The organism is Jatrophihabitans sp. (genome assembly GCA_036389035.1).
Classification (GTDB): domain Bacteria; phylum Actinomycetota; class Actinomycetes; order Mycobacteriales; family Jatrophihabitantaceae; genus Jatrophihabitans_A.
The window spans coordinates 1-112,447 of record DASVQQ010000040.1 but is presented as its reverse complement, the minus strand read 5'-3'; the positions used below and the strand labels follow the sequence as shown (position 1 = coordinate 112,447).

Below are 112,447 nucleotides of genomic sequence, written 5' to 3'. Positions count from 1 at the left end.
CCCGGGCGGCCACCGACCGGTTCGAGGCCGAGCACGGCCGCCGGCCGCGGATCCTGGTCGCGAAGATGGGCCAGGACGGGCATGACCGCGGCCAGAAGGTGATCGCCACTGCCTTCGCCGACCTCGGTTTCGACGTCGACGTCGGGCCGCTGTTCCAGACCCCGGCCGAGGTGGCCCGGCAGGCGATCGAGGCCGATGTGCACGTGGTGGGTGTCAATTCCCTGGCCGCCGGTCACCTCACCCTGGTGCCGGCGCTGCGCGACGAGCTGGCCGCGTTCGGCCGTTCCGACATCCTGATCGTGGTGGGCGGGGTGATCCCGGAGCAGGACTTCGACGAGCTGCGGGCGGCGGGCGCGGCGGCGATCTTCCCGCCCGGCACCGTGATCGCGACGGCCGCGCTGCAGTTGCTCGAGGTGCTCACCACTCAGCCCGGCGCCGGCTGATCCGCGGTGGATGTCGGGGTCCTGGACGTTGGAGCGTTGAGCGACGGCGTGCTGGCCGGTGACCGGGCCGCCATCGCACGCGCCATCACCCTGGTCGAGTCCCGCCGGCCCGATCATCGGGCTCAGGCTCAGCAGCTGCTGGCCCGGTTGCTGCCGCACACCGGCTCGGCGCAGCGGGTCGGCGTCACCGGGGTGCCCGGGGCCGGCAAGTCCACCTTCATCGACACCCTGGGCAGCAATCTGACGGCGGCCGGCCACCGGGTGGCGGTGCTGGCGGTGGATCCGTCCTCGGCGCGCAGCGGGGGCAGCATCCTGGGCGACAAGACCCGGATGACCCGGCTGGCCGCGGACGACAGCGCGTTCGTGCGGCCCTCGCCGAGTTCGGGCACGCTCGGCGGGGTGGCCAAGGCGACCCGCGAGACGATGCTGGTGATGGAGGCGGCGGGCTATGACGTGGTGCTGGTCGAGACGGTCGGCGTCGGCCAGTCGGAGTTCGTGGTGGCCGACATGGTCGACACCTTCGTGTTGCTGACCCTGGCCCGCACCGGCGATCAGCTTCAGGGCATGAAACGCGGGATCCTCGAGATCGCCGATGTGATCGCGGTCAACAAGGCCGACGGCGAGCACCTGGACACCTCGCAGCGGGCGGCCCGCGAGCTGTCCTCGGCGCTGCGGTTGCTCCGCGGCGCCGAAGGGCAGTGGCAGGCGCCGGTGCTGACCTGCAGCGGGTTGCACAACAGCGGCCTGGACCAGGTGTGGAAGCACGTGCAGCGTCATCGCGACACGCTGCTGGCTGACGGTGGGTTCGAGGCCAAGCGGCGCCGCCAGCTGGTGGAGTGGACCAGGTCGATGGTGCGCGACCGGCTGCTGGAGCAGCTGCGGACCCCGGCCGCGCGCGAGCTGGCCGAGGCCGCCGAACGGGCGGTGCTGGCCGGCGAGTTGACCGCCGAGCAGGCGGCCGAGCAGATCCTGGCCGGTCTGCGAGACAGCCCGTGACGGCGTTGGCGCGGTTCAAGGAGCTGGTGGTCGACGCCGTCGACGTCGAGACGTCGGCCCGGTTCTGGTCCGCGGCACTCGGCCTGACCCTGCGGCGCGAGGACTCCGACGTCTGGCTGGACGGCCCGTCGGTCGGCCATGGCGTGTGCTTTAACACGGTGCCCGAGCCCAAGACCGTCAAGAACCGGGTGCACCTCGACGTCCACACCGGCTCACTGGCCGAGCTCACCGCCGCCGGCGCGGTGATCATCGAGCCGGCCGGCCCAGGCCGGGCGTGGACCGTCATGACCGACCCGGACGGCCAGGAGTTCTGCGCGTTCGTCCGCGACGAGGTGCCCGAGTACCGGTTGTACGAGCTGGTGATCGACTGCGCCGAGCCGGAGCCGCTGGCCCGCTGGTGGGCCTCGGTGCTGGGCGGTGAGCTGGAGTCCGACGAGGATGGTGACTGGGGGCTGAGCCGGGTGCCGGGCGTTCCGTTCGAGTACCTGGTCTTCGGCCGGGTTCCCGAGCCGAAGACGATCAAGAACCGGGTGCACTGGGACGTCGAGGTGGCCGACCCGCAGCTGCTGATCGACGCCGGCGCCACCCTGCTGCGCCCGCGCGGCGGTGACCTTGGCTGGCACGTGCTGGCCGATCCGGCCGGTAACGAGTTCTGCGCCTTCGAGCGGACTGCTGAGGAGGACGCGCCGGCCTGAAGATAAGGTGCCCTTGTGCCGAGCAGCCTCCACGCCCAAGCCCTCGACTGGCTGGGCAGTCACCAGGCTGAGCTGGTGGCCTGGCGGCGCGAGCTGCACAGTTACCCCGAGGTCGGCTACTCCGAGCACCGCACCACCGAGCTGATCGTCAAGGTGCTGCGCGGCTACGGGCTGGCTCCCAAGCGGCTGTCGATCGGCACCGGGGTGACCTGCGACATCGGCCCCGGGCCGGATTTCGTCGCCCTGCGCGCCGACATCGACGCGCTGCCGCTGCCCGACACCAAGCAGGTCAGTTACGCCTCGCAGAACGCCGGGGTCTGCCACGCCTGCGGGCACGACGTGCACACCGCGATCCTGCTGGCGGTCGCCGGCTTCCTGGCCCGGGCCGATGAGCTCGGCGGCTCGGTCCGGCTGATCTTCCAACCCGCCGAGGAACGGCTGCCCGGCGGAGCCGAAGCGGCGGTGAAAGAAGGCGCGTTGGAGGGTGTCGGTGAGATCTTCGCCCTGCACTGCGACCCGAAGCTGAACGTCGGCCAGATCGGGCTGCGGGCCGGGCCGATCACCGCCTCGTGCAACCAGCTCGACATCAGGCTGATCGGTCCCGGTGGCCACACCGCCCGTCCGCAGCTGACCGTGGACCTGATCTATGCCATGGGCAAGCTGATCACCGAGCTGCCCGGCATGCTGTCGCGCCGGATCGATCCGCGGGCCGCGGTCTCGCTGGTCTGGGGAGCGGTGACGGCCGGTTCGGCTGCCAACGCGATCCCGACCACCGGGACGCTGCGCGGCACGGTCCGGATGCTCGACGGCACGCTGTGGAACCAACTCGAAGCGATCGTCAGTGAATTGGCCCGTCAAATCGTGGCGCCGACGAACGTCGAGATCGAGATCACCTATGACCCGGGGGTGCCGGCCGTCACCAACGACGCCTCGCTGGTCACCGTCCAGACCCAGGCGGCGCTGACGGCGTTCGGCCCGCACGCCGTCTCGGACACGCTCCAGTCGATGGGCGGTGAGGATTTCGCCTGGTACCTGCAGACGGTTCCGGGCGCGCTGGCAAGGCTCGGGGTACGGGCGCCGGGAGCGCCGCTGTATGACCTGCACCAGTCGAACTTCGACATCGACGAGGACTCCTTGGCGATCGGCGTCCGGTTCACCGCCGCGCTGCTCGACGAGTTCTGGGCCGGCGACGCCAAGCCCGCCTGAGCGCTGAACACCGCCGAGTGAGCGGCTGATCGGGGCGAGACTGGCCGTTTCGACGTGCGGTGTCCAGTCCAGATGCGATGCTAGCCCCCATGCCAGATAACCCAAACGCCCCAGTTGCCCTGGCCAAAGGGGCAAATATTGGATTGCGCCAACTGGATGCCGAACTCGGCTCGGTCACCGTGATACTGGAAACGTGCACCGCTGACAAGAATCCCATCGACGCCGACGTCAGCGTGCTGCTGCTGGGTCACGACGGCCGCGTGCGCTCCAACGATGACCTGATCTTCTACAACCAACCGGTCGCTCTGGCAGGCGCGGTCCACTTGCGAGACAAGATCAGGTCAGAACCGGACGCCAACGACATGGTCGTGTCGACGGACGTCCTCACCCTGGAACTCGACGACGTTCCCGAGGACGTCCATCGGATCATCGTGGCCGCCAGCCTCGAGCCGAACTCGGACCTGAGCTTCGGTGACGCCGAGTTCGTCCAACTGCGACTGCAGCGCACCTCAGATGCTCATGAGCTGCTGGCGTATCGCATCGAAGACGCCAAATCCGAGAAGGCGTTGCTCGTTGGAGAGTTGTACCGGCGTGCTGGTGAATGGCGTATTCGCGCCATCGGCCAGGGATACTCCGACGGGCTAGCCGCGTTGGCCACTGAGTTCGGCATCGAGATCGACTCATCGTCCGAGAGTGCCGCCACGGCGGAACCCGCAGCGCCGCAGGCGACGGCAGCGGCCGAGCAGGAGTCTGCGGCGGCGCCGTCGGATGATCCCAGCCCAGCCGTTGACGAGGCTGTTCAATCAGATGTCGCGCCCGACCTGGCCGCTGAGGCATCGCCGCCAACTCGCCGCCTGTCGGTCCGGCGCAGCGTTCGCGCGCCCAAGATGCCCGCCGACTGGGATCGTACGATCCCCGCCGAGGGTGAGATCGATTGGCAGCCGGCGCGACTGTTCCCGGTTGCCGGAATCGGGGTCGGTGAGGAGCAGGAGCGGCGCGCCACCTCCTCGCTGCTGGCGGTGATGTCGCTGGTTCGTGACTTCGGCCGCGCCTTGACGGTGCCCTATGGCGCACCCGCCGGCTTGATTGAAACCTTCGTCGAGGTCCCGTTCGGCCATGACGACAAGGCGTTTCGCCCCGATGGCGTCATCCGGGTGACCCGCGGTCAGAAGGTGTGGATCGCCCTGGTCGAGGTGAAGACTTCCACCAACGAACTCCAGCAGCAGCAGATCGACACCTACGTCGATATTGCCCGCGCCAAAGGATTCGACGCCGTCATAACGATCAGCAATCAAGTCACCGGGGCGGTTGACGAGCACCCGGTCTCCATCGAGCGCCGCAAATTGCGGAAGCTCGCGCTGAAGCACCTCTCCTGGGACGAGATCCGCACTCATGCCATCGTCGCGGCTCGGCATCGGGGGGTGACTGACCCGTCTCAGCGTTACGTGCTCACGGAATTCATCCGGTACATGCAACATTCACGTTCAGGCCTGCACGGCTTCGCCAACATGGGCCCGCAATGGGTCAAGGTGCGGGAGGACGTCAAGGCCAGGACACTGCGCAGCACGGACAAGCACGCGACCGAGGTGACCGCGCTGTTCGACCAGTTGATCCGGTTCATCGGATTGCACCTGACCGCGATATTGGGGGTAACCGTCCAGCCGGTCGGGCAGCGCAACTCCAGCGACACTGCCTCACGCTGCCGACAACTCGTGGACTCCGGCCTTCTTGTCGGAACTTTGAAGGTGCCCGGCGCGGCAGGACCCATCGTGATCACAGCCGACCTGCGAGCTGAGCGGGTGAGTTGTTCGATCACTGTGGACGCTCCTCGCGAAGGCAGGCCGACGACGAGGGTCAACTGGCTGCTTCGGCAACTGAGCGAGGCTCGGGACGCGACCAGGGTGGAGGCGATCCTCGCAGGCGGCGCGGGCCGGTCCACCGCTCAGCTGCTCGGCAATGGAAAGGCGCCGCGGAGCCTTGATGGGTTGATACCGAAGGACGGGCGCGACATTCGAGCGTTCAGGGTGAGTTTGGACCTGCCGATGGGTGGTAAGCGAGCTACCGGGCAAGGCAGCTTGATCGGCTCGGTCCTCGAGGTCGTCACCTGCTTCTACGCCGAGGTGGTGCAGAACCTCAGTCCGTGGACTTCCCGCCCGCCGAGGATGCCTGCCGACACGGACTCGCCTCAGGGGTGAGTCGAGACGTGGGCGGCCTGATCAGGCGGCAGATGCCTGGTTAACAATTTCGCCTTGACGCTCCTTTGCCTTCACTCGGGCAGGTAGCGTCCAGCCACCATTCTCTATCACGCTGGGAGCACTCATGCTTTCGAGGTCTTTGAAGTCTGTTGGAGTAGTCCTTGGCGTGGTGGGCATCATGGCCGCTACCCAAGCGCCGGCTGCCGCTGCGCAGTCGTTCGACATTAACACCGACATGTCCGATGGGTATGCGCATGTTTATGGCGAGGTCAGCTTCGTCAACGCTCGCAGCGTCTACGTCAATTCCTACGTGGCGGACCGGTGCGCCTCGAATGGTCAGGGCGACGGGGAAGGCGCCTACGTGTGGCTTCAGATCAAGTACACCGACGGTACCTACAACGCAAAAGCCATCTACCAGAACTACGACGACAACGGCTGCTCGAACGGGTATATACCCAGCGGTTCCACCTACAGCATGCTCAGGAATATCAGTTGGGTTCGCATCCGACTCGATGAGGGCAACGGGCCCAATGACAGCACGCCCGACACCGCCCTCTCCACCCAGAAGGACAACCCGTACACCTGAACCTTGGGTGGATCAGAGTCCTGCAGGCGTCAGCCTCCGATGGAGCGGCAGGGCCGGGCGCGCAGCTCGTCGACGTAGTCGCCAGGCGCTCCCGCGGCGTCGGCGGCTTCGGCGATCAGCCCGAGGTAGCGGGCCGAGGGCAGGCCGCCCTCGTAGCCGTTGAGCACGTAGGTCCAGGCGAGCACGTCGCCATCAAGGGTCGAGACCCGCAACCGGGACGTCCGGTAGAGGCCTGAGTCCGCGCTCTCCCACTTGTCCAGCGCGACCCGGTCCTGGGCGGTGATGTCGTAGAGCGCGACGAAGACGGCAGCTCCGGGCTCCTCGACCAGGGTGGCCAGCGCGCCCTCCCAACCCAGGTCCTCCCCGCCGAAGGTCAGCCGCCAGTTGGGCAGCCAGCCGGTGCCGGCGAACGGTGAGTGCGGGCACCTGCTATGCATCTGGGACGGGTCCATGTTGGATCCGTAGGCGGCGTAGAGGGGCACGATCAGGCAGCCTACCGACACTCCGCCGGGTGATCATCAGCCCCGGGCGGGTGCGCCGGGCCCAGATCCGCGACAATGGACCGTGTGAGACGTATCGCGATCATCGGTGGCGGCCCGGCTGGTTACGAGGCCGCTCTGGTGGCGGCCGAACTGGGAGCCGAGGTGACCCTGATCGAGTCCGACGGGGTCGGCGGAGCCTGCGTGCTCTATGACTGCGTGCCGTCGAAGACCTTGATCGCCACCTCCGAGAAGGTGACCGCCTTTCGCGACGCTCCCGCGGTCGGTGTCTCCACGGCGAGCAGCGACGTCACGGTGCAGCTGGCGGTGGTCAACGAGCGGGTGCGCCAGCTGGCCGCCAACCAGTCCGCCGACATCGCCAACCGGCTGAGCAAGCACGGCGTCACGGTGCTGCCCGGCCGGGCGAGCTTCGCCCCGGACCAGCCGGGCCGGACCTACGCGATCGACGTCACCGGCGCCGGTGAGCTGGCGCCGTCCCAGCGGATCGAGGCGGACGTGGTGCTGCTGGCCACCGGCGGCACGCCGCGGGTGTTGCCCGGCGCCGAGCCGGACGGCGAGCGCATCCTGTCCTGGCGCCAGCTCTATGACCTCAAGGAGCTGCCGGCTCACCTGATCGTGGTCGGCTCCGGCGTCACCGGCGCCGAATTCGCCTCCGGCTACAGCGAGATGGGCGTGCCGGTGACCCTGGTGTCCAGCCGTGAGAAGGTGCTGCCCGGCGAGGATCCGGAGGCTGCCGACGTCATCGAGAAGGTGTTCACCCAACGCGGCGGCACCCTGATCAAGCAGGCCCGGGCCGCCTCGGTGTCGCGGGTGGGCGAGGGCGTCGAGGTGCAGCTGGTGGACGGGCGCACCGTGGCCGGCTCGCACGTGCTGATGTGCGTCGGCTCGGTGCCGAACACGACCGGACTGGGCCTGGAGCACGTGGGCCTGACCCCCACCGAGGCCGGCTTCATCGAGGTGGACCGGGTCTCGCGCACCCCGGTGCCCGGCATCTACGCCGCCGGTGACTGCACAGGCGTGCTGCTGCTGGCGTCGGTGGCGGCCATGCAGGGCCGGGTGGCGATGTGGCACGCCCTCGGCGAGGCGGTGCAGCCGCTGCGCCTGAAGACCGTGGCCGCCAACGTCTTCACCCATCCCGAGATCGCCACCGTCGGCATCGGCCATGCCGCGGTCACCTCAGGGGCGGTGCCGGCCCGCACCATCACGCTGCCCCTGAGCGGCAACGCCCGCGCCAAGATGCAGGGCGTCACCGAGGGCTTCGTCAAGATCTATTGCCGGCCGGCTTCCGGCGTGGTGATCGGGGGGTCGGTGGTGGCGGCGCAGGCCTCGGAGCTGATTCACTCGATCGCCGTGGCGGTCCAGTTGGGGCTCACCGTCAACGCCCTGGCGGCCACCTTCACCATCTACCCGTCGATCTCCGGCTCGGTCACCGAAGCGGCTCGGCAACTGATGCATCACGACGACCTGGACTGACCGACCTGGACTGACCGACCTGGACTGACCGACCGCACTGACAAGGCAAGGCAGCAGATGGACATCTCACCGGAACAGATAGAGAAATCCCGCCGGACCATTCGAGCGGCCGCGGTGTTCGCCGAGAACTCCGAGCGGATCGTGGCGCACGTGGCCCTGCTTCCCGCCGACCACGTGGTGGTGGCCGTGGTGACCGAGGACTACCTCTTCGACGGGGTGCACCACGTCGCGCGCACCGAGCTGGTCGAGCGGGTGCCGGCGCTGGAAGGCGCCAACGGCTGGGCGATGGTGTTCTCCCAAGGGGCCGACACCGCGCATGTCGGCTCGCGGACCACGGAGATGATCTCGCTCGCCGAGAAGCGCATCGAGATGATCTCCCGGATCGCCGCCCGCCGGCAGGGCTGAGCCGGCCGGCGCGGTTCAGTCCGGGTCAGGCCCGGACGGCGGCAGCATGCCGTGCTGGCGCAGCCGCCGGTCGCGCAACTCCTCGCCGTAGGCAAGGCCGACGAACAGCGGCCCGACCAGGACGAACAGCGCGGCGTAGATCCGGATCTCGAGGCGGCCGGGCAGCAACAGCAGCACGGTGATCGGGACGACTGCGAACAGCATGATCCGGCCGGCCTCGCGCAGCCGCCAGTCCGGCCCGGTCAGGTCGGTGAAGACCCAGTCGTGGTAGCGCTCGGGAAGCCGGCCACCGAGGGCGTAGCCCAGCCAGCGCAGCACGCCAGGGTGCTCAGCGGACATCATCACCGGTCCAGTCTGGACGCTATCGTTCCCGGGGTGGACACCGCCTTCTTCACCGAGCTGAACGTCGAACTCGGCGGCGCCGCGGCGCGTGCCGAACTGGCTGGCACGGTGAACAGCGAGCCGGCCTGCGGCGGGCCGTGGTCGGATGAGCTGCAGCACGGCGGACCGCCCAGCGCGCTGCTGGTCCGGCTGGCCGAACAGCTTGCCACCACTGCCGCCGGACGTTCGGACCTGGTGGCGGCCCGGATCGCGGCCGAGTTCCTGGCGCCGGTCCCGGTCGCCCCGCTCACGGTGTCGGCGCGGGTGCTGCGGCTGGCTCGCAGCGCCGTGCTGATCTCGGCCGAGCTGGCCGCCGGCGGCCGGGCCTGCCTGCAGGCACGAGTCTGGCTGGTCCCCGAGAACCACCGGGCAGCCGGTCCGCACTCCGGCAGCGCGAGCGAACGCGCGCCGGAGGCCGCCGCCACCGCCGAGGATGCCGCCGCCACCGCCGAGGATGCCGCCGCCACCCCCGAGAATCGCGACGACCCGTTGGCTCGGCCGGTCTTCGACATGGACGGCTTTCCCTACGCGCGGCACCTGGAGTGGCGAGCTGTCTCCGGGGCGGCCCGCCGGCCCGGCCCGGCGTCCACCTGGGCCCGGGCGCGGGTGCCGCTGGTGGCCGGTGAGCGGCTGTCCAGCTTGCAGCGGCTGGCGCTGGTCGCCGACTCGGCCAGCGGCATCTCCTCGCTGGTGGACTGGGATGACTGGTCCTTCGCCAACGTCGACCTGGACGTGCACCTGACGCGCCAGAGCCAGGACGACTGGGTGCTGATGCAGGCGGTCAGCGAATACGGCGCCGGTCTGGGCATGGCGCGCTCCACCCTGTCCGACCGCGCGGGGGTGCTGGGCGCCGGCCTGCAGACGTTGCTGATCCGCAGCCGCCGGGACTAACGCACCGCGGGCAGCCCCGCTCGGCTTGCCTGCGCTCCGGCTGCACGCCGCTACCTCTCCTACGTGGCCCAGGTCACACTACTCCGGGAATGTGTTTGCCAGCAGGCTGGTTGTGTCATCAACAGTTGAACACTAAACCAATTTGGAGGTTCCTGATGACACTCGCCACCCCGACGATCCCCGGCTACCTGACCGGCACCTGGTCGATCGACCCCGTCCACTCCGACGTCTCGTTCTCGGTCCGGCACATGATGGTCAGCAAGGTGAAGGGCCGCTTCGGCTCGTTCTCCGGCACCATCGTCACCGCGGAGAACCCGGCCGACTCCTCGGTCACCGCCGAGATCGACCTGAGCTCGATCGACACCAACAACGCCCAGCGCGATGACCACATCCGCTCGCGCGACTTCTTCGAGGTCGAGAAGTACCCGACCATGACTTTCGCCTCCACCTCGCTCAAGGCCGACGGGGCGGACTACCTGCTGACCGGTGACCTGAGCCTCAAGGGCGTCACCAAGGGTGTCACTCTCAAGCTCGAGCTCAACGGCATCGGCCCGGACGCCTACGGCGGCACCCGCGCCGGCTTCAGCGCCAAGACCGAGATCTCCCGCAAGGAGTTCGGCGTCGACATCGACATGCCGATGGACGGCGGCGGCGTGGTCATCGGCGACAAGATCAGCATCACCCTCGAGATCGAGGCCGTGCTCGACGCTGCCTGACCCGCTCGACGCCGCCTGACCAGCGCGCGAGCGCCCACGGCGAGCCGGTGCCACTTCGGGCCGGCTCGCCGTGGTGTGTCTAGTCCTTGACCTCGCAGATCACCGAGCCGGACGTGACCACCTCGCCGGCCGCGGCGGACAGCCCGGTGATGGTGCCGGCCTTGTGAGCGTTGATGGGCTGCTCCATCTTCATGGCCTCCAGCACCACCACCAGGTCACCGGCAGCCACCGTGTCGCCGTCGCTGACCGCGACCTTGACGATGGTTCCCTGCATGGGCGCGGTGAGGGCGTCACCGGACGCCGCCGCCCCGGACCGCTTCGCCCCGGACCGCTTGGGGGCCTTCTTCGCTCCACCGACAGCCGCCCCGCCGGAGGCCGCGCCGAAGCCGGCCGGCAGGGTGACCTCCAGTCGCTTGCCGTTCACCTCGACCACCACCCGGTCACGCTCACCGGCGTCGGCCTCGGCGCCGGCAGCCCCGCTGAAGGCGGGTAGCTGGTTGTCGAACTCGGTCTCGATCCACCTGGTGAACACGCTGAATTCCGCGCCGTCGGCCGGGGCGAAGGCCGGATCGCGCACCACCGCGCGGTGGAACGGCAGCACGGTCGCCATGCCCCCGACCACGAACTCGTCCAGCGCCCGGCGCGACCTGGCCAGTGCCTCGTCCCGGGTCTCGCCCCAGACGATCAGCTTGGCCAGCAGCGAGTCGAAGGCGCCGCCGATCACCGAGTCGCCCTCGATGCCGGAATCCACCCGCACGCCGGGGCCGGCCGGCTCCCGGTAGTCGGTCACCATGCCGGGCGCCGGCAGGAAACCGCGTCCGGGGTCCTCGCCGTTGATTCGGAACTCGATCGCGTGCCCGTGCGGCGTGGGGTCCTCGGCCCAGCGCAACGGCTCGCCGTCGGCGATCCGGAACTGCTCGCGGACCAGGTCCAGGCCGGTGGTCTCCTCCGAGACCGGGTGCTCGACCTGCAGCCGGGTGTTGACCTCGAGAAAGCTGATCACGCCGTCAGCGCCGACCAGGTACTCCACGGTGCCGGCGCCGGTGTAATTGGCCTCCCGGCAGATCGCCTTGGCCGAGGCGTGGATCCGCTCGCGCTGCTCGTCGGACAGGAACGGGGCCGGGGCCTCTTCGACCAGCTTCTGGTTGCGCCGCTGCAGCGAGCAGTCCCGGGTGCCGACCACGATCACGTTGCCGTGGGTGTCGGCCAGCACCTGCGCCTCGACGTGGCGGGAGCGCTCCAGGTAACGCTCCACGAAGCACTCGCCGCGGCCGAACGCGCTGAGAGCCTCGCGCACCGCGCTGGCGTACAGCTCCGGGATCTCCTCCAGCGTCCGGGCGATCTTCAGCCCGCGTCCGCCGCCGCCGAATGCCGCCTTGATCGCCACCGGCAGCCCGTGCTCGGTGGCGAAGGCCAGGACCTCGTCCGGGCCGCTCACCGGCTCCTTGGTGCCGGGCACCAGTGGCGCGCCGGCGCGCAGCGCGATGTGCCGGGCGGTGACCTTGTCACCGAGGTCGCGGATGGCCTGCGGCGACGGGCCGATCCAGGTCAGGCCGGCGTCGAGCACCGCCTGCGCGAAGTCGGCGTTCTCACTGAGAAACCCGTAGCCGGGGTGCACCGCGTCCGCGCCGGACGTCCGCGCCGCTTCGATCACCTTCTCGACCATCAGGTAGGACTCCGCCGGGGTGCTGCCGCCGAGCGCGAAGGCCTCGTCAGCCATCCGGACGTGCAGGGCGTCGCGGTCGGGGTCGGCGTAGACCGCCACCGAGCTCAGCCCCGCGTCCTTGGCTGCCCGGATGATCCGGACGGCGATCTCGCCGCGGTTGGCGATGAGCACCTTGCGCATGCGTGTGCCTCCTGACTGCGGCCGGAGTTCGCGGGCGGCGCGATTTCCGGCGGGGTGTGCTGCGAAGGCTACCCACCCGCCCTGCGGCCTGACCCGAAATGGTCACGTAAGCCACTCCGGAGCCGGCCGGGCCGGCTGCCGTACCCGCTGCGCGCGGATTCGAGTTTTTACTTATCCACAAAGGGCAAGTCAGACCGGATAAGTCCCTGGCGCACGGTATGATCGCTAGTATGTTCGACACTGAGGCCCCCGACTTCGCGGCATGGTTGGCGGACGTGCCCGAGCCGGACTGGAGCGAGCATCCGGTGTACTCGGCGATGGTGCCTGCCGTCGAGCGGTTGGCCGAGCTGTCAGAACGTGCCCCGGTCGCCCGCTCGACTGATGAGCTGGCCAGAATGGACGCCCGGTCGTTGCCAGCAGGCGCTCGCCTTGATCTGTTGGCAGCCCTGCAGGAGCAGAAGAACTGGATCGAAGCGGTTCAGGCCCAGGTGCTGGCCGAGATCGACGCCGCCGACTCGACTGCCTTGACGCTGTCCCGAGAAGCGGTGTCGTTGGCGCTGAAGGTGCCCGTGCCGGCTGCCCAGTCAAAACTGCGGACCGGCCGGACGCTGGTGCGCGAGCTGCCGAGGACGTTGCGGTTGCTGGCCCGCGGCGCGATCTCCGGACGGCACGCCGAGGTGATCACTGAGACCGCCTGGGGGCTCGAACCCGAGCTGGTCGACGCCTTCGAGAACGCGGTGATCGAGCGGGCCGCCGACCAGACGATCCCTCAACTGCGGCAGGCCGTGAAGCGGGCAGCGCTGGCGTTGGACCCGGCGACGGGCGAGCAACGCCATCAGCGCGCGCTGGCCGATCGCAAGGTCGGGTTCCAGCCTGTCGATGACGGCATGGTGCAGCTGCCGGTGTTGCTGGGTGCGGCACAGGGACAATCGATCTTCACCCGGCTGACCGCCGCGGCGGGACTGCTGCCCTCACACGATGCTCGGACGATGGACCAAAAGCGGGCAGACCTGCTGGTCGACGCGGTGCTGTCCGGCCTGCCGCATGACGCCCTGCCCGAGCTGCAGGGCCGCCGGCCCTCCATCCAGGTGGTCGTCTCGGCAGACACCCTGCTCGGCCTCGACGACGAGCCGGCCGACCTGGCCGGTTATGGGCCGATCACGGCCGAGGCCGCGCGGCGCCTGGCCGCTGATGCCTCCGGCACCTGGCGCCGGCTGCTCACCGACCCCGACACCGGGCAGCTGCTGGACATCTCCCAGCACAGCTACCGGCCATCCCAACGCTTGCGGGACTTCGTCGCCGCCCGCGACAGCGTGTGCAGCTTTCCGACCTGCAATCAGCCGGGTTATCGCTGCGAGTACGAGCACATCACCCCCTATGGCCGAGGTGGGCAGACCTGCCGGTGCAACGGCGCGCTGGCCTGCAAGCGGCACAACCTGTGCAAGATCGACACCGGCTGGGCTTACAGCTATGACCCCGACGGATCCTTCACCTGGACCGACGACACCGGCCACAGCTACCGGAGCCATCCACCGACACGGTGGCCTCGAGCAGAACCCGGCGCCTCACCCGACCGACCGGCACCGCCGCGACGGCCCACCATCGAAGAGGTCCACACCCGCGAGGACCAGGCCTTCGCCAAGCTGAGCGCCCACTGGAACCGTGAGCTGAGCCATGCTCGGACCAGCAGTGATCGATCGAGAATCAGCAATGCCCTTGAGGCGATCTCGGCAGCCAACCGGCAACGCGCGAGGGAACTCGCTCATCGAGCGGACCCGAGCCTGCCGCCGTTCTAGCCGGTGCTGGACCAGCCGGCCGCGAACTGGCTGCCGAGCCCACGGGCGTCGAGGTAGCTGCCGACCCAACGAGGCGACCACCCGATAAGGACCCGGACCGCGACCGGGCCGGCCGCCGCCCGCCGGCGCCGGCCCGCCGGTCGTGGTCACTGGTCACTGGTCGCCGACCGTCGACCGTCGACCGTCGACCGACCGCCGACCGCCGACCGCCGACCGCCGACCGCCGATCAGGACAGTTGGGCGAGCCGGTCCCGGCACTGCTGGGCGACCTCGCCGACCTCGGACATCGTCCGCTTGAGGTCGCGCTGGCGGGCCGTCAGGTCAGCGGTGATCTCATCCAGCCGGGTCAGCAGCGTCTCGAGCTGGCGCCGCTCGGAGGAGGCCGCCCCGTCGTACATGTCGACGATCTCGCGGATCTCCGACAGTGACATGCCGAAGCGCTTGCCGCGCAGGATGAGCCGGATCCGGGCCCGGTCCCGGTGGTCATAGACCCGGGCAGAGCCGGCTCGTCCCGGCGCGATCAGCCCTTCGGCCTCGTAGAAGCGCAGGGTTCGGGTGGTGACGCCCAGCTCATCGGCAAGCTCGCCGACGGTCCAGGTCTGGTCGGCCCCGCTGGCTTCCGTTGCCGAGGTCATAGCGTTATAGTGCTTAACGTTGACGTAAACGTCAACTCAGTCCTAACGTCAACTCGAATCGAACGTCACCCAGTTCCAACGTTCACCCAGTTCCAACGTTCGCCCAGTTCCAACGTCAACTCAGTTCCGAGCCGCTCGCCCGGTGCTCAGCCGCTGCCGGGGGCTCGTCCAGCGCCGGGAGTCGCCATGTCCTTCGAGCTGTCAGCCGACCACGAAGTCTTCCGCAAGGTCGTCCGCGACTTCGCCGAGTCCGAGGTCGCCCCGCACGTGGCGAAGTGGGACCGCGAGCACTACTTCCCGGTCGAGCTGATCCCCAAGATGGGCGAGCTGGGCCTGTTCGGCCTGGTGGTCCCCGAGGAGTACGGCGGCGCCGGAGCCGATTTCACCTCCCTCTGCGTGGCCATCGAAGAGCTCGGCCGGGTGGACCAGTCCATCGGCATCACCCTCTCGGCGGGCGTGGGCCTGGGCATCAACCCGATCCTGAGCTTCGGCAGCGACGAGCAGAAGCAGCGCTGGCTGCCCGACCTGGTCGCCGGGCGCACCCTGGCCGGTTTCGGCCTGACCGAGCCCGAGGCCGGCTCGGACGCCGGCGCAACCCGCACCAGGGCTGAACTGGTCGACGGCGAGTGGGTCATCAACGGCGCCAAGGCCTTCATCACCAACTCCGGCTCGTCGATCACCTCGCTGGTCACCGTGACCGCGCGGACCGGCATGGTGGACGGCAAGCCCGAGATCTCGGCGATCCTGATCCCCAGCGGCACCCCCGGCTTCGAGGTCCAGCCGCCCTACGACAAGCTCGGTTGGCGGATTTCGGACACCCACGGCCTGGTCTTCGACGGCTGCCGGGTGCCCGAGGCCAACCTGGTCGGCCCCCGCGGAACCGGCTTCAAGCAGTTCCTGGCCATCCTCGACGACGGCCGGATCGCCATCTCGGCGCTGGCCGTCGGGCTGGCCCAGGCCTGCCTGGACGAGTCGCTGCGCTACGCCAAGGAGCGCCACACCTTCGGCAAGCCGATCGGCGCCCGGCAGGCGGTCGCCTTCGCGATCAGCGATCTCGCGGTCGCCGTCGAGGCGGCCCGGACGCTGACCTACAAGGCTGCCTGGCTCAAGGACGCCGGACGTTCGGCCAAGGAGGTCAAGCACGCGGCCGCGATCGCCAAGCTGTTCTCCAGCGAAGCCGCGGTCTCGGCCACCCGGGTAGCGACCCAGGTCTTCGGTGGCTACGGCTTCATGGAGGAGTACCCGGTGGCGCGGTTCTATCGCGACGCGAAGATCCTCGAGATCGGCGAAGGCACCTCCGAGGTGCAGCGCATGGTCATCGCCCGCGCGCTCGGCCTTCCCGTCGAATAGCGCGCTCCCCGTCGAATAGCGCGCGACCTTCGGCCGGCGGGTTAGGCCGGTCGAGGAGTCCTCGGCGATCGCGTATACGTTTTGACCGCCCTGGCGTGCACCACCACTACGAGATCGACTCACACGAGATCGACCCATCACGAGAGCCGGGACAGGAGAGCGCATGTCGGACGCCGAGAAGGTGGCCACGGCCCGCGCGGCCACCCTCGCACCACCGGCCAAGGCCGCTGCCAAGCTGGCCGACGCCCACAAGCTCTACGTCCGGGATCGGATCGCCCTGCTGTTCGACGAGGGCTCCTTCGTCGAGGACGCCCAGCTGGCCAACGCCACCGCGCCGGGGCTGCCGGCAGACGGGGTGGTGACCGGCCAGGGGCTGGTCGAGGGCCGGCCGGCGCTGGTGGTGGCCAACGACCCGACCGTCAAGGCCGGCTCGTGGGGCGCCCGGACGGTGGAGAAGATCATCCGGATCACCGAGCGCGCCCTGGTCGAGGAGCTGCCGATCTTCTGGCTGATCGACTCGGCCGGCGCCCGGATCACCGACCAGGTGGCGCTGTTCCCGGGCCGCCGCGGCGCGGGGCGGATCTTTCACAACCAGGTGGCGCTGTCGGGCAAGGTGCCCCAGATCTGCTGCCTGTTCGGCCCGTCCGCGGCCGGCGGCGCCTACATTCCGGCGTTCTGCGACATCGTGATCATGGTCGAGGCCAACGCCTCGATGTACCTCGGCTCGCCCCGGATGGCCGAGATGGTCGTCGGCGAGAAGGTCAGCCTGCAAGAGATGGGCGGCGCCCGGATGCACGCCACCGTCTCGGGCTGCGGTGACAACCTGGCCAACGATGACGCCGACGCCATCGAGCAGGCCAAGCTGTTCTTCAGCTACCTGCCGCTGAACTGGCGGCTGCCGGCGCCGTCCTACGCCGCCGAGGCCCCGGCCGTGGAGCTGGCTGATGACGTGGTGCCGGTCGCCGAGTCGATGCCCTTCGACATGCACGAGGTGATCGACGGCCTGATCGACGCCGACTCGTTCTTCGAGGTCAAGCCCGAGTTCGCGGCCGAGCTCATCACCGGGCTGGCCCGGATCGACGGCCGGCCGGTGGGCGTGGTGGCCAACAACTCCGCCGTCCGCGGTGGGGTGCTGTTCGGCGACTCCGCCGACAAGGCGGCCCGGTTCATCTGGCTCTGCGACGCCTTCAACGTCAGCCTGCTCTACTTGGCCGACGTGCCCGGGTTCATGATCGGATCCGAGGTGGAGCGCCAGGGCATCATCCGGCACGGCGCCAAGATGATCACCGCCGTCTCCGAGGCGAACGTGGCCCAGCTGTCGGTGCTGGTCCGCAAGGCCTACGGCGCCGGCCTCTACGCGATGGCCGGTCCCGGTTTCATGCCGGACGCCTGCATCGCGCTGCCGACCGCCCGGGTCGCGGTGATGGGGCCCGAAGCGGCGGTGAACGCCGTCTACGCCAACAAGATCGCCGAGATCGCCGACCCGGAGGAGCAGGCCGCCTTCGTCAAGGCCAAGCGGGCCGAGTACGAGGAGGACGTCGACCTGCTGCGGCTGGCCGCCGACCTGGTGATCGACGTGATCATCAACCCGTCCGAGCTGCGGGCCGAGCTCGCCCAGCGGTTCGCCGCGCTGGCCGGCAAGGCCCGGCCGCTGGCCGACAAGCGCCACGGGGTGCCGCCGGTCTAACCAACCTCGGCAAATCTCGTCCATGCCTAAGCCACCCTCGACGGCGAAGGTGGCTATCCGGCGATAGCCTCGCTCAATGGACTCGCCTCAGGCAGGACAGCAAGGCGACCCGCGCGAGGTCTTCCGCCACCTTCCCTTTCCATTTCCGGGCGGCCGGTTTCCAGCGAACTTGGGGGCCGTTGTCCAGGTGACTGTTCTTCGCGGCGATGAGCCTGCACGCCTCGTCATCCATGACTCAGATGGAAGTTGGCTAGTGGGCGATGGGATGAACGACCCCAATGAGCCTGCTGCCTGCGTGGTCACGCACATGGCGCACGTCGTCGAGCAAAACTCCTCTGTGGCGATGCTGGCGACGATGCCGCCAGGGAACGCTGCTGAGCGGCGGAACCCCGGCGAGCTATGGATTGTCGAACCGCACGTCTGGGACGAGGACGACTGACCGAGCTATGTGTCCGAGAGCCTGGGTCGGCGTGATGAGCCGTAGCCGACGCGTCTTGGCTCGCCAGCAGGCGCGGACTTCGACCGCACCTTCTCGCTGCGACAAGTCCTCCAAGTAGTGCCAACGCCACCACATCATGGTCTGGGCCCACAGCGGACGCACCGACCTGGCCAACCTCAGGTCGGTTGCGCTGGTAAATCGGTGACCGCGTAGCCAAAGTCCAGCAGCATCCGGCGCAGCAGCGGCAGCGACAGCCCAACCACGTTGTGGTGATCGCCTGCCACCGCCTCGACGAACCAGCCGCCGAAGCCGTCGATGGTGAAGGCGCCGGCCACCCGCAGCGGCTCGCCGGTGCCGACGTAAGCCTCAACCTCGGCGTCGGAGGGATCGGCGAAGCGCACTTCGGTGCTGGCCACCCGGTCCAGCACCCGCCCGACCGCCGAGTCCACAACCTCGATCAGGGTGTGGCCGGTGTGCAGCACCGCGGTCCGTCCGCGCATGGACTTCCAGCGCGCGATGGCCTCTTCGGCCGAGGCAGGCTTGCCCAACGCGCAACCGTCGAGTTCGAGCAGCGAGTCGCAGCCCAGCACCAGCAGCTCACCGCGCTGCCGACCGGCGACCGTGACCGCCTTGGCGTGTGCCAGCTCGCGCACCAGTTCGGCCGGGGTGGCCGCGGTGATCGCGTCCTCGTCCACCCCCGACACCTCGACCTCGGGTTCGACGCCGGCATTGCGCAGCGTCCGCAATCGGCCCGACGAGGCCGAAGCGAGCAGGAACCGCGTCATCCGTCCTTCTCTCACGCAGGGAAGCGCACGTCATTGTGCGGGCCGAACTGTCGCTGAAATCGCGCACAGCAGCAGTTCGGGCCGCACAATGCGTCGAAGCGCAGAGGTTAGCTCAGCCGAGCTTGAGCGACTTGCCGATGATCTCTTTCATGATCTCGGTGGCGCCGCCGTAGATCCGGGTGACCCGGGCGTCGGCGTAGGCGCGGGCGATCGGGTACTCCTGCATGTAGCCGTAGCCGCCGTGCAGCTGCAGGCACCGGTCGACCGCCCGGCCCTGCAACTCGGTGGCCCACCACTTGGCCTTGGCGGCGTCCTCGGGGCTCAGGTCCCCGATCGACAGCGCGTCGACGCACTGGTCGATGTAGGCCTGCGCGACGTCGACCTCGGTGGCGATCTCGGCCAGCACGAAGCGGGTGTTCTGCAGCGAGCCGATCGACTTGCCGAACGCCTTGCGCTCGCGGACGTAGCTGATCGTCCAGTTCAGGGCCGCCCGGGCGCCGGCCACTCCTGAGATCGCGATCGACATCCGCTCCTGCGGCAGGTTGGACACCAGGCTGTGAAAGCCGCTGCCCGGCTCGCCCAGGATGTTGGCCGCCGGCACCCGGACGTCGGTGAAGGACAGCTCGGCGGTGTCCTGGGAGTGCATGCCCAGCTTCTCGAGGTTGCGGCCGCGCTCGAAGCCCGGCATGCCCCGTTCCACGACGACCAGGCTCAGACCCTTGTGCCGATCCGGGCCGGTGCGCACCGCGGTGATCACCAGGTCGGCGTTGATGCCATTGGTGATGAAGGTCTTGGAGCCGTTGACGATCAGGCCGTCATCGTCAGGCAGGGCTGAGGTGCGGATGCCGGCCAGGTCAGAACCCGCGCCCGGCTCGGTCATCGCCACCGCGGTGATCAGCTCGCCCGAGGCGATGCCGGGCAGCCAGCGCTGCTTCTGCTCCTCGGTGCAGTAGTGCAGGAAGTACGGCAGGCAGATGTCGTTGTGCAGGGTGATGCCCAGCCCCGCGCCGCCGACGCCGGCCAGCATCAGCTCCTCGCCGAGGATCTGGTTGAACCGGAAGTCCGTGGTCCCGCCGCCGCCGTACTGCTCGGGCACCTGCATTCCCAGAAAGCCGTTGGCGCCGGCGGTCCGGAACAGCTCGCGCGGGGCCAGCCCCGCCGCCTCCCACGCCAGGTAGTCCGGCTGCATCTCCTTGGTGATGAAGGTGCGTACCGCGTCGCCGAAGGCGAGATGGTCCTCGTCATAGTGCTTGCGCTGCATCTCGTGGCTCCCGGTCTGACAAAACCGATGTTCTGACGTCCTACTATCTCCCTACTCCGGGCGCAACGCCAAGCCGGGCAGGGCGCATCTCACAGGCCGGCGCTCGCTACGGTGTGCGGGTGGCTACCTCGCAGGCCGATATCGGCGTCATCGGCGGATCCGGTTTCTACTCGCTGCTCGATCAGGCCCGGAGCGTGCGGGTCGACACCCCGTACGGCGAGCCGAGCGGTGAGCTGACCCTCGGGACGTTGGCCGGCCGGCAGGTGGCGTTCCTGCCGCGGCACGGCTCGGACCACCGGTTCCCGCCGCACCGGGTGCCCTATCGCGCCAACCTGTGGGCGCTGCGGTCGGTGGGGGTCCGCCAGATCGTGACCGGCTCGGCGGTGGGCTCGCTGCTGCCCGAGCTCGGCCCCGGCGCGCTGGTGCTGCCCGACCAGATCCTGGACCGGACCTGGGGCCGCCCGCACACTTACAGCGACGGCGAGAGCGGCGTGGCCCACCTGTCGTTCTCAGATCCGTACTGCCCGATCGGCCGGACCGGCGCGCAGCGGGCGGCGCAGGCGGCCGGGGTGCCGTTGACCGGTTCTGGAACCCTGGCCGTGATCAACGGCCCGCGGTTCTCCACCCGCGCCGAGTCGCGGGACTACCGCCGCGGCGGCGCGACCATCATCGGCATGACCGCGATGCCCGAGGCCGCGCTGGCCCGCGAGCTGGCGCTGTGCTTCACCTCGCTGTGCCTGGTGACCGACCATGACGCGGGCGTCGAGGTGGGCCACGGCGTCACGCACGCCGAGGTGCTGCAGACCTTCGCCGCGAACCTGCCGAAGCTGCGGGAGCTGCTGGTCGCCACGCTGGCCGAGCTGCCCGCCGAGCAGGGCGGCTGCGGCTGCGGCGACGTCTTCGGCGACACCACGCCGCCCTACCAGCTGCCCTGAAGCTGAGCGGGTCAGGCCCAGGTCGAGGCGCGCCAGGCGCCGGGGCCGGGCGGCAGCGGCCGGCGCAACCGCAGCGCCGGGTCGGCCCAGCCGCCCACCTGCTGCGGCGGTTGCGCGCCGGCGGCCCGGGATCGGGCGATCCGGAGCAGCAGCACGGTGACCGCCGCCAGCTCATCCGGCGTGGGATGCCCGGCGGTGATCTGAAACATCGGCTCGACAGCGGTCCCGCGCTCGGCAGCGGTCACGCGCTCGGCAGCGGTTCCGCGCTCGACAGCGGTCACGCGCTCGGCAGCGGTCATCGGCTCGGCAGCGGTCATAGCGGAATGTTGCCGTGCTTCTTCGGCGGCAGCGACTGCCGCTTGGTCTTGAGGATCCGCAGCGACTTCACGATCAGCGCCCTGGTCTCCGACGGCGGGATCACCGAGTCCAGGTAGCCGCGCTCGGCGGCGATGTAGGGGTTGATCAGGGTGTCCTCGTACTCGGTGACCAGCTCGGCCCGCCGGGCCTCCTGGCGTGGCAGGTCGTCGGCGAGCTCGGCCAACTCCTTGCGGTACAGGATGTTGGCCGCGCCCTGGGCACCCATCACCGCGATCTGAGCGGTCGGCCAGGCCAGGTTGACGTCGGCGCCCAGGTGCTTGGAGCCCATCACGTCGTAGGCGCCGCCGAAGGCCTTGCGGATGATCACGGTGATCTTGGGGACGGTCGCCTCGCCGTAGGCGTAGATCAGCTTCGCGCCGCGCCGGATGATGCCCTGCCACTCCTGGTCGGTGCCGGGCAGGAAGCCGGGGACGTCGACCAGGGTCAGCACCGGCACGTTGAACGCGTCGCAGGTGCGGACGAACCGCGCCGCCTTCTCGGAGGCGTCGATGTCCAGGCAGCCGGCGAAGCGCATCGGCTGGTTTCCCACCACGCCGACCGGCTGGCCGTCTATCCGGGCGAACCCGCAGATGATGTTCGGCGCGAACAGGGCGTGCACCTCGAGGAATTCCGCGTCGTCCACCAGGTGCTCGATGACCGTGTGCATGTCATAGGGCTGGTTGGCCGAGTCGGGGATGAAGGTGTCCAGGAACCTGTCCTGCTCGCCGGCGGGCAGCTCGGACGTCGGATCGAAGGCCGGTGGCAGGTCCATGTTGTTGCTGGGCAGGTAGGACAGCAGCGCCTTGACGTAGTCGATGGCGTCCCGCTCGTCGATGCCGAGGTAGTGGGCGTTGCCCGAGGTGGTGTTGTGCACCCGGGCGCCGCCGAGGTCCTCCATGCTGACGTCCTCGCCGGTGACGGTCTTGATCACGTCCGGGCCGGTGATGAACATCTGGGAGGTGCTGTCGACCATCACCACGAAGTCGGTCAGCGCGGGGGAGTAGACGTGGCCGCCGGCCGCCGCTCCCATGATCAGCGAGATCTGCGGGATGACGCCGGAGGCCTGCACGTTGCGGTAGAAGATGTCGCCGTAGAGCCCGAGCGAGACCACGCCCTCCTGGATGCGCGCGCCGCCGCCCTCGTTGATGCCGACCAGCGGGCAGCCGGTCTTGAGGGCGAATTCCTGGACCTTGACGATCTTCTCGCCGTACACCTCGCCGAGCGCGCCGCCGAACACGGTGACGTCCTGGCTGAAGACGCACACCGGCCGGGCGTCCACGGTTCCGTAGCCGGTGACCACCCCGTCGCCGTAGGGCCGGTTCTCCTCCAGGCCGAACATGGTCGAGCGGTGCCGGGCCAGCTCGTCGAACTCCACGAACGAGCCCTCGTCCAGCAGCATCGCGACCCGCTCGCGTGCCGTGTGCTTGCCCTTGGCGTGCTGCTTGGCCACTGCCCGCTCCGAGCCGGCGTGGACGGCCTCGTCATAGCGGATTTGCAGCTCGGCGAGCTTGCCGGCGGTGCTGTGCGGATCCAGGGCCGGACCGGGCTGGGTTGCCGGTCCTGCCGCGGCGGGCTCCACGTCAGCACTCATGAGGGGTGAGCCTAGTCCGACAGGCACCGCGCCCACCTGCGGGAGTGACCGACCTCGCGGCCGGGCCGGCCTGACCCGGACCCGCCAACGAGGCGGCGGGCGACAATGAAGCCATGACCCATCCGAGGCAGCAGTCGCGTTCTCCGCTGGACGCCGACGCGGTGACCGCCAGGCTGGCCGGCCGGTGGCTGGTCCAGGCGGTGCCCGAGACCGGCTCCACCAACGCCGACCTGCTCGCCGCCGCGTCGACCGGCGCGCCGGCCGGCACCGTGCTGGTGGCCGAGCTGCAGTCGGGAGGGCGGGGACGGCTGGGCCGCAGCTGGGTGTCACCGGCCGGGGCGGGCCTGACCTTCTCGGTGCTGTTGCGGCCCGCCCCGCCGGTGGCGAGCTGGGGCTGGCTGCCGATGCTGACCGGGCTGGCACTGGCTCGCACGCTGGGCTCGGCTGCCCGGTTGAAGTGGCCGAACGACCTGCTGTTCGGGCCTCGGGGCGCCAAGGCGGCAGGGATCCTGGTGCAATCGGGTGAGGACGCGGTGGTCGTCGGGGTGGGACTGAACGTCTCGACCAGCCAGGCTGAGCTGCCGGTCGAGACGGCTACCTCGTTGTTGATCGAAGGCCACCGCGAGCTCGACCGCGCCGAGTTGCTGGTCGATTTTCTGAGCCGGTTCGACGGCCTGTACACCGCCTGGCAGGCGCACGGCGGGAACGCCGGATCGAGCGGGCTGGCCGGCGGGTACCGGGCCGTCTGCGCGACCCTGGGCAGTGAGGTGTCGGTAGACCTGGGCAGCCACACCCTGTTCGGCCGGGCGCTGGATCTCGATGACGGCGGCCGGCTGCTGGTGCGACCCACCGGCGGCGGGGCGGTGGTGCCGGTGGCTGCCGGAGATGTCACCCATGTGCGATAGTTACTAACATCAACCCTACAAGCGGGGTTGGATTGCGGGGGTCGTGCCGATGCCTTATCCAGAGAAGTTGATCAACGAGGATGAAGAGGTCGTCGAGCACCTTCATCCGCACTGGTTGACGCTGGTTCCGGCGGTGCTGGCATTCCTCGTTGTCTGCGCGTTGACCGGCGTGGGCCTGGCCTTCCTGCCGGACGGGCAGGACGACGCGAGCGTCCGGCAGGGCCTGCTGCTGGCGCTGCTGGCCCTGGCGCTGGTGCTGGTGACCTGGTTGACCCTGGCGCCGATCATCCGCTGGCGTTGCACCCACTACGTGATCACCAACCGTCGGGTGCTGATCCGGCGCGGGGTCTTCCACCACTCCGGACGCGACATCACGCTGGGCCGGATCAGCGATGTGGCCTACGAGCAGAGCCTGTGGGACCGGATCTTCCGCTCCGGCACCCTGCACATCGAGTCCGCCGGTGAGAACGGGCAGGAGACGTTGGTCAACATTCCCGGGGCCAATGACGTCCAGCAGACCCTGAACCGGCTGATCGAGGCCGACACCAGCCGGCGCGAGTATCCGCGGCTGCCCCAGGCCTGAGACGGCTAGGTCAGCTGGCCCCGGCCGGCTTGGCGGCGGCCGCCGGCTCAGGTTCGGCGGCTGTTGCCGGTTGCAGCGCGCCGGATTCGGCGCCGGTCAGGGTCGTGAGCATCTGACGGACGGTGGCCAGTTGGACGTTGATGCTGTCCCGGCGCTGGGTGGCGGCGGCCAGTTCGCGTTCTGACTCCGACCGGATCGCCTCGGCCCGGGCCACCGCCTCGGCGACCAGCTGCTCGGCCTTGCGCTCGGCTTCGGCGATCAGGCCGGCGGTGTCACGGGCGGCGTCGGCCGCGGCGCGGTCAGCCTCGGCCCGTAGCTGGTCGGCGTGCTCACGGGTGATGCCCAGCTGCCGCTCGGCGATCGCGGTGCGCTGCCCGAGATCGTGTTCGGCCTTGTTCCGGCGCTGCACGAGCGCCTGCTCGAAGTCGCTGGCGGCCTGCGCCGCCTGCGCGCGCTGGCCCTCGTAGACGGCTTCGGCCTCGGCCCGGCGAGCGGCGGCGTCCCGAGTGGCCTCGTCGATGATCTGGTCGGCGCCGCGCTGGGCTTCCTCGAGCACCAGGGCCGCGCTTCGGTCGGCCGCGGTTCGGGTCTGCTCTGCGTAGCGATCGGCGTCAGCCATGGTTCGGGCACTGGCAGCGTCCAGCTCGAGAAGTCGCCGGCTCGCCTCGGCCGCCGCGGCGTTGCGGAGCGCGTCAGCCTCCTCGTTGGCCAGCGTGAGGATCTGCCCGATGCGGACGCCGAGATCGCTGAAGCTCGGCCGGCCCGGATGCGAGCTGGCCTCGGCGGCTTGCCGGGCAGCCGCCTCGGAGCTGGTCAGCTCCTGGACCTGGCGGGTCAGCTCGGCCACCTGCCGCTCGGCGGTCTCCGCGGCGGCTGTCAGCTCAGCCAGTCGTCGATCGACCTCGACGGGTTCGTAGCCGCGCATGACCGTCCGGAACGCTTCGCTGCTGCTCTGGGTCATCCGCGGCCCTCATCATCTGCTCGAGTAAGAATTGGCTTTCATCCTCCTCGCCCTCTTCGGCTGCCGTCGCCGCGTCGGCCGGCTGCTCCTCGGCGGTCTCGTCCCGGTCAGCCCAGTTCCAGATCGGCCCGGTCGCGGCTGTCCCCGCGCTGAGCAGTCCCGACCGTTCCAGTCCCGACCGTTCCAGTCCCGACCGGTCCAGTCCCGACCCTGGCGACACGCTGCCGACCGGCTCAACACCGACCGGGCCAGCGCCGACCGGCTCACTCGTCTCCTGCGGCCACCCCTGGTCGCCGGCCAGGGCCTCGATCACCCCTGACAGCTGGCCCAGTTCGGCGGCGATGGCGTTGCGCCGCTCGGTCAGCAGCGCGACCTCGGCCCGCGCCTCGGTCAGCAACTGGTGGGCCAGGACTCGGATGTCATCGGCCTCGGCGCGGGCGTTGCTGACCGCCAGGTTCGCTTGGGCCTTGGCCGCGCGCCGCAACTCATACATCTCCCGCTGCGACTGGCCGACCTGCTCGGCCACCTGCTCCCGAACCGCGCGGGCGCCGGCCTCGGCCTCGGCCAGCCGCCGCTCGGCACGGTCGTGGCGGCCGGCGGCGAGTTCCTCCGCCTGGGCGATCATCACTTCGGCCTGCTGGCGGGCCCGAGCCAGGATGGCTGCCGACTCGCTCGCCACCTCGGCCAGTCGCCGGCTGTTGCTGTCGGCGGCGGCCTGGATGTCGTGCTCCAGTTCGGCGCGTCGCTGGCGCAGGTTGGCCGACGCCGACGCCAGCACACCGCTGAGCCGCAGCCGCGTCCGGCGCAGCGCCGCGGCGGCCTCGGCATGCGCCTGGCCGCGGATCCGGCCGGCTTCCAAGGCCGCGGTGTCGACCAGGCCGGTCACGACCTGCTGCGCCCAGGTGGTCTGCTCGGCGGCGGCAGCCAGTTCACGGGTGGCCTGCTGCCGGGCGTCATCCAGTACGGCTGCCGCCTGCTCGGTGGCCGCGAGCCGGTGGGTTGCCACTTCTCGTTCGGCGTCGGCCAGGCGGTCCTCAGCGGCGGTCAGTAGCAGAGCCGCCTGCTGCTGTGCCTGGTCGAGCACGGTGGCTGCCTGCTGGTCCGCCGCGGTCCGGACGGCGGCGGCTTCGGCCTGCGCTACGGCCAGCAGTTCGCGCAGCTCGCGCTCGTGCTCGCCCCAGGATCGAGTCAGATCCGCCGCGAGGTGGGCATGGCGTTGTTCTGCTTCGCGCTGGGCGCCGAGCAGGATCTGCTCAGCCTGCGCCCGGAACGCGGCGGCGGCCTGCTTGGCCTGCTCCTGCTCGTGCTCCGCTTCGGCGTGAGCCTCGGCGAGAATGTGTTCAGCGGTCTGCTCGGCGGCCGCTCCGACCAGCATCGCCTGGTGGGTGGCGTCGCGGATCAGCGTTTGAGCTTCTTCGTGAGCTTCGTTCAGCCGGGCCCGGGCGGCGGCCTGTTCGTGTCGGGCGGCGGCCAGCGCGTCCTCCAGCGCCACCCGGACGGGATCGGGTCCATCGACGCCGATCCGGTCTGGCGCCGGCCGGGTGTCATGAGGGGTTGGCTCGACGCGGGCATCACCCGGTGCCGAGTCTTCCCCCATGCCAGAGATAGTCGCAGAAGTTTGCCACCAGACCCGTGTTTGCCGAGCCAATCCGGGGGTGCGTCGCGACAGGTGTTGTGGACAAGCGGCGATGCGCGCGGGCATGCTCGCGCGCATGTCCTTCGTCGCCCATCCCCGCGATCCTGACAATCCAGCCGGCGTCCCGCCCGCTCCCCTGGAACTGGCTTTCTTCTCGGTGCGAGAGGTGAAGGAGCGGCTGCCCCCGGATCGCGCCCGCCGGGCACGCTTACCGCTCTGGCAGCTCAGACAGCCCTATGGCTATGTCGCCAAGGACGGCCGGTACTTCGTGGTGCCCGCGCACACCAGCAGTATCGACGCACCCGGCCAGAGCACCGATCTGACCTCAGTACCCGGTTTTCTGTGGGGGATTCTCGGTCCCTATGGCCAGCACCTGCGCTCAGCGCTGCTGCACGACCACCGCTGCGAGGTTGCCAAGCACCCCTGCCTGGCCCATCCCGAAGATCGCGACGCCGCCGGCCGGCCGGTCCCGCCCGGCCGGACCCCGGTGCAGATCCGCGCCGAGGCAGACGATCTCTTTCGCGAGGCGCTGCGTTGTGAAGGCGTCGGCCCGGCGCGCAGGTGGATCTTCTGGGCCGGTGTGTCCTTCGGGCGATTTTTCAACTACAGCAAGTGGCTTGCCATCGAGCTGGTGGCGCTGGTGTTCGCCGTGGCGATCGTCGGCCTGCACGCGCTGACCGTCGCCCTCGGCGGCGGGCCGCCGCGCCTGGACGGCTGGCTGTCGGACTGGCCCTTCTGGTTGGCGGTGCTCGGCCTGGTGGTGCTGATGGCGGTGTTGAAACGCCGGGCGCTGATAATCACCGTTCCGGCCAGCCTGGTCGCGATCGTGGCCTGCCTGGCCGGCGCCGGGCCGGGTGCGTCGCCGGCGCCGCTGCACTCCCTCAACTGGCATGCGGCGGTGGCCGGCGGGCTGCTGCTCGCCGCGCTCGCGGTGGGGGTGCTCACCGACGTGCGGGTCGCCCTGATCGCGATGGTGCTCGCGCCGCTGCTCCTGCCGGTGGTGCTGCTCACCACGCTGGCTCAGATCACGCTGGCGCTGCCGGATCTGATCAGGTGGGCCGCGGGTGGCTACCGGGACGACGAGCCGGTGGTCGGGCCGACACTCGGCCCGCCGAAGTAGCCCGCCCCGACGGCTGGCTGACGCCGGGCGGTCAGGCCTCGATCGGCCCCTTGGCCGCGGCCGGGTCGAGCACCCGGGCCAGGAACGAGCGGGTGCGCTCCTGCCGCGGGTTGGCGATCACCTGCTCCGGACTGCCTTCCTCGACCACCACGCCGCCGTCCATGAACACCACCCGGTTCGCGACCTCGCGGGCGAAGCTCATCTCGTGCGTCACCACCATCATGGTCATGCCCTCGGCGGCGAGGTCACGCATGACCGCCAGCACGTCGCCGACCAGTTCGGGGTCCAGGGCCGAGGTGGGCTCGTCGAACAGCATCACGTCCGGGCCCATCGACAGCGACCGGGCGATCGCCGCGCGCTGCTGCTGGCCACCGGACAGCTGCGCCGGATAGGCGTGGGCCTTGTCCGACAGCCCGACTTTCGCCAGGTTGGCATTGGCCAGTTGCTCGGCCTGGGACTTCGACCGGCGCAGCACCCGGCGCTGGGCGATGGTGAGGTTCTCGAGCACGGTCAGGTGCGGAAACAAATTGAACGACTGGAAGACCATGCCGATCCGGCGCCGGACCGCGTCGATGTCGACGTCCGGGTCGGTGATCTCGACGCCGCCGACGAAGACCTCGCCCGACTGCGGCTCCTCGAGCAGGTTGATGCAGCGCAGCAGCGTCGACTTGCCCGAGCCGGACGGCCCGATGACGCACACCACCTCACCGCGGGCGACGTGAAAGTCGATGCCGCGCAGCACGTGGTTCGAACCGAATGACTTGTGCAGGGCGCGGACGTCGATCGCGGCGTCCTCGCGGCTGCGGCCGGTGTCGGTGTCGGCAGTGGCCGGGTCGAGACTCATGCGTTCGCCTTCGCGTTGCGGGCCTCGAGCCGTCGTGCGAGGTAGCTCAGGGGAATGGTGATGACCAGGTAGCACAGGCCGGCGATCAGGATCGGGGTGATGTTGGCCTTGGTGCTGGCCAAGTCGCGGCCGAACTTGGTGAGCTCGCGCTCGCCGAGCTGCACGCCCAGAAAGAGCACCAGGCTGCTGTCCTTGAACAGCAACACCAGCTCGTTCGTCAACGGCGGCACGATGATGCGAAAGGCCTGCGGAATGACGATGCTGATCATCGCCCGGCTGCTCGACATGCCCAGTGACCGGGCAGCCTCGCGCTGGCCGCGCGGTACGGCCTGGATCCCGGCGCGCACGGTCTCGGCCATGTAGGCCGCTGACACCAGCGCCAACGCCAACGCGACCTTGCCGACGGTGCCGCCCGGGATCTTGGCGCCGGGGAACGCCAGCGGCACCCCGATGCCCACGAAGATGAAGATGAGCAGCGCCGGCAGGCCGCGGAATACCTCGACGTAGGCCGCCGCGAGCCAGCGGTAGGGCGGCACCGACGACAACCGCATCAGGGCCAGCAGCACGCCCAGCACCAGCCCGGCGGCGAAGCCGGTCATGGTGTAGATGACAGTGTTCTTCAGCGCCACCGTCAGTACGCCGGGGAACATCTCGCGGGCGATCTCGCCGCGGGCGAAGTTCTGCCGCAGCGTCTCCCAGTCGGCCAGCGAGGCCAGCAGGACCAGCACCGCCACGAACACCGTGTACTGGACGCCCAGGCTGAGCCGGCGGCGCTGCCGGCGGGTCAGCCGTGACCGGGGCGCGCCGGGTTTACCGCCGGGCTTGCTGCCAGGCGTGGTTTCGGCGCTGGAGGTGCTGGTGGCCATGGGCATCCGTTCGCGGCAGGTCCCGGCGGGCGAGATGCGCGCCCACCGGGACCTCCAGTCCGAGGTCAGCTAGCCGGCTTGGCGCCGATCCACTTGGTGTAGATCGAATCGTAGGTGCCGTCGCTCTTCGCCTTGGCAAGGGCCGCGTTGATCTTGGCGAGCAGCTCGTCGTTGCTGTCCTTCTTGACCGCGAAGCCGTACTGCTCGCCGGTGTCGAGGTTGGCAACGACCTCGTAGTCGGAGTTGGCCGGGTCCTTGAGCCAGCCGTTGACCACCGGCAGGTCCTGCACGATCACTTCCACCTGGCCGCTGCGAAGGCCGTTGAGCTCGGCGTCGGAGGTCTCGAACGACACCGGGTCGATGCCCTTGCCCTTTACGTAGTCCTCGCCGGTGGTGGAGGCCTGCGAGCCGAACTTCTTGCCCTTGGCCGTCTCGAGGGAGGTGATGCCCGAACCCTTCTTGGCCAGCAGCGCCTGGGTGGCGTCGAAGTACGGCTCGGAGAAGTCGAGGTTGGCCTTGCGCTCCTCGGTGATCGTCATGCCGGCCGCCGCGACGTCGCACTCGCCGGCGTTGAGGGACGCACCGGTCTTGATGTTCTCGAACGGGGTGTCGACGATCCCCTGCTTGACGCCGAGGTCCTTGGCGACCAGGTCGATGAGGTCGACGTCGAAGCCGACCACCTTGCCGTCCTGCGCGGACTGGAACGGCGGGTAGGGCAGGTGCGTGCAGGTCGTGAGCTCGCCCGCCTTGATGAGTTTGATGCCGCTGTCCTTGCCGGCGTCGGTGGGCTCGTCGTCGCTGCTTCCGCAGCCGGCGAGCAGGACGAGCGCGCAGACGGCGATGGCCGCGCGCGCCATGAACGTACGGTGCATGGATGCTCCCGGGGTGCGTTAGGAAAGGGCCATCCTTGCATCAGGAGGCGCTTTCGGCCGGCAGGTCCGCCAGATGTCTGTGCGAGTGTTGCGCGCTTTATCCCCAGTATTTTGCCCAACGTCACCAGCTCCTTTGTATACACGCCAGGCGGACAGGAAACGCTTCTACCGGCTAGCGTCATTCGCTTAACCGACACGGCCACGGGGGTTGTGCCACCGGCGCGCGTTGCGGCTTTCCGCGTCCGACGGATGTGGAGATTCGCTGGGAGGGTGCGTTTCACATGAAGCTGTTGCACATCATCGCCACGCCACGAGCTGCCCGATCGAGCACCCTGCAGGTCTGAACGCGTTCCTGCAGCGCCTGCAGAGCAAGCGGCCGGAGTCGGAGGTGCGCTCCCGGGACCTGTTCGCCGAGGAGCTGCCCCCGGTCGACGGCCAGAACATGGATTCGAAATACCGGCTGATGGTGGGCCGGCCCATCGATCCCGACCACGCCGAGTCCTGGACGCACATCGAGGCGCTGATCGAGGAGTTCCTGGCCGCCGACCTCTACCTGGTCACCGCGCCGATGTGGAACTTCAGCATTCCGTACGCGCTCAAGTACTACATCGACGCGATCGTCCAGCCCCGTTACCTGTTTGCCTACAACGAGCACGGCGTGCCGGTCGGCCTGGTGCACGGCAAGAGAATTGTGTGCATCACCAGCCGAGGCGGGGATTATTCGCTGGAGAGCCCGATGCATGCCTTTGACGCCGAGGAATCATATCTGCGCCAAATATTTGGGTTCGTGGGAATAACCGACTTTCATTGCGTGAACGCGCAGCCAATGGATCAGTCACCCACCGTGCGCGCCGCGGCGATCGAATCCGCCAAGCAGGCGGCCTGTTCGCTGGCCGACGAGCTCGCCGACGCCTACACCCCGGCCTAGGGCGCGCCGGGCGCCTCAGCTATTAGATTCCACCCATGACCGTTCCCCAGATGTATGTCTCGGTGTCGCGCCTACGGGTAGCGGTTGACCGCTCCGATGAGCTGATCGCGGCCTTCACCCAGCGTGCGGGCCTGGTCGAGAATCATGATGGCTTCGTCGATCTGCAGGTCTGGCGTTCTGACCGCGACCCGGCTGAGGTGCTCATGGTCAGCAGGTGGCGTGACCGAGACTCCTTCAAGGCTTACATGAAGAGCGAAGACCACCGAGTGTCCCACGCGCGGATGGACCCCGGTTTGAAGAACGCGATCAAGCTCGAACGGCTTGAGCACCTGCAACAGACCTATGAGGTGGTCGCTCAGTGAGCGCACGCGCACTGCTGCCACCCAGCGGCGGCGACGCTGCGCCCCTGTCAGCTGTCCTCGCTGATGGCCAGCCGTTGGATCTCGTCGTCCTGGCCACCGAGATCTGCCGCCGCTACCGCGAGGAGTTTCCTGACGAGGAGCAGCGGTACGCAGCGGCCGGCAACGCCTGGTGTGTCCACGACAACCAGCACCTGCTGAGCTGGGCCGTCGAGGCGGTCAACGACGAGAGTGACATGAGAGACGATGTCGCGTGGTTGGCCAGCGTGCTGGAGTCACGTGGTTTTCCGGTCGAACGACTAGCGCGAAATCTTGACCTTGCCGGCGACCTCGCCGGTGAGCGGATCGCTGGACAGGGCAGTGATCGGGTGTCGGGCGTTCTCAGGGACGCAGCCGAATTCGTCAGGTCCTACGGCAGCTTTCGCGACTGGGTCTTGGTGACCTGACCGGGGGCAGACTTGATGAGAGACGCCAACCTGACCTCGACCGGCACTCGGAGGTCCTCGAGGATCTGCGGAGCCTGCCACACGGTGAGATAGGCGTCGCGGGTGGCGCGGTAGGCGTCGTCTCCCGAGGTGGCCGCCCGCAAGGCGTAGGCGTAGACGATGGCCGAGGTCGCGTCATACAGCTCCATCAGGGCGACCGAGTCACCTCCCTGCAGTCGGGAGGCGATCTCGGCGTGCCAGCGTCGCGACCGGATTGTGGCCGACATGGGTGTCAATGCCTGGGAGCGCAGTGCAGGGAGGTGTGTGGGCCGGGCAGGAACGTGCGCCGGCCGGACGCTGTTCCGGTCTCGGTCCCGGGGGCGACCGGGGGCGCCATCGCGGTGAGACCGGCGGGCAGCTCGAGCACTCCGGCGTCGACGACGTCCACGGCGATGTCATGAATCTTGCGGTGACTGTGCTGGCTGACTCGACGCAGGAGGTCAAAAGCGTGGTCGCCGGTCAGCTTGTGGTTGGCCATGATGATTCCGATGGCGATGCCGATCTGGCGATTGGTCGTCAACGCGACGCCGAGGTTGTCGACCTTGGTCTGCAGGGCCGTCGCCAGCTCGGCGAGGCGCTCGCGCTCGATCAACGTCACCGCTCGCTCGACGACGAGTTGAGCGAGCACGCGATGGCTGGGACCGGGACGCTCCGTGTGGAAGGCCAGCGTCAGCACGCCCTGGTAGTCGAGGACGCCTTCGGTGCTCATGCCGAGTATCGGGGTGAGCACCGCATCGTGGCTGACTACCTGCCTGCCTGCCATCGCCTCCCTGACCAGGGCGGAATCCTCCGGGTCGGCCGCGCTCCACGGCCATTTGGTCAGGTAGGCCTGCTGGTCAGCGGTCTTGAGAGCGACAGTGGCCGCATCGCAGATCAGGGGCACGCACAGCCGGGCGAGGCTGGTGAACACGACCGCGGGTTCGGCAGAAGCCACCAGGCCATCCAGGGCCCGGAGGATCGACCCCAGGTCCGAGCCCGCCTCAGCGGACGAGCGGTGCTCGAGAAAGTGCGCGGGTTGAGTGCTCATGGCAAGCCTCCGGGTGTAGTTCCAGTCGATGCCAGCTGGCGCCGTGCTGAAGTGGGGTTCAGCGTCGGGCGTCCTGCTGTGCCCCTCTGAATGGTGCCCCGAAGCGGTGGTCAAAAGCCGTTCTCAAACTATGCATCGTGGTTCTTACCCGATCGATCCCTTGTTGGCGCCGCCGCGCGCTCGTGAGGATGGGTGGGCCAACCACCGAGAGGAATCCCGTGTTCTGCCTTCCCGCCGCGCCGCCGCCCTACGGCCGCCGCGACGAGGCGCGCTAGATGGGTCAACAGCAGCCCCTACGGGGAACCCCAACCGGCCCGGCCGAGCTGCCCGCGGAGTTCGCCGACCGGTTTCTGCGGGCGTTCCGGCGCGATGATCCGACGACGATGCGACGGGTGCTCGAACAGGCCACCGAAGCATGTGGCTTGGGCGGCTGCCTCGACGATGTGCTGCTGCCGGGGATGCGCGCCATCGGAGCCCTCTGGCAGAGCGGGCAGTGCGGCATCGAGAAGGAGCGGCTGGCCACCGAATGCGCGCGGGCGTGGCTGCAGAGTCACGAGGTACTGGTGCCCGCACCTGATCGGGGCCCACCCGTGGTGCTGGCCTGCGGGCCGACCGACCAGCACAGCCTCGCCCTGGAGGCGCTGGGCATCCTGCTGCGCTACGAGGGGCAGGAATGCCGCCTGCTCGGGGCCCGGGTGTCCACCAGAGCGCTCGTCACGGCCATCCGAGCCAGCCTTCCCGCGGCTGTCGTGATCGTGTCGCATCTACGCGCCAACCGTAACCGCGCCGCTGAATCGCTTCGCCTGGCCCACGAACAGGTACCCGAACTGTTCTACGCCGGGGACGCCTTCGCGACCGCCAGACTGCGACGCAACCTCCCCGGGACCTATCTCGGAACCCGGCTGCAGACCGCGTCCTCGCTCATCCTGCGATCAGCGGCCAGGACGGAACCTGCGAGCTGAGCATCGGATAGACGCTGGCACGTCCGCGTGCGAAGCTGGGCGGGTTCCACCTCATACGCCGGTCCCCCTCTTCTTCGACGGACACCCCGATGAGCAGCACCCCGAGCGGCCCACCACCAGACGGGTCCAACAGATCCGCCGGGTCCGGACTGATGCCGGTTTCCGACGGTGACGAGGAGCCGCACAACGCGTTTCCCGGTGTGCCGATCGCCGAGGCGGCGCGCCAGCTCGGGGTGCCCATGCCGACGCTGCGCTCCTGGGAACTGCGCTACAACATGCCTGAGACGGTCCGCGGCGTGGGCAAGCACCGCCGGTACTCCACCGCGGAGCTGCACGGCCTCCGGCTGATGCGCGATGAGATAGCCCGGGGCAAGCGGGCCAGCCAAGCCGCCCAGTCGGTGCGCGAGTTGCTCCGGCTCACCGGCACCGCCAGCGAGTTCGTCAACGACGTGCTGGCCGCGTCCAAACGCTCGGACCCGGTCGCGGTGCGCGCGCCCCGGACCCGGGCCCAGGGCGCCCTGGGCCTGGCGGCCTGCCTGGACGACGTGCTGCTGCCGGCGATGCGGCAGGTCGGGCTGTGGTGGCAGACCGGGCGTTGCGACGTGGAACAGGAACACCTCGCCACCGAGGCATCGCGGGCCTGGCTGGAGACCCTGGCCGCCTATGCCCCGGCGCCTGCCCGGCCGACACCCATCGTGCTGGCGTGCGGGCCGACCGATCTGCACACCATCGGGTTGGAGGCGCTGGCGACCCTGCTTCGCTACCAGCAGTGGACCGTTCGCCTGCTGGGGGCCAAGACCTCCGTACCCGCTCTGGAGACCGCGATCCGAGCGACCGGCGCCGGGGCTGCCGTCATCGTCTCGCACCTCAACTCCGGTCGCGCCCGCGCCATCCAATCACTGCACGCCGCGAACGTCCTGGGCGTCGAGGTGTTCTACGCGGGCAACGCCTTCACCTCGACCCGAAGCCGCCGCAACCTGCCCGGCACCTACCTGGGCACGCGGCTCCAGGACGCGTGCAAGCTGATCGACAGCGCGCTCGGCTGATCGAACGTGCGCCGCCGGCGCGTGGGTCAGGTGGGCTGCTGACCGTCCGGATAGCCGTATTCCTCGTCGGTGACCAGCTCGCCCCAGGTGGTCTCCTCGCCATCGGGGTCGCCGTCCCAGATCACGGTGTGCGCCATGAATTGGTCAGGTGCGGCGCCGTGCCAGTGCCACTCGCCCGGCGAGGCCCAGACGGCGTCGCCGGGGCGCAGGACGGCGACCTCGCGGCCGCGGGACTGGGTCAGGCAGATCCCTTCGGTGACGTGCAGGATCTGCCCGTAGGCGTGGGTGTGCCAGGCCGTCCGCGCGCCCGGCGCGAACCGGACGGTGTTGACCCGGAGCCGCGAGGGCTCCTGGCCCCGGGCGATGACGTTGAGGTGCACGTCACCGGTGAACCACTGGGGCGGGCCCTTGATGGTCGGCTGCTTCTGCAAGATCTGCACGGTGTCTCCTTCAGAGCTGTCGCGATATCGACTAGAGGGGCAGAACCCCGTCCGGCGATACCGCGGGCCGACCAGCGGTGTGCTGTCCTCACCGCGCCGGCCAAAGGGCTCTCAGCGCACCGCCAAGTCATCGAACTGCCAAGTCATCGAACTGCACCGACTTCACCCCGGTGTTGGCGCTGCCCCGGTTGAGCGAGACGAATAACTGACCCGCCGTGGTGACGGACGTGTCCGTCACGCTGGCGCGCCAGGCTGCCGGTTCGACCTGACCATCTGCCCAGATCTTGTACTGGATGGTCGAACCGGACACCCGCAGCCTCAACCACTGGCGTCCGGAACCCACCTGCTGGGCGCCGCTGGTCGTGTTGAGGTTCGTGGTGGTTCCGGCGACCGTCTTCTTGATGGTGACCGACGAGGAGTTCGACGCCAGTTCCAGGCCGTAACCGGTGGTGGGGCGGTAGCCGTTGCGCCACCCGCCCGAGCCGCGGACGAAGACGCTGAGATAGCCGACCGGCGTGCCCGCGTTCCAACGGTAGGAGAGGGTGGTGTCGCTGTCGGCCCGGGCGGTCAGCCCGGTCAGCTGCGCTCGGGCGTACGCGCCGGCGGTGTCGCTCACCGCCAATTGCCCGGTGCCTCCTTGCCTGGTCACGCTGCCCGAGACCGCGCCGGAGGCCCAGGCCGGCCCCCACACCGAACCGTCAGCGCCGGTCCACGTCTCGGAGAACGACGTGTCGGCCGCGGTGGTGACGCCAAGGGTGTTTCCGGCCGGCCCGACGTTGCCGGCGGCGTCCAGCGCCTGGACCGTGTAGGAGTAGGTCGTCGCCGGTGCGAGGCCGGTGTCGGTGAAGCTCAGGCCGGTGACCGTGCCTGGCAGGACCGTCCCGTTGCGGGTCAGGCGGTATCCGGTCACGGCTACGTTGTCGTTGGCCGCTCCCCAGTGCAGGGTGAGTTGGGTGGTGCCGACGGCCGACGCCGTCAGGGCGCCTGGCGACGAGGGCGGCGTGGTGTCCGGTGGCGGGCTGGTGGTGGAGTTGACCTTTCCGGGTGTTCCGGTCACAGCGGAGTTGGCCGTCCAGCTGGAGGCCAGCGCGTTGTCGCTGGACCAGTCCTGCAGTTCCAACGACGGGCCCGCGCCGGCGGCCGCGGCGGGCCAGGGATCGGCGGCGGAGTAGGTCACCGTGTCGACGACGCGCTCGCCCTGACGCAACGTGAGCGTCCCGCCGGCGTCGTCCAGGCTCGTGGCGTACTGGCCGGCGACGAACCTGCCCCCGCCCGGATAGGCCGCCCGGAACGAGGTGTCCTTCTTGACCACGACGGCGTAAGCCTGCGGCAGCAGCACCGTGCCGGGCTGGATGGTCAGTCCGGCGCCGTCGAGTGTCCAGCCGGAGATGTCGACGGACTCGCTGGGGGAGGGGTTGTACAACTCCACGTACTCGGCGTCGGCCGCCCCGGCGGGCTGATACATGATCTCGTTGATGACCACCTCGGGAGCCGAGGACTGCGATGCCGGCACCGGCTTGCCCGCTCCGGAGTTGGCGCTCACCACATTGCGCCGGTCGGTCACTCCGGTCACGAAGTTGGCGCGCGAGGCGCTGGGCGTGTAACCGCCCCAGAGCGCGCGGTCGAGGTTCCAGTCGCTCAGGTACGGCCCGCTGATGGCGTCCCACTGCTGTTCATAGCTGGGTGGCGTCAGCAACTGGTCGGCCAGCGTGCGAAGACGCCGGTGGAACATCTCGCGCAGATCGGGATAGCCCAGCATCGCCCTGGTGAAACGGTTCGAGGTGTCGGGGGTGAGGAACTCGCCCTTGCCGTCGATGGCGTCGGTGGTGAAGGTCCAGTTGAGGTCCCAGTGCCACATCTCCCACCGGCCGGTGCCCTCGGTGTCCCTGGCGACCCACCAGTTGTACCAACCGGAGTCCGCATGCCGCATAACACTGTTGATGGCCATGTAGTTGATCATCACGGGGACGTTGACGTTCTGGTCGATCCAGGCGCGCTGGGTGGTCGAGGCCGGGGCGTCGAGGAACTGGCTGAGTGTCCAGACGTCGGTGTAGTCCTCGTCCTCCCTGGTCTTCTTGTCCAGCCACGGCTCGGGCTGGCACAGGGGGCAGCCGGCGGAGGTGGTGGCAGCGAGCACGGCCGGTGACGAGGTCCTTGCCAGCGAGCCGCCCTCACCCTTGTAGATGGACCACTTGGAGACGCCCTGGGCGTCTCGCCAGTCGCCGTCCTCGAGCTCCATGACCTTGCCGACGCTCCAGAACTGACCGTTGCGCTGGGTGCGGACCGGCAGGATGGCCAGCCGGCGGGCGCCCGCGGCGCCGACGGTGTTCCAGGAGACGTCGGCCAGTGGCTCGGCTTCGCCCATGATGGCGAACTCGTCCAGCGGGTACGGCAATCTCGCGCCCATGTCGAAGTCGTGCCCCGAGGGCATCTCGACCTTCCAGGCCACCTTGGGACGCGCGCGGCTGGTGTTGCCCCGAATCCGCATCGCGACGTTGTCATAGACGATTCCGTCGTAGGAGATCACCGCCGGCCCGGTCACGTTGTCGTAGCGGTGGTTGGCCAGCAGGTCGTTGTAGACCGCGTCCTCCATGAACCACTCCACGACCGGCAGGTTGGTGCTCACGGCCGGGTTGCGGACCACGAAGCCGGCGTAGTTCACGGTGTCGCCCGCAGCCGGGTAGGAGAAACCCTGATCGTCTCCGGCCGTGGCGTCGATGCGGTACCTGACCAGGTTGCCGGCCGGCTGCCCGGGGATGGTCGCTGCGAACATGCCGTCGCCGCTGCCACCAGGGCTGGCGGCGTCATCGAGCATGGGGACCTGCGCGTCCGCGGCGAACATGACCTTGTAGGACACGGTCGCGGTGGACCCGATCGGCAATCGCGCGGTGATCAGCACCGGCTCAGCCGGAGCGGGACGCTGAGGAGTCGCCTGGACCGCGGTCGCCCGGGGCGGTGGCGCGGTGCCGTCGAGTGAATTCACCGCACCCGGCGTCCCGCCGGTGACGGTGGAGGCGCCCCAGTTCTCGGCAAGGGTGTTGTCATACATCAGGCCACGCAGCTCGAGTGAGGGACCGGTGCCGTCGGGCGCGGGGGGCCAGGGCGCGGCATCGGCGTAGCTGACCGTGTCGATGACAGCGGCGTCGGCGTCGACCAGGGTGATCGTCTCGCCGCCGTTGCTCAGGTTTCCGGAGTAAGCGGCGACGGGCGCGAACCCGTACAACGACTGGAACCGCGCGGCGTCCTTGGCCACCACGGCATGGCCACCGGCGGGGATGGTGGTGCCCGCGGGGAGGACCACGGTGATCCCGGCTGTGAAACTCCAGCCGGAGACGTCGACCTCGGCGGCGCCGGTGTTGGTCAGTTCCAGGAAGTCGTCGGTGTCCAGGTCAGTGCCGGCGTGATAGTGCAGTTCTGAGATCACCACTCCACCCGGTTGGGCGAAGGCCGGCGTGTTGACGCTGAGCGCGCCCACGGCCATCGCGCCCGCCGCGATAACAGAAATGATCAGACGTGCGCGGCGCATTGCCATCGTGCTTCCCCCCGGTCGGTGCATCGAACATAGCGCCGAACACACATCGGGGGGCCGGTTTGAAATAGCCTGCTTTGAGTAGTCGATTCGCTACCGAATGCTTCTAGAAACATAGGGGCATACCGCGACGATAAGGGCCACGCGGCTCTTACAGCGCTCCTCGGGTGTGCGGGTCAAATGTCTGACTTGACGGGCTGGCGGTCACACCGGCTAGCGTGCATTCATGGACCTATTGCGCAAGAAGCGGGTTGAGGATCTGCTGTCCCAGGGCGCCGACGAAGGCACTGGCCTGCGAAAGCGGCTGGGACCGGTGGACCTGACCGGCTTGGGCGTCGGCGTGGTGATCGGCACCGGCATCTTCACGCTCACCGGGATCGAGGCGAAGAACCACGCCGGTCCGGCCGTGGTCATCTCGTTTCTCATCGCCGGCGCGGTGGCCCTGCTGGCCGGGCTCTGCTACGCCGAACTCGCCTCCGGAGTCCCCACCGCCGGCAGCGCTTACAGCTACGCCTATGTCAGCCTCGGCGAGCTTGTCGCGTGGATCATCGGTTGGGACATGATCCTGGAGTTCGCGCTGGGCGCCGCGGTGGTCGCCCGGGGCTGGTCGGGGTACCTGCAGAACCTCTTCTCGCTGCCGCCCTCGCTCTTCGGCGATGAGGCGACAGTCAACGTCGGGGCCATGGCGATCACGCTCGTGCTCGGCGTCGTCGCCGCACTGGGCATCAGGGAGTCCGCCAGGGTCACCAACGCGCTGGTGATCATCAAGGTGGCGATCTGCCTGTTCATCATCATCGCCGGCGCGTTCTTCGTGAAGCTGAGCAACTGGAGCCCCTTCGTGCCGGAGTCCGCGGGCTCCGTCAACGCCCCGCAGGGGTCGGAGCGGACTGTGGCGCAAGCCGTGTTCGGCCTGCCCCCGGAGGCGTTCGGCATCGGTGGCATTCTCACCGCGGCGGCCGTGGTGTTCTTCGCCTACAGCGGTTTCGAGGCGGTGGCGAACATGAGCGAGGAGACCCGCAAGCCGTCCCGGGACCTGCCACTGGGCCTGTTGGGAACGCTTGCCATCGCCACCGTCCTCTACATGGGGGTGGCGATCGTGGTCACCGGCATGGTGAGCTACGGCCAGCTCGATGTGGACTCGCCGCTGGCCTCGGCCTTCGACACGGTGGGGGCCAGCTGGGCAGGCACCCTCATCTCTATCGCCGCGGTCGCCGGCCTGACCTCGGTCATCCTGGTCTGCATCATCACCATGGGACGGATCGGTTTCGCGATGGCCCGCGACGGCTTGCTGCCCAGGTCGGTGGGCGCCATCCACCCCAGATTCGGCACCCCGGTGCGCATCACCGCCGCCATGACGGTCGCGGTGACCCTGCTCAGCGGCTTCGTCTCGCTGGAGTCCCTGGCCAACCTGGTCAGCATCGGGACGCTGTTCGCGTTCCTCATCGTGTCAGCGGCGATCCCGATCCTGCGCCGGACCGAAGCCGGGATCAAGCGCCCCTTCCGGGTGCCGTGGTCCCCGTTCATCCCCATCCTGTCCATGCTGGCCTGCCTCTACCTGATGACGAACCTGACCATCGCCACCTGGCTACGGTTCGCGGCGTGGTTGGCGCTCGGCCTGTTGATCTATCTGCTCTACGGATACCGCCATGCCCGGCTGTCCCAGGGCGGACGGTCCGCCGGCCCCGAAAAGGTCGGCCTGTCCAAGGGCGGAGCGCGCACCTGAGCCCGTCCGGGCTGACCGCTGTCCGTCGACGCGCCTGATCTGCCGTTCGGCTCGTTCCGGCACACTGCGATCCGGGATGTCACATTCGCGACCCCGGCGGTGCTGTAAGGGTATGGACCTGATTCGGCGAGGCGGAGCTGCGGCCTCGGCAGTCCTGGCGGCTCCCGACGCGGTCGCCGGCGCTGCCGGGCGGCGGGACGGGAGGACGGAGCGCGTGTCGGGTTCGGTCCGCGGCGCCGTGCGCGCCGACCTGGACGAGATCTTTCGCCGCGACTATCAGCAGGTGGTCGGCGTGGCTGCCCGGGTGCTGGGCTCGCGGGACCAGGCCGAGGACGTCGCCCAGGACGTCTTCCTGTCCTTCAGCCGCTCCTCGGTGCCGGCCGGGGACGCCCGCGGCTGGCTTTTCGTGGCCGCCGCCCACACCGCGCTGAACCTGCTCCGCTCGGGGCGCCGTCGCGCGTCGCGGGAGGAGACCGTCGCCGCGACCCAGGACGGCGTCGTGTCCGACGTCGCCGAGGTGGTGGTGACGCTCGAGGAGCGCAGCCACGTTCGGGCGGCGCTGGCCCAGCTGCCCCGCAAGCAGGCAATGGCCCTGGTGCTACGGCACAGCGGCCTGAGTTACGCCGACGTCGCCGCGGCGCTCGACATGTCCCCCGGCAGCGTCGGCACCACCGTGCGACGCGCCGAATCCGCTCTGCGCAAGGAGTTGAACCGTCATGGGTCATCTGACTGAAGGCGTGCTGCGCCGGCTGCTCGACGAGCCGGCCGGGGTGTCTGACGCCGACCGCCAGCACGTCACCGGCTGCCCGCAGTGCCTGAGCGCGCTGGCCGCCACCCGCTCCGACGCCGCGCTGGTCGGCGCGGCGCTGACCAGCGAGGCCGGCGCCGACGTCGATGTCGACGCGGCCTGGCGGCGGCTGTCGACCGCGCTTCCCGCCGCCCGGCCCGCTCTCCAACCCGAGCGGGTCCCCGCGCCGGCCCGCGCCGGCCGGGTGCGGGAGTTGCTGCGCCGTCCGGTGGTCGCGGCCCTGGCCGTCGCCCTGGTCTTCGCCGGCGCGGGCACCGCCGCCGCCAACGACTGGCTGCCGATCTTCCGGACCGAGAAGATCGCTCCGGTCAACCTCAGCGCCGCCGACCTCATCGCGCTGCCCGACCTGAGCGCGTACGGCAAGCTGGAAGTGACGGACGAGCCGGACGTGCGCGAGGTCGCCGATGCGGCGGCCGCGGCGGCCCGGAGCGGCCTGGACGTGCCGGAGGTGACCCAGCTGCCCCGCGGGGTCAGCGGCGAGCCGGTCTACCAGGTGGGCGGCAAGGTGAGCGCCACCTTCACCTTCTCGGCCGAGCGCGCCGCCCAGGCCGCCGGCCAGGAGGGCCGGACCCTGCCGCCTCCGCCGCCCGGCCTGGACGGCAGCTCGGTGCGGCTGGTCGCCGGCCCGGGCGTGGCCCTGACCTGGAAGTCCGACGCGGGGGCGCCCGCCCTGCTGGTGGGTCGCGCCGTGGCGCCCACGGCGTCCTCCTCGGGTGTCCCGTTCGAGGTGGTGCGCGACTACCTGCTGTCGCTTCCCGGGTTGCCCGACAACGTCGCCGAGCAACTGCGCGCGTTCACCGCGGACGGCTCCACGCTGCCGCTGCCGGTGCCCGCCGATGAGGTCACCAGCAGGCCGAGCAAGGTGAACGGCGTGCCGGCCACGGTGCTGCAGACCCGCAACGGGATGCTGGCGGCCGTGGTGTGGGTGGCCGATGGCGCGGTGACCGCGGTGGCCGGTTCGCTGGATGATGATGAGGTGCTCTCGATCGCCCGGGGCCTGAAGTGACGGCCGACCTCGACGCCGTAGGCGCCGCGCAGCGCGAGGCGGCGCAACTGGTCGCCGGCCTGCCGGCCACGCCGGCCGTCTGGTGCTCGGGCCTGCGCAAGCGGTACGGCAAGCGCCAGGCCGTCGAGGACGTGTCCCTACAGGTGGGCCGCGGCGACGTGGTCGGGCTGCTCGGTCCGAACGGGGCGGGCAAGACCTCGGTGATCAAGATGCTGCTGGGCCTGGTCCGTCCCGACGCGGGAGAGGTGATGCTGCTCGGGCGCTCGGCTGCCGACCCGGCCGCGCGGGCCCGGGTCGGCTACCTGCCCGAGCTGTTCCGGTACCAGCCGTGGTTGAGCGCGTCCGAGGTGCTGACCTTGCACGTCCGGCTGTCCGGGATCGAGGTGAGCGCCCGGGCGCAGCAGGAGTGCCTGGCGTTGGTGGGCCTGGCCGAACGGGTCGGCGACCGGGTGGGCGGCTTCTCCAAGGGGATGCAGCAGCGCCTCGGGCTGGCGGTCGCCCTGGTGGCCGGGCCGGAGCTGGTCGTGCTGGACGAGCCGACCAGCGCGCTGGACCCGCTCGGGCGGGTCGACGTGCGCGACATCGTGCTGGAGCTGAAGTCGCGTGGCGTGGCGGTGCTGCTGAACTCGCACCTGATCGGCGAGGTCGAGCGGGTCTGTGACCGGGTGGTGATCCTGGACCGGGGGCGGGTCGCCGCGTCGGGCACGCTCGCCGAGCTGCTCGGCCAGCGGGAGCTGAAGCTGCACCTGACCGACCTGCCTGCCGCGGCGCAGGCGCGGCTGGCCGCGACCGGGATCCTCGAGCGGTCCGGCGACTGGTTCACGGTGGCGCTGCCGGCCGACGACGACGGGACGGCCGTTCCTGACCTGGTGCGTGACCTGGCCGCTCTCGGGGCGCGGGTGCACGCGGTCGAGCCGGCCCGGATCACCCTGGAGGAGCGGCTGCTCGGCATCCTGCGAGCGGGCGCTGACGCCCGGGCGGAGGATGGGCGATGACGACCGTGCTGACCATCGCCGCGCTCACCCTGCGTGAGGCGGCCCGCCGGCGGGTGCTGTTCGCCCTGGCCGTGCTCACCGTCGTGCTGCTCGGGCTGAGCGGCTGGGGGTTCTCCCGCCTGGCCGCGGAGTCGGGCGGCAGCGCGCTGACCAGCGGCGAGGCCAGGCTGACGGCGTCCATCGTGCTGAACCTGGTGATGTTCGGCTACAGCCTGATCGCGGCGCTGGGCACCGCCTTTCTCGCCGGCCCCACGCTGTCGGGCGAGACCGAGTCGGGCATCGCGCTGGCGCTGCTGGCCCGCCCGATCCGCCGGTCGCAGTTTTTGCTGGGTAAGTGGCTGGGGCTGGTGGCCTTCGGCAGCGGCTTCGTGGTGCTCGCGGGCCTGGCCCAGTGCCTGGTGGTCAAGGCGACGGTGGATTACTGGCCGCCGCAGCCAGTGGCCGCCCTGGCGTTGCTGGCCGCGCAGACCACGGTGCTGCTCACCCTGGCGGTGCTGCTCTCGACGGCGATCTCTCCGATGGCTTCGGGCGTGGTCGCGGTCGGGTTGTTCTGCACGACCTGGGTGGCCGGCGTGGTGGGCGGCGTTGGGGCGTCGCTGGGCAACGAGGCGGTCGCCCGGGTGGGCACCGTGTCGCGGATGCTGCTGCCCACCGACGGCCTGTGGCGCGGGGCGATGAACGCGTTCCAGGACCCGTCGGCGCTGGCGGTGTTCGGCGGCGCGGACGGCGAGGCGTTTCCGTTCCTGAGCGCGGCGCCGCTGACGCTGGGTTACCTTGCCTGGGCCGCGGTGTGGGTGGCTCTGGTGTGGGGGCTGGCGGCGACGTCCTTCGTGCGCAAGGACCTGTGATCGGTTAGGAGTCGGTGTCCGCTCGAAAATCTGCCAAGTTCACCACGGAGCCCACCTCAAAGGTCACCGTTCCTGGCCCGTAGATCTCCAGCTTCTCAACCAGGCGCCGGGGTATCTCCGGCGTGTCCGAGGTATAGAGGATGCGCATCCCGGTGGCGTAGTCCGGCCCCCAGCTGTGGAGCCTGATTCCGGCAGCCTTGAACTCAGGCGCCAGAGCGTAGATCAGGTCCATCAGGTGCTCGATCTCCGTCGCGCTCAAAGCGGCGGCCTCGAAGACGATCGACACCCCCTCAGGCGCGAGAGCCAGGTATCGCTGAAGGTCAAAATCGTCATGCGTCAATGACTTGCGGTAGATCTGCAATCGGGCGTTGCGCACGTCTGTGTAACTGACGGTGTACGCGGGATCGTTCTTACCGACTTCGTCTGCCGCGGTGGCTACCCGGCCGATCACTTCTTGGAGCGCCCAGTCGATGTCCGCACCTTCTACCGCGGGATTCTCGTTCACGGTCGCCTTCTTCGCTGAGGATGGTGTCGGTACCGGTTGACCCGGAGCGCGTACGGGCCCAGCTGCGCTAACGCCGGTTGTAAGCACTAGGCACATCGACATGCCTATGCATAACAGAGCGCCCTTTTTCATTTGTCCCCAGTTTCAGGCCGGTTAGCCGAAGTATGAATAGAGAGTATTTGATAGCCGCCTTAAGAGTCAACGGGTGCTTTTGATCGAGGCTTACGCTGCACAGCTCCAGGCAACCACGAGCCGCCAAGAGTGTCGTTGTGAGATCACTTGATCTGACCTGAATCTGATAGTGCCCACGGTCGACCAGGGCGGTGGCAATCAGTGCACTCCGAGAAGCGGCCATCGATGAGGGAGATACAGCAATGAGCTCGCGTCCTCGGTCGGGGCCTGCCATGCGCCTGAATACGGTCCGCCTTAAGCTACCAGGTGCCGGCAATTTCCTGAATGCCTACGTCCTTTTGATTCGACGGAACTCAATTTCATTAATTCCAGTCACACACCCTTCATCGAATTCGATTTCAAGCAGGCACATGACCTCCTGGCGAGTCCACCACTTCGGCTTCCACTGTTGCTGTACGAAGTATTGAGCAGCCGCAGCCGTGCCATACGTGTGAACTCCGGAAAAGACGAGGCATCTACCCCTCTCCGAACTCCAGGGATTTGCCACTCGGAGAATCAGGGCGTAGTCCTTCTTCACTTGTTGGAGGCTGCCATCGATTTGTAGCCCTCCGAAGGACCGCCAGCTTGAGTCAGGCATGCGAAGCGAGATCCGGTCGCCGCTGATAGTGGGATGCCCATGTTCTTGTTTCACTCCGAGCCTCTCGCTGCACTTGACCAGCAGCTTCCTGGTTGCTTCGTTTCGACTCGGCCCCCCCATCGAGACGAAACTACTGCGCAACTCCGATACTTTTAGATCCTTTTCGGCTAGGCGTACATCAATAGGATCGCGCCTGCGTCTCCAGTAGGCTCGAGTCAACGAAGGAGTGACTGCTGCGATCGCTTGAACTGGCCCTAGCCCTACAACTGGAAGCCGATAGGCACGGGTTTCAACGGAATCGCGCGCTGGAACAAAGAAAATGACGTAGTCGGAATTATTGGACTTAGGAATTTGCCATAGTCGTCGAGCCGGCACTATGGATGCCAGCGTAGCTAGCGCTGCCAGTATTATCGCGGCACCAACGTTAGACGCGACATCACCAATGAAGCCCATTACGCGCCCTCCGGAAGTGTCCCTGTGTTTGCAATGTCTACCGCGCTGCAGTGCCACCTGCAATGGCGGCATCGAGCCGACCTTGATCAGATGACCAGCCACTCCAACTCGCTAGGCCCCAGTCCTCGGCGGGCAGCTTCGCGTTCCTTAGTGGGACCGGTCAGAACACAAGACGTCAGCTTTAAGACGCTCTCTGGACTGTCGCTATGCAGTTCATCGTCGCTTGGTTGGCACTCACGCATGCAAAGCGCAATCCACACCGTCCATCACCCGCTTGCATTGACATGTGAGCATCCGCAAGGTTTGTCCTCGGCGTCGCCGCCCTGGGACGAGTTGCCGAATGGTGTCAATGCAGACCCGGCAGCCAATCTGGAGGAACCGGTGAGGTCAGCCCGCGCCGGCTGGTCAAGGAGATGGATGCGGCCCAACGAATCGTCGGTCACGCGGCCTGCAGGAGGAGTGCTATACCTGGTTGATCGTGGGCGTTCGTGGCAGGTTTTGTTCTTCCTCAGCCCGCGGTACACCCGGCCCGAGCCGATCATCAACCATGTCACGCGAGACCGCCGACCTGCGCGGTATTGGCTTGATCGCGCCTCTATGTTGAATCCATGGCATCGGTCAAGCAGGTCCAGGTCACGTTCGACTGCGCGGATCCTGAGCGCGTCGCTCGGTTCTGGTGCGAGGTGTTGGGCTACGTCGTGCCGCCGCCACCGCCAGGTTTCGCCACCTGGGGCGATTTCGATCGCTCGTTGCCTCCCGAGCGTCAGGGTTCGGCGTTCGCGTGCATCGATCCCACCGGGGTGGGTCCCCGGCTGTTCTTCCAGCGCGTCCCCGAAGGCAAGGTCGTCAAGAATCGGGTGCATCTTGATGTGCGGGCCGGCACCGGGCTCGTCGGTGAAGAGCGCCTGGCCGCACTTGAGGCCGAAGGCGAGCGACTGGTCTCGCTCGGCGCGACACGCGTGCGACTGCTGACTGCCGATGGCTTCAACGAGTCGTGCCTGGTGATGCAGGACGTCGAGGGCAACGAGTTCTGTCTCGACTGAGAGAGAGAATTTGGTCGGAGTCCGCGGCGGTGCCGTCGAAGAGATCAACGCCGACGCGTACGGCGACGGGCTGTCCTTGCCTGGCAATCTCCGAGGGGTGTAGAACCGAAGCGCAGGCGCGGATCTCCGCCATGGCAGCACCGGCAAGTGCGGCAAGTGCGCGGCGCGGAATACGTCCCCCACAGGAGTGCTGATGCCCCGAATTGCCTTCCACCCAGGTCGCCACATCACCCCCGGTCACGCCGACGAGTGGTCAAGCCGCTGAAAGATGCCACAGACACTCGGTCTTCTCGCCGCCCTCGTGGCTTCGGCGATATTGCTGGCACCGTCAACCGCGTCCGCGGACACCAGCATCGTCCGCTACTACCTCGTGGGCGGTGCCGGAAGCTACACACAAACATTCTGGGAAAGGGGTTGCCTCGTCGGGTCCATGTTCCTGGGCGCCACCCGAGCACAAGGCGAGTGGACGGTGACTTACGGGTTCATCACCCATGACCAGTGCGCTGACTACGTCATGCTTCAGGACGTTATGGGCACAGTTACTCCTACAGTTGCCGAACTGGATCCGCAGCTTGATTCGCTGAGGATCGTTGCAGCCCTGCCGCAACTGGATGGAACTGTGCAGGATGTTGAGCTTGTCTTCACCGCTACTGGCCCCTTCTTGCAGGACAGGGGCACCGTTCGCGACATCCTGCCCGGAGCCGAGGGCCATACGTTCGTCTATCACTCAGGTACTGGCCGGCTCCGGCAGGCGACCACTACGTGGAACGGCCTTACCTTCAGCGCGATCCTCTACACCGGGCTCCACAGCCCCGTCATCGAGGTTCGGCGCGGTTGAGGGCCTATCAACAGGGAGCATCGGCCGCGCAGGCGGGTCAAGCTTAGAGATCTATTGCTTCGCCAAGGCCGCCGGCGTCTCGGTGGTCGCATCCGCGATCAACCGCATCTCCGGCATGGCGCTGGTCCATTACTAGTCGATCGATCGATCGGTGATCAACGGTCGGACGTCACGCACATCCGCGCCCGATAGGGTCCTCGTGGCATAGCGGCGCGGGTAGGGGACCCAGATGAGCGTTGTCGAAGACGTCCCCACTCCTCAGGTCGTCATCGACCAGGATGTGCTCGATCGCAACATCACCCGCATGGCGGCCAACGTGCGAGAGAAGGGCCTGCGGTTGCGGCCGCACGCCAAGACGCACAAGGTGCTCCAGATCGCCGACCGGCAGCTGGCGGCCGGCGCCGTCGGACTCACGGTGGCCACGATCGGTGAGGCGGAGGTGTTCGCCGACCACGGGGTGGACGACCTGTTCATCGCCTACCCGCTATGGCTCACCGAGGCGCAGGCAGAGCGATTGCGCCGGCTCAGCACTAAGGCCCGGATCTCGATCGGGGTCGATTCGGTGGAAGGCGCCAGGACTGTCGGCGCTGCCTTGAACGGCGCCGCCGGCAAGATCGCCGTGCTCGTGGAGATCGACAGCGGACACCACCGCAGCGGTGCGCATCCAGGCTCGGTGGTGGAGGTGGCGCAGGCCGCGCACGAGGCGGGGCTCCGGGTCGAAGGAGTCTTCACCTTCCCCGGCCACAGTTACGCGCCCGGGATGCCGCAGCAGGTGGTCGAGCAGGAACAGGCAGCGCTCGCCGAGGCCACGGAGCTCTTGACGGCCGCCGGCTTCGACGTGACCCGGCGCAGTGGCGGCTCGACCCCGACAGCGACCCTGACCGGATCTTCGGTGGTGACCGAGGTGCGTCCGGGTGTCTATGTGTTCGGCGACGCGCAACAACTGGAGCTGGAGCGATGCGCCTGGGATGACATCGCCTTGACGGTCGCCGCCACCGTCGTCAGCCGCACCGACGTCAGTTTCAACGACATCGGCCGGGGATCTCCGCGGCGGCTCATCCTCGACTCCGGCAGCAAGGTGCTCGGCACTGACCGGCCCGCCTGGGCGACCGGCCACGGCCGCCTGATCGACCACCCTGAAGCTCGGATCACCGCGTTGTCCGAGCACCACGCCACCGTTGTCTGGCCTGAGGAAAGCCCGCTACCGGCGCTCGGCGAGCGACTGCGGGTGGTCCCCAACCACGTGTGCATCACGATGAACCTCGTCGACGACGTCGCCGTGGTCAGCGCGGGACAGCTCGTCGACCGGTGGGCCGTGGCGGCTCGCGGCAGGAACAGCTAGCCAGGAATGGTGGCCCAGCGAGTAACAGTCACCGTCGCAGAGTTCGAGTAGCTCCGGACCGTCATGGTGATCCGGACCCGTCCCGGGTGCACGGCAGCGCCTGAGAAGGCGAAGATCGAGCCAGAACTCACCGTGGAGCCCGAGGGGTCCATACATGAGGTCAAGCCCGATCCAGGGTGGCCGCTCCACTCGTAAAGGATGCGGCCGTCCTGCTCCACGGTGGTGCTCTCGCCGTAGGTGTCGGTGCCCGGCGTGCAGCCGGACAGCAGTCCGGTCACCTGGATGGCCGGCACCAGGTTCTCTTCCGCGATTCCGGCGTCGAAGATGAAGATCGGGCTGGTCACCGGGCTGATCTTGAGCTTCAGGCGTTCTGCTCGAGGCGCGGCTCCCGCGGGGGTCGCGACGATCACCGATGTCGCAACCAGGGCGACCGCTCCAAGGACGTTGAATGTGCGCATGCTTGCGATGCTGCCATCTTGACGGCTTCGCCGTCGGTACTCTCGCGAGATGCGACCCCTCCGTTACTCCATCAACGTCACCTTGGACGGGTGTTGCGACCATCGAGCAATGCCTGCGGACGAAGACTTGCATCGTCACGCGGTCGAGAACCTCAAACAGGCCGATGCCCTCCTCTTCGGCCGGGTGACTTACGACATGATGGAAACAGCGTTTCGGCCGCCGGCGCAGACGGCGGGGAGGCCTGACTGGACGGAACCCTTCGCCCAGACGATCAGCGCGGCCAAGAAGTACGTCGTGTCGAGCACCCTGGAGCAGGTCGATTGGAACGCCGAACTCGTGCGCGGAGATCTGGGCGAGGCGGTTCAGCAGCTCAAACGGGAGCCGGGCAAGGGACTGTTCGTAGGTGGTGTGCAGCTGCCACTGGCGTTGACGGAGCTGGGACTGATCGATGAGTACGAGTTCGTGGTGCATCCCAGGATCGCCGGCCACGGGCCGACGTTGTTCGCGGGGCTGTTGAAGCACGTCGACTTGAAGCTCGTGAGTCGGCTGGAGTTCGACTCAGGCGCAGTGGCACAGCGGTACGAGCCAAGACGGTAGTCCTCGGGCTTGCTAGCCCCAGCGGGGCCGTTTATCCACAATTCGACCCTTGAGCGGCAGGCCGTGTATTGGCGCCGTCACGCTCTCGCACGTTGATCTTGAAAACCTTCCGAGGGTGAGGAGTGGCGAGCGCGCCGTCGATCGTGGAGGGTGAGGTTCGCGTTGGTGCGCCGTCGGCAGCTGGACTCGGTGCTATCCGACTACCCGACCGAGCCGCGATGTCGGGCGCTGCAGCGCTAGGTGAGCCGACACCGCGGGTGACCGCTATGGCACGTCGATTAGATGAGGGTTGCGGCCAGCGCGCAGGACGTGATGAGTGCGAGCAAGAGGTTGTAAACGGTACTCGGCACAAGCACGAAGTGAACGAGCCAGAGGGCGGGCACCGTCACCATGACAAGCCGAGCCCAGCGCTCCGCTCGGCGGAAGCTCACGAACAGGATGACGAGGAGCACTGCACTCAAAGCAAGCCACGTGGCCGCCCAAGCCCTGACTAGAACGTCGCCGCCACCCGAGCGGAGCCACGGCTCTGGAAGAGCCGACGGGAAGGCCAACATCCTCAGCGAGACCAGCACGCTGAGTACTTCGCTTAGCACGAGGGTTAAGAAACCGAGCTTCGCCCATGTTCCCTTCCGCGACACTTCCACAGAATCCTGTCCTCTCAGGCCGTGAGCACGCTGCCTAGCCTGGTACCGGCGCGTGCCACGTTCGTCTGGCCTCAACGACCCAGAACGAGAAGAAAAGGAGGATCTCCCATGCCTCAAGAATGATCACAGTGGATTCGGACTTGATTACAAACTCGAGGACCAAGGCCAACGGAATCCCGGCCACCATGAGCCAGAAGACCGTTCGGTGACGAGGGTCGCCTGGGCTTCCGAACCTGCCCGGCCAAGCATGGGCAGCGACGGCCATCGCCAGGCTCGCAAAAAGCAGAATCGCGGCACTCACATGCACGTTCGCGAAGTGGTCGTGGAAAATGCCATTCACCACCACCAGCACGAGAAAAACACCCACGAGCACATTGGCAACTATTAGTACCCACCTCGTGATTGGTCGTTGCCACAAAGTTGGAAGAGTCCAGTGACCAAGGCGCCATTCCATGCCGACGAAGAGGAGCGTCGCTAACACTACGGCTGCTATGGAAGCCCGAAGTCCGAACAGTGCCTCGCTGCGGTCTGCCTCGGAGAGCTTCGCGAGGTCATCCGCCAGCGTGTTGGGCACGAATGCTACGAAGAAGGCGAAGAAGCCGGCCAAATTCAAGGCGTAGTCCTCGAATGGCGGGAACCCACGGTAGACGATCAGGCAGACCGCGATGCCGACCATTGCTCCGACGAAGAGGTCTCGGACAGGCTGCCCGTAATACGCGCTGATGGAGTCCTCGACTGTTCCTCTGAGGGCTAAAGCGAGTATCGCGAGCAGAATCAGCGCTGGCAAGGTCGCCAACATCAGCCTCAAGTGACGGTACGTCTCCCTGGCTAGGACATCCGTCCCAGTGGCTGCCGTGCCCGAAGCCGCGCCCCGTCCACTGTCATAGCTTTCGTTCATACACGAATCGTCCCGCTACCGGCACCCTTTGTCGAGACGCATCTTTCCGTCATCAAGTAGCGCGTGTGGGGTGGAGGCAAGTCCGACGAAAGCCCGAAGAAAAGGCCTCACGCCGCCCAATTTGATCGTCTACTATCGCTTAATTTTCGGATACCGCACCAACCTAAAACGTAGCGCGGTCGTTGGCTCCGGCTTTGGCCCGCTGCAGCAGTACTTCGACGACCGGGCGGTCGAGGAATTTCGTCCATATCCACGATTTCGCGTAAGCGAGGTTGACACGGACGTACGCACTCTCATGTCGATGTGCGCTCGCCTATCCCGACGCTGCCTCACGTCAGTTTAGGTGGTATCGGCGCGACATCCGTTGACCTGTCTGGGCGACCGTCGTTGGTGCCGATGTCCCACGACTGTCGCCGATAGCGGTGATGATAGAGCGATGACGACCTATTCCGGCACGAAGGAGTTCGAAGGCGCGGCCTTCGTCAGGGCGAGCTTCAAGGGCGCCACCCTGCGATTCTCCGATGTCAGCGGTGTGACGATGCGCGGCGTTGATGTGGACGGACTCGACATCGACAGCCACGACCTGTCCTTCGGCAGCCTCTTCGTCAATGGGGTCGACGTGGTGCCGCTAGTGGAAGCCGAGCTCAACCGGCAGTTCCCGGGTCGCGAGCTGCAGAAGGCGCAGACGCCCGCCGGCCTGCGCGAGGGTTGGGCCGCTGTGCAGTCCGCGTGGCAGACGACGGTGGCGAGCACGCCGCCGGACCTGGCGGACGCCCACGTCGAGGACGAGTGGTCCTTGGCCCAGACCCTGCGGCACCTCATCCTGGCGACCGACGCCTGGCTCCGCGGCGGGATCCTGCGGATGCAGCACCCGTTCCACGAGATCGGTCAGATCTTCACCGGCGCCGACAAGATGGGCTTCGACATGTCGATCTTCCGCGCCGAGCCGCCGGCCTACGAGGAGGTCCTCGCGGTACGGGCCGAGCGACAGCAGCTGGTGACCGACTTTCTCGCCACGGCCACGGCAGAACTGCTCGCCGAGGTTCGCGAGAACCCGTGGGGCGGCGGTGACTGGCATCCCAGCGTCGGTGACTGCATTCGCGTGATCCTGGAGGAGGAATGGGCGCACCTGCGCTACATCCGACGGGATCTCGCTCGTATGCGTTGAGCCAGAATGAGCTAGTCAGGACGAGCGCCCGCTCGTGCTGCGCTCCGGGTCGAGCGGATGCTGCGGCTGTCCGGGCGCCGCCTGGATCTCAGCGCGCCCTTCGCCGACGCTCAGCTGCTCGACGGATCACGGCTGCACGTCGTCATCCCGTCCATCACCCGCCTGCATATAGCGGTCAACATCTGCAAGTTCGTCCTCGGCGTCGCCGGACTGGACGAGCGTCGACGAGCGCGCGATGCGAGGCGCACCTGGGAAGTGGCGTCGTCACCCTCTCACCGCGTCAGCGTGGCGATGGGCCACCCGCCACTGACCGTCCTCTCGGCGGTAAACCTGAGTGGCGCGCAGGGTGTAGGTGCGGGGCTCACCCTCGACGGACGCTGAGGTGTGTTCGAAGCCCTCCGTATAGGCCATGTCGCCCACGACGTCATAGGACAGCAGTTCGAACTCGTACGACGAGCAGTCGGAGAAACGCTCGCCCAGCGTAACGAAGAGTTCGTCCAGTTCCTGCTGGCCGTGCGCGTTCATCATTGCGCCCAAGACGCTGACGGGATCACGGCGGGACCAGACCGCCCGCCGGGGTGCGGGATCGCCATTGTGAACGGCGACCTCCGCGTCATACAGCGCCGTCTGGAGCCAGGCAAGAAAGTCGTCGCCGTCAGTCATGGCTCCATCATGGTGCGTCCCGCCTGCTGGTGCACCTCCGCCAGCTCGTCGGCGCGCCAGTCCGCCGGCGCCTCGTCGGGTACGGAGGCACCACCGCAGGCGTGACCTGCTCCGACGCCGACTGAGCAGGCGCCTCGGACTCGCTTCGGTCCGCTGCAGCAGTACTTCGACGACCGGGCCGTCGAGGAGGTTAGTACGAAACCACGAGGTGGCAACGCCCTCTCATGCCGATGAGCGTGCGCGGACTCACCGATGGAACGGCGCGTGGAACTCCACGACGCCGGGTCCCAGCACCTCGTTGTGTTCCTGGTCGCCGCCGTACTCCGTCCAGTGCCAGCGCCCACCTCGGATTGAAACCCGGAGGACGCGGCCCTCTGAGGACACACTGTCCGCGTCGAGCGTGAGCACCTGCCTGTCGTCCAGGCGGATCAGCACGCCAGCGCCGTCGGTCGCGGCATCCGTGAGTTGATGCCAGTTGTCGAATGGCCGACCGAACCAGCCCGAGGGAAGGCGGAGGCTTGCGACCTCATGCTCGGCGAAGAAGGCGTTGACGGCATCCGCGATGGCCGAGGAGTCAGCCGAGGAGGTCACCCGGCCCATCATCCACGACCGCGTGGACGACGCGCCTCCGAAACGCATTCACATGCCGCGATTCGAGCGGCCCTAGGCGTCGCAACCGAGGAGATCTGGACGCTGTGACAAGGTGCGCTAACAGTGGCCCCAACCTAGGCTGCCTGCCGAGCGGCGACCGGACGCATATCAGGCTTGCGTTGAGCCAGAATGAGCTAGTCAGACTGAGGCGACTAGACGGACTGTCTATGCAACGGTCATGCCGGCCTGCTCGCTCTGCTTCACGTCGGTGTGATGGTTATCCACAAATGGATTTTTAAGCGGTAGGCCGCGCATTGGCCCGTTACGCTCTCGCAGGTTGATCTTGAAACCTACCGGGGGTGAGCAGTGGCGAGCGCGCAGTCGATCGTGGAGGGCGAGGTCCGCGAGCTGGTGCGCCGCCGGCAACTGGACCCGGTGCTGGAGCCCGAGGCGACCCGGCGGCTGGTCGATGAGGTGCTGTCGGACTACCTGGACCGGGCCGCGATGTCGGCGCTGCCGCCCCTCGGCGACGCCGACGCGGCGGCCCGCACGGTCTTTGACCAGGTGGCCGGCTTCGGCCCGCTGCAGCAGTATTTCGACGACCGGGCCGTCGAGGAGATCTGGATCAACGAGCCCGGCCGGGTGTTCATCGCCCGGCACGGCCGCTCCGAACTGACCACAGTGATCCTCACCAGCGACGAGGTCGCTGACCTGGTCGAGCGGATGCTGCGGCTGTCCGGTCGCCGCCTGGATCTCAGCACGCCCTTCGTCGACGCCCAACTACCCGACGGCTCGCGCCTGCACGTGGTCATCCCGTCCATCACCCGCCTGCACATGGCGGTCAACATCCGCAAGTTCGTCCTCGGCGTCGCCGGTCTGGACGAGTTGGTGCGGCTCGGCTCGCTGCCCATACCGGCCGCCCGGTTTCTGGAAGCCTCGGTCGCCGCCGGGCTGAACATCCTGGTCTCGGGCAGCACCCAGGCCGGCAAGACCACCATGCTCAACGCGCTGTGCGCGGCTATCCCGGCGACTGAGCGGGTGATCACCGCCGAGGAGGTCTTCGAGTTACAGGTGCCGCTGCCCGACGTGGTGTCGATGCAGACCAGGCAGCCCAACCTGGAGGGCACCGGTGAGATCAGCCTGCGGCGGCTGGTCAAGGAGGCGCTGCGGATGCGGCCCAACCGGATCATCGTCGGCGAGGTACGGCAGGAGGAGTGCCTGGACCTGCTGATCGCGCTGAACTCCGGGCTGCCCGGCATGTGCACGCTGCACGCCAACTCCGCCCGCGAGGCGCTGGTGAAGATGTGCACCCTGCCGCTGCTGGCCGGTGAGAACGTCAGCGCCGCGTTCGTCGTTCCGACGGTGGCCGCCTCGGTCGACCTGGTGGTGCACCTGGGCGCGGACCACCGGGGCCAGCGCCGGGTGCGTGAGATCGTCGCGGTCACCGGACGGGCCGAGGGCGAGGTCATCGAGACCTCGGAGATCTTCGGTTACCGGCAAGGCCAACTGCGCCGCGGCGACGGCTACCCGCCGCATCGCGAGCGATACGAGCAGGCCGGTCACGACCTCGCCGAACTGCTCGGGCAGGACGACCGCCCAGGCCGTGGAGCTCCAGCTGTCACGGCTGCCGGCGCCGTCCGGTCGGGAGCCTGACGTGGGCGCCTTCGTGGGACTGCTCGCGGGCGTCGGCCTGCTGCTGATCTGGCGCAGCGGTACCCGGGCGCCGCAACGCAATCCGGCGCGGCTGGGTTGGGCAACGCGCCGGGACGAACTGATCCGGCAGGCCGGAATCGAGTCGGTCAGCTCGGCGCAGCTGCTCAGCCTGCAGGTGATCGCGGCGGTGCTGGCCGGGTTGCTGGTGCAACTCGTCACTGGCACGCTGGCCGTCGCCGCCTGCTTCACGGTGTTCGCCTTTCTCGGGCCGCTGGCCGTCGTCCGGCGGCTGCGCCAGCGCCGCCAGGTCGCGCTGCGCGAGCTGTGGCCCGAGGCCATCGACAACCTGGCCTCGGCCGTGCGGGCCGGAATGTCCTTGCCGGAAGGGGTGTCCGCGCTCGGGATCCGCGGGCCCGAGCCGCTGCGTCCGGCGTTCGCCCGGTTCGGGATCTCCTACCGGGCCAGCGGCCGGTTCGCCGAATGCCTGAGCGCGTTGAAGCACGACCTGGCCGATCCGGTGGGGGACCGGGTGTGCGAGACGCTGCGGGTGGCACGCGAGGTCGGCGGCAGCGACCTGGGCACCGTGCTGCGCACGCTGTCGGAGCTGCTGCGGGTGGACGCGCGGACCCGTGCCGAGTTGGAGACCCGCCAGGGCTGGACGATCAGCGCGGCCCGGCTCGCGGTCGCCGCGCCGTGGATCGTGCTGCTGTTGCTGGGTGCCCAGTCCTCGACGCTGCAGACCTTCGACTCCTCCGGCGGCGTGCTGCTGCTGGGCATCGGCGCCGCGGTGTGCCTGCTCGCGTACCGGATCATGGTTCGGATCGGGCGGTTGCCCGAGGAGCCCCGGGTACTGCGATGACCAGTGTGTTTGCGATGACCGGCGTGGTGCGATGACCAGCTGGTGGCTGGGCGCCGTCCTCGGACTGGTGGCGGCGCTCGGCGCGCTGCTGGCGATCCGCTCGGCGCCGCCGATGCGAGCGATCCGGCTCAGTGACCGGATCGCGCCCTATCTCGCCGACACCCCGGCGCCGTCCCGGCTGCTCGCTCGTTCGGCTGGGCCGGCTCCGCCGCTGGACGTGGTGCGGCGGCTGCTCGGCCCGGCAGCAGCTGGCCTGGTCCACTGGCTGGACCGGATGGTCGGCGGCTCGGCATCGGTGCGCCGCAGGCTCGGCGGCCTAGGACTGCCCGCCGACGTCGAGAACTTCCGGATGGAACAGGTGGTGTGGGGTGGCCTGGGCGTGATCGGCGGCGCCGTCAGCCTGGCCGGCCTGACCTACCTGCGCGCTGGCCTGGACCCGGTGCTGGTCGCCGGGGCGGCGCTGCTCGGCGCGGTCGGCGGAGTGCTGGCTCGCGATTGGTGGCTCACCCAGCAGGTGCAGCGACGCGAACGGGCCATGCTCGCCGAGTTCCCGGTGATCGCTGACCTGCTCGCCCTCGCAGTGCTGGCGGGCGAGGCGCCGATCGATGCCATGCAGCGGGTCTGCCGGTTGACCAGGGGCGAGCTGACCCGAGATCTGCAAGGCGTGCTGAACGAGGCCAGAGCCGGCAAGCCGATCACCAGGGCGCTGGGCGAGCTGGCCGAACGGACCACCCTGGAACCGTTCAGCAGGTTCATCCAGGGTCTGCTGGTCGCCATCGAGCGGGGCACGCCGCTGGCGGACGTGCTGCGCGCCCAGGCGACCGACGTCCGGGAGTTCTCCAAGCGGGCGCTGCTGGAGGCCGGCGGCCGCAAGGAGCTGCAGATGATGGTGCCGGTGGTGTTCCTGATCCTGCCGGTGACGGTGCTGTTCGCCCTCTACCCAGGACTGCTGACGCTGGTCTCGCTCACCAAGTAACCGCTGGACAACACACCGAACGGCACGCGCGTGCGAGCCGATGGAAGGGGAACGGAAGATGGTTCAGGCACAGTTGCTGGCCGCCTGGTTCGGCAACGGTTACCTGCGGGCGCAGCGCCGGCTTCGGGGTGCGGACTCCGCGCGCGGCGACGTGCCCGGCTGGGTGATGGTCACGGTGATGTCGGCGGGCCTGGTGGTGGTGATCTTCGGCGTGTTCAAGGCCAAGATCACCGATGCCGTCAGCAACGCGATCGACTCGGTGACCGGCGAGACCGGCAACTGAGGCGGTGGCTGGCCGCCGGCGACCTCGGGTGCTGATCGACGACCGCGGGTCCGCGGTCGTCGAGTTCTGTCTGATGTCGGTGCTGCTGGTGATGCTGCTGTTCGCGGTGCTGCAGGTCGCGGCGGTGTTCTACGTCCGGTCGGTGGCGTCGGCGGCGGCTGCTGACGGCGCCCGCTACGCCGCGAACGCGGGTGTGCCGGCGCAGGCCGGTGCTGAGCGCGCCGCTTCGTTGCTGGCCCAGGCGCTGAGCCCCGGGATGGCTCGGCGGTTGCCCTGCGCCGGCGGCTTGGTGGCCGAGGACGGAAGTGGCCTGGTGACCGCCGAGGTGCGGTGCCGCGGGACGATCAGGTCGGTCTTCCTGCCGATCGGCGCGCTGGTCACAGTTGACGTGAGCGGGCAGTCCCTCAAGGACGACCCATGAGATTGCCCCTGTCTCAACGGTGCAAACAGCTGCGGCGCTCGGGCGAGCAGGCCAGCGCGATCATCGAGTTCGTCTTCGTGGCGGTGCTGGTGCTGGTGCCGCTGATCTACCTGATCGTGGCTGTGGCAGTGGTGCAGCGCGCCCGGTTGGCCACCACCAACGCCGCTCGTGACGTCGGACGGGCGATCGCGACGTCGACCACGGCCGGCCAGGCCGAGGTTCGGGCCCAGGCCGCGCTGCGAGCCGCCCTGCGCGGTCAGGGCCTGACCTCGGCCGATGTGGAGTTGCGCTACGTCGAAGCGGGAGCGGACTGCCAAGGCCCGGCCACGGCGCCGTCGCTGGCCCCGGCATCGGTGTTCGCGATCTGCGTGATCAGGCATCAGCCGCTGCCGGCGATCCCCACCCTGCTGTCCGGACGCGGCGTGACGGTCATCGGCCGCTACCTGGTGCACGTCGACGACTTCCGGATCATCGCCCGATGAGCCGGCTGGTACTGCGCGATCGGCCACCCGGTCACCCGGCATTCAGGGACGACCGGGGCTCCACCATCCCGCTGATCCTCGGGTTCTTCCTGATCGGGTTATTAGTAGTCGCGGCAGCCGTGATGGCCAGTGACGCCTTCACCCAGCAGCGCGACCTGCAGAGTGTCTGCGACGGCGCGGCGGTGGCCGGAGCGAACGCGATCGACGGCCCGGCCGCCAGGACCAGGGAGCTGACCAGCACGCTGCCGCTGGCCGCGGTGCAGGCGGCAGTGCAGGATTATCTCGCCGCGGATTCCGGGCGTACCGAGGTGCTGGTGCAGGCCACGCTCGCCGCCGACGGCAGCACCGTGCTGGCCGACTGCCACGCGCACACCGAACTCGCCTTCGCCGGCCTCATCGGCCACCCGGACGGCATCGACCAGCGGGCCCGCTCCCAGGCCCAGGGCTTCGTCCAGTGATCACGCCGCTCGAACCGGCCGATAACCTCGTTTTCGGTTACGGACGGTGTTTGGATGTTTACCTTGTCAAGAGGTATGCTGATAACGCTTTCGACTCCGACAGCCGGGTCTCGCGCTTATGAGCGACGACTGCCGCGAACGGACCTCGAAATGCCTTTCACCCGAACCCAGAGCTTCGCCGCACTGGCCCGCGAGCTCGCCACCCAGCCGACGCTGACGGCCACCCTGCAGGCCATCGTCGAGCGCACGGCAGCCATCATCCCCGCCGCCGAATACGCGGCCATCACGGTCAAGCGCGGCGCGGAGCGCTATCAGACGGTCGCCTCGACAGGGGAGCTGCCGCTGAAGGTCGACGCCATCCAGTACCGGACCAAGGAAGGGCCGTGCCTGCAGGCGTTGGAACAACACCACGTCTTCCGCTCGGACGACCTCGGCGCCGATGACCGCTGGCCCGTCTTCGGCAGCGAGGTCACCGCCAAGACCGAGGTTGTCAGCATGATGTCGCACCGGCTGTTCCTCGAGGATTCGGACACGATCGGCGCGCTCAACCTCTATTCACGAAAGCCTGCCGCGTTCGCCGACACGGAGTTGGCTGCGCTCGATGATCTCGCCACGCATTGCGCGGTCGCCCTGACAACGGTCGCTGAGCGCGAGCAGAACCAGCACCTGCGGGCCGCACTGGAGACCAATCGCGACATCGGGGTCGCCATCGGCATCCTGATGGCGTCCAAGCTGGTCACCAAGCAAGAGGCCTTCGACGCCTTGCGCATCACCAGCCAGCACATCCACTGCAAGCTGCACCTGGTCGCCCTGGATGTCATCGAGAGCGGTGAGCTTCCCCGTTTCGTTCCGGGTGGGGCGCTGTCCACGTCCTCGCCGACGAGCTGAGCCGTCGGCGAGCTGAGCCGAGGAGCGAGCTGAGCCGAGGGCGAGCTGAACCGCGGCGTTCAGTAGTCCCTGGACCCCTCCGTCGACTCCACCCACTCCTGGCCGCACAGGATCGACACGGCTCGTCCGGTGTTGGGGTCCTCGGTCCGCACCACGGTGGTGCACCTGCGGATGAACAGCTGCTCAGCCGGCCATTCGGTCAGCTGACCGTTCAGTTCCAGCTTGCGGGCGTCGCGCCGGACCCGAAAGGTGGCCGTCGGCTGAGGGGAGCCGAGCGGTGGCAGGCCCGGATCGGGCTGCCAGTGCCCGGCCGGGCAGTAGCGCACCGCCCCGTAGGCCGGTAGATCTGAGCTGTGCATGATTCACCCCGGCGGTGACTGCAAGAGTTGTTCGAACATTTGTTCGATAATAGCTGGCTGACGCTCGCGCGACCAGAGGGCCCCTCCTCGGTCGTGGTCAGGCCCGTTGAACTCTCGCTGCGAGCAGTGAATGCATTGGGTGCGCGTTCGTGCGGTTTTCAGCACTTCCAGGTTGCTCACTTGTCTGCGGCGAGCACGCAGGGCTCCCGACGCGCGACGCCCGCTCCCGAACGCGGCTGCTGCTTGAAGCTGGGAGGCCCGGCCACGCTGAGCTGGACGGGCTTGGACCAGGCCCGCTCGGGCCGAGCCAGTAGGCTGAACTGCTGTGACCGACGTACCCGCCGAGCTGAAAGAGCTCTCGGCAACCCTGACCAGCATCGAAGCAGTTCTCGACGTGCCCACATTGCGCGACCAGGCCGCCGAGCTGGAGCGGCAGGCTTCGGACCCCGAGCTGTGGAACGACCCGGAGAACGCCCAGAAGGTGACCTCCAAGCTCAGCCACACCCAGGGCCAGATCCGCCGGGTCGAGGAGCTGCGCAGCCGGGTCGATGACGCCGAGCTGCTCTGGGAGATGGCCGAGACCGAGAACGACCCGGACTCGCGTGCCGAGGTCGAGGCCGAGCTGATCAAGCTGACCAAGGCCATCGGCGAGCTCGAGGTGCAGACCCTGCTGTCGGGCAAGTACGACGCCCGCGAGGCGCTGGTGACGATCCGGTCCGAGGCCGGCGGGGTCGACGCCGCCGACTTCGCCGAGATGCTGATGCGGATGTACCTGCGCTGGGCTGAACGGCACAACTACGCGACCGAGGTCTATGACACCTCCTACGCCGAGGAGGCCGGCATCAAGTCGACCACCTTCGGAGTCAAGGCGCCCTACGCCTACGGAACGCTATCGGTCGAGCAGGGCACCCACCGGCTGGTGCGGATCAGCCCGTTCGACAACCAGGGCCGTCGCCAGACCAGCTTCGCCGGGGTCGAGGTGCTGCCGGTGGTGGAGTCCTCCGACCACGTCGAGATCCCGGACGACGAGCTGCGGGTCGACGTCTACCGCTCATCCGGCCCCGGCGGCCAGGGCGTCAACACCACCGACTCGGCGGTCCGGCTGACCCACCTGCCGACCGGCATCGTGGTCAGCTGCCAGAACGAGCGCAGCCAGATCCAGAACCGCGCCTCGGCGATGGCGGTGCTGCAGGCCAAGCTGCTGGAGCGCCGCCGCGAGCAGGAGAAGGCGGCGATGGACGACCTGAAGGACGCCGGCAACAGCTGGGGTAACCAGATGCGCTCCTACGTCCTGCACCCGTACCAGATGGTCAAGGACCTGCGCACCGAGCACGAGGTCGGCAACCCCTCGGCGGTGCTGGACGGCGACATCGATGACTTCATCGAGGCCGGCATCCGCTGGCGCCGCTCGGCCTGAGCTGCCGATGACCGACCTGTACCCGCAGCCCGAGCCGACCGACGAGGGCCTGCTCGACGTCGGCGACGGCAACCGGATCTTCTGGCAGAGTTTCGGCAACCCCGACGGCAAGCCGGCCGTGATGCTGCACGGCGGGCCGGGAACCGGCGCTGCCCCCGGAATGGTCCGCGGCTTCGATCCGGCCCGCTACCGGGTGGTGCTCTTGGACCAGCGCGGCAGCGGCCGCAGCACCCCGCACGCCAGCGACCCGGCGGCCGACATGAGCGTCAACACCACCTGGCACCTGGTCGCCGACCTGGAGGCGCTGCGCGAGCACCTGGGCATCGACCGCTGGCTGCTCAGCGGCGGCTCATGGGGATCGACCCTCGCCCTGGCCTACGCGCAGCGGCACCCGGACCGGGTCAGCGAGATCGTGCTGTCGGCGATCACCACCGGCCGGCGCTGGGAGGCCGAGTGGCTCTACCGCGGCGTGGCCCGGTTCTTTCCCGAGGAGTTCCAGCGGTTCGAGTCCGGCGTCGCCCCGGAGTACCGGGACGGCAACCTCGCCGTGGGCTATTCGTGGCTGATGGAGAGCTCTGACCGGGCCGTGCGGGAGAAGGCCGCTCGGGACTGGTGCCGCTGGGAGGACGCGGTGCTGTCGCTGGAGCCCAACGCCAAGCCGAACCTGTACAGCGACCGAGCCTCCGACGCGCTGCTGGCCCTCGTCCGGATCTGCGCGCACTACGTCGCCCATGACGCCTGGCTGGAGGAGGGGCAGCTGATCCGCGACGCCGACCGCCTCGCTGGCATTCCCGGTGTCCTCATCCACGGCCGCCTGGACCTGAGCTGCCCGCTGGACACCGCCTGGGAGCTGGCGCAGGCCTGGCCGGACGCGCGGCTGATCGCGCTGGCCGACGCCGGGCACCAGGGCAGCGCCAGCAAGCGAGCGGCGGCGCTCGAAGCGCTCGACCGGTTCGCCGACCGCTAGCCGCTGAGCTTCGAACCGCTGTGCTGGTCACCGGCTGTGCTGGTCACCGGCTGAGCTGGTTCACGACATCGCGCAGCTTGCCGAGGCTGAGCAGGTCCGTCGCGACGATATGACCGTTCGACGTCACACTACGGCTGGTCGAGGGAAGCCAGAGGTTCACTGCCGGGCGGTTCGGATACTGCAGCACCAGCACGGTCACCGAGCGGTCGCGCATCCCAAGACTTGTGTGCAGGGCGTCGTAGTGGCTGAGCGACACCCGGTGCGCGGCCTCGGCGATGCGGGCGGCGTCGGCGGCCGTCAGGACGCGCTCGAGCGACAGCGCCAAGGCGTCGCCGTACATGCCGGCGTAGGAGCACAGCAGTCCGGCGTTCGGCTTGTCGGCCGGCGCCAGGTTGTGGTCGAGGTCCTTGCCTTCGTTGCGGACGCCGACCATGTCCTTGTTCTCAGCGGGGCAGCGGTCACCGGCCTCGATCCGCATCCGCGCGCCGACGGCCTTGTCGGGTCGCGGGCGCGGGTCCAGCCACGAGGTGAGGGCGTCGACCCGCAGGTAGCTCGCCTTACCGGCCGCCGACGCGTCGCCGATCGCGGCCAGCCCGATGTGCAGCTCACCGTTGGACGATGAACCGCCGGCGCCATGCCAGCTGTAGCCGAGGGTCGTGTAAGGGGTCCCGGAACCCCGGCTCATGTTGCCCGACTGCGACAAGCCGGCCGGTGGGTGCTGCTTGACGTAGGCATCGAGTGCCGGGAACGACAACGGCACCCGCCAGTACCTGGCCAGGTCGACGTTGGTGGGGGCCACGGTCGAGCCCAGCGCCGGGCCGGACAGGGCAGCCGGAGCCGTCGCGAGCTCCACCGAGCCCGGCGGGACCTCAGCCAGCGCGAGCAGCTTCCGGGCCGCACTCTCGGCGTCCGCGCGTCCGGCCCGGTACTGGGCTTCGTAGTCCGGGGCAGCGGACGAGGGGGCGCCGGACGCGGCCTGCGGCGAGCCGCTCGCGCCGGATCGGGCGGTCTGCGCGCCGGCGCACCCGGTCGCCACCAGGCACAGCGACAGTGCGGTCACGACCGTCGTGCGAAGTCTCATAAAAGGATAATGCGCTAACGCGGCCGAATTGCCGCCCGCACCGAGAAATAGTGATCGGCCTGCAATGTGGAGCCGTCGGGCGGCTTCTTTCCGGCCATGACCGGACCCCGCGTCATATCGTCACGACAATCTATTGCCGAGGCCAACTCGTGACGTGCTCCCCGTTCCGGCAATGAGGACGCCGCGATGACTTTCGGGGTGCCAGCAGCATGCGGCGGAGTCACCGTAGCTGTCGAGCAGCCGCCGGCTGCGCACTATCGAAGAGTGAGACCGAGCTGACTTTCAGGCGCGCACTGTCGGAGAGTCGCGAACCGCGGCGAGGTGCCACCATCGTCTCATCGCATTCACGGATATGTCGAAGATATAAAGCCAATCCCTGACCAGCCACGTTGGTCAGCGTGATCGCGATCGCGTCCCACCATGTTTTCGGCTTGCCCGGAGGTCTGCACTCCGGCACTTGCCGCTGCCCGGCTACTACCCAGAACCCCGAGGGGGCGATCAATGGCGTCCACGACCAAGCTCGCGGCAGAACGCGCTATTCGTATGATGCACGAGAATCTCGGTGACTATTTCACCATTGATGACATGGCAAACTCGGCGATGTTCAGCAAGTTTCATTTCACCAGGATCTTTCAAGAGGTCACCGGTGTTTCTCCGGGCCGGTTCCTGTCGGCATTGCGGCTGCAGAAGGCGAAGCAACTGCTGGTGTCCACCAGGTGGAACGTCGCTGACATCAGCGTCCTGGTGGGCTACAGCAGCGTCGGCACCTTCAGCACCCGGTTCAGCAAGAGCGTCGGCCTGTCACCGTCGCACTACCGCCGCCACAACAACGTGATTCCGCACGTGCTGTTCGACAACCCCTCCTCGGACCGGGCGGCAGGCACCATCACCGGGCGCCTGCGGTACGACCCGCCCGCGTCACCGTCGCACACCTTCGTCGGCGCCTTCCCCAAGCGGATCCTCGAAGGCCGACCGGTCAGCTTCACCTTCGTCGAGAGCGGCGACAGCTACGTCCTGCCGAACGTGCCCGAAGGTGAGTGGTACGTGATGGCGTGCACCGGTCCCCAGTCGAGGCGGTCCGTCGAGGCCTACGCGGAGTGGGGACAGGCCGGCGCGGTGGGAACCCACGGACTGGTCTCGGTGCAGAGCGGCGCCGTCGCCGAAGCTGACATCTGGCTGCGTCCGAGGTGCCTGCTGGACCCGCCGGTCCTGCTGATGCTGTTCGACGAGCACCCGCCCGGCGCCACCCCGGAGAGGTTCAACCGGCCGCTCAGCCCGGCCGCTTACCGGACCACCGCACGCCTGCGCTCGGCATAACGCTGAAACTGACCCACGACCCGCAATCGCGCTAAACCGGGCGGCCAGTCCTGCCAAGGTAGGATCATCCCCCGTGATCGCGCTCCAGAACGTCACCAAGATCTACGCCGCCAGCACCCGCCCAGCCCTGGACGACGTTTCCCTCGACATCGACAAGGGCGAGTTCGTCTTCCTGATCGGCGCCTCGGGCTCGGGCAAGTCCTCGGTGCTGCGGTTGCTGCTGCGCGAGGACGTGCCCACCAAGGGCAGCGTCATCGTCAACGGCAAGGACATCGCCAAGCTGCCCGCGCGCAAGGTTCCTGAGCTGCGCCGCGGGATCGGCTGCGTCTTCCAGGACTTCCGGCTGCTGGAGAAGAAGACCGTCTTCGAAAACGTCGCCTTCGCCCTGGAAGTGATCAACAAGTCCCAGCGCGCGATCACCCGCTCGGTCCCCGAGGTGCTGGAGATGGTGGGCCTGCAGGGCAAGGCGCACCGCTATCCGAACGAGCTGTCCGGCGGCGAGCAGCAGCGGGTCGCGATCGCCCGGGCGTTCGTCAACCGGCCGCTGGTGCTGCTGGCCGACGAGCCGACCGGAAACCTGGACCCGGACACCAGCCAGGGCATCATGGGCCTGCTGGAGCGGATCAATCGCAAGGGCACCACGGTGGTGATGGCCACCCATGACAACAACATCGTCGACGCCATGCGCCGCCGGGTGATCGAACTCGAACTGGGCCACGTCGTCCGCGACCAGAACCGCGGCGTCTACGGAATCGGCCGCTGAGTCGGTTGGCCGCCAAGCTCACCCCGCAGCGCCAGTGGCTCCTGCTGAGCGAACACCGATCGGAGTATGAAGCCCATGCGCGCTAGCTATCTCATGTCCGGAGTCGCGACCGGGCTGCGGCGCAATGCCAGCATGACCATCGCGCTGATCCTGTCCACCGCGATCGCGCTGTTCTTCCTGGGCGGGGCGCTGCTGATCAACAAGGAGATCGCCAAGACCCAGGCGGCCTACAAGGACAAGATCAACGTCTCGATCTACCTCTGCACCGAGACCTCGAAGCAGAGCCCGGGATCCAACTGCAAGCAGAAGGTGACCAACGCCGAGCGGGTGGCGCTGGAGGCGAAGCTGAAAGCCGATCCGCAGATCACCGACGTGCAGTACCTCACCGAGGCCCAGGCCACCCAGATCGCCAAGCAGCGCCTCGGTGAGAAGGTGGTCGACGAAGCCGGGCCGGGGGCGATCCCGGCGTCGTTCACGGTCAAGTTGCGCGATCTCAAGGCCGACTACGTGCCGGTGGCCTCCCGCTACGCCAACGTCGCCGGCGTCGAGCAGATCCAGAATCAGGACGTCAGCCTCAAGACCATGCTGCGGCTGTTCGACACCGGCCGGGTGGGTTCGTTCGTGATGTTCTTCGTGGTGCTGATCTGCGCGCTGCTGCAGATGGCCAACACCATCCAGACCGCGGCCCAGCAGCGGCGCAACGAGACCGGCATCATGCGCCTGGTCGGGGCCTCGCGCTGGATGACCCAGCTGCCGTTCGTGATCGAGGCGATGCTGGCGGCGGTGGTCGGAGCGATCCTGGCGATGGTGGGCAACTGGGTGGCCAAGGTGGTCTTCTTGGACGGTTTGCTCGGTGATCAGGTGAAGTCTCGGATTTTGCAGCCGATCTCGGCCAACGACATCATCCTGGCCGGCGGGGTGGGCCTGATCGCCGGCGTGATCCTGGCCGCGGCCACTGCCTGGCTGACCCTGCGCCTCTACGTCCGGCTGTAGCTTTCTCCTCATGGCCGCCGCAACCGCACAGTCCTCCAACCGCCCGGTCCGCAAGATCATCGCGCAGAACAAGAAGGCCCGGCACGACTTCCTGATCGTGGACACCTTCGAGTGCGGCATCGTGCTGATGGGCACCGAGGTCAAGTCGCTGCGGCTGGGTCGGGCCTCGCTGATCGACGGCTTCGCCACCATCGACGACGGCGAGGTCTACCTGCACAACGTGCACATCCCCGAGTACGCCTTCGGGTCCTGGACCAACCACACCCCGCGCCGGGTCCGCAAGCTGCTGCTGCACAAGGGCGAGATCCTGCGGCTGATCGGCAAGATCAAGGAGTCCGGGCTGACCCTGGTGCCGCTGTCGCTGTATTTCGTCGAGGGCAAGGTGAAGGTCGAGCTCGCCCTGGCCAAGGGCAAGAAGACCTACGACAAGCGCCAGGACATGGCCAAGCGTGACGCCGACCGCGAGATCAGCCGGGTGCTGGGCCGGCGCGCCAAGGGCAGAACCGACTGATGGACGCCGGCGCTCCGGCCGGCAGCGCCGCTGAGAGTTTCTGAGTCGCTGGGGTTCCTGAGGCCGCTGGGGTTGCTGTGCTACGCCAGCCAAATTCAGTCGCTGCTGGAGTGGGGCTTCGGCGATGATTGGTTGAGGCAGGTGCTATGGCACAACGGCGCGGCGTTGATGGATTTGTGAGGTGTGAGGGTGTCAGTGACAACCGTGCGATGGCAGCCGTTGAGCGTCGAGACGGTGACCGCCTGGGCCGAACTGACCAACCTGCTGGCCGTGGCGGACGGCACCGAGGAGTTCTACGAGCCCGAGGCGCTGGCCGAGGAGCTGACCGAGCCAGGCGTCGACCCGCAGCTGGACACGGTGGCAGTGTGGCGCGATGGCGTACTGGTCGGCTTCGGGCAGCTGCGGGTCGCGTCCGGGCTGTTCGAGGGCCAGGCCCGGGCCGAGATCTACGGCGGGGTCCGGCCGGAGTTCCGCAGACAGGGGCTGGGCGCCGAGATCATGGACCGGATGGAGGCCCGGGCCCTGGAGCTGACCGGCCAGCGGCATCCGGGCGCGCCGGTGATGCTGCGGGTTCCCGGCGGCATCGAGGGGGCCTCGGTGCGCCCCATGCTGGAGCGCCGCGGCTATCAGATCGTGCGCTACTTCCAGGAGCTGAGCCGGCCGATCCCCGGCGTGCTGCCACCGCCGCCGGAGCTGCCGGTGCGGCGGTACTCGGCCGAGCTGGCCGAGGCCGTCCGGCTCGCCCACAACGACGCCTTCAGCACCCACTGGGGCGCCATCGAGCGCGATGCCGACTCGTGGGCCAGCCAGGTCGGCTCCCGGACGTTCCGGCCGGACTGCTCGTTCGTCAGCCTGGACTCCGACGGCGACGTGCAGGCCTACGTGCTGGTCAACCAGTGGGTGGACGGTGAGGCCTGGGTCGCGCTGGTGGGCACCCGGCAGCGATCCCGAGGCCGCGGGCTGGCCCGGGCCTGCCTGGCGGCGTCGGTGCGGGCGATGGCCGAGCAGGGCTACACCACGGCGTGCCTGGACGTCGACTCGGAGAACGGCTCGGGCGCCGGCGCCTTGTACGCCTCGCTGGGATTTCAGCTGGACCGGGTGATCGCCCATTACGGACGGCTGGAGCCGGCCCCCAAGCCCTGATCGGTGGCCGCCAGCCCTGACCGGCCCGTGCGCCAGCCCTGACCGGCTCGCGCGCCAGCCCTTACCGGCCCGCGCGGCCGGCTCGGGTAGGCCGGGTCAGGTGCCGGTGCTGGCCCGGGCGGCCTGCGCCGAGGTCGTGGCGATGCGGCGCTGGTCGGCCACCAGGATGCCGTAGGTGAAGGCGTTCTCGCCCTCGTCGGCCACCTGGTCAGCGATCCGGCGCAGCACCTCGGTGGCCACGATCGCGTCCTGGTGCTCGCCGAGCAACGTCTGCAGCCGCGATGCCCGCTTGGCTACCGCGCTGGCGCGCTTGCCCAGCGCCGGAGCGGCCGCCTCGGCGGCGTAGCGGGCTCGCTTGCCGGCCTTGCGGGCCTGGTGCAGCTGCTCGGCCGGGGTGTGGTTGCCGGCGGCGCGCTTCATCCGCTTGCCGAGCTTGCGCTCGGCCGCGTCGACGTACTCGGTCAGCACGCTGGGCGGGCCGGCCGCCTCCGGGGTGAAGGGGGGCTGCTCGCGCCAGCGGGCCAGGTCGCGAACCAGCACCCGGTAGCGCTCGTCGCGCATGGTGTCCAGCAGCGCGCCGGCGTGCTGGCGCAATTCGGTGAGCAGCACGTCGTCGATCCGCCGGGCGACCGGGCCGACCACCAGGTAGGCGGGCAGGTCATCGACCGCGCGAGCCAGCCGGCTGCGCAGCACCTCGCGATCGCGCACCTCGCCCAGCTCGGCGGCGAACCAGGCCAGCTCGTCCTGCAGCCGGGTGGCCGGCTCGGCGTCGAACAGCGGCGCGAAGATCCGCAGCGCGGCCCGCAACCGCCGGGTCGCGACCCGGGTCTGGTGAATGGCCTCGTGCGGCGGGCTGGTCGCGCTGGCCTCGAACGGCTTGACCGAGATGGCGAAGTGGCCGGCGGTGAGGGCGTCGCACTGGGCGCGCAGGTAGCTGGTCAGGGTGGTCGCGGCGCTGCTGATGGCCGGATCGTCGGGGCAGCCCATCGCGCGTTGCAGCTTCGATCCCGAGCGTGAGACGAAGGCGCCGCGGGCCAGCAGCAGCCTGGTCGCCCGGTTGAGGTCCGCGGTGCTGCCGGCCTGGCCGAGTTCCACCTCGAGCTCGCGCCAGCGCGACACCGCCACCGGCGCCCCTTCCGAACTCACCCGGACCTCGTCGTCGGCCAGTTCGAACACCAGCCGGCCGTCCGGGGCGGTGATCCGGTGGGACGTCCGGGTGGTGTTGAGGGTGATGGTCCGCACCAGCTCGTCCTGGCCGGCGAACGGCCAGATCAGGTTGCGCAACTCCTCGGGCGGCTCGTCGTTGCCGGGCAGTGGCCAGTGCAGCTCGGTGCGGAAGCCCACCCCGGGGACCTTGAGATGCCAGCCGGTGTCAGTGTCGCCGATGCGCCGGCGAAGGGTCAGGCGCGAGCGCAGCAGGTCGTTCTCGGCGGTGTCGTAATAGGCGCTGGACAGGTTCACGGTGCGGCTCTGCACGCTGGCGCCCGGGCCGGCGAACTCGGCCAGGTCCCCGAGCGTGAAGTCGGGGGCCACGTCGAACTTGGTCTCGATCTCGCGATGGGTATCGGCCACGGGTGTAGTTGTACAGCCTGGCGTGTCAGTGCACGGTAGTTCCTTTCGAGTGCCCGGGGGTCACAGGCGGTCAGGGCAGCAATTCAACCGGGGCGGCGGGGCCGGTCATGGCATGATGGAATCTGCCGGACGCTCACCGCGTTGGGCAGTGTGACGGGCGCACAACGCCCAGAAGGGGGTGAATGGTCTCGACTTCGGACGTTGAGATGAGGGGAAGCGGGCCGAGGACCGCATTGCTGACCTCGTTAAAAAAGCGATGCAAAACAAAATAAGCGCCGATTCCAATCGCGCTGACTTCGTTCTCGCTGCCTAAGTAGCGAAACGAGTCTGTCAGCCCGGGTTCGTCACCGGCCCGGATCCTGGCATCAGCTAGGTGGCTTACCGAACTCCCCGGTCGCGGGGGAGTTCGGGACAACTCACAGCGACTGGGCCTGTCACACCGACTTGTGTGCGTGATCGGTGAGGCCGAGTAGAGACACCGCACACTGCGCCCGGAGAAGACCCATCAAAGCGACGAAGGACCCGGGTTCGATTCCCGGCACCTCCACCAGTAGTAGCTCAACAGGAACGGCGCTCAGGATCTCCTGAGCGCCGTTCCTGCGATTTCCGCGTGAGTGGGTTAAGGCGTGCTGTTAGCAGTCGGGTGGCTGAAAAAAATGATTAGTCTCCGGACCTGGCGAGGGCAGAAAGCCCGATGCGCAACCGCGACTCAGCTGATTGATAGGCGACAACGGCGATGACGTGGAGGATCGAAAGGTCATCCATGCCGATCGAGCGCAGAGCGTCCACATCGGCTTGAGCCATGAGCCATGGTGTGAGACTCAGCTTGTCCGCGAACTCCGACAATGTGTCGCCCGACCCTGCGGTGCTCTCGGCAGCAGTTAGTGAATCGGCCTGGTCAAGGGCAGCTATGGCGCCGTCGCACGCGTTGCGAGCCGCTATCCGTCGGAGCCGGCTCAGCGTCGCCGAAGATAGCGGGCCAGGACCCTCTGCTACGTAGTCACGCCAGCGGTGCCAAGCTGCCTGCACGTCAGGTAGGGCAGACAGGAGCTCAAGTGAGCCGTCGACGGGCGGCCACTCTTCCGGTCCGGGCCTCGGGGCCGATTCCGTGAGGCCGCGATAGACGAACCGGGGAAGCTCGTTGCCGTAGTCCGCCTCGATTCCGGTGCCGTCGGCTACCCGAGTCAGGTAGTTGAACATGGCTACCAGCCCGATGGCGACCACTATCGAGGTCCGCGACAGACCCTCTTCGGACAGCCGTCGAATATCGACAGGGCCGATCGCCCACGGGCGAGCCGTCAAGGTCTGAGCGAAATCCACCAGGCAGGCATCCTGAGGTGAGAGCTCGTCGAACGCCTGCCCCAGGACGATGCGGCGGCTGACGGTGTCGTCGCCGCTGGCTACACGCAGAAACTCTGCGTGAGCGGTCGTTCAATAGAAGCACTCATTCTCGCGGGAAGTCACCGAGTTGAGCAGCTCCCGGGAGCGCCAGGGAAGCGCGTCGTTGCTCAGCGAGCCCGAGACCGCGAACGTGCGTCGCAGCAACTCTGAATCAAGAGAGTGCGCTCGGATGATCCCAGCCGCGTCACCGTGATCCGGCAGGTATACGGGTGGCATCGGACGGGCAGCCATCGCTGAGTACGCCTCGAGGAGGTCGCCGTCCGCCTCCTGCTTGCCGATCACCCGTAGATATGCCATACCGTCACCCCGCATTGATCGCTGATCGTCATCAGCGTTGGTTAGAAGCTACCGTCCCAGTGCTCATCACGTCCTGGTCGGCGTCGTCAAGCCCTTGCGTCGGGCTGCTGGCGAACAGCGGCGTGCTCCGGCAGGTGGAGCGGAGCCGCCCCCACCGGATGCGCATCGGGATGGGCGCTGCGGTTGGCCAGTTCGAGAGCGTGTTCTGTGGCGTGGGCATCGTCGGTGGGTTGCGGGCGCCACGAGCCCCTGAGCAGCAGCGTGAGCGGGCAGAGGGCCAGTGCCCCGATGGTGCAGATCCAGAACCAGGCTTGCCACTGGCCCGGGCTGTCGGCCCGCGCCTTGAGCAGGCCTGGCACCTTTTCGGCGATCAGGGCGAGATTTCGCTGTGCGATCGGGTCACCGGCCAACGTAGCCAGTGTTGGCGCGCCGACGGTCTCGATCGCCTTCTGTCGCACTGCCGGGTCCTTCGGCGACGCGCCGAGGTCGCTGAACACCTTGGGGTGCGCCTGCGCCTGGGCCAGCAGCAGTTGCAGGGGTTGGCTCTTCGCGAAGTAGGCTCGCGCCTGACCCACGGAAGGGCCGTCGTCGACGATGGGCGTGACAGCCGAGACGATCAACGGGATCGTGACGATCGCGCCGGCGAGGAACAAGCGCAGGGTCCAACCCCAGATGGCCAGGCCGGTGGCCGACAGGGCGGGGTTGCGATGCTCGACGGTCTCGGTGAAGGCAGCCATCCACGGCACCCATACAGCACCCAGGCATAGGCCCATGAGCGCCAGCAGGATCGCGATGGTGGAGAAGGTCGGTGAGGAGTCGGCCTTCGACAGGAACACGATGTCGACCGCGACGGTGACCAGGGCGCCGGCGACGATGAGCGGCTTGCGGACGCGCAGCTTGTCCGACAGCACCCCGAAAACGAGCATGGACACCGCCGCGGTGGCCCACAGCCAGTTCAACAGGGAGTTCGACTCACTGGCGGTGAAGTTGAGGTTGGTCTGGAAGTACACCGGAAGAGCCCCGACGGCGGTGAAGTACATGAGCAGGAAAACGCTGATGCCGACTGCCGGGCCGACGATGTCGAGCCGGACCATCTGCCGGTACGGGTGGCGGGTGGCCTCTTCGTGCGACAGCCCGCGGCTGTTCAGCGCCGCTGCGGTCTTGGCCTCGAGCGCGCCGACGATGCGGTCGCGGTCGGCGCTGTTGAGCTCGCGCAGGAACAGCAGGGCCAGCACGCTGACGACCACGCCGACCCAGCCTGCGACTTTGAACTGGAACTGCCAGTCCGGGTGGCTGTCGAGGGTGTTGCTGGAGACCATGGCGACCAGAAGGCTGCCCAGCACCGGCGTCATCGTCCAGAAGGCCATGGCCTGGGCGCGACCGACCTGGGGGCTGAAGTCACGCACCAACGCCGGCGTGACGACCAGGATGATGCCCTCGAAAATCCCGCCAACGCTCAGAACGATCGCGTATTGAAAGCCGGTCGTCACGTTGGGCACCCATAGCAGCGTCACCAGGGTGACGCCGATCAGGCCGACGACCGCCATGTTGCCGCGTCCCACCTTGTCGGCGACGCCGGACGCCAGGGAGCCGATGGCGCCGACAGCGTTCGACAATGCCGTGACGCTGGCGAAGTACAAGAAAGTGACGTCGAAGTCACCGAGAAGCTGCAGTGTGACTGCCCCAGCGAGAAAGTTCTGGTAATACACCATGACTGTCGCGGTGAAGACAATCGCGAGGTAGAAGATGCGCCTGGCGCCGGTCGGGTACTCCGGCAACTCGCGCTGCCACAGGCCGCGCAACGGCGATGGCGATGCTGTAGGCGATGCTGTAACAGCAGTCATGGTCTCTCTCCCTCTCGTTCCTGGCGAGGGTGGACGGCACCCGACCGCGCCGACAAGGCGCTGAATTGCCTAGGTCATAGACCGGCGGCATCGGCGGTGTAAGAGCGCACGCCTGCATATGCCGTGTGCACGACCGACGCCCTGCAGACGTACCGGCCGGGTCGCCGCAGCTGTGGCGTCGGTTGGGATACCGATTCGCAACCTGAGATCCGCCGTGCGGGTCCAGAATGAGGCGTGGGCCGAGACGACGCGCATCCCGACGACATCGACTGGCTCGATGTCGGCCCTGACGGCGCGCCCGGTGAGATGACCCCGCCCCGGCGGCCATGGCCCAGATGGTTCACCTTGACGGTGGTCGCGCTCGCCGCCGCGCTGGTGGTCGCGGCGCTGAACTACGAACGGGGCGGCACCCCGTCGGCGGCCCGGGGGAGCGCCGCTCCGACCACTCCGACGTCCTCCTCGACCCAGGCCGGCCCTCGGACGCCCACCACCTCGGCGCCGCGACCTGCCGGGCCGGCCGTGTCGGTCACCCGGCTGGGCCGGCCGTTGCTCGGCGCCACCACCGGCTGGGAGCTGGTCGCCCGCGGTGACAGGGTGCTGGTGCGCATCGAGCCGGCCACCGGCCGGATCACCCGCACCGCCATTCCCACCTTGCTCAGCGGCGGCCCGGTGTACCTGCTGGCAGGCGAGGACCAGGTGCTCATCCGCCCGCTGGACAAGGTGCCGGGCTACCTGGTGCCCGACGGCCGGCCGGCACGTGAGCTGCCGGCGCTGCTCGAGCACGACGGCCCGGTGTATCCGGGACCGCGCCCCGACCAGATGTGGGCACGGCCCAGCGATGACCACCAGCCGGTGATGGCGCTGATGGAGCTGGACGGCAGCAGGCTCGCCGAGTTCATTCCGATCCCCTCGGAGAACCTCTCCTTCGACGCGACCGCCGACGGCGCGGGCTACCTGCTGTTTCCCGGTATCGGCGGGGTCTACAACGCCCGGCCCGACGGCCTGCGACGGATCAGCACCGGCTCTCTGGTGGCGGTCGGCCCGACCGGGTGGCTGGTCACCGAATGCGATGACCGGCACCGCTGCCAGTCGGTGGTGATCGATCGCCGCGACGGCTCCCGGCGGGTCGTGAACGCCGCGATAACCGGCCGGCAGCAGCGCGGGGTGATCTCCCCCGACGGGGCGACCGCGGCCATGCTGACCTCGGCCCGCAACGGCGCTATCGGGCTGCAGTTGCTCGACCTCGCCACCGGGAACCGGCGGGTTCTCAACGTCTCGGTCAATCAGTCCTACGAGGGCGCAATCGCCTTCTCACCGGACAGCAACTGGTTGCTCGCCGTCACCGTGGACGGCACGCTCTCGGTGATCAACCGCAAGACCGCGGCCGTGGGCAGCCTGGGCGTGCCGCTGCCGCCGCTCAGCCAGCTCGTCCTGCGGCCCGCCCGCTAGCTGTAGTGCCGACGGGCGCGGTGCTGACTACAGGCGCGGTGCTGACTACAGGCGCAGTGATCGCCGCACCATTTGTTACAAACCGTATGGCCGATACGCACGCCGATCCACCTCACGCGGGTCCACAATGAGGCGTGAGCCGAGGGGACCCGTACTCCGACGACATCGACTGGCTCGATGTCGGCTCCGATGGCGCGCCCGGTGGGACGGCTCCGCCGCGACGTCCATGGCCGAGGTGGTTCACGGCGGCGGTCGTCCTCGCGGTCGTCGCACTCGTGCTCTCGGTGCTGAATCGGGAACGGGCCACCCAGTCGACAGCGCGGGTGAGCACCTTGCCGACGACATCGCCGACATCTGCGCCGACCACGCCGGCACCGAGCCCGACCGCACCCGCGTTCACCGTCGCGCCGCCGGCGCACACGTCAACCCTGCCTGCGGTGTCGGTCACCCGGCTGGGCCGGCCGCTGCTCGGCGCCACCACCGGCTGGGAGCTGATCGCCCGCGGTGACGAGGTGCTGGTGCGCATCGAGTTAGCCGCCGGCCGGATCACCCGCACCACGGTCCCCGGCTCGCGCAGTGATCAGGGCTTCGTCAGCCTGCTGGCAGGTGCGGACCAGGTGCTCATCCAGCCGTTGGACAGGGCGCCGGGCTATCTCGTGCCGGACGGCAAGCCGTCCCGCGAGTTGCCCGTGCTCGACAAGGACGGCTGGGTATTTCCCGGACCCGCTCCCAACCAGATGTGGATGAGGTCCGGTGACAGCCAGCCGGTGATGGCGCTGACCACCTTGGATGGCGGCAAGCTCGCCGGATCCCTCCCGATGCCGCCGGACAGTGCGGCTTATGAAGTGGTTGCCGACGGCGCGGGTGGACTCCTGGTCTCCGGCGTCGGCGGGGTGTACACCGCTGGACCCGACGGCCTGCGCCGGATCAGCACCGGGGCGTTGCTGGCGGTGGGTCCGACGGGCTGGCTGGTGGCCGAATGCGATGACCGGTATCGCTGCCAGACCGTGCTGATCGGCCGGGTCGACGGCTCACGGCAGACCGTGAACGCCGCGATACCGATCCGCAGCCCGCGTGGAGTGATCTCACCCGACGGGGCGACCGCGGCCATGATGACCTTCGACCCCAGCGGAAGGCTCGGGCTGGAGTTGATCAACCTCGCCTCGGGAAACCGGCGCGCCCTCAAGGTGTCCCTGCATATGGAGTCCTATGACGGAGGAGGCATCGCTTTCTCACCGGACAGCGCCCTGGTATTCGCCGTCACCGCCGACAAGACGCTCGCGGTCATCAACCGCGAGACCGGAACCGTCGGCGGCTTGGGAGTGTCCTTGCCCGAACTCAGCCAACTCGTTCTGCGGCCCGCCCGGTAGTCGGCCGCCGATTAGTTGCCGACCAGCCACCGCGCCCGGCACACTCGCCCGCATGCGCCAGGCCTTCGCTCACAGCGCCGAGCTGAGCATGCCCGTCGGCGATGACCCGGCCGCCGTAGGAGCGGCGATCACCGTCGCGCTGTGCGGGCACTGGGAGCACGAGCCGCCCTGCCCGCTGGCACCGCACCACTCCCAGGCCCAGCGCGACGGTGAGACGGTGCGGGTGCGAACCCTGTTCGCGGCCGAGCCCGATCAGGAGCCCGAGGTCCGTCGCCTGATCGAGCAGGCGCTGCGCACCGGCGAGCAGAGCCGCCCGGACGGGGCCACCGCCCGCTGGCAGCTGCTGCGCAGCGAGGCCGCCGAACCCGGCCCCGACGAGCTCGCGCACGCCGAGCGCCTGATCAGCAACTGAGCCGGTCGGCAACCAGAGTCGGCTAGCAACCAGAGCGCCGCGTCCGACCCGTATCGAATTCGCTCGCCAGGACGGTCGATATCGCTACGCGTCGGCCGGCCAGCAACCTGAGCCGCCAGCAACCCTGGCGCCGCGTCCGACCCGTATTGAATTCGCTCGCCAGGACGGTCGATATCGATACGCGTCGGCCGGCCAGCAACCTGAGCCGGCCAGCAAACTGAGCCGCCCAGCAACCCGAGCCCGATCGGGAGCTGACGGGGGCCGACTGCTCAGGCAGGCGGCCGGAAGTCCGTCTGCGTCGTGCCGGGGTAGCCCGGCTCGGCCGGCGGCATCAGGATCCAAAGGATGGGGTAGACGATCAGCTGACTGCCCGGCGCCACGAGCAGGACGATCAGGAACAGCCAGCGGGCCGGCCAGGGGGCGATGCCTAATCGCTGACCGAGCCCCGCGCACACCCCGCCGAGGATGCGTCCCTCACGTGGGCGCGACAACCCCTGGCTACGGAAACGCTCTTGGATGGACCCCATGAGATGTGTGCTCCTCTTCGTACGGTGCTTTCTGCGGCAGTCTGGGCCTGCGCCGCCCGGTGCGGCGTCAGGTGTAAGCATCGCCCCCATGCGGCCTCCGTGGCGTCGGGATCGGCCCTGATCTTTACCCGCACCGCGCGGTAAGCCGATCAGGGTCAGCTCAGGCACTTCCCTGTGGGAGGCCTTAGGAGGGCCGCCTACCGTGAAGGGAGCGACACGGCACTGCCTTCAAGGAGGAAATCGGAATGACCCTCGACGTCCAGCTCAGCGGCAACGTCATGCAGATGGCGCTGGTCCAGCTTCGGCCGGGCCAGACCATCTACAGCGAGGCGGGCAAGTTCTTGTTCAGCTCGGCCGACGTGACGATGGAGACCAAGCTGACCGCGCCCGCGGCTGCCGGCCAGCCCGCGGCCGCCGGTGGCCTGGGCGGCATGCTGCGCGGCGCGATGGACGTCGGCAAGCGGGTGCTGGCCGGTGAGTCGTTCGCGTTCTGCCACTTCAACACGGCCGGCGGCGACGGCCTGCTGGCCCTGGCCGGAGTGCTGCCCGGTGAGATGCGGGTGCTCGAACTGGACGGCCGGACCACCTGGTTCGCCGAGAAGGACGCCTTCGTCGCCGCCGAAGCCGGGGTGCACTTCGACATCGCGTTCTCGGGCATGCGGCAGGGTTTCGCCGGCGGCGAGGGCTTCGTGCTGGAGAAGTTCACCGGCCTGGGCAGCCTGATCATCGCCGGCGCCGGCAACTTCATCGACATCAACCCGGCCGACTACGGTGGCCGGCTCAAGGTCGACACCGGTTGCGTGGTCGCCTGGGACGACCGGATCACCTACGGCATCGAGCGGGTCGGCTCGCTGAACAAGGCCGGTGTGATGAACGCGATGTTCGGTGGCGAGGGAATGAACCTGGCCACTCTGAGCGGCAACGGCTCGGTGATCCTGCAGTCGCTGACCATCGACGGGCTGGCCAAGGCGCTGGCCAAGAACATGGGCGCGGGGGACCGCAAAACCGGGGCCGGGATGGGCGGGCTGTTCTCCGGCAGCACCAGCTGAGCCCGACCCGCGAGCAGTTGACAGGCAGCTTCTTAACGATTTTCGAACGCCCACCACCTAACAGCCGCCACACCTGGGTGGAACTTGTCAGGTGCCTTAATCGTCTCGCCTAGCATGAACATATGTCGCCCGCACCGGGCGGCGAAGATCCGCGACGAAGGTCATGCGGCCTTCCTCTAGTCACCTGGAGTTTCACGTGGGAGTCAGTCTCACCAAAGGCGGCAACGTCTCGCTCACCAAGGCAGCCCCCGGTCTGACCGCGGTCACGGTCGGCCTGGGTTGGGACGCCCGCACCACCGACGGCCAGGACTTCGACCTCGATGCCAGCGCGATCGCTTGCGGTGCCAATGGCAAGGTCCTCTCCGACAAGCACTTCATCTTCTTCAACAACCTCTCCAGCCCGGAAGGCGCCGTCGAGCACACCGGCGACAACCTGACCGGTGAGGGCGAGGGCGACGACGAGCAGGTCAAGGTCAACCTGGCCGGAGCTCCCGCCGAGATCGACAAGATCGTCTTCCCGGTCTCGATCTACAACGCCGAGGCCGGCGGCCAGTCCTTCGGCCAGGTCCGCAACGCCTTCATCCGGGTGGTGAACCAGGCCGACGGCAGCGAGCTGGCGCGCTATGACCTGTCCGAGGACGCCTCGACCGAGACCGCGATGGTCTTCGGCGAGCTGTACCGCAGCGGTGCGGAATGGAAGTTCCGCGCGGTCGGCCAGGGTTACACCTCAGGCCTGGCCGGTATCGCCCGGGACTACGGCGTCAACGTCTGACGCCTTAGCTCGGGCCGGCCGCGAGTGCGTCGCGGCGAGCATGCGCAGGAGAAGAACGCGGGAGGGAGTTGGATGGGAGTCAGCCTCACCAAGGGCGGCAACGTCTCGCTGACCAAGCAGGCGCCAGGCCTGTCCGCCGTGGTGGTCGGTCTCGGCTGGGACGAGCGCACCACGAGCGGCCAGGCCTTCGACCTCGACGCCAGCGCGCTGATGCTGACGCCGAAGGGGCGGATCCTGTCCGACTCCCACTTCGTGTTCTTCAACAACCTCACCAGTCCGGACGGCTCGGTCGAGCACACCGGCGACAACCTGACCGGTGAGGGCGAGGGCGACGACGAGCAGATCAAGGTCGACCTGAGCCAGGTGCCGGCCGAGGTGGACCGGATCGTATTCCCGGTCTCGATCTATGACGCCGACAGCCGGCGGCAGAACTTCGGCCAGGTGCGCAACGCCTTCATCCGGGTGATCAACCAGGCCGACGGCGTGGAGCTGACGCGCTACGACCTGTCCGAGGACGCGTCCAGCGAGACTGCGATGATCTTCGGCGAGCTGTACCGCCATGCTGGAGACTGGAAATTCCGGGCGGTCGGCCAGGGTTACTCCTCCGGGCTGGCCGGCATCGCGCGAGACTACGGCGTCAACGTCGGCTGATCCGGCGCGGACGGGCACACACACCCCAACCGGGGCCGCCACGGCCCTGGTTGCTCACAGATAGCGAAGCTTTCATGGTGTTCAGAATTTTCGGCTGGTCGTTCGGGGTCACCGCGGTCGGCCTGGTGCTGGCGTTGATGTACGGCGGCCCGGCCGGGTTGGCGATCGCGGCCATCCTGATCGTCCTGGAGGTCTCGGTCTCCTTCGACAACGCCGTCGTGAACGCCACGGTGCTGGAGCGGATGAGCCCGTTCTGGCAGAAGCTGTTCCTGACCCTCGGCATCCTGATCGCCGTCTTCGGTATGCGGCTGGTCTTCCCGCTGCTCATCGTCGGGATCACCGCGCACCTGTCGCCGACCGAGGCCGTGACCCTCGCCCTGGAGAAGGGCCCCGCGGACGAGCCGGGCAGCTACGCCTACCTGCTGAACGAGGCGCACCCGGCGATCGCGGCCTTCGGCGGCATGTTCCTGCTGATGCTCTTTCTCGACTTCATCTTCGAGGAGCGGGAGATCACCTGGCTGAGCTGGCTGGAGCGCCCGCTGGGCAAGATGGGCAAGCTCGACATGCTCGGGGTCGTGGTGGCCAGCGTGCTGCTGCTGCTGGCGGCGACCCAGCTCGCTCCCGAGGACAAGGTGGCCACCGTCCTGATGTCGGGCGTGCTGGGCATGGTCACCTACATCCTGGTCAACGGGCTCAGCAGCATGCTCGAAGAGCACGAGGTGCCGCACGTCGACCCGGAGGACGAGTCCGGCTCGGAACTGCTGCCCGCCCCCTCGAAAGAGCTGCCGCCGAGGAGCGCCGCCAAGGCCAACGGCGAGCTCGCCCTCAAGACCGGCAAGGCAGCCTTCTTCTCCTTCCTCTACCTGGAAGTGCTGGACGCCTCGTTCAGCTTCGACGGCGTGATCGGCGCCTTCGCCATCACCTCCGACCCGATCATCATCGCCATCGGCCTGGGCGTCGGCGCCATGTACATCAGGTCGCTGACGGTCTACCTGGTGCGCAAGGGCACCCTGGCCGAGTACGTCTACCTCGAGCACGGCGCGCTGTGGGCGATCGGCTCGCTGGCGGTGCTGTTGCTGCTCACCATCAAGTACCACATCCCCGAGGTGGTCACCGGCCTGATCGGGGTCGGCTTCATCATCGCGGCCCTGGTGTCCTCGGTGCGCCGCAACCGGCGTAACAGCGACGAGAACCCACCCGGCGCCACCCAAGACCTCGACCCGGCGACTGCCGCAGTCTGAGCTCCCAGCACAGAAAGCAGACCATCATGGGTATCGACTACACCAAACGTCCGGCAACCCCCGCGCAGCAGTCCGGCGGCGCTCCGGCGCCGTCCGGCGGCGCACCGGTGTCGCTGTCCAAGGTCACCCTGACCAAGTCGGCGCCTTCGGTGTCGCTGACCAAGCAGGGCTCCTCGACCGGCATGCTGCGGGTGAACCTGAACTGGAACGCCAAGCCGGCCGGTAGCGGCGGCGGCGGCCTGTTCAAGCGGTCCGCTCCTACCCTCGACCTGGATCTCGGCTGCCTGTACGAGTTCACCGACGGCACCAAGGGCGTGGTGCAGGCACTGGGCAACGCGTTCGCGGCCAGCCCTCGGGGCGTCAGCGAGCCGGTCATCCGGCTGGACGGCGATGACCGCTCCGGGACCAACACCGAGGGCGAGAACCTGTTCATCAACCTCAGCTACGCCAGCCAGATCAAGCGGGTGCTGGTGTTCGCGCTGATCTACCAGGGCGCGGCCAACTGGGCGGCGGCCGACGGCCTCGTGACGCTGCACCCGGCCAGCGGCCCGCAGGTCGAGGTCCGGCTGGACGAGACCCGCGACGGCGCCCGGATCTGCGGCATCGCGCTGCTGGAGAGCAGGAACGGCGAGATCTCCGTCCGGCGCGAGGTCAACTACATCGACGGCAGCCAGAGCGCCCTGGACCGCGCCTACGGCTGGGGCATGAACTGGGCTCCCGGGCGCAAGTAGCTCGCAGCCCACACCTCCCAACCCGAAGGAGTCCCACCATGTCTGACCTCGACCTCGGTTCGAGCGCCACTCCGGCGGCGACCCCGCCGGCCGGCAACGCGCTGGTGCTGGCGCCGCCGCCGCCCGTGGTCGTGGTGGAGAAGGAGCAGGCGGTCGGGGCGGTGCCGGTGGACAACACCCGCCAGCTGGAGTTGCGTTCCCGCGCCCAGACCTTCGCCCAGGAGCTGGCCGGCCTGGAGGCCAACTCACCGGCGTTCACCGAGAAGGTCAATGCGATCACCTCGATGGGCGAGCAGGACATGCGCGCCTCGGCCAGCGTCTCCAACCGGATGCTGGACCGCCCGGCGGCCGCGCTGAACGCCAGCAAGGGCCGCGGTGGCGCCGACGCCCAGTCCCGGGTCGCCAGCACCCTGGGCGAGCTGCGCCAGACCGTCACCGAGCTCGACCCGAACCGGGCTGACCTGACCGGGGTCAAGAAGGTCCTGAAGTTCCTGCCCGGCGGCGACAAGGTGCAGCGCTACTTCCAGAAGTACGAGTCGGCCCAGACCCAGCTCAACGCGATCATCAAGGCGCTGGAGTCGGGCCAGGACGAGCTGCGCAAGGACAACGCGGCCATCGACACCGAGAAGGCCAACATGTGGGCCACGATGGGCAAGCTCAGCGAGTACAACGAGCTCGCCGGCGCCCTCGACGCGGCCGTCGAGGAGAAGATCGCGCAGCTGCAGGCGGCCGGCCAGACCAAGCAGGCCGACGCCCTGAAGGCCGACGCGCTGTTCCCGATCCGCCAGCGCCGGCAGGACATCATGACCCAGATGGCCGTGGCGGTGCAGGGCTACATGGCGCTGGACCTGGTTCGCAAGAACAACATCGAGCTGATTAAGGGTGTCGACCGGGCCCAGACCACCACCATCGCCGCGCTGCGGACCGCGATCATCGTCTCGCAGGCGCTGTCGCGGCAGAAGCTGGTGCTGGAGCAGATCACCGCGCTGAACGCCACCACCTCCGACCTGATCGAGCGGACCTCGGAGCAGCTGCGGATCCAGGGCGGCCAGATCAACCAGCAGGCCGCCTCCTCGACGATCGAGGTCGCCAAGCTGCAGGCCGCCTTCGACAACGTCTTCGCGACCATGGACGCCCTGGACACCTTCCGGGCCCAGGCCGCCGACTCGATGGCCGCGACCGTCGACGCGCTCCAGGGCCAGATCGAACGCGCCAAGCCCTACCTTGAGCGCACCCGGCGGGGCGAGCTGAGCGCCAGCGGCGGAGAATAAACGGTCGGGTCCTGCTGCCCTGCGACGACGAAATGGACGATCATGACCTGGTTCCGGAAGCTGCTGCCGCCGCCGGTCGCGCCGGCTCCGGCGCCGGAGCCGCCCGTCGCTGAGCCAGCACTCGACGGCGATGACCCGGTGTCGCTGCGCATCGAGCTGGCGCGGCTGAACCGTTTCATCAACCAGAACTCCGGCCAGTTGCCCGGCGAGTCGGTGGTGACCGCCCGCCGGGTGACCGACGTGCTGCGCGAGGTGATCGACACCTCCGAGATCCGGCCGCTGGACATCTACGCGGTGATCTCGGTCAAGGGCATCCTGACGGACTACCTGCCGACCACGCTGCGCAGCTTCCTGGCTCTGGACGACGCCCAGCTGACGGTGGCCCGCCCGTCCGGGCGCACCCCGATCCAGTCGTTGCAGGAGCAGCTGGAGGCGCTGCTGGACGCGGCCACCAGCGTCCTCACCGCCGCCCAGGCGCAGGACGCCGACGCGCTGCTGAGCCAGGGCAGTTTCCTGCGTACCAAGTTCTCGGGCTCGGACCTGGATCTGTAGATGGCGACCATGAAGCGCGGCTCCAACGTCGCCCTGACCCGTGAGATACCCAGCCTGACCGGGCTGGTGCTGGGAGTGCGCTGGGACGCCGGGGCCGAGACCGCCCTGACCGACAACCTGGTGGTGGCCACCATCCTGTGCGACGAGCACAGCAAGGCGCTATCGGACGAGCATTTCGTGTTCTTCAACCAACTCACCGAACCGTCGATGACGGTGAGCCAGCTGGAGAAGGCGATGGGACCCGACGCCGAGCAGATCGAGATCCACCTCGACGCGGTCCCGCCCGAGGTCAGCCGGATCGTCGTGGTGATGTACCTGAACGAGGGCATGGGCCTGCGGCGCAGCCTGGGGCGGCTGCGCGAGTGCGTTCTGCGGGTGCTGAACCTGGCTGACAACGCCGAGCTGGTTCGTTCGGAGAACCTGGCCAACTCACTCGACGGTGAGACCGCCATGTCGCTGGGCGAGGTGTATCGCCATCAGGGCGACTGGAAGTTCAAGGTCATCGGGGAGGGTTATTCCACCGGAATCGCCGGCCTGGCCAAGGACTACGGGATCACGCTGTGAACATCGACGTGCACGCCCCCGACCGGGCGCCGGCACGGACCGACCTGCCGTTCCTGCGGCACCGGGTGCGGTTCCGCCCGGCGGCCCAGCAGCCCGCCCCGGCTGCGGGTTCGTCGAGCCTGGACCTGTCTTCGCCGCCGAGTCGGCCCACGGCTCGTCCGGCGGCTGCCGGTTCGTCGAGCCTGGACCTGTCCTCGCCGCCGAGCCGGCCCGCGGCTCGTCCGGCGGCGGCTGCCGGTTCGTCCAGCCTGGACCTGTCCACGCCGGCTGCCGCGCCGCCGGCCGCCGTCGCAACGCCGGCGGTCAGCGGCCGGCCCAGCGGCCCGCGGCGGGTCGCCCGCCCGCTGCCCCGGGCCCGCTCCGGAGAGCGGACGCTGCTGACCCCGAAGGCCCCCACGGTCACCCTGAACCGGCTGCAGAGCGGCATCGGCGTGCTGAGCGTCGAAGCGGCCTGCTCCCCGGCGGTCGGGGACCTGCGGATCGGCGCGGCCTACCAGCTGGCCGACGGCCATAGCTCCATCGTCTCGCGGGTAGGCGCGAGCTCCACCGCCCCGCGCAACTCCCGGCGTCCGGTGATCGTCGCCAGGGCCGAGAAGTACGAGCGGCTGGTGGTGGATCTGCGGCAGAACCGGCTGCTCGAACGGATGGTCGTCTACGGCTTCTCCGAATCCGGCGGGCAGCTGAACTGGGGCGGCACCCTCGTGCTGAGGACGGCCGGCGGCGCTCGGGTGGAGCTGCCGCTGGACCGGCCGGCCTCGGGAGGTGTCACGGTGCTGCTGTCGATCTACAACGTCAGAGGTGAGTTCGTGGTGCGCGCCGAGATGGAGAACATCGCCGGCTCGATCCGCAACGCGGTCCAGGCCTATGGTTTCGACCTGATCAGCTGGCTGGACGACCGCACCCCGGTGGCCTGAGGAGGGTGACCATGCGCCATTTCGATTTTCTGTCCGAGGCCGACCGGCAACGGCTGTTCTTCCAGCCCCCGCAATCGTTCAGCGCCGACGATGATCTGGACGTGCTGGGCATGGCGCTGGGCGCCACCCTGTACAGCCCGGCCACCCGCCCGACACTGGTGGCCGACCTGACCAAGCGTGTCACCCACGGCGTGCTCAGCACGGTGATCTGCCTGGAGGACTCCATCCCGGACGAGGCGGTGCCGGCGGCCGAGCAGAACGTGATCAGCCAGCTGCAGGCCTACGCCGAGTCGGGCTCGCAGCGCCCGCTGGTGTTCATCCGGGTGCGCTCGGCCGAGCAGATCCCGATGATCGTGGCCGGCCTCGGTGAGCAGGTCTCGATCCTGACCGGCTTCGTGCTGCCCAAGTTCACCGACGAGAACGGCGCGCGGTACCTGGACGCGATCAGCGAGGCCAGCGCGGTGACCGGTCACCGGCTGCTGGCGATGCCGGTCCTGGAGGCGCCGTCGGTGATCTATGCCGAGTCCCGGGTCGAGGTGCTGCTGCAGGTGCGCCAGCTGCTGAACAAACACCGCGAGAACGTGCTGGCCGTCCGGATCGGGGCGACCGATCTCAGCTCGGCCTTCGGCCTGCGCCGGTCCCGCGACCTGACGATCTACGACGTGCGGGTGGTGGCCGACGTCATCGCCGATGTGGTCAACATCCTCGGTCGGGCGGACGAGACCGGTTTCATCGTGACCGGCGCGGTCTGGGAGTACTTCTCCGGAACCGAGCGGATGTTCAAGCCGCAACTGCGGGAGGCGCCGTTCATCGCGCATTCCGAGCGGGCGCTGCGCACCGACCTGATCGCCCGCGACCTCGACGGCCTGATCCGCGAGGTCGCCATGGACAAGGCGAACGGCTTGACCGGCAAGACCGTCATCCATCCCAGCCACGTGGCCGCCGTGCACGCGCTGTCGGTGGTGACCCATGAGGAGTTCTGCGACGCCCGCGACGTGCTGGGCACCCGGTCCGGCGGCGGGGTGGCGTCCTCGGTGTACGGCAACAAGATGAACGAGTCCAAGCCGCACTCGGCGTGGGCCCGGCGCACCGTGCTGCGCGCCGCGGTGTTCGGCGTCGCCAACGCCGACATCTCCTTCGTCGACCTGCTCGGCGCCGGGCTGCATCAGTGACCGCCGGCGTCCCGACCGGCGGTGCCCCGACCGGCAGTGCCCCGACCGGCAGTGCCCCGACCGGCAGGGCCCCGACCGGCGGTGCCTCGACCGGCAGTGCGCCGACCGGCAGTGCGCCGGACGGCGCGGCGCCGTGGTCGGGCCGGTGGGTCGCCGAGGCGCTCGGCGTCAGCATCGAGCCGGGGCAACCGGTCGGGCCCGGACCCGGCTCGCCCTTGACGGTGCCGGATCTGGTGGGAATGGCCTTGCGCCACAACCCGCGACGCGCGCACCTGCTGGTCTCGACAGTGCTGGGCAAGCACCTGCCCGCCGATCCGCGACTGGTCTACGGCGCCGGCCGGCTGCTCGGCGCGATGGTCGCCGACCGGCTGGCCGGGCAGCACGGCGACATCACCGCCGAGGGTGGCGCGCTGCTGCGCTCGGCGCTCAACGCCGCCGAGCCGGCTGAGGACTGCCGTCGGCTGATCGAGCTGTGCGACCGGCATCGCGCCGGTTCCCCGCCGGTCGACGGCGCTCTGAGAGTCGACGGCGCTCTGCCGGGCGACGGCGCGGTGGTGCTCGGCTATGCCGAGACCGCCACCGGTCTGGGGCACTGCGTCGCCGAATCGCTGGCCGGGAACTACCTGCACTCCACCCGGCGGCTGGTTCCCGGTTGCCAGCCGGTGGCCGGCTTCGACGAGGAACACAGCCACGCGACCCGGCACCTGCTGCTGCCGGCCGATCCTGAGTTGCTGGCCGGCCCCGGACCGCTGGTGCTGGTCGACGACGAGCTGTCTACCGGTCAGACGGTGCTCAACACCATCCAGGCGCTGCACCGGGACTGGCCCCGGCAGCGTTACCTGATCGCCGTGCTGGTGGACCTGCGCTCGACGGCCGATCGGGCCAGGCTGCGCCGGACCGCGGAGTCCCTCGGCGTCGAGATCGACGTGGTGACGCTGGCGTCGGGACAGCTGCGGGTGGCCGAGGACGCGCTGGCGGTGGGGCAGCGGCTGGCGGCCCGGCAGCCAGTGACCGAGCCTGGCTCGGGACGCCGGGCGCGGCTGAGCCCGGTGCTCACCGGCTGGCCGGCGGCACTGCCCGAAGGCGGCCGGCACGGCTTCGCGCCCGGCTCGCAGTCAGCACTCGAGCAGGCGAGCGCCCAGCTGGCCAAGGTGCTGGCCGTCCGGCTGCACGAGCACCGCCCCGCCGATCAGGACAGCAGCACCAGTCAGCCAGCACAGCCAAGTCAGCCAGCACAGCCAAGGCGAATCCTGGTGCTCGGCAGCGAGGAGCTGATGTACGCGCCGCTGCGGATCGCCGCCGCCCTGGCCGATGAGCTCGAGGGCTGGGCCACCGTCCGGTACTCCACCACCACCCGGTCACCGGTGGTGGCGGTGGACGATCCCGGCTACGCGATCCGCAACCGGCTCAGCTTCCCCAGCTCGGACGAGGCGGCGGATCCGGCCGGTGATCCCGGCGCGCGCTATGCCTACAACGTCGCCGGCCCGGGCCCGGACCAGGGGTTCAGCGACATCGTGCTGGTCACCGACACCGACCTGGCGGAGCACCACGGCCCGACCGGGCTGGTGGGCCGGCTGGCCGCGGTCACCGATCACCTGCAGATCGTCCGGCTGCCGACCTACCGACCGCTGCCTGCTCCGCTGACCGGGCCGGACTTCGGCAGCTACCCCGCCGCCGATGTGGCCTGGTTGCTCACCGACCTGTCCGGCGTCGCGCTGGAGGCCCCGACCGAGGAACGCGAGGAGGCCATCCAGTCCGGCGGCGCGCACTATGCCGAGTCACTGCCACACGAGTACCAGCCGAGCGCGGAGTACCGGCAGCTGTTCACCGACACTCTGGCCGAGTCGGCCGACCGGCTGGCACACGCCGTCGGGGTCGTCACCGAGCTGGTGCTGGACCGGCGCGGGCCCGGAGTTGTCCTGGCCTCACTGGCTCGCGCCGGCACGCCGGTGGGGGTGCTGATGCGCCGGTGGGCGCGCTTCGCCCACGGCCTCGAGCTGCCCCACTACAGCGTTTCCATCGTCCGGGGCAGGGGAATCGACGAGCTGGCGCTTGCCTACCTGGCCCGTCACCACGATCCCGCCGACGTGATGTTCATCGATGGCTGGACCGGCAAGGGCGCCATCACCCGCGAGCTGGCGGCGGCGGTGGCCGGCGTGAACCAGGCCTGGTGGCCGGCTGGCGGTGGCTTCTCGGCGGAGCTGGCGGTGCTGGCCGACCCCGGCAGCTGCGTGCCGATCTATGGCACCCGCGAGGACTACCTGATCCCGTCGGCCTGCCTGAACTCGACCGTGTCCGGGCTCGTCTCGCGCACCGTGCTCAACGCCGAGCTGATCGGGCCCGGCCAGTTCCACGGCGCGAAGTTCTACGCCGAGCTGGCCGACGCCGACGTCTCAGTCGACTTCATCGACGCGGTCACCGCACGGTTCGCGGCGGTGGCCGAGGCGGTGGCGCGGGACTGGCCGGTGCTGCGCGAGTCGGACCGGCGCCCGACCTGGGCCGGTTGGCAGAGCGTGCGGCAGCTCAATGAGCAGTACGGCGTGGGGGATGAGAACCTCGTCAAGCCGGGCGTCGGCGAGACCACCCGGGTGCTGCTGCGCCGGGTGCCGTGGAAGGTGCTGATCCGGACCGGCGACGCCGAGAAGTTGCACCACGTGCTGCTGCTGGCGCGCCAGCGCGGGGTGCCGGTCGAATCCGTCGACGGGTTGGCCTTCAGCTGCGTCGGGTTGATCCATCCCCGGTTCAGCCGCGGCACGGCCGAGGACGGCCAGCTCGGCACGGCCGAGGACGGCCAGCTCGGCGCGGCCGAGGACGCCGGTCGACTCGACGCGGCGGCCGGCACCGGCCGATGAGCGTCCTGATCGCCACCGACCTGGACCGCACCCTGGTGTACTCCCGCGCCGCGCTGGCGCTCACCCCCGGCGCGCTGCCGGAGCTGACCTGCGTGGAGACCCGCGGCGGTGAGCAGGTCGGCTTCATGACCGCGGCCGCGGCCCGGTTGACTGCCGCACTGGCCGGCCGGGCGGTGCTGATGCCGGTGACCACCAGGCTGCCCGAGCAACTGGCCAGGATCGAGCTGCCCGGGCCGCCGCCGCGGTTCGCCATCGCCGCGAACGGTGGCGTGCTGCTGGTGGACGGCCAGGCTGACCGGGCCTGGCAGGGTCGGGTCGCTCGCGCGGTGGCCGAATCTGCCAATCTGTCTGATGTCCTGACTTACGTCAGACAGCACTGCCTACCGGCCTGGACGCTCCAGGTGCGCGAGGCCGGCGGCCTGTTCTGCTATGCCGTGCTGGGTGATGTCGGGGCGCCGGAGGGCTTCGTCGCCGAGGCCGCCGCGTGGGCCGCCGACCGGGGATGGACGGTCTCGGCGCAGGGCCGCAAGCTGTACTGGGTTCCGCGCGGGCTCACCAAGACCGCGGCGGTCGACGAGGTGGCCGGCCGGGTCGGAGCCGAACTGGTGCTGGCCGCGGGGGACTCGCTGCTGGACCGCGAGCTGCTCTGCTACGCCGACCGGGGCATCCATCCGGCGCACGGTGAGCTGTTCACCAGCGGCTGGTCGGCGCCCGGGGTGGAATGCACCCGCGCGGCCGGCGTGCTGGCCGGTGAGGAGATCGTGGAGTGGCTCACCGGCCGGGCTGAGGAGTTCAGCCGCCGGTCCGCGCCTCCGGCCGCGGCGATAGGCTGACTCGGACCGCCCCCCGCGATCGCAAGGAGCTGACCGCCGCGATGATCGACCTGAAGAAGCTGGCCGCTGACCCCGACTCCTACCGCCGCTCGCTGGCCAAGCGCGGAGCCGAGTCGGTCGACGTCGACGGCGTTCTGAAGGCCCAGCAGGCGGTCACCCAGCTGACCCAGGAGTACGAGCAGTTGCGGGTGCAGAGCAAGGAGCTGACCAAGCGGGCGGCCAGGGACGAGGCGCTGCGCGCGGAGGCCCGGACGCTGCGCGACCAGCAGACCGAACTCGAGACCCGGCTGCGGCAGGCCCGTGAGGAGCTGACCAGCAAGGCGTCCTGGCTGCCCAACTACCTCGATGATCGGGTGCCGGCCGGCGACGAGTCGGCCAACACCGTGATCCGGGCGGCCAATCCGCCGGTCGAGGGCGGACCGTACAAGCCGCACGACGAGATCGCCCTGGGACTGGGCATCCTGGACACCGAGCGGGCCGCGAAGCTGTCCGGCTCCCGGTTCTACAACCTGAAGGGCGACGGGGTCCGGCTGCGGCTGGCGATGTTGCAGCTGTTCCTGGACATGGTGGAGGGCCAGGGCTTCGAGCTGGTGTCACCACCGGTGCTGGCCAAGCGATTCTCCTTCTACGCTTCGGGATACCTGCCGTTCTCCCAGTCCGACAACTTCAGCGTCAGCGACTCCGAGCTGTCCCTGACCGGCACGTCGGAGCAGGCGCTGCTGGGCATGCACGCCGACGAGGTGCTGCCGGAATTGCCGGTCAAGTACCTGGGCGACTCGATGTGCTTTCGCACCGAGGCCGGCAGCCATGGCCGCGACGTCCGGGGCATGCTGCGGGTGCACCAGTTCTACAAGCTGGAGCAGTTCCTCTACTGCGCGCCGGACGAGGTCGAGGCGCTGCACCTGCAGATGCTGAGCAACGAGGTCGCCTTCATCGACGCGTTGAACGTGCCCAGCCAGACGATCATCTGCAGCTCCGGCGACGTGGCCGCCCCCGGCTTCTTCAAGTACGACGTCGAGGCGTGGTTCCCCTCGACCGGCCAGTACCGCGAGCTGACCTCCAACACCAACCTGACCGACTACCAGACCCGGCGGGCCGGCATCCGGGCCCGGATCGACGGCAAGATGGTGCACCCGTACACCATCTCGGCCACCGGGTTCTGTGACCGGCACATCGCCGCGATGTTGGAGAACAACCAGCTGCCCGACGGCTCGGTCACCGTGCCCGAGGCGCTGCGGCCCTACCTGGGCGGGCGCGAGGTGCTGCGCCCGGTCAGCTGACCGGCTTGGAGTGCACGCTGACCAGGTAGCCGTCGGACTCAGCGGCGCCGTCCCAGCCACCGTGCCGGGCCACCTCGGCCAGCCCGGCCCCGGCGCAGGCCGCCAGGTAGTCCGCGGCCGGCGTCACCGGGCAGCCGGCCGGCAGGTGCGCGGAGTCCAGGCCGAAACCGGCGACCAGCAGCCCGCCGGGCCCCAGCACCGCGGCCAGCCGCCGGACGGTCTCGCTCAAGGTGCCCGGGGCCAGCAGCGGGATGACGTTGCCGGCCGCCACCACCAGGTCGAAGCCGGCCTCGGCGGTGGCTGATTCACGGCTGGCCGGTTCGAGGTCGGCTGGTTCGAGGTCGGCTGGTTCGAGGAGCCGGTCCGGACCGGGCAGCGCGGCTAGGTCGGCGCTCAGCCAGCGCAGGTCCGGCGCGGCCCGGCGGGCCTCGGCCAGCATCGAGGAGTCCACATCGACGCCGACCACCCGGTAGCCGAGCTCGGCCAGCCTGATCGCGACCCGCCCGGTGCCGCAGCCGGCGTCGAGCACCCGGGCCGGCATCCGAACCAGCCCGGCGCAGAAGGAAGCCTCGCCGTGCATGTCCTGCCCGGTCGCGGCCAGCCGGGCGAACCGGGCGGCGTAGTCGGGGCCGGGCGCCTGGCCGGCAAGTTCGGTCCACCGGGTGGGCGACGGTTCACCGGGCAGGGTTCCACCGGTCTCGGTCATGGCCTGGAGGCTACCGACTTCGCCGGGCAGGCAAGAATGGCCTGGTGGATGACCAGACCAGGGCGCGGCGGGCGGCGTGTACGCGATTTGTCAACGGCGACGGGCTGGTGCCGCCGGCGGCGCTGCTGGCCACCATCAGCCCGGACTCCGAGCCCGACGTCTACGGCGACGGCGGCGTCGTCACCGAGCTCGAGCAGTACCTGGCCGCCCTGCTCGGCAAGCCGGCCGCGGTATTCCTGCCCAGCGGCACGATGGCCCAGGGCGCGACGCTGCGGGTGCATGCCGACCGGCGAGGCAGCCGCACCGTGCTTTGGCACCCCGCCTGCCACCTGGAGAACAACGAGGGCCAGGCCCATTCCCGGCTGCACCAGCTGACCGGCCGCCCGGTCGGCCAGCTGGACCGGTTGATCACGCTGGCAGACCTCGAGGCGGTGGCCGAGCCGGTCGCGGCGGTGCTGCTGGAGCTGCCGCAGCGTAACCTCGGCGGCCAGTTGCCGGACTGGGCCGACCTCGGCGCGCAGCTGGACTGGGCCCGTGAGCGAGGCGTCGCGGTGCACCTGGACGGGGCCCGGCTGTGGGAGGCCTCGGCCGGCTATGACCGCGAGCCGGCTCAGATCGCGGCGCTGTTCGACACGGTGTATGTCTCGTTCTACAAGGGGATCGGGGCGTTGCCGGGCTGCTGCGTGGCGGGCTCGGAGGCTGACGTCGCCCAGGTTCGGGAGTGGCGCCAGCGGCTGGGCGGCACCCTGTTCGGCTTGTGGCCGGCTGCCGCGTCGGCGCTGGCGCTGCTGGGAGAACGGCTGGCCGAGATGCCGGCCCGGTTGCGGCACGCCAAGGCGATCGCCGCCGCGCTGGCCGCAGTGGCGGGCGTCCGGGTGGTGCCCGACCCGCCGCAGACCCCGATGATGCACCTGCTGTTCGAGGTGGAGGCCGAGCGGTTCAGCGCCAACGCCCAGCGGCTGGCCGAGCAGGACGGCATCTGGACGTGGGCTAAGCCGTACCCGACCGGTGACCCGAAGGTGGTGCGCTGCGAGCTGAGCGTCGGGCGGGCCACCTGCCGGTTGGAGCCTGCTGTGATTGCCGACACCCTTGCCGCGCTGGTCACCTGATGCGGAGCCGTTTCGCCCGGAAATAACAGGACATTCAGCAACCAGCGGCCGGCCGCGTTGTCAGTGCCGGCCGGTAGAAAGGGAGCATGACCGCTGTAGCTCCTGACGCCACCGCCCCCGACGCCACCCGGCAACTGTTGCAGGTTCGGCGCATCTGGGCCGAGCCCGAGGCGCTGGCCAGCCCCCGGGGCCGGCAGGTCCTCGACCGGTTTCCGGCCGCTGAGGTCATCGAGGTCGACTCGCACTGGAACATCGAGGAGTTGCACGGCAACGCCGGCAATGTCGACCGGTGGGTCCGGGTCAAGACCGAAGATCTGGTGATCGGCGTCAAGAAGTCGCTGGCGGCCCGTCCGAACGGCCGGTCCGCCGACTGGATCGCCCCGTCGCTGGCCAACGGCTGCGCGATGGCGTGCGCCTACTGCTACGTGCCGCGACGCAAGGGTTACGCCAATCCCATCACGGTGTTCACCAATATCGACAAGATCATCGGCTACCTGGGCAGGCACATCGCCCGGCAGGGCCCGAAGGCCGAACCGAACCAGTGCGACCCGGCCGCCTGGGTGTACGACATCGGCGAGAACAGCGACTGCTCCGTCGACGCGCTGGTCAGCGACAACGTCGCCGACCTCATTGCCGCCTTCCGCGACCAGCCGGGCGCCAAGGCATCGTTCGCCACCAAGTACGTCAACCGCGACCTGCTCGAGCTCGACCCGCGGCGGCGCACCCGGATCCGGTTCTCCCTGATGCCCGAAGCGGATTCGCGGCTGCTGGACATCCGCACCAGCCCGATCGCGGACCGGATCGCCGCCATCGACGACTTCGTCGCGGCCGGCTACGAGGTGCACCTGAACTTCTCGCCGGTGGTGCTGCGCGACGGCTGGCTGGCGGACTGGGCCGAGCTGCTGCGCCAGATCGGCGACGGCGCGGGCGAGGCGTTCAAAGCCCAGGCCGCGGCCGAGGTGATCCTGATGACCCATAACCGGCAGCTGCACGAGGTCAACCTGGGCTGGCACCCCAAGGCCGAGGACGTGCTGTGGCGGCCCGAGCTGCAGCAGGCCAAGCGCTCCCAGAGCGGTGGCTGGAACGTCCGTTACCGCAACAACATCAAGGCCGACGCGGTACAGCAGTTGCGGGACCTGGTGGCCGCCGATGCGCCCTGGCTGCGAATCCGCTACGCCTTCTAGCCGATCCGCCCTGCAGGCCCGATCAGCCTGCTAGCCGATCAGCCTGCTAGCCGACCAGCCTGCTAGCCGAGTACCGCGTCCGCTTCGATCTCGACCAGCAGCTCGGGCGCGATGAGGGCACGCACCTCGAGCATCGACGCGGCCGGGCGGATGTCGCCGAAGAACTCGCCGTGGGCGCGGCCGACCTCTTCCCAGCGGCTGATGTCGGTGACGAACATCCGGGTGCGCACCACGTGCTCCAGGCTCGCGCCGACCTGCTCCAGCGCTGCCGAGATCCGGCGGATCGCCTCGCGGGCCTGCTCGGCGAGGTCGTCACCGCCGACGGCGCCGCCACCTGGCAGGGCCGCCGTGGTGCCGGCCACCGACACCCAGGAACCGACCCGGACGGCCCGCGAGTAGCCGACCGCCGACTCCCATGTCGCCCCTGAGGACACCAGCTGACGCTCGCTCATGGGCCGCAGTCTTCCAGCCGGTGCACCAGCGAGCCATCGGCAACCCGGGCTCGGATCCGCGCCGCAGTGGTGGCGGGATCGTCGCTGTCTTCGGTGAAAAGGTGCCTCGCCGGGATCTTGGCCTCGGCGAACATCCGGTGCACGTCCCGGGTCGCGGCAAGGTCGGCGAACCCGTGCCCGACGCGGCTTCCGACCCTGGCCACGCAGCATCGCGCCGAGGGCAGCAGCACGGCGTAGTGCAGCTCGCTGAGCCCGGTCGCGGCCAGGAACGCCGGCAGGGACCAGGTGCCGATCACCCCGTCATAGACCACCGGATAGCCGCCGCTGACCAGCCGCCCGGTGGCGGCGGCCGCGGCCGCGAGGATCACGTCGTTCTGCTGGGCCGCCTCGTCCAGCCAGGGCATCACATAACCCTGCCGGATGAAGGCGAAAAACGCGTCGCCGGCCACCAGCGCGCTGGTGCTGAAGCTGTCGGCCAGCAGGGCCGCCACCGTCGACTTGCCGGCGCCCGGCGGTCCGGCCACCACAATCAACCCGGTCACGGCGTCAACGCCGGCCACTGCGCCAGCAACGCCTGGATCTCGGCCGCGACCCGGTCCGGGTCGACGAGCTGGTGCAGGTGCTGCCCGTCGAGCACCGCCGTCGGCCAGCCGCGGGCCGCAGCCGCCGCCCGCTCCGCCGCGTAGGTCGATCCGAAGCCCAGGTAGGCGCCCGGCCGGTCATCCCAGCCCGGCGGCACCGCCAGCGACCCGGCGAAGTAGGACAGCGGCATGCTCGGCTGCCCGCGCTCCACCCGCTCCCGCACCTCGTCGCTGGGGAAGAGGCCGGAGAGATCCTCATCCCACCACCGGGTCCACGGCGGCAGCATCCCGTCCCGATCGGCCTTGGCCGCCAGGAAATCGGCGAACTCTTCCGGAGCGAGCCGAACCTGCCCGGCGGCCGGCGGCAGGCCGGCGTCGACGAACACGTAGCCCGCAACCCGGCGCTCGGCGACCAGGCCGGGCACGTACAGGCCGGCGTTGCTGTGCGGGATCAGGATCGCGTCCCGATCGGTGGGAATGGCGTCCAGGAACCGGGCACGCACCTGCTCGGCGGTGCATGGCTGGCTGGAGGTGCTGGGCTGGCTGGAGGCGCTGGGCTGGCTCTCAAGCGCATCGGCGTTAGCAACCTCAGCCACCGACCAGCCGGCCGAGGCCAACCGCCGCGCGACCGGATGCCACACCAGCGCGGGCAACAACGGGCTCGGCAGCAGCACCAGCACGGGATCCATGGCACAGGACGCTATCGCCCGCGGTCGGCGAGCCGCACCCGCTGAGCCGGACCGGCGGCCTCCGGGCTGCCACGTCGGCCCAGCCGGGCGCCGTCCTAGGATCGAGAGGTGGCGATCTTCCAGACAGTGACCACCGCCGGCGGCGCGACGCTGGAATACCTGGTCAGCGGCCCGCCGGACGCTCCGGTGCTGCTGTTCCAGCCGGGCACCCCGAATTCCGCGGTGCTCTTCAGCTGCGTCGTCGAGCCCGCCGCGAAGCTGGGGCTGCGCACCGTCAGCTACTCCCGGCCCGGTTACGGGCAGTCCACGCCCCGTCCGGGACGCAGCGTGGCAGACGCCGTCGCCGACATCGAGGCGGTGCTGGACGCCGTCGGCGCCGAGGAGTTTACAACGCTGGGCTGGTCCGGCGGCGGCCCGCACGCGCTGGCGGCCGGCGCCCGGCTGCCCGAGCGGTGCCGGGCGGTGGCGGTGCTGGCCGGGGTGGCGCCGTATCCGGCGCACGGCATCGACTTCTTCGTCGGCATGGGCGAGGACAACGTGGCCGAGTTCGGCGCCGCCATCGTCGGAACCGCCGAGCTGAGCCCGCTGCTCGAGACGTTCGCGGCCGAACTGACGACAGTGACCGGGACGGGCGTCATCGAGGCGATGGCCGGGCTGCTGTCCTCGGTGGATCGGGCAGCGCTGACCGGTGAGTTCGCCGAGGAGATGGCGGCGGCGCTGCGCCGGGCGGTGCTCAACGGGATCGCGGGCTGGCGCGACGATGACCTTGCCTTCGTCAAGGACTGGGGATTCGACCTCGGGCAGATCACCGTGCCGGTCGACGTCTGGCAGGGCCGGCAGGACCGGATGGTGCCGTTCGAGCACGGCCAGTGGCTGGCCGCCGAGGTGCCGGGCGCGCAGGCGCACCTGTTCGCCACCGAGGGCCACCTGTCGATGCTCAGCCAGCTCCCTGACCTGCTGGCCGAGTTGCGGCACCGGGCCGGCTGGCCCCGCTGACCGGGCCGGCTGATCGGGCCGGCTGCCCCCGCCGGGCCAGTCCGCACCGCTACCGGCTACTGGTGAGCCGGCCGTTGGTGAGCTCGATCTGGCGGTGGCAGCGGGCCGCCACCTCGGGGTCATGGGTGCAGATCACCACGGTCGATCCACTGGCGGCCAAAGCGAAAACCCGATCCAGCACCCGCTGCCTGGAGTCGTGATCCAGCTCGGCGGTGAGCTCGTCGGCCAGCAGCACCGCCGGCTCGATCACCAGCGCCCGGGCGATCGCGACCCGCTGCTGCTGGCCGCCGGACAGCTGCTCCACCAGGTGGTCGGCGACCTCATCCAGGCCGAGCACGGCCAGCGCGTCCTCGGCGCGGTCCAGGATCTCGTTGCGGTCCAAGCCGTCCGAGTCCGAGCCCTGCAGCACGATCTCGACGTTCTCGGCGGCGCTGAGCACGCTGACCAGGCCATAGCCCTGCAGCACCAGGCCATACCCCTCGGGCACCGTCCCCTCGACCTGCGCGCCGGTCCTGGACACCGTTCCGCTGTCAGGGGGTTCCAGCCCGGCGAGCAACGCCAGCAGGCTCGACTTGCCGCTGCCGGACGGCCCGGTGATCGCCAGCACCTGGTAGGGGTAGGCGCTGACCGAGACGTCCTCCAGCACCGCCCGCCCACCCCGCCGGTAACCCACCCGGTCCGCGACCAGGGTCGGCGGAAGCTCACCGTTGGGGTGCTGCGGCGTCGAGTGCCGGGCGGTCATCGGTGACCCCCGGGACGCTCGGGCTCGGTGGTCACCACGAACTCCACGCCGCCGTGCTTGCGCACCACCCGCAGCCGGGAACCGGGCGGCAGGCTGGCCAGCACGTCCGGTGGCAGCCGCACCGCGCCGTCGGCCTCGACGTGGACGAACTGCTCGCGCTGCTGGTCGCGGTCATCGGCCCGGCCCTCGGTGATGGTGACGCTGCGCCCCAGCGCGGCCGCCACCGCCGGGTCGTGCGTCACCACCACGACGGTGGTTCCGAAGCTCCCGGTGATCCGGGTGAGCAGGTCACCGACCTTGTCCCGGTTGGCGGTGTCCAGCTGCGAGGTCGGCTCGTCGGCCAGCAGCAGCCCGGGCGAACCTGCCATCGCCACCGCGACCGACAGCCGCTGCTGCTCGCCACCGGACATCCGCGACACCCGCTGCCCGCTCAGCTCGGCCAGTCCCAGCCCGGCCAGCAACTCGGCGGGGGACAGCAGGTCGACCCGCCGGTAACCGCGCAGGGCGCGCTGGGCGAAGCTGATGTTCTGCTCGGCGGTGCCGTAGGGCAGCAGGTTGCGCGACGGGTTCTGCACCACCACGCCGATCCGCTGCCCGCGCAGCCGCAGCAACTCCGGCTCGCTCATCACGGTGATGTCGTCGGCGCCCAGGTAGATCTGGCCGGAGGTGGGCCGCAGCAGCCCGGCCAGCAGGCTCAGCAGGGTCGACTTCCCCGAGCCGGACGGCCCGAGCAGCGCCACCGACTCGCCGGCGGCCACGCTGAACTCGACGTTGTCCAGGGCGGTGACCTCGTAGCCGTCCAGCTCGTAGTAGTGGCTCAGGTGCTCGCAGTAGATGGCCAGGCCGGTCTGCAGCACCCGGGCGCTCATTCGGCCTCCCGCAGCCGGGCCGGCGCGGCGGCGTGCAGCAGCGCGCGGCCGGCCAGCACCGCGGTGATCCCCAGCAACAGCAAGAAGATCAGCGCGAACAGCAGGACGCCGGTCAGGGCCGGCTGGTAGCTCAACGCCACCGGGGTCCGGTCGGCGAACTCGGGGATCGAGGGCATCGTCCAGCGGGCGGCCAGGTAGCCGGCCGGCACGCCCAGCAGCAGGGCCGCCCCCAGCAGCAGCAACTGCTCGGTGATGCAGGCGCCGAGCAGGGTTCGCCGGCGGATCCCGACGGCGCGCAGCGAGGCCAGCTCGAAGCTGCGCCGCCGGCCGGTCGAGGCGATCGCGATGGCGGTGCCGCCGACGGCCAGGATGGAGCCCGCGATGGCGCAGACCACCAGCAGCCGCAGCGCCAGCGCCGGGCCCTGCCGCGCCAGTTCGCTGAGCCGGCCGGCCTGGGTGTCGCCGGCCTCCACCACCAGCCCGGCGGCGCGCAGCCGGCTGATCGCATCCGCCGGCGCGGCCGGCCCCAGCCAGATCGACCAGCGGGCCTCGCTGTCGAAGGACGGCAGCTGGGTGCGCAGCCCGGTCACGTCGGCCAGCAGGCCCACGTCCAGCACCGCGGGCAGCACCGCCGGGGTGCCCACCACCTGGAAGGTCGCCGCGGCCCCGGTCTGGTCGGTCATCCGCAGGTCGGGCTTGTTCACCGCCTCCGCGGGCAGGCCACGGGGTGAGACCAGCACCGGCAACGGCCGCGGGGTGTCGGCATGCTCGATGCCGGACGAGCCGCCGGAGCGGCTGCTGTAGACGTCCTGCAGGGCGCCGTCGACGACGCTGAGGCTGTCTTCGGCATTGCCCAACCGGCTGGTCTGGGACCGCCAGCGGCCGGGGGTGTCGAGCCCGCTGTCCAGCGGCTGCCAGCGGCCGTCGGCGAAGTACTCCAGCTGGCTCACCCGCACCGTGCCGCTCAACTCTCCGAAGGTGCTGACCGGGCGGTCCCAGGTGATGCCGGTCAGGGTGCAGCCGCCGGTGCAGTCGACCGCCGCGGTGTAGCGGTGCGCGCCGGGCGCGAGCGTGCCGGCCCGGGTGTAGACGGCCCGCCGGTCGGGTTTGCGCAGGTTGAGCAGCACGATCGGCCGGTTTCCGGCACTGAGCTTGGTGGCCTCGACGCTCACTCTCAGCCGGTCCGTCCGGACCTGCAGCGGAGCGGGCAGGTCGGCCGGTAACAGCGCCCTGGTCGCTTCAGCGGGCTCCGGCGTGCCGCCGCCCGAGTAGGTCACCGCGGCCAGCCTGCTGGCGTCCACGGCCAGCACCCGGCCGGTGACCGAGCCGCCGCCGGCCGGCAGCCAGGACGCGGTGGCCATCGCCCACTGCCCGGCCGGGTCGACCTTGCGGGCGGCGGCGACCGGATCGTGCAGCGGTTCGTACTGCACCAGGGCTTGCGCGTGGGCGCCGACCTCGATCCGGGCCCGCAGCTCGCGGTTCTCACTGGCCACCCCCTCGCCGGCGATCGCGAAGGTGGCAAGGCCGACGGCGACCGCCAGCAGCGCGGCCAGCCGCAGCCCGGCGGGCCGGCGCACCACCTGCCTGGCCGCCAGGAACAGCCCGATCCGCTTGGAGCCACGGGTCATCGGCAGCAGCGGGCGCAGCGCAAGCGGAAGCAGCCGGATGCCCAGCAGCGCCACGGCGAACACCAGCAGCGCCGGCGCCAGCAGGGTGACCGGCCGCGGGCTGCCGTCCTGACCGGCGCGGCGCAGCAGCACCAGCCCGAACACCGCGGCCGCGGCCAGCACGATGTCCAGCGCCAGCATCAGCGCGCTCGGCTGGTGGCCCGGCGTCCGGCGCCACTGGTCCAGCACCGACCGCCGCAGGGTCTTGCGGCCGGCGGCGGCCGCGGCCACCAGGCTGCCGGCCAGTGACGCCGCCACTGCCACCGCGGTGGCCCAGGTGAGGGTGACCGGGGTGTCGGGGACCAGCTCGGTGGCCGCGAACAGCCGCACCGCCAGCCAGCCGCCGAGCAGCCCCAGCGGGGTGGCCAGCGCGACCAGCAGCATCGGCTCGGCCAGTCCGAACCGGAGCGTGGCCGCCGGTCCCAGGCCGCGCAGCTTGGCCAGCGCGATCTCCGAGCCCTTGGCCTCGACCGCGTCGGCGATCACCTGGAACAGCACCAGCCAGGCCAGCACCGCCAGTTGCAGGGACACCAGCAGGGTGGACAGGTTGATCAGCCGCTGCTCGGCCTTGGCCGCGGCCAGCACCGCCAGGATCTCGGTGCTGAAGCTGTCACCGACCCCGGGGTCGGCGCGCAGTTGCCTCAGCGTGGCCACATCAGCTTCCAGCGCCGGGACGTCGGTCAGCCGGACCTTGGTGGCGTCGATCGGGTAATCGACGTGCATCTCCACGCTGGCGGGGTACAGGGTCGGCAGCTCGGCGCGGTCGATGAACAGGGCGTCGACGCGGTCAGGGCTGTCCCCCGCGCCGGGGCCGGCGTTGAAGTAGCTGCGGCCCTGCCAGAACGGGTCGGTGGCGCTGCCCAGCCGGTAGGCGCCCACCACGGTGACCGTGGTTCCCGGCTCGGCCGACTCGCCGCTGAATCCGCTCGGGGACACGGTCTGCGGCAGGTTCGACATCCTCAGCCGAGTGCCGACCTTCCAGCCGTAGTCGCCCTGCAGGCTGCGTTCGCTGACCAGCGCCTCGCCGGCCTTGGTGGGGCAGCGCCCCCGGGTGAGCGCCAGGTGCGCGCAGGCGTCAGCTCGCCAGACCAGCTGGGTGATGGGGCCCACGTCGCCGATGGCCACCTGGGCCAAGGTCGAGGCACGCCCCAGCAGCTTCGCCGACACCAGCGTCCGGGGATAGGCCTCGATGCTGCCCGGCTTCGGGCCGAGGGCGGCCGCCGCGGCCAGGTCCGCGTCGGTCTGGATGTCGCGGGTGAAGGTGAAGTGCAGCGAGGCGTCGTTGGCGTTCTCGGTCAGCCGGTCCCGCAGCGTCGACTCATCGGCGGCCCGGGCGTAGAGCGGGCCCAGGGAGCCGGCGCCGATGGTGATGGCGGCCACCAGCAGGGTCGCCGCCGACAGGCCCCGGCGCCACCACAGGGCGCGCAGGAGCAGGGCCAGTCGGCTGATCCCGAAGCTGCTGATTGGCTCGCCTTCCTCGCCGGCCCGCCCTCTCGCCGGCCTGCCTCGCGATGTCATAAGACACCCTCGGCCAGCGTGCTGGTGACCGGTCCGGCCGGGTAGTTATCCGACTGATGCCAACCGGTGATGGGGGCGGCGAGGAGGGCCGGGCGGGATCGCCGAGGTGCTAGCGCGCCGCGGCGCCGACAGCGGCGCGGGAGACGCCGAAGCCGCCCCGGGCGTCCCGGCCGAACCGGGCGATCTCGGCCTGCAGGTCCAGCGGCCGGATCGAGGCCGCTCGGGCCCGGTCGTCGGAGGTCAGCAGGTCGGCCGGGATCAGCCAGACGACCTCGAACTCCAGGCCGTCGGGGTCACGGCCGTAGAGCGACTTGGTGGTGCCGTGGTCCGAGGCGCCGCCCAGGGCGCCGACGGCGGCCAGCTTGCCGGCGAGCTCCTCCAAGTCACCGAGGGTGTCGACCTCCCAGGCCAGGTGGTACAGCCCGACGGTGGCGCGCCCGGCGGCCGAGGCGCCGGCCTGGTCGCCGAGCTGGAACAGGCCGAGGTCGTGGTCATTGGACGAGCCGGGCGCCCGCAGGAAGGCCGCGCCGGGGATCGTCTCGCCGTTGGGGATGTAGTCGAAGCCGAACACGTCGCGGTAGAACGCCACGCTGGCAGCGACATCGCGGACGTAGAGCACGGCGTGGTTCAACCTGAAAACGGACATGGCGGCCTCCTGATCGGTGGTGTCAATGATGCTCTACACAGCGATGTTGAGCATTCAACTATTCCTTCGGCATCATACGGCGGCTATTTGTGAGGCAATTCATAAGGAGCTGTTATCACACTGAGCTAACACAATGCTGACTCTGCGTTATCAACTAGCGCTATACATCGGTAAAAACCCCTAAACACCGCGCTGAGCGCTCAGCTTTTCTCAAAAACTTGCGGGTTTCTTGCGGGTTCCAGGGGTATACGAAGCCTCGCCCGTCGTTTACCGTTCCTGTATCCGAAATTTACCGGCAGCCATCTTTGTGTCTGCCGTCCTCCCTTGTCCTGACACGGAGATAGTGCATGCGCGCACGCGGTAAAGCTTTGATCAGTGGACTCACCAGCACGGCCCTGGTGGCCGGCGCCTGGATGGCAGTGCCGACCTCGGCCTGGGCCGGAGTCAGCCCTGGCGCACCCGTTGTCATCAACGAGGTGTACGGCGGCGGCGGCAACGCCGGCGCGACCTACAAGCAGGACTTCATCGAGCTTTACAACAAGAGCAACGCGGCGGTGAGCCTGGCCGGCTGGTCGGTCCAGTACGCCTCGGCCACCGGCACCTCATGGGCGACCACGCCGCTGACCGGCACGTTGCCGGCCGGCAGCCACTACGTGGTGCGCGAGGCCCAGGGCGCCGGCGGCACCACCGACGTGCCCTCCGACGTCACCGGCACCATCGCGATGGGTGGCACGGCCGGCAAGGTCGCCCTCGTCAACACCACCGGGGCGCTGACCTGCGGCGCCGACTGCGACGGCAGCGCCGCCGTCGTCGACTTCGTCGGCTACGGAACCACCGCCAACGACTTCGCCGGCACCGGCCCCACGCCCGCGCCGAGCAACACCAACGCCGTCTCGCGCAACGCCGCCCACGACAACACCGCGAACAACGCCGCGGACTTCGCCGCCGGCGCGCCGAGCCCGGTTGCCTGCGGCACCGCCTGCACCACCGTCACCCCGCCGCCGGACCCGACGGTCGAGAAGACCATCGCCGAGATCCAGGGCCCGGGAGCCGAGTCGCCGCTGGCGGGCAGCACCGTCACCACCAAGGGCATCGTCACCGCGGCCTACCCGACCGGCGGGTTCCGGGGCTACTACATCCAGACCCCCGGCACCGGCGGACCGGTCGACCCGGCCACCGACACCACCTCGGACGGCATCTTCGTCTTCCAGTCCACCGGCGCCTTCCCCGCGGCCATCGAGATCGGCAACTACGTCCAGGTCACCGGCGGGGTCACCGAGTTCTTCGGGATGACCCAGCTGACCGTCGCCGCCGCTGACGTGGTGGACCTGGCCGACCCGCCCGCGGGCGTGACCGCCGCCACCACCTCGGGCTGGCCCACCACCAACGCCGCGCGCGAGTCGCTCGAGGGCATGCTCTACCGCCCGACCGGCGCCTACACCGTCACCAACACCTTCACCACCAACCAGTTCGGTGAGGTCGGCCTGGCCTCGGGCACCAAGCCGCTGATGCAGCGGACCGAGGTCGAAGAGCCCGGCCCGGCAGCCGCCAGCGCCGTCGAGGCCGACAACGCCGCTCGCCGCGTCACCCTGGACGACGGCTCCACCACCAACTTCCTGGCCACCAGCGGCGGAGTGCTCGTCAACGGCGCGCTGACCCCGCCCTACGTCTCGCAGTCCGCTCCGGTCCGGGTGGGCGCGCCCGCCACCTTCACCAGCGACGTGATCGTCGACTGGCGCAACAGCGCATGGAAGTTCCAGCCCACCACCACCGTCACCGGCCCGGCCAACGCGAACTCCCCGGCCAGCTTCGCCAACACCCGCACCGCCGCGCCCGACGAGGCCCTGATCGGCAACGCCGACCTCAAGATCGCCTCGTTCAACGTGCTGAACTACTTCACCACCCTCGGCACCGACGACGCCTCGTGCACCTCGTTCAAGGACCGCGACGGCAACGGCGCCACTGTCAACGGCGGCTGTGACCAGCGCGGCGCCTGGGATTCCGAAGACCTCGCCCGCCAGCAGGTCAAGATCGTCAAGGCCATCAACGCCCTGGACGCCGACGTGGTCGGCCTGATGGAGATCGAGAACTCAGCCCGCCTGGGCGAGACTCCCGACGAGGCGACCAACACCCTGGTGGCCGCGCTGAACGCCGACGCCGGCGCCGGCACCTGGGCAGCCAACCCGTCCTCGGCGGAGCTGCCGCCGGTGGCCGAGATGGACTTCATCACCAACGCCATCATCTACAAGCCGGCAGCTGTGACCCGGGTCGGCGACGCGCGCGCCCTGGGCACCGCCAGCTCCGCCGGCGAGGCGTTCGACAACGCCCGCGAGCCGGTGGCCCAGGTCTTCTCCCCGGTGGCCGGCGGCGGCAAGTTCCTGTTCGTCGTCAACCACTTCAAGTCCAAGGGCTCGGCCGGTCCGTGGCCGGGTGACGCCGACACCGGCGACGGGCAGGGCGCCTCCAACGAGTCGCGGGTCCGCCAGGCCACCGCGCTGCGTGACTGGATCCCGACCGTGCTGCCGGCCACCGGCACCAAGGCCGTGATGCTGGCCGGTGACTTCAACGCCTACGCCAAGGAAGACCCGCTCGACGTCCTGAGCGCGGCCGGTTACACCAACGTCGAGCAGCACTTCGGCCACGGCGAGTACTCCTACTCCTTCTCGGGGCTGGCCGGCTCGCTGGACCACGTCCTGGTCAACGCCGACGCGTTGAAGCGCACCACCGGCGCCGATGTCTGGAACATCAACTCCGGTGAGTCGCTGGCGCTGGAGTACAGCCGCTGGAACTACCACGGCACCGACTTCCACGTCCCGGACGCCTACCGTTCCTCTGACCACGACCCGGTGGTCGTGGGGCTGACCGCGAGCTCGCCCGCCAAGACCGTGCAGGTGCTCGGCATCAACGACTTCCACGGCCGCATCCAGGCCTCGGGCATCGAGGCCGGGGCAGCTGTGCTGGCCGGTGCGGTCAAGCAGTTGCGGACCCAGTACCCCGACACGGTGTTCGCCGCTGCCGGTGATCTGATCGGCGCGTCCACCTTCGAGTCCTTCATCGCCCAGGACAAGCCGACGATCGACGCGCTGAACGAGGCGGGCCTCGAGGTCTCGGCGGTGGGCAACCACGAGTTCGACCAGGGCTATGACGACCTGATCAACCGGGTGATGGCTCCGTACAACGCCGAGACCAACCCCTACGGCGGCGCCGCATGGGAGTACCTGGGCGCCAACGTGCGGCACGCCGACGACCACTCGGCGGCACTGCCCGAGACCTGGATCCAGGACTTCGACGGTGTTCAGGTCGGCTTCGTCGGCGCGGTCACCGACCACCTCAGCGAGCTGGTCTCGCCGGACGGCATCGCCGGCCTGGAGATCGAGTCCCCGGTGGTCGCTGCCAACCGGCACGCCAACGAGCTCAAGGCCGCCGGCGCCGAGATCGTGGTGCTGCTGGTCCACGAGGGCGCCGAGACCACCGCGCTGTCCTCGGCCACCAACCCGGCCACCGACTTCGGCAAGATCGTCACCGGCGTGAACGACAACGTCGACGCGATCGTGTCCGGTCACACCCACCTGGCCTACAACCACTCGGTCACGGTTCCCGGCTGGGTCAACGAGGGTCGCGCGGTGACCACCCGTCCGGTGGTCTCGGCCGGTCAGTACGGCTACAACCTCAACCAGCTGCTGTTCACGGTGGACTCCGAGAGCGGTGACGTCACCGGGCTGCAGCAGAACATCCTGCCGCTGGTGAAGACGCCGGCCTACCCGACCGACGCTCCGACCAAGGCCATCGTTGACAAGGCAGTGGCTGACGCCGCCGTCCGCGGCGCCGAGCCGCTGGGCGAGCTCACGGGTCCGTTCAACCGCGCCAAGCTCTCCACGGGCGCGGAGAACCGGGGCGGCGAGTCCACCCTGGGCAACCTGGTCGCCGAGGTGCAGCAGACTGCCACCGAGGGCGCGAACACCGGCGCTGCCCAGATCGCCTTCATGAACCCGGGCGGCCTGCGGGCGGACATGGTCGGCAGCAGCTCGACCTACCCGAACACGCTGACCTACCGGCAGGCGGCCAACGTCCAGCCGTTCGCGAACACGCTGGTCAACCTGAAGCTGACGGGTGCGCAACTCAAGACGGCGCTCGAGCAGCAGTGGCAGCCGGCGGGCTCAGCCCGGCCGTTCCTGCGGCTCGGCATCTCCGAGGGCTTCACCTACACCTACGACCCGCGGGCGGCGGCCGGCAGCCGGATCACCGCCATGTGGCTCAACGGCACCGCGATCGACCCGGCGGCCAGCTACTCCGTCACGGTCAACTCGTTCCTCGCGGCCGGTGGTGACAACTTCGGGGTGTTCGCACAGGGCGCCAACAAGAAGGACACCGGGCAGACCGACCTGCAGGCCATGGTCGACTACATGGACACCCACACCCCGGTCTCGCCGGACTACACCCAGCGCTCCGTAGGTGTGATGTTCCCGGCCGGCGCCCCGGCGTCCTACTACCCGGGTGACCAGGTCAACTTCGACCTGTCGTCGCTGGCCTACAGCACCCCGGCCGACCGCAAGGACACCGCGGTGGACGTGAGCCTGGGCGACACCGCCCTGGGATCGTTCGCGGTGAACAACGCGATCGGCACGACGGTGACCGACGAGTACGGGACCGCGTCCGTCAGCTTCACCCTTCCCGCCGGCGTGCCGGCCGGGCAGCAGAACCTGACGGTCAAGGGAGCGCAGACCGGCACCACCACCACGGTGCCGATCACGGTCGCTCAGCTGGTGAGCACCACGACCACGCTGACCGCTTCGGCCACGTCCCAGACCTACGGCACCAGCACCCCGGCCACGCTCACGGCGACCGTTGCCCAGAGCGACGGCGCGGAGCCCAGCGGCTCGGTGCGCTTCGAGGCCGCTGACGGCACGGTGCTGGCCACCGTTGCGGTGAGCTCGGGTCAGGCCAGCCACCAGCTGTCGGCCACGGCCGCGGCGGGGACCTACCAGTTCACCGCCACGTTCGTGCCGTCGGCGGCAACGGTGACCGGCTCGACGTCGCAGGCCCTGCAGTTCACGGTGAACAAGGCGGTCTCCACGACCGGCCTCACCGCGAAGGTGCTGAAGAGCAAGGGCAAGTACGAGATCCAGATGACGGCCACCGTCTCGCTGAACACCGGCAAGCCGGCCGTCGGCACCGTTGCCTTCTACCTCAAGGGTGTGGTCGTCGCACAGGCGCAGGTCGGAGCGGACGGCCGCGCCACGGTCACCGTTCCGGCTCCGAAGGAGCGGGTGCAGGTGCGGGCGGTGTTCACTCCGACCGACACCGCCAACCACCTGGGCTCGACCAGCCCGACGCTCACGGTGAACGTGGCGTAGCTCCACCCCCGGCAAGACCGGCTCCATAGCAAGACGGGCTCCATAGCGAGACCGGCTCCACAGCAAGAAGGGCTCGGCGAGGGCGCATCCTCGCCGAGCCCTTCTGTGTGTGGTCTGCCTGCCGGGTGTCCCCGCGCTTCTCAGGTGCCCAGCGCTACTTGGGCGGTCCAGCGTTACTCGGGTGCCCAGCGCTACTGGGTGCCCTAGCGCTACTGAGGTGCCCCAGCGCTACTTGGGGGTCTCGGACAGCCGCCGCAGCAGCTCGTCCACCGGGCTCGACGACTGCGGGGTGACGAAGAGCTGCAGTTGAACGGTCAGCTGCATGACAGCGCCCCGCTTGACGGTGTCGCCGGTCAGCTGCGTTCCGGTGACCAGCGCGGCCCGCTTGCCGGGACCCTGCAGGGCCGCCAGGAAGTTCAGGTCATTGGCCGCCGATCCCTTGACGACCACGGTGAGCGGCAGGGCGTAGGTCCGGCCGGCCGCCGAGGCGGTGCTGACACCCGTCAGTGGAACAGCCGCCGATCCAGCCACCGGCGCCGCCGGAGCGGCAGCCGCGGCTCCAGCCGCGGGCACCGCCGATGTCAGTGCCATCGGCTCACCCGCGGTGATCCCGCTGATGCTCACCCCGTGCTGGCTTGCGTAGCCGGTCAGCTGGCGGGTGAACTCGGCCAGGCTGCTGTTCACCGGAAGGGCGGTCCGCGCCTGCCGCAGGGAGTTGACCAGGGCGTCCATGTTGGCGTTGTCAGCCTGCAAGCGGTGGATCTTGGACTGCAGGCTGATGTTCTGGGTCTGGGCCGCGATGGTCTGCTCGTCCAGCGAGGAAGCGTTGGACAGCTCCGGGCTGACCACCATGAACCAGGCCAGCGCCGCGATCACCACTCCGGCGACCCCACCACCTGCCATCCACAGCCGATCGCCCTTGGCGCCGCTCATCACTTGCCTCCGGTTTTGACGTCGTAGCGGTGGGAGAACAGCCGGTCATCGATCGTGAACTGGACCGTGAACAGGGTGCCTTTGTCGTTCGTCGTGTTGGCCGTCGGATACGGGTCGATGAAGCCGGGCAGGGCGCCCAGCCGGTCCACCAGCGTGGACACGTCCGAGACCCGCAACGCCTGGCCGGTGACGGTCATCAGGCCGATGTGTGCGCGTCCGGAGGTGTCCAGGGAGCCGGTGCCCGAAGCCGGGTTGACCTTGGCCTGCTGGCCCGCCGGAGGCGACATGGTCACCGCCAGCTGGCTCACGGTGGCGCCGGCCGGAAGTTGCTTGAGGACCGAGGTGATCAGCGCCGACGCGTCGACGTCGCTGCTGAGCAGCTGGGACAGCTCGGTGCGCACGCCCGCCACGCTTGTCTGCAGCAGCGTGACATCGGCGTAGCGCTTCTGCTGGATCAGCAACTGCGACGTCCGGCTCTGCTCGGCAGCCAGCGTCTCGGCAGCCTGCTGGCTTTGGTAGAAGGCGAAGCCGTACCCGATGCCGGCGAGCAGCACCAGCACGCACAGCAGGTAGGCCACCAGCTTGCGGACGGCCTTGACCCGCCGAGCCTGCAACACCTCGGGCGGAATGAGGTTGGCGACGATGCCCCAACCCGGCATCGTGCTCCACAGTTCACGTGGCTGCATGGTGGTCATGCCGCTGCTCCCATCGCCAGTCCTACCGACACCGCGGTGGCTGACAGCTCCGCGTCCTCGTTCTGAAGTTCTTTCGATGCCAACCGGTTGCGCACGTGCTGCATGGGTGCGATCACGTTGGCTGGTATCGACAGGTGATCGCCGATCAGCTCGGCCAGGCCGGGCAGTGCCGCTCCGCCGCCGGTGAGCGAGAGCCGCTCGACCGGCGCGCTGGTCTGGGTCGTCCCGAAGTAGTGGATGGAGCCGCGGATCTCGGCCAGCAGCGGCCGGATTCCCTCGTTCAGCGCGTCGATGAAGGTGCGGTTGGTGGCGTGCAGGCCCTGCAGCCGCTTGGCGGCCTCGGCCTGCATCAGGTCCAGGCCGACCCGGTCGACGAGCCGGTCGGTGAGCTCCTGGCCGCCACGGGCGACCGCGCGAACCACCTTGGGCACCCCGTTGTTGTGGATGATGATGTCGGTCATGTGGGCGCCGATGTCGATGACCGCCTCGACGCCGTGGTGCTCATCGGCGATGGCGCGCAGCGCGGCGAAGGAGGACAGGTCGACCCGGGCGACCTGCAGCCCGGCGTTCTCGATCGCCTGCACGGCGGCGAGCACCGGCGAGCGCGGGGTGGCGATCAGCAGGCCGGGCACCATGCCGGTGGCCGGGTCGGCGTTGCCGAGTGGCAGCCAGTCGATCAGCGCCTGGTCCAGGGGCAACGGCACCACCTCGCGGGCCTGGTAGGGCAGCGCCTTGACCAGCTGGTCGTGGGGGAGCTCGGGCATCGGGAGGTCGCGGACCACGGTCTGCTGGTTGGTGATGCCGAGGATCACGTTCTTGCATTCGAAGTGGTTCTTCGACCACAGCTGCTTCAGCGCGGCGGTCACCGCGTTCTGATCGCAGACCACCCCGTTGAGAACGGCGCCGGGCGGCAGCTCGACATGGCCGCAGCCGTGCACGCTGACCGAGGGCCGGCCGTCGGTGGTGCCGTGCGACAGGATCGCCGCGCGCACCGAGGTGGCGCCGATGTCGACGCCGATGGCGTGACCGTCCGGATTGACGATTCCGATTTTGGGGTTGCAGATCTGGCGGTGTTTCATCGCTTCTCCTGGAGAATGGCAGCGCGGGGTGAGAGAGCGGGCTGGTTCAGAGCCCGGTGAGGTCGAGGTAGCTGTCGAGGATCGGCTGGGCCAGCCACAGCGCCAGCGCCGCCGCCGCGAGCATGAAGGGGCCGAACGGCAACGGCGTCTTTCCGGTGCCACGCCTGCTCGCGATCACCGCGATGCCAGCCACCCCGCCCAGCACGAAGGCAGCGAATGCCCCTACCAGCAAAGCCGAATAGCTCAGCCAGCCGAGCATGCCGCCGATCAGCCCGGCCAGCTTGACGTCGCCGAAGCCCATCCCCTTGGGATAGGCCAGCGCCAGCGCGAAGTAGCCGCCGAACAGTGCCGCGGCCCCGATCGCCGTCCGCAGCAGCGCCGGGTAGTCCTGCTGCCACAGCGCCGGCCCGGCCAGCAACAGCGCCAGCACCGGGTAGGACGGAAGCACGATGGCGTTGGGCAGCCGGTGACAGTCGAGGTCGATGGCCGCCAGCGCTATCGCGATCGAGGTGAAGTAGAGCCAGGCCGGCAGTCCGGGCAGCCGGTCCAGGGAGTGCAACCGCCAGGTCACCAGCACGAACGCCACCCCGGTGGCCGCCTCGACGAGCGGGTACCGGACGCTGATCGGCGCCGCGCAGTCGGCGCAGCGGCCTCGTAGCGCCAGCCAGCCCAGGACCGGCACATTGTGCCGGTTGCGAATCGGGGTGTCGCAGCGCGGGCAGTGCGAGGCCGGCATGATCAGCGATTGGCCGTTGGGCACCCGGTAGATCACGACGTTGAGAAATGACCCGATCGCCAGGCCGAACACCGCCACCACGAC

At 69.2% G+C, this 112,447-nt stretch carries 109 protein-coding genes, 1 other RNA gene and 1 pseudogene (1 of these 111 cut by a window edge); 69 read left to right on the top strand and 42 right to left on the bottom strand.

Features of this window, described 5'->3' with window-relative positions; genetic code table 11:
* The 6 genes from scpA to VF557_20605 all read left to right on the top strand — a co-directional run.
* A protein-coding gene (gene scpA / locus VF557_20630; protein HEX8082626.1) for a methylmalonyl-CoA mutase crosses the window boundary here: on the top strand, window positions 1–443 show its 3' end. 1,777 nt of this gene lie to the left of the window's left edge; 443 of the gene's 2,220 nt are visible here — the last part of the coding sequence; the start codon falls outside the window, past its left edge; the stop codon is at window positions 441–443.
* 6 nt (window positions 444–449) lie between these two features.
* Window positions 450–1,439, top strand: a complete 990-nt coding sequence (meaB, locus tag VF557_20625) for a methylmalonyl Co-A mutase-associated GTPase MeaB (GenBank protein HEX8082625.1) — start codon at window positions 450–452, stop codon at window positions 1,437–1,439.
* Window positions 1,436–2,134, top strand: a complete 699-nt coding sequence (locus VF557_20620) for a VOC family protein (protein HEX8082624.1) — start codon at window positions 1,436–1,438, stop codon at window positions 2,132–2,134. The genes meaB and VF557_20620 overlap by 4 nt, the downstream gene beginning before the upstream one ends.
* Before the next feature lie 15 nt (window positions 2,135–2,149).
* Complete coding sequence (locus tag VF557_20615) at window positions 2,150–3,340, top strand: amidohydrolase (GenBank protein HEX8082623.1); 1,191 nt, start codon at window positions 2,150–2,152, stop codon at window positions 3,338–3,340.
* An 89-nt stretch (window positions 3,341–3,429) separates the two neighbouring features.
* Window positions 3,430–5,535 (top strand): TerD family protein, encoded by a 2,106-nt coding sequence (locus VF557_20610; protein HEX8082622.1) that lies wholly within the window; start codon window positions 3,430–3,432, stop codon window positions 5,533–5,535.
* A gap of 178 nt (window positions 5,536–5,713) precedes the next feature.
* Window positions 5,714–6,121, top strand: a complete 408-nt coding sequence (locus VF557_20605) for a hypothetical protein (GenBank protein ID HEX8082621.1) — start codon at window positions 5,714–5,716, stop codon at window positions 6,119–6,121.
* 29 nt (window positions 6,122–6,150) lie between these two features.
* Here VF557_20605 and VF557_20600 read toward each other — a convergent pair whose 3' ends face one another.
* Window positions 6,151–6,603, bottom strand: coding sequence for a gamma-glutamylcyclotransferase family protein (locus VF557_20600; protein HEX8082620.1), 453 nt, complete (start codon window positions 6,601–6,603; stop codon window positions 6,151–6,153).
* 66 nt (window positions 6,604–6,669) lie between these two features.
* Between VF557_20600 and VF557_20595 the strand changes: the two are divergent.
* Window positions 6,670–8,094, top strand: a pseudogene (locus VF557_20595) (NAD(P)H-quinone dehydrogenase).
* A gap of 57 nt (window positions 8,095–8,151) precedes the next feature.
* Window positions 8,152–8,499: a hypothetical protein gene (locus VF557_20590; GenBank protein HEX8082619.1), complete on the top strand. Its 348-nt coding sequence runs from the start codon at window positions 8,152–8,154 to the stop codon at window positions 8,497–8,499.
* Between the two features lie 15 nt (window positions 8,500–8,514).
* Here the strand turns inward: VF557_20590 and VF557_20585 are convergent, their stop codons facing one another.
* Window positions 8,515–8,841, bottom strand: coding sequence for a DUF5313 family protein (locus tag VF557_20585; GenBank protein ID HEX8082618.1), 327 nt, complete (start codon window positions 8,839–8,841; stop codon window positions 8,515–8,517).
* 33 nt (window positions 8,842–8,874) lie between these two features.
* Here VF557_20585 and VF557_20580 point away from each other — a divergent pair, with 33 nt between their 5' ends.
* Window positions 8,875–9,771 (top strand): thioesterase family protein, encoded by an 897-nt coding sequence (locus VF557_20580; GenBank protein HEX8082617.1) that lies wholly within the window; start codon window positions 8,875–8,877, stop codon window positions 9,769–9,771.
* Between the two features lie 155 nt (window positions 9,772–9,926).
* A complete protein-coding gene (locus VF557_20575) occupies window positions 9,927–10,487 on the top strand; it encodes a YceI family protein (GenBank protein ID HEX8082616.1) in 561 nt (186 codons plus the stop codon).
* A 79-nt stretch (window positions 10,488–10,566) separates the two neighbouring features.
* Here the strand turns inward: VF557_20575 and VF557_20570 are convergent, their stop codons facing one another.
* Complete coding sequence (locus tag VF557_20570) at window positions 10,567–12,333, bottom strand: biotin carboxylase N-terminal domain-containing protein (GenBank protein HEX8082615.1); 1,767 nt, start codon at window positions 12,331–12,333, stop codon at window positions 10,567–10,569.
* Between the two features lie 230 nt (window positions 12,334–12,563).
* Here VF557_20570 and VF557_20565 point away from each other — a divergent pair, with 230 nt between their 5' ends.
* The gene (locus VF557_20565; GenBank protein ID HEX8082614.1) at window positions 12,564–14,129 is read left to right on the top strand and encodes a DUF222 domain-containing protein; all 1,566 of its coding nucleotides are present in this window, start codon (window positions 12,564–12,566) and stop codon (window positions 14,127–14,129) included.
* Between the two features lie 227 nt (window positions 14,130–14,356).
* On the opposite strand, the gene VF557_20560 is transcribed toward VF557_20565, so the two are convergent.
* Window positions 14,357–14,764: a MerR family DNA-binding transcriptional regulator gene (locus VF557_20560; GenBank protein HEX8082613.1), complete on the bottom strand. Its 408-nt coding sequence runs from the start codon at window positions 14,762–14,764 to the stop codon at window positions 14,357–14,359.
* Window positions 14,765–14,950: 186 nt separating this feature from the next.
* Between VF557_20560 and VF557_20555 the strand changes: the two genes are divergently transcribed.
* The 3 genes from VF557_20555 to VF557_20545 all read left to right on the top strand — a co-directional run bounded on the left by VF557_20555 (window position 14,951) and on the right by VF557_20545 (window position 18,240).
* On the top strand, window positions 14,951–16,114 hold the full coding sequence (locus VF557_20555; GenBank protein HEX8082612.1) for an acyl-CoA dehydrogenase family protein: 1,164 nt from the start codon (window positions 14,951–14,953) through the stop codon (window positions 16,112–16,114).
* 163 nt (window positions 16,115–16,277) lie between these two features.
* A complete protein-coding gene (locus tag VF557_20550; GenBank protein ID HEX8082611.1) occupies window positions 16,278–17,801 on the top strand; it encodes an acyl-CoA carboxylase subunit beta in 1,524 nt (507 codons plus the stop codon).
* A 76-nt stretch (window positions 17,802–17,877) separates the two neighbouring features.
* A complete protein-coding gene (locus tag VF557_20545; GenBank protein HEX8082610.1) occupies window positions 17,878–18,240 on the top strand; it encodes a hypothetical protein in 363 nt (120 codons plus the stop codon).
* A 176-nt stretch (window positions 18,241–18,416) separates the two neighbouring features.
* On the opposite strand, the gene VF557_20540 is transcribed toward VF557_20545, so the two are convergent.
* On the bottom strand, window positions 18,417–19,025 hold the full coding sequence (locus VF557_20540) for a nucleoside triphosphate pyrophosphatase (protein ID HEX8082609.1): 609 nt from the start codon (window positions 19,023–19,025) through the stop codon (window positions 18,417–18,419).
* Between the two features lie 112 nt (window positions 19,026–19,137).
* Window positions 19,138–20,286, bottom strand: coding sequence for an acyl-CoA dehydrogenase family protein (locus VF557_20535; GenBank protein HEX8082608.1), 1,149 nt, complete (start codon window positions 20,284–20,286; stop codon window positions 19,138–19,140).
* Window positions 20,287–20,405: 119 nt separating this feature from the next.
* Between VF557_20535 and VF557_20530 the strand changes: the two genes are divergently transcribed.
* A complete protein-coding gene (locus VF557_20530; GenBank protein HEX8082607.1) occupies window positions 20,406–21,221 on the top strand; it encodes an S-methyl-5'-thioadenosine phosphorylase in 816 nt (271 codons plus the stop codon).
* An 11-nt stretch (window positions 21,222–21,232) separates the two neighbouring features.
* Here the strand turns inward: VF557_20530 and VF557_20525 are convergent, their stop codons facing one another.
* On the bottom strand, window positions 21,233–21,538 hold the full coding sequence (locus VF557_20525; GenBank protein HEX8082606.1) for an acyl-CoA carboxylase subunit epsilon: 306 nt from the start codon (window positions 21,536–21,538) through the stop codon (window positions 21,233–21,235).
* Window positions 21,535–23,169 (bottom strand): acyl-CoA carboxylase subunit beta, encoded by a 1,635-nt coding sequence (locus tag VF557_20520; protein ID HEX8082605.1) that lies wholly within the window; start codon window positions 23,167–23,169, stop codon window positions 21,535–21,537. Before VF557_20520 ends, VF557_20525 begins: the two co-directional genes overlap by 4 nt.
* Window positions 23,170–23,282: 113 nt before the next feature.
* Between VF557_20520 and VF557_20515 the strand changes: the two genes are divergently transcribed.
* Complete coding sequence (locus VF557_20515) at window positions 23,283–24,074, top strand: biotin--[acetyl-CoA-carboxylase] ligase (GenBank protein ID HEX8082604.1); 792 nt, start codon at window positions 23,283–23,285, stop codon at window positions 24,072–24,074.
* A 49-nt stretch (window positions 24,075–24,123) separates the two neighbouring features.
* Window positions 24,124–24,657 carry a PH domain-containing protein gene (locus VF557_20510; protein HEX8082603.1) on the top strand — a complete coding sequence of 178 codons (534 nt, stop codon included), beginning with the start codon at window positions 24,124–24,126 and terminating at the stop codon, window positions 24,655–24,657.
* A 10-nt stretch (window positions 24,658–24,667) separates the two neighbouring features.
* Here VF557_20510 and VF557_20505 read toward each other — a convergent pair whose 3' ends face one another.
* Window positions 24,668–25,618, bottom strand: coding sequence for a hypothetical protein (locus VF557_20505; GenBank protein HEX8082602.1), 951 nt, complete (start codon window positions 25,616–25,618; stop codon window positions 24,668–24,670).
* Complete coding sequence (locus VF557_20500; protein ID HEX8082601.1) at window positions 25,539–27,215, bottom strand: hypothetical protein; 1,677 nt, start codon at window positions 27,213–27,215, stop codon at window positions 25,539–25,541. The genes VF557_20505 and VF557_20500 overlap by 80 nt, the downstream gene beginning before the upstream one ends.
* A gap of 115 nt (window positions 27,216–27,330) precedes the next feature.
* Here VF557_20500 and VF557_20495 point away from each other — a divergent pair, with 115 nt between their 5' ends.
* Window positions 27,331–28,374 (top strand): DUF1353 domain-containing protein, encoded by a 1,044-nt coding sequence (locus VF557_20495; protein ID HEX8082600.1) that lies wholly within the window; start codon window positions 27,331–27,333, stop codon window positions 28,372–28,374.
* A 31-nt stretch (window positions 28,375–28,405) separates the two neighbouring features.
* Here the strand turns inward: VF557_20495 and VF557_20490 are convergent, their stop codons facing one another.
* The 3 genes from VF557_20490 to VF557_20480 form a co-directional block, all read right to left on the bottom strand.
* The gene (locus VF557_20490) at window positions 28,406–29,218 is read right to left on the bottom strand and encodes an amino acid ABC transporter ATP-binding protein (protein HEX8082599.1); all 813 of its coding nucleotides are present in this window, start codon (window positions 29,216–29,218) and stop codon (window positions 28,406–28,408) included.
* On the bottom strand, window positions 29,215–30,084 hold the full coding sequence (locus VF557_20485; GenBank protein HEX8082598.1) for an amino acid ABC transporter permease: 870 nt from the start codon (window positions 30,082–30,084) through the stop codon (window positions 29,215–29,217). The genes VF557_20490 and VF557_20485 overlap by 4 nt, the downstream gene beginning before the upstream one ends.
* Before the next feature lie 65 nt (window positions 30,085–30,149).
* Entirely contained in the window at window positions 30,150–30,941 is a 792-nt protein-coding gene (locus VF557_20480) for a transporter substrate-binding domain-containing protein (protein HEX8082597.1), read from the bottom strand.
* 223 nt (window positions 30,942–31,164) lie between these two features.
* Here VF557_20480 and VF557_20475 point away from each other — a divergent pair, with 223 nt between their 5' ends.
* Genes VF557_20475 through VF557_20465 form a run of 3 tightly spaced genes read left to right on the top strand, consistent with a single transcriptional unit; the run spans window position 31,165 to window position 32,689 of the window.
* On the top strand, window positions 31,165–31,884 hold the full coding sequence (locus VF557_20475; protein HEX8082596.1) for an NAD(P)H-dependent oxidoreductase: 720 nt from the start codon (window positions 31,165–31,167) through the stop codon (window positions 31,882–31,884).
* A 50-nt stretch (window positions 31,885–31,934) separates the two neighbouring features.
* Window positions 31,935–32,246 carry an antibiotic biosynthesis monooxygenase gene (locus VF557_20470; protein HEX8082595.1) on the top strand — a complete coding sequence of 104 codons (312 nt, stop codon included), beginning with the start codon at window positions 31,935–31,937 and terminating at the stop codon, window positions 32,244–32,246.
* The gene (locus tag VF557_20465; protein HEX8082594.1) at window positions 32,243–32,689 is read left to right on the top strand and encodes a hypothetical protein; all 447 of its coding nucleotides are present in this window, start codon (window positions 32,243–32,245) and stop codon (window positions 32,687–32,689) included. The genes VF557_20470 and VF557_20465 overlap by 4 nt, the downstream gene beginning before the upstream one ends.
* Here VF557_20465 and VF557_20460 read toward each other — a convergent pair.
* Both VF557_20460 and VF557_20455 read right to left on the bottom strand, forming a co-directional pair.
* Window positions 32,653–32,955, bottom strand: a complete 303-nt coding sequence (locus tag VF557_20460) for a hypothetical protein (GenBank protein ID HEX8082593.1) — start codon at window positions 32,953–32,955, stop codon at window positions 32,653–32,655. The genes VF557_20465 and VF557_20460 overlap by 37 nt on opposite strands.
* 5 nt (window positions 32,956–32,960) lie before the next feature.
* Window positions 32,961–33,755 (bottom strand): ANTAR domain-containing protein, encoded by a 795-nt coding sequence (locus VF557_20455; GenBank protein ID HEX8082592.1) that lies wholly within the window; start codon window positions 33,753–33,755, stop codon window positions 32,961–32,963.
* 275 nt (window positions 33,756–34,030) lie between these two features.
* Between VF557_20455 and VF557_20450 the strand changes: the two genes are divergently transcribed.
* Together VF557_20450 and VF557_20445 are read left to right on the top strand one after the other, a co-directional pair.
* A complete protein-coding gene (locus tag VF557_20450) occupies window positions 34,031–34,717 on the top strand; it encodes a B12-binding domain-containing protein (GenBank protein HEX8082591.1) in 687 nt (228 codons plus the stop codon).
* 152 nt (window positions 34,718–34,869) lie between these two features.
* Window positions 34,870–35,763 carry a B12-binding domain-containing protein gene (locus tag VF557_20445; GenBank protein HEX8082590.1) on the top strand — a complete coding sequence of 298 codons (894 nt, stop codon included), beginning with the start codon at window positions 34,870–34,872 and terminating at the stop codon, window positions 35,761–35,763.
* A 26-nt stretch (window positions 35,764–35,789) separates the two neighbouring features.
* Here VF557_20445 and VF557_20440 read toward each other — a convergent pair whose 3' ends face one another.
* Window positions 35,790–36,203 (bottom strand): cupin domain-containing protein, encoded by a 414-nt coding sequence (locus tag VF557_20440; GenBank protein HEX8082589.1) that lies wholly within the window; start codon window positions 36,201–36,203, stop codon window positions 35,790–35,792.
* 127 nt (window positions 36,204–36,330) lie between these two features.
* Window positions 36,331–39,729 carry a lamin tail domain-containing protein gene (locus tag VF557_20435; protein ID HEX8082588.1) on the bottom strand — a complete coding sequence of 1,133 codons (3,399 nt, stop codon included), beginning with the start codon at window positions 39,727–39,729 and terminating at the stop codon, window positions 36,331–36,333.
* 229 nt (window positions 39,730–39,958) lie between these two features.
* Between VF557_20435 and VF557_20430 the strand changes: the two genes are divergently transcribed.
* The 5 genes from VF557_20430 to VF557_20410 all read left to right on the top strand — a co-directional run bounded on the left by VF557_20430 (window position 39,959) and on the right by VF557_20410 (window position 45,112).
* Window positions 39,959–41,455 (top strand): amino acid permease, encoded by a 1,497-nt coding sequence (locus tag VF557_20430; GenBank protein ID HEX8082587.1) that lies wholly within the window; start codon window positions 39,959–39,961, stop codon window positions 41,453–41,455.
* A 214-nt stretch (window positions 41,456–41,669) separates the two neighbouring features.
* Entirely contained in the window at window positions 41,670–42,188 is a 519-nt protein-coding gene (locus VF557_20425) for a sigma-70 family RNA polymerase sigma factor (protein HEX8082586.1), read from the top strand.
* Window positions 42,172–43,269, top strand: a complete 1,098-nt coding sequence (locus VF557_20420; protein HEX8082585.1) for a hypothetical protein — start codon at window positions 42,172–42,174, stop codon at window positions 43,267–43,269. Before VF557_20425 ends, VF557_20420 begins: the two co-directional genes overlap by 17 nt.
* The gene (locus VF557_20415; protein ID HEX8082584.1) at window positions 43,266–44,264 is read left to right on the top strand and encodes an ABC transporter ATP-binding protein; all 999 of its coding nucleotides are present in this window, start codon (window positions 43,266–43,268) and stop codon (window positions 44,262–44,264) included. Before VF557_20420 ends, VF557_20415 begins: the two co-directional genes overlap by 4 nt.
* Window positions 44,261–45,112: an ABC transporter permease subunit gene (locus tag VF557_20410; GenBank protein HEX8082583.1), complete on the top strand. Its 852-nt coding sequence runs from the start codon at window positions 44,261–44,263 to the stop codon at window positions 45,110–45,112. Before VF557_20415 ends, VF557_20410 begins: the two co-directional genes overlap by 4 nt.
* 4 nt (window positions 45,113–45,116) lie before the next feature.
* Here VF557_20410 and VF557_20405 read toward each other — a convergent pair whose 3' ends face one another.
* Entirely contained in the window at window positions 45,117–45,617 is a 501-nt protein-coding gene (locus VF557_20405) for a hypothetical protein (GenBank protein ID HEX8082582.1), read from the bottom strand.
* Between the two features lie 1,830 nt (window positions 45,618–47,447).
* Here VF557_20405 and VF557_20400 point away from each other — a divergent pair.
* The 3 genes from VF557_20400 to VF557_20390 all read left to right on the top strand — a co-directional run bounded on the left by VF557_20400 (window position 47,448) and on the right by VF557_20390 (window position 50,062).
* The gene (locus VF557_20400) at window positions 47,448–47,882 is read left to right on the top strand and encodes a VOC family protein (GenBank protein HEX8082581.1); all 435 of its coding nucleotides are present in this window, start codon (window positions 47,448–47,450) and stop codon (window positions 47,880–47,882) included.
* A 268-nt stretch (window positions 47,883–48,150) separates the two neighbouring features.
* Window positions 48,151–48,720 carry a hypothetical protein gene (locus tag VF557_20395; protein ID HEX8082580.1) on the top strand — a complete coding sequence of 190 codons (570 nt, stop codon included), beginning with the start codon at window positions 48,151–48,153 and terminating at the stop codon, window positions 48,718–48,720.
* A gap of 229 nt (window positions 48,721–48,949) precedes the next feature.
* On the top strand, window positions 48,950–50,062 hold the full coding sequence (locus VF557_20390) for a D-TA family PLP-dependent enzyme (GenBank protein ID HEX8082579.1): 1,113 nt from the start codon (window positions 48,950–48,952) through the stop codon (window positions 50,060–50,062).
* Here VF557_20390 and VF557_20385 read toward each other — a convergent pair.
* Window positions 50,059–50,520 (bottom strand): hypothetical protein, encoded by a 462-nt coding sequence (locus VF557_20385; GenBank protein HEX8082578.1) that lies wholly within the window; start codon window positions 50,518–50,520, stop codon window positions 50,059–50,061. The genes VF557_20390 and VF557_20385 overlap by 4 nt on opposite strands.
* 49 nt (window positions 50,521–50,569) lie before the next feature.
* Here VF557_20385 and VF557_20380 point away from each other — a divergent pair, with 49 nt between their 5' ends.
* Window positions 50,570–51,118, top strand: coding sequence for a dihydrofolate reductase family protein (locus tag VF557_20380; GenBank protein HEX8082577.1), 549 nt, complete (start codon window positions 50,570–50,572; stop codon window positions 51,116–51,118).
* A gap of 278 nt (window positions 51,119–51,396) precedes the next feature.
* Here the strand turns inward: VF557_20380 and VF557_20375 are convergent, their stop codons facing one another.
* Window positions 51,397–51,690, bottom strand: coding sequence for a hypothetical protein (locus VF557_20375; protein HEX8082576.1), 294 nt, complete (start codon window positions 51,688–51,690; stop codon window positions 51,397–51,399).
* Window positions 51,691–51,796: 106 nt separating this feature from the next.
* The gene (locus VF557_20370; GenBank protein HEX8082575.1) at window positions 51,797–52,660 is read right to left on the bottom strand and encodes a hypothetical protein; all 864 of its coding nucleotides are present in this window, start codon (window positions 52,658–52,660) and stop codon (window positions 51,797–51,799) included.
* A 436-nt stretch (window positions 52,661–53,096) separates the two neighbouring features.
* On the opposite strand from VF557_20370, the gene VF557_20365 reads away from it, so the two are divergent.
* Window positions 53,097–53,828 carry a DinB family protein gene (locus tag VF557_20365; GenBank protein ID HEX8082574.1) on the top strand — a complete coding sequence of 244 codons (732 nt, stop codon included), beginning with the start codon at window positions 53,097–53,099 and terminating at the stop codon, window positions 53,826–53,828.
* A 264-nt stretch (window positions 53,829–54,092) separates the two neighbouring features.
* On the opposite strand, the gene VF557_20360 is transcribed toward VF557_20365, so the two are convergent.
* Together VF557_20360 and VF557_20355 are read right to left on the bottom strand one after the other, a co-directional pair.
* Complete coding sequence (locus VF557_20360) at window positions 54,093–54,491, bottom strand: nuclear transport factor 2 family protein (protein HEX8082573.1); 399 nt, start codon at window positions 54,489–54,491, stop codon at window positions 54,093–54,095.
* A gap of 246 nt (window positions 54,492–54,737) precedes the next feature.
* Window positions 54,738–55,082 (bottom strand): hypothetical protein, encoded by a 345-nt coding sequence (locus VF557_20355; protein HEX8082572.1) that lies wholly within the window; start codon window positions 55,080–55,082, stop codon window positions 54,738–54,740.
* A gap of 366 nt (window positions 55,083–55,448) precedes the next feature.
* Between VF557_20355 and VF557_20350 the strand changes: the two genes are divergently transcribed.
* The 8 genes from VF557_20350 to VF557_20315 all read left to right on the top strand — a co-directional run bounded on the left by VF557_20350 (window position 55,449) and on the right by VF557_20315 (window position 61,102).
* Window positions 55,449–56,735, top strand: a complete 1,287-nt coding sequence (locus tag VF557_20350; GenBank protein ID HEX8082571.1) for an ATPase, T2SS/T4P/T4SS family — start codon at window positions 55,449–55,451, stop codon at window positions 56,733–56,735.
* Window position 56,736: 1 nt separating this feature from the next.
* Window positions 56,737–57,594 carry a type II secretion system F family protein gene (locus VF557_20345; GenBank protein HEX8082570.1) on the top strand — a complete coding sequence of 286 codons (858 nt, stop codon included), beginning with the start codon at window positions 56,737–56,739 and terminating at the stop codon, window positions 57,592–57,594.
* 31 nt (window positions 57,595–57,625) lie between these two features.
* On the top strand, window positions 57,626–58,570 hold the full coding sequence (locus VF557_20340) for a type II secretion system F family protein (protein ID HEX8082569.1): 945 nt from the start codon (window positions 57,626–57,628) through the stop codon (window positions 58,568–58,570).
* A gap of 58 nt (window positions 58,571–58,628) precedes the next feature.
* Window positions 58,629–58,853: a hypothetical protein gene (locus VF557_20335; GenBank protein HEX8082568.1), complete on the top strand. Its 225-nt coding sequence runs from the start codon at window positions 58,629–58,631 to the stop codon at window positions 58,851–58,853.
* Window positions 58,854–58,881: 28 nt separating this feature from the next.
* Window positions 58,882–59,274, top strand: a complete 393-nt coding sequence (locus tag VF557_20330; protein HEX8082567.1) for a TadE/TadG family type IV pilus assembly protein — start codon at window positions 58,882–58,884, stop codon at window positions 59,272–59,274.
* Window positions 59,271–59,756: a hypothetical protein gene (locus VF557_20325; protein HEX8082566.1), complete on the top strand. Its 486-nt coding sequence runs from the start codon at window positions 59,271–59,273 to the stop codon at window positions 59,754–59,756. Before VF557_20330 ends, VF557_20325 begins: the two co-directional genes overlap by 4 nt.
* Entirely contained in the window at window positions 59,753–60,214 is a 462-nt protein-coding gene (locus tag VF557_20320) for a pilus assembly protein TadG-related protein (protein ID HEX8082565.1), read from the top strand. Before VF557_20325 ends, VF557_20320 begins: the two co-directional genes overlap by 4 nt.
* 150 nt (window positions 60,215–60,364) lie before the next feature.
* On the top strand, window positions 60,365–61,102 hold the full coding sequence (locus VF557_20315; GenBank protein HEX8082564.1) for a GAF and ANTAR domain-containing protein: 738 nt from the start codon (window positions 60,365–60,367) through the stop codon (window positions 61,100–61,102).
* A gap of 59 nt (window positions 61,103–61,161) precedes the next feature.
* Here VF557_20315 and VF557_20310 read toward each other — a convergent pair whose 3' ends face one another.
* Window positions 61,162–61,461 carry a hypothetical protein gene (locus VF557_20310; GenBank protein HEX8082563.1) on the bottom strand — a complete coding sequence of 100 codons (300 nt, stop codon included), beginning with the start codon at window positions 61,459–61,461 and terminating at the stop codon, window positions 61,162–61,164.
* 325 nt (window positions 61,462–61,786) lie between these two features.
* Here VF557_20310 and prfB point away from each other — a divergent pair, with 325 nt between their 5' ends.
* Window positions 61,787–62,878, top strand: coding sequence for a peptide chain release factor 2 (gene prfB / locus VF557_20305; protein ID HEX8082562.1), 1,092 nt, complete (start codon window positions 61,787–61,789; stop codon window positions 62,876–62,878).
* A gap of 7 nt (window positions 62,879–62,885) precedes the next feature.
* Window positions 62,886–63,845 carry a prolyl aminopeptidase gene (gene pip / locus VF557_20300; protein ID HEX8082561.1) on the top strand — a complete coding sequence of 320 codons (960 nt, stop codon included), beginning with the start codon at window positions 62,886–62,888 and terminating at the stop codon, window positions 63,843–63,845.
* Between the two features lie 43 nt (window positions 63,846–63,888).
* Here the strand turns inward: pip and VF557_20295 are convergent, their stop codons facing one another.
* Complete coding sequence (locus tag VF557_20295) at window positions 63,889–64,926, bottom strand: hypothetical protein (protein ID HEX8082560.1); 1,038 nt, start codon at window positions 64,924–64,926, stop codon at window positions 63,889–63,891.
* Between the two features lie 420 nt (window positions 64,927–65,346).
* On the opposite strand from VF557_20295, the gene VF557_20290 reads away from it, so the two are divergent.
* The 5 genes from VF557_20290 (at window position 65,347) to VF557_20270 (ending at window position 69,653) form a co-directional block, all read left to right on the top strand.
* Window positions 65,347–66,243, top strand: coding sequence for an AraC family transcriptional regulator (locus VF557_20290; GenBank protein HEX8082559.1), 897 nt, complete (start codon window positions 65,347–65,349; stop codon window positions 66,241–66,243).
* Window positions 66,244–66,316: 73 nt separating this feature from the next.
* Window positions 66,317–67,006 (top strand): cell division ATP-binding protein FtsE, encoded by a 690-nt coding sequence (gene ftsE / locus VF557_20285; protein ID HEX8082558.1) that lies wholly within the window; start codon window positions 66,317–66,319, stop codon window positions 67,004–67,006.
* Window positions 67,007–67,081: 75 nt separating this feature from the next.
* Window positions 67,082–67,999 (top strand): permease-like cell division protein FtsX, encoded by a 918-nt coding sequence (gene ftsX / locus VF557_20280; GenBank protein HEX8082557.1) that lies wholly within the window; start codon window positions 67,082–67,084, stop codon window positions 67,997–67,999.
* A gap of 10 nt (window positions 68,000–68,009) precedes the next feature.
* Window positions 68,010–68,510, top strand: coding sequence for an SsrA-binding protein SmpB (smpB, locus tag VF557_20275; protein ID HEX8082556.1), 501 nt, complete (start codon window positions 68,010–68,012; stop codon window positions 68,508–68,510).
* A gap of 189 nt (window positions 68,511–68,699) precedes the next feature.
* Window positions 68,700–69,653 (top strand): GNAT family N-acetyltransferase, encoded by a 954-nt coding sequence (locus VF557_20270; GenBank protein HEX8082555.1) that lies wholly within the window; start codon window positions 68,700–68,702, stop codon window positions 69,651–69,653.
* A 96-nt stretch (window positions 69,654–69,749) separates the two neighbouring features.
* Here VF557_20270 and VF557_20265 read toward each other — a convergent pair whose 3' ends face one another.
* Window positions 69,750–71,225 carry a CYTH and CHAD domain-containing protein gene (locus VF557_20265; GenBank protein ID HEX8082554.1) on the bottom strand — a complete coding sequence of 492 codons (1,476 nt, stop codon included), beginning with the start codon at window positions 71,223–71,225 and terminating at the stop codon, window positions 69,750–69,752.
* A gap of 174 nt (window positions 71,226–71,399) precedes the next feature.
* Between VF557_20265 and ssrA the strand changes: the two genes are divergently transcribed.
* Window positions 71,400–71,775: a transfer-messenger RNA gene (gene ssrA / locus VF557_20260) on the top strand.
* A 110-nt stretch (window positions 71,776–71,885) separates the two neighbouring features.
* Here ssrA and VF557_20255 read toward each other — a convergent pair.
* The 3 genes from VF557_20255 to VF557_20245 all read right to left on the bottom strand — a co-directional run bounded on the left by VF557_20255 (window position 71,886) and on the right by VF557_20245 (window position 74,767).
* Window positions 71,886–72,545 (bottom strand): hypothetical protein, encoded by a 660-nt coding sequence (locus VF557_20255; protein ID HEX8082553.1) that lies wholly within the window; start codon window positions 72,543–72,545, stop codon window positions 71,886–71,888.
* Between the two features lie 111 nt (window positions 72,546–72,656).
* A complete protein-coding gene (locus tag VF557_20250) occupies window positions 72,657–72,923 on the bottom strand; it encodes a hypothetical protein (protein HEX8082552.1) in 267 nt (88 codons plus the stop codon).
* Between the two features lie 86 nt (window positions 72,924–73,009).
* Window positions 73,010–74,767, bottom strand: a complete 1,758-nt coding sequence (locus VF557_20245; GenBank protein HEX8082551.1) for an MFS transporter — start codon at window positions 74,765–74,767, stop codon at window positions 73,010–73,012.
* A gap of 234 nt (window positions 74,768–75,001) precedes the next feature.
* On the opposite strand from VF557_20245, the gene VF557_20240 reads away from it, so the two are divergent.
* The 3 genes from VF557_20240 to VF557_20230 all read left to right on the top strand — a co-directional run bounded on the left by VF557_20240 (window position 75,002) and on the right by VF557_20230 (window position 77,998).
* Complete coding sequence (locus VF557_20240; GenBank protein HEX8082550.1) at window positions 75,002–76,216, top strand: hypothetical protein; 1,215 nt, start codon at window positions 75,002–75,004, stop codon at window positions 76,214–76,216.
* A gap of 134 nt (window positions 76,217–76,350) precedes the next feature.
* Window positions 76,351–77,586 carry a hypothetical protein gene (locus VF557_20235; protein ID HEX8082549.1) on the top strand — a complete coding sequence of 412 codons (1,236 nt, stop codon included), beginning with the start codon at window positions 76,351–76,353 and terminating at the stop codon, window positions 77,584–77,586.
* 52 nt (window positions 77,587–77,638) lie between these two features.
* Window positions 77,639–77,998, top strand: coding sequence for a hypothetical protein (locus VF557_20230; GenBank protein HEX8082548.1), 360 nt, complete (start codon window positions 77,639–77,641; stop codon window positions 77,996–77,998).
* 269 nt (window positions 77,999–78,267) lie between these two features.
* Here VF557_20230 and VF557_20225 read toward each other — a convergent pair whose 3' ends face one another.
* Window positions 78,268–78,525 carry a PspC domain-containing protein gene (locus VF557_20225; GenBank protein HEX8082547.1) on the bottom strand — a complete coding sequence of 86 codons (258 nt, stop codon included), beginning with the start codon at window positions 78,523–78,525 and terminating at the stop codon, window positions 78,268–78,270.
* A gap of 245 nt (window positions 78,526–78,770) precedes the next feature.
* Here VF557_20225 and VF557_20220 point away from each other — a divergent pair, with 245 nt between their 5' ends.
* From VF557_20220 to serS, 13 genes are all read left to right on the top strand, one after another.
* Complete coding sequence (locus tag VF557_20220) at window positions 78,771–79,574, top strand: AIM24 family protein (protein HEX8082546.1); 804 nt, start codon at window positions 78,771–78,773, stop codon at window positions 79,572–79,574.
* 196 nt (window positions 79,575–79,770) lie between these two features.
* Window positions 79,771–80,346 carry a TerD family protein gene (locus tag VF557_20215; protein ID HEX8082545.1) on the top strand — a complete coding sequence of 192 codons (576 nt, stop codon included), beginning with the start codon at window positions 79,771–79,773 and terminating at the stop codon, window positions 80,344–80,346.
* A 72-nt stretch (window positions 80,347–80,418) separates the two neighbouring features.
* Window positions 80,419–80,997, top strand: coding sequence for a TerD family protein (locus VF557_20210; protein ID HEX8082544.1), 579 nt, complete (start codon window positions 80,419–80,421; stop codon window positions 80,995–80,997).
* A gap of 74 nt (window positions 80,998–81,071) precedes the next feature.
* Window positions 81,072–82,238 carry a DUF475 domain-containing protein gene (locus VF557_20205; protein HEX8082543.1) on the top strand — a complete coding sequence of 389 codons (1,167 nt, stop codon included), beginning with the start codon at window positions 81,072–81,074 and terminating at the stop codon, window positions 82,236–82,238.
* A 26-nt stretch (window positions 82,239–82,264) separates the two neighbouring features.
* Window positions 82,265–82,969, top strand: coding sequence for a hypothetical protein (locus VF557_20200; protein HEX8082542.1), 705 nt, complete (start codon window positions 82,265–82,267; stop codon window positions 82,967–82,969).
* A 38-nt stretch (window positions 82,970–83,007) separates the two neighbouring features.
* Window positions 83,008–84,240 (top strand): toxic anion resistance protein, encoded by a 1,233-nt coding sequence (locus VF557_20195; GenBank protein ID HEX8082541.1) that lies wholly within the window; start codon window positions 83,008–83,010, stop codon window positions 84,238–84,240.
* Between the two features lie 42 nt (window positions 84,241–84,282).
* Window positions 84,283–84,792, top strand: a complete 510-nt coding sequence (locus VF557_20190; GenBank protein ID HEX8082540.1) for a hypothetical protein — start codon at window positions 84,283–84,285, stop codon at window positions 84,790–84,792.
* The gene (locus VF557_20185) at window positions 84,793–85,356 is read left to right on the top strand and encodes a TerD family protein (GenBank protein HEX8082539.1); all 564 of its coding nucleotides are present in this window, start codon (window positions 84,793–84,795) and stop codon (window positions 85,354–85,356) included.
* The gene (locus VF557_20180; GenBank protein HEX8082538.1) at window positions 85,353–86,270 is read left to right on the top strand and encodes a hypothetical protein; all 918 of its coding nucleotides are present in this window, start codon (window positions 85,353–85,355) and stop codon (window positions 86,268–86,270) included. Before VF557_20185 ends, VF557_20180 begins: the two co-directional genes overlap by 4 nt.
* An 11-nt stretch (window positions 86,271–86,281) precedes the next feature.
* Complete coding sequence (locus VF557_20175) at window positions 86,282–87,442, top strand: HpcH/HpaI aldolase/citrate lyase family protein (GenBank protein ID HEX8082537.1); 1,161 nt, start codon at window positions 86,282–86,284, stop codon at window positions 87,440–87,442.
* Window positions 87,439–90,294 (top strand): phosphoribosyltransferase, encoded by a 2,856-nt coding sequence (locus VF557_20170; GenBank protein ID HEX8082536.1) that lies wholly within the window; start codon window positions 87,439–87,441, stop codon window positions 90,292–90,294. Before VF557_20175 ends, VF557_20170 begins: the two co-directional genes overlap by 4 nt.
* A complete protein-coding gene (locus VF557_20165) occupies window positions 90,291–91,127 on the top strand; it encodes an HAD family hydrolase (GenBank protein HEX8082535.1) in 837 nt (278 codons plus the stop codon). The genes VF557_20170 and VF557_20165 overlap by 4 nt, the downstream gene beginning before the upstream one ends.
* Before the next feature lie 41 nt (window positions 91,128–91,168).
* On the top strand, window positions 91,169–92,407 hold the full coding sequence (gene serS / locus VF557_20160) for a serine--tRNA ligase (GenBank protein ID HEX8082534.1): 1,239 nt from the start codon (window positions 91,169–91,171) through the stop codon (window positions 92,405–92,407).
* Here serS and VF557_20155 read toward each other — a convergent pair.
* On the bottom strand, window positions 92,400–93,113 hold the full coding sequence (locus VF557_20155) for a class I SAM-dependent methyltransferase (GenBank protein HEX8082533.1): 714 nt from the start codon (window positions 93,111–93,113) through the stop codon (window positions 92,400–92,402). The two genes, serS and VF557_20155, sit on opposite strands and share 8 nt — an antisense overlap.
* A 44-nt stretch (window positions 93,114–93,157) precedes the next feature.
* Between VF557_20155 and VF557_20150 the strand changes: the two genes are divergently transcribed.
* Complete coding sequence (locus tag VF557_20150) at window positions 93,158–94,222, top strand: beta-eliminating lyase-related protein (protein ID HEX8082532.1); 1,065 nt, start codon at window positions 93,158–93,160, stop codon at window positions 94,220–94,222.
* An 86-nt stretch (window positions 94,223–94,308) separates the two neighbouring features.
* Complete coding sequence (locus tag VF557_20145) at window positions 94,309–95,406, top strand: spore photoproduct lyase family protein (GenBank protein ID HEX8082531.1); 1,098 nt, start codon at window positions 94,309–94,311, stop codon at window positions 95,404–95,406.
* Window positions 95,407–95,468: 62 nt separating this feature from the next.
* On the opposite strand, the gene VF557_20140 is transcribed toward VF557_20145, so the two are convergent.
* Genes VF557_20140 through VF557_20130 form a run of 3 tightly spaced genes read right to left on the bottom strand, consistent with a single transcriptional unit; the run spans window position 95,469 to window position 97,128 of the window.
* Window positions 95,469–95,858, bottom strand: coding sequence for a RidA family protein (locus VF557_20140; protein HEX8082530.1), 390 nt, complete (start codon window positions 95,856–95,858; stop codon window positions 95,469–95,471).
* Window positions 95,855–96,400: an AAA family ATPase gene (locus tag VF557_20135; protein ID HEX8082529.1), complete on the bottom strand. Its 546-nt coding sequence runs from the start codon at window positions 96,398–96,400 to the stop codon at window positions 95,855–95,857. Before VF557_20135 ends, VF557_20140 begins: the two co-directional genes overlap by 4 nt.
* Window positions 96,397–97,128: a hypothetical protein gene (locus VF557_20130; protein ID HEX8082528.1), complete on the bottom strand. Its 732-nt coding sequence runs from the start codon at window positions 97,126–97,128 to the stop codon at window positions 96,397–96,399. The genes VF557_20135 and VF557_20130 overlap by 4 nt, the downstream gene beginning before the upstream one ends.
* A gap of 108 nt (window positions 97,129–97,236) precedes the next feature.
* Between VF557_20130 and VF557_20125 the strand changes: the two genes are divergently transcribed.
* Complete coding sequence (locus VF557_20125) at window positions 97,237–98,124, top strand: alpha/beta hydrolase (protein HEX8082527.1); 888 nt, start codon at window positions 97,237–97,239, stop codon at window positions 98,122–98,124.
* A gap of 49 nt (window positions 98,125–98,173) precedes the next feature.
* Here the strand turns inward: VF557_20125 and VF557_20120 are convergent, their stop codons facing one another.
* From VF557_20120 to VF557_20105, 4 genes are all read right to left on the bottom strand, one after another.
* On the bottom strand, window positions 98,174–98,866 hold the full coding sequence (locus VF557_20120) for an ATP-binding cassette domain-containing protein (GenBank protein HEX8082526.1): 693 nt from the start codon (window positions 98,864–98,866) through the stop codon (window positions 98,174–98,176).
* The gene (locus tag VF557_20115; protein ID HEX8082525.1) at window positions 98,863–99,735 is read right to left on the bottom strand and encodes an ATP-binding cassette domain-containing protein; all 873 of its coding nucleotides are present in this window, start codon (window positions 99,733–99,735) and stop codon (window positions 98,863–98,865) included. The genes VF557_20120 and VF557_20115 overlap by 4 nt, the downstream gene beginning before the upstream one ends.
* On the bottom strand, window positions 99,732–102,920 hold the full coding sequence (locus VF557_20110) for an FtsX-like permease family protein (GenBank protein ID HEX8082524.1): 3,189 nt from the start codon (window positions 102,918–102,920) through the stop codon (window positions 99,732–99,734). The genes VF557_20115 and VF557_20110 overlap by 4 nt, the downstream gene beginning before the upstream one ends.
* A 109-nt stretch (window positions 102,921–103,029) precedes the next feature.
* On the bottom strand, window positions 103,030–103,566 hold the full coding sequence (locus VF557_20105; protein HEX8082523.1) for a VOC family protein: 537 nt from the start codon (window positions 103,564–103,566) through the stop codon (window positions 103,030–103,032).
* 347 nt (window positions 103,567–103,913) lie between these two features.
* Here VF557_20105 and VF557_20100 point away from each other — a divergent pair, with 347 nt between their 5' ends.
* Entirely contained in the window at window positions 103,914–108,920 is a 5,007-nt protein-coding gene (locus VF557_20100; GenBank protein ID HEX8082522.1) for an ExeM/NucH family extracellular endonuclease, read from the top strand.
* A 228-nt stretch (window positions 108,921–109,148) separates the two neighbouring features.
* On the opposite strand, the gene VF557_20095 is transcribed toward VF557_20100, so the two are convergent.
* The 4 genes from VF557_20095 to VF557_20080 form a co-directional block, all read right to left on the bottom strand.
* Complete coding sequence (locus VF557_20095) at window positions 109,149–109,853, bottom strand: hypothetical protein (protein ID HEX8082521.1); 705 nt, start codon at window positions 109,851–109,853, stop codon at window positions 109,149–109,151.
* A complete protein-coding gene (locus tag VF557_20090) occupies window positions 109,853–110,548 on the bottom strand; it encodes a hypothetical protein (protein HEX8082520.1) in 696 nt (231 codons plus the stop codon). The genes VF557_20095 and VF557_20090 overlap by 1 nt, the downstream gene beginning before the upstream one ends.
* Complete coding sequence (gene pilM / locus VF557_20085) at window positions 110,545–111,627, bottom strand: type IV pilus assembly protein PilM (GenBank protein HEX8082519.1); 1,083 nt, start codon at window positions 111,625–111,627, stop codon at window positions 110,545–110,547. Before pilM ends, VF557_20090 begins: the two co-directional genes overlap by 4 nt.
* A gap of 46 nt (window positions 111,628–111,673) precedes the next feature.
* On the bottom strand, window positions 111,674–112,447 hold a 774-nt coding region (locus VF557_20080), incomplete at its 5' end, for a prepilin peptidase (GenBank protein HEX8082518.1).

What these genes read in the sequence shown, in the direction of transcription:
- VF557_20510 (HEX8082603.1), top strand. Translation starts at nt 24,124, where the DNA reads ATGCCTTATCCAGAGAAGTTGATCAACGAGGATGAAGAGGTCGTCGAG.
- VF557_20395 (HEX8082580.1), top strand. Translation starts at nt 48,151, where the DNA reads ATGCCACAGACACTCGGTCTTCTCGCCGCCCTCGTGGCTTCGGCGATA.
- VF557_20390 (HEX8082579.1), top strand. Translation starts at nt 48,950, where the DNA reads ATGAGCGTTGTCGAAGACGTCCCCACTCCTCAGGTCGTCATCGACCAG.
- VF557_20195 (HEX8082541.1), top strand. Translation starts at nt 83,008, where the DNA reads ATGTCTGACCTCGACCTCGGTTCGAGCGCCACTCCGGCGGCGACCCCG.
- VF557_20410 (HEX8082583.1), top strand. Translation starts at nt 44,261, where the DNA reads ATGACGACCGTGCTGACCATCGCCGCGCTCACCCTGCGTGAGGCGGCC.
- VF557_20430 (HEX8082587.1), top strand. Translation starts at nt 39,959, where the DNA reads ATGGACCTATTGCGCAAGAAGCGGGTTGAGGATCTGCTGTCCCAGGGC.
- VF557_20450 (HEX8082591.1), top strand. Translation starts at nt 34,031, where the DNA reads ATGGGTCAACAGCAGCCCCTACGGGGAACCCCAACCGGCCCGGCCGAG.
- VF557_20090 (HEX8082520.1), bottom strand. Translation starts at nt 110,548, where the DNA reads ATGACCACCATGCAGCCACGTGAACTGTGGAGCACGATGCCGGGTTGG.
- VF557_20340 (HEX8082569.1), top strand. Translation starts at nt 57,626, where the DNA reads ATGACCAGCTGGTGGCTGGGCGCCGTCCTCGGACTGGTGGCGGCGCTC.
- VF557_20610 (HEX8082622.1), top strand. Translation starts at nt 3,430, where the DNA reads ATGCCAGATAACCCAAACGCCCCAGTTGCCCTGGCCAAAGGGGCAAAT.
- VF557_20535 (HEX8082608.1), bottom strand. Translation starts at nt 20,286, where the DNA reads ATGCAGCGCAAGCACTATGACGAGGACCATCTCGCCTTCGGCGACGCG.
- VF557_20370 (HEX8082575.1), bottom strand. Translation starts at nt 52,660, where the DNA reads ATGAACGAAAGCTATGACAGTGGACGGGGCGCGGCTTCGGGCACGGCA.
- VF557_20165 (HEX8082535.1), top strand. Translation starts at nt 90,291, where the DNA reads ATGAGCGTCCTGATCGCCACCGACCTGGACCGCACCCTGGTGTACTCC.
- VF557_20145 (HEX8082531.1), top strand. Translation starts at nt 94,309, where the DNA reads ATGACCGCTGTAGCTCCTGACGCCACCGCCCCCGACGCCACCCGGCAA.
- VF557_20335 (HEX8082568.1), top strand. Translation starts at nt 58,629, where the DNA reads ATGGTTCAGGCACAGTTGCTGGCCGCCTGGTTCGGCAACGGTTACCTG.
- VF557_20560 (HEX8082613.1), bottom strand. Translation starts at nt 14,764, where the DNA reads ATGACCTCGGCAACGGAAGCCAGCGGGGCCGACCAGACCTGGACCGTC.
- VF557_20485 (HEX8082598.1), bottom strand. Translation starts at nt 30,084, where the DNA reads ATGGCCACCAGCACCTCCAGCGCCGAAACCACGCCTGGCAGCAAGCCC.
- VF557_20525 (HEX8082606.1), bottom strand. Translation starts at nt 21,538, where the DNA reads ATGACCGCTGCCGAGCCGATGACCGCTGCCGAGCGCGTGACCGCTGTC.
- VF557_20310 (HEX8082563.1), bottom strand. Translation starts at nt 61,461, where the DNA reads ATGCACAGCTCAGATCTACCGGCCTACGGGGCGGTGCGCTACTGCCCG.
- VF557_20550 (HEX8082611.1), top strand. Translation starts at nt 16,278, where the DNA reads ATGTCGGACGCCGAGAAGGTGGCCACGGCCCGCGCGGCCACCCTCGCA.
- VF557_20505 (HEX8082602.1), bottom strand. Translation starts at nt 25,618, where the DNA reads ATGACCCAGAGCAGCAGCGAAGCGTTCCGGACGGTCATGCGCGGCTAC.
- VF557_20365 (HEX8082574.1), top strand. Translation starts at nt 53,097, where the DNA reads ATGACGACCTATTCCGGCACGAAGGAGTTCGAAGGCGCGGCCTTCGTC.
- VF557_20200 (HEX8082542.1), top strand. Translation starts at nt 82,265, where the DNA reads ATGGGTATCGACTACACCAAACGTCCGGCAACCCCCGCGCAGCAGTCC.
- VF557_20585 (HEX8082618.1), bottom strand. Translation starts at nt 8,841, where the DNA reads ATGATGTCCGCTGAGCACCCTGGCGTGCTGCGCTGGCTGGGCTACGCC.
- VF557_20225 (HEX8082547.1), bottom strand. Translation starts at nt 78,525, where the DNA reads ATGGGGTCCATCCAAGAGCGTTTCCGTAGCCAGGGGTTGTCGCGCCCA.
- VF557_20295 (HEX8082560.1), bottom strand. Translation starts at nt 64,926, where the DNA reads ATGAGACTTCGCACGACGGTCGTGACCGCACTGTCGCTGTGCCTGGTG.
- VF557_20320 (HEX8082565.1), top strand. Translation starts at nt 59,753, where the DNA reads ATGAGCCGGCTGGTACTGCGCGATCGGCCACCCGGTCACCCGGCATTC.
- pip (HEX8082561.1), top strand. Translation starts at nt 62,886, where the DNA reads ATGACCGACCTGTACCCGCAGCCCGAGCCGACCGACGAGGGCCTGCTC.
- VF557_20140 (HEX8082530.1), bottom strand. Translation starts at nt 95,858, where the DNA reads ATGAGCGAGCGTCAGCTGGTGTCCTCAGGGGCGACATGGGAGTCGGCG.
- VF557_20120 (HEX8082526.1), bottom strand. Translation starts at nt 98,866, where the DNA reads ATGACCGCCCGGCACTCGACGCCGCAGCACCCCAACGGTGAGCTTCCG.
- VF557_20185 (HEX8082539.1), top strand. Translation starts at nt 84,793, where the DNA reads ATGGCGACCATGAAGCGCGGCTCCAACGTCGCCCTGACCCGTGAGATA.
- VF557_20155 (HEX8082533.1), bottom strand. Translation starts at nt 93,113, where the DNA reads ATGACCGAGACCGGTGGAACCCTGCCCGGTGAACCGTCGCCCACCCGG.
- VF557_20545 (HEX8082610.1), top strand. Translation starts at nt 17,878, where the DNA reads ATGGACTCGCCTCAGGCAGGACAGCAAGGCGACCCGCGCGAGGTCTTC.
- VF557_20495 (HEX8082600.1), top strand. Translation starts at nt 27,331, where the DNA reads ATGTCCTTCGTCGCCCATCCCCGCGATCCTGACAATCCAGCCGGCGTC.
- VF557_20460 (HEX8082593.1), bottom strand. Translation starts at nt 32,955, where the DNA reads ATGTCGGCCACAATCCGGTCGCGACGCTGGCACGCCGAGATCGCCTCC.
- VF557_20245 (HEX8082551.1), bottom strand. Translation starts at nt 74,767, where the DNA reads ATGACTGCTGTTACAGCATCGCCTACAGCATCGCCATCGCCGTTGCGC.
- VF557_20570 (HEX8082615.1), bottom strand. Translation starts at nt 12,333, where the DNA reads ATGCGCAAGGTGCTCATCGCCAACCGCGGCGAGATCGCCGTCCGGATC.
- VF557_20250 (HEX8082552.1), bottom strand. Translation starts at nt 72,923, where the DNA reads ATGGCATATCTACGGGTGATCGGCAAGCAGGAGGCGGACGGCGACCTC.
- VF557_20105 (HEX8082523.1), bottom strand. Translation starts at nt 103,566, where the DNA reads ATGTCCGTTTTCAGGTTGAACCACGCCGTGCTCTACGTCCGCGATGTC.
- VF557_20420 (HEX8082585.1), top strand. Translation starts at nt 42,172, where the DNA reads ATGGGTCATCTGACTGAAGGCGTGCTGCGCCGGCTGCTCGACGAGCCG.
- VF557_20190 (HEX8082540.1), top strand. Translation starts at nt 84,283, where the DNA reads ATGACCTGGTTCCGGAAGCTGCTGCCGCCGCCGGTCGCGCCGGCTCCG.
- VF557_20590 (HEX8082619.1), top strand. Translation starts at nt 8,152, where the DNA reads ATGGACATCTCACCGGAACAGATAGAGAAATCCCGCCGGACCATTCGA.
- VF557_20290 (HEX8082559.1), top strand. Translation starts at nt 65,347, where the DNA reads ATGTTTTCGGCTTGCCCGGAGGTCTGCACTCCGGCACTTGCCGCTGCC.
- smpB (HEX8082556.1), top strand. Translation starts at nt 68,010, where the DNA reads ATGGCCGCCGCAACCGCACAGTCCTCCAACCGCCCGGTCCGCAAGATC.
- VF557_20470 (HEX8082595.1), top strand. Translation starts at nt 31,935, where the DNA reads ATGTATGTCTCGGTGTCGCGCCTACGGGTAGCGGTTGACCGCTCCGAT.
- VF557_20520 (HEX8082605.1), bottom strand. Translation starts at nt 23,169, where the DNA reads ATGAGTGCTGACGTGGAGCCCGCCGCGGCAGGACCGGCAACCCAGCCC.
- VF557_20115 (HEX8082525.1), bottom strand. Translation starts at nt 99,735, where the DNA reads ATGAGCGCCCGGGTGCTGCAGACCGGCCTGGCCATCTACTGCGAGCAC.
- VF557_20575 (HEX8082616.1), top strand. Translation starts at nt 9,927, where the DNA reads ATGACACTCGCCACCCCGACGATCCCCGGCTACCTGACCGGCACCTGG.
- VF557_20400 (HEX8082581.1), top strand. Translation starts at nt 47,448, where the DNA reads ATGGCATCGGTCAAGCAGGTCCAGGTCACGTTCGACTGCGCGGATCCT.
- VF557_20210 (HEX8082544.1), top strand. Translation starts at nt 80,419, where the DNA reads ATGGGAGTCAGCCTCACCAAGGGCGGCAACGTCTCGCTGACCAAGCAG.
- VF557_20435 (HEX8082588.1), bottom strand. Translation starts at nt 39,729, where the DNA reads ATGCGCCGCGCACGTCTGATCATTTCTGTTATCGCGGCGGGCGCGATG.
- VF557_20480 (HEX8082597.1), bottom strand. Translation starts at nt 30,941, where the DNA reads ATGGCGCGCGCGGCCATCGCCGTCTGCGCGCTCGTCCTGCTCGCCGGC.
- VF557_20515 (HEX8082604.1), top strand. Translation starts at nt 23,283, where the DNA reads ATGACCCATCCGAGGCAGCAGTCGCGTTCTCCGCTGGACGCCGACGCG.
- VF557_20540 (HEX8082609.1), bottom strand. Translation starts at nt 19,025, where the DNA reads ATGACGCGGTTCCTGCTCGCTTCGGCCTCGTCGGGCCGATTGCGGACG.
- pilM (HEX8082519.1), bottom strand. Translation starts at nt 111,627, where the DNA reads ATGAAACACCGCCAGATCTGCAACCCCAAAATCGGAATCGTCAATCCG.
- serS (HEX8082534.1), top strand. Translation starts at nt 91,169, where the DNA reads ATGATCGACCTGAAGAAGCTGGCCGCTGACCCCGACTCCTACCGCCGC.
- VF557_20315 (HEX8082564.1), top strand. Translation starts at nt 60,365, where the DNA reads ATGCCTTTCACCCGAACCCAGAGCTTCGCCGCACTGGCCCGCGAGCTC.
- ftsX (HEX8082557.1), top strand. Translation starts at nt 67,082, where the DNA reads ATGCGCGCTAGCTATCTCATGTCCGGAGTCGCGACCGGGCTGCGGCGC.
- VF557_20455 (HEX8082592.1), bottom strand. Translation starts at nt 33,755, where the DNA reads ATGAGCACTCAACCCGCGCACTTTCTCGAGCACCGCTCGTCCGCTGAG.
- VF557_20100 (HEX8082522.1), top strand. Translation starts at nt 103,914, where the DNA reads ATGCGCGCACGCGGTAAAGCTTTGATCAGTGGACTCACCAGCACGGCC.
- VF557_20360 (HEX8082573.1), bottom strand. Translation starts at nt 54,491, where the DNA reads ATGACTGACGGCGACGACTTTCTTGCCTGGCTCCAGACGGCGCTGTAT.
- VF557_20110 (HEX8082524.1), bottom strand. Translation starts at nt 102,920, where the DNA reads ATGACATCGCGAGGCAGGCCGGCGAGAGGGCGGGCCGGCGAGGAAGGC.
- VF557_20230 (HEX8082548.1), top strand. Translation starts at nt 77,639, where the DNA reads ATGCGCCAGGCCTTCGCTCACAGCGCCGAGCTGAGCATGCCCGTCGGC.
- VF557_20490 (HEX8082599.1), bottom strand. Translation starts at nt 29,218, where the DNA reads ATGAGTCTCGACCCGGCCACTGCCGACACCGACACCGGCCGCAGCCGC.
- VF557_20095 (HEX8082521.1), bottom strand. Translation starts at nt 109,853, where the DNA reads ATGAGCGGCGCCAAGGGCGATCGGCTGTGGATGGCAGGTGGTGGGGTC.
- VF557_20380 (HEX8082577.1), top strand. Translation starts at nt 50,570, where the DNA reads ATGCGACCCCTCCGTTACTCCATCAACGTCACCTTGGACGGGTGTTGC.
- VF557_20205 (HEX8082543.1), top strand. Translation starts at nt 81,072, where the DNA reads ATGGTGTTCAGAATTTTCGGCTGGTCGTTCGGGGTCACCGCGGTCGGC.
- VF557_20130 (HEX8082528.1), bottom strand. Translation starts at nt 97,128, where the DNA reads ATGGATCCCGTGCTGGTGCTGCTGCCGAGCCCGTTGTTGCCCGCGCTG.
- VF557_20220 (HEX8082546.1), top strand. Translation starts at nt 78,771, where the DNA reads ATGACCCTCGACGTCCAGCTCAGCGGCAACGTCATGCAGATGGCGCTG.
- VF557_20325 (HEX8082566.1), top strand. Translation starts at nt 59,271, where the DNA reads ATGAGATTGCCCCTGTCTCAACGGTGCAAACAGCTGCGGCGCTCGGGC.
- VF557_20500 (HEX8082601.1), bottom strand. Translation starts at nt 27,215, where the DNA reads ATGGGGGAAGACTCGGCACCGGGTGATGCCCGCGTCGAGCCAACCCCT.
- VF557_20605 (HEX8082621.1), top strand. Translation starts at nt 5,714, where the DNA reads ATGGCCGCTACCCAAGCGCCGGCTGCCGCTGCGCAGTCGTTCGACATT.
- VF557_20555 (HEX8082612.1), top strand. Translation starts at nt 14,951, where the DNA reads ATGTCCTTCGAGCTGTCAGCCGACCACGAAGTCTTCCGCAAGGTCGTC.
- VF557_20565 (HEX8082614.1), top strand. Translation starts at nt 12,564, where the DNA reads ATGTTCGACACTGAGGCCCCCGACTTCGCGGCATGGTTGGCGGACGTG.
- VF557_20385 (HEX8082578.1), bottom strand. Translation starts at nt 50,520, where the DNA reads ATGCGCACATTCAACGTCCTTGGAGCGGTCGCCCTGGTTGCGACATCG.
- VF557_20445 (HEX8082590.1), top strand. Translation starts at nt 34,870, where the DNA reads ATGCCGGTTTCCGACGGTGACGAGGAGCCGCACAACGCGTTTCCCGGT.
- VF557_20175 (HEX8082537.1), top strand. Translation starts at nt 86,282, where the DNA reads ATGCGCCATTTCGATTTTCTGTCCGAGGCCGACCGGCAACGGCTGTTC.